Below are 113,824 nucleotides of genomic sequence, written 5' to 3'. Positions count from 1 at the left end.
CTACTCGCCCAGTATTATCTTTGAGTGCAAATAGTGCATCGTCCCCGTCGCCCCGACCAATGAGTCTTACTGGCACCCCATACAGTGCATGACCCCGACTCGTCTCTCTCGCAAGTTGCTCTGCAAAAGTACGAAGATAACTTTCGCTTGCATCCTCGGTCGATGCCCACGGCTCAAGCCAGTCTGCTTCGTCCATAAGTCTCCTATCTTCAGCCGATTGCATTTCAGTTAGCCAAACTAACTCGAACTAAACGTAGTAGTGTCCGCTGTTGGCCGATAGCGAACGAGGTTAAAGCAGCGCTCAGCGAAAAACGCCAACCACGTTATAGACAAACCCGCCGAACATCAGAGCCATCGACAACCACATTGCTGGCAGCAGGCGAGGAGGAAACAACTTGGCGTAGGCATTGCGCTCCGCGCTGTCGTCGAGACGGACCGGCATACGCGCAACGCGGAAGAAGTCGCCGTAGGGGACGAAGGCCCAGATGCAGCAATATAGGCCCAGGCCAGCGCGCATCAGGGCGTGGCCCAACTGGCCGCCCAGAACCAAAAATACGGCATTGGCGACCAGTGCGATACCGACAATGGAAGCGGCTACGGAAACAAGGGGCGCACGGTTCGGTTGAAATCGCATCATCTTTACTTTCAATGGTTCTACGAGCAGAGCCACATGATAGCGCCGCGAACAAAGAAAACATACTCTTCAATTCTCACACGTCACCGTTCAATTTTCAGCGTTCAAAGACGATGTGGACGTATATGCATGCGATTGTAGGTCCGCTCTTGGCCGATTAGAGTCTTGTCAGTTCGTCAGGCGAAACAGGTCAGACGGTAGCGACTCAGGCTCGTTGTTATGCCAACACCATTGAATCGGCGTTCGAGCTCATGACAGATTGCTTTATTGTTAAGCCGACGGTCGCGTGAAGATTTCTAATTAATGATGAATTTATAACTCTTTTTTTGCCATGCCGTTAATGTTTCGGGTGAAAATAAGCAGACAGACAAAGCGTTTATGGCAGCCTCATCCAATATTGCCCATCCAGAGGACCGTGACACCTCGGCATTAGTAGCCCGGCCGTCTATGCTCACTTGATAACTTAAAACCGTTGTACCTTCCAACTGCCACAAGAGTGCATCTCTCGGATATGATGCCTGAACACATACTTTTTCGTTGATCGTTGTTAAGTCAGGCTGACTAGGCCGATAGCGATTTTTTGCTTCATAAAAACGTTCTACCGCTTCATTTATTTTCTTGCGAGTGTGCGGATGTGCCGCGTCATGAGCTGCGGCCCCTGCACTGATCACGATCAAGGATATGGGAAGTATCCTTCGATACATTTTCTTCAAACAATATTTCACTACCTTTTCCTTCTAAAAATTTTTCTGGTACGTATGTCCGGTCTTGGCCGAAGACAGCCTAATCCTCTTTCGGTAGCGGAGGGCGGACCATTGGTTCAATTTCATCGCTAGAAAGAAGTTCAGACAAATCTTCTGGCGAAAGCCGCTTCATTTTTTCCTCCAGCTTTCTGTCATAGCTTCGGTCATTTGGGTCCCAGTGTTTATGCGCCTTGCGGGCATACTGCTGGACGAAGCGTCCGAGTTCAGCTGCTAGCTGTGATTTTGTACGCTTTGGGAGCATAGGTTTAGGTCAGTCTTAGTTTTCTTCTCAAGGTCCGCATTTGGCCGCTTGCGGTAGTTCATCCTCGGCAGCCTACCAAATGATCATGTATTTTATGAACGTTAGACTTCGGGCGGGACTGGGTTTTCTTCAGCTGACCACGTTACGGCGGCAATCTTCCAGCCGGCCTCGGTCCGGACAACTTGCCAACTTTCCTTGCCCCAAGCGCTCTTGTAATCTCCGATCATGAAGGTGTAATCAAACCAAACATGCGCAACGTGACCGTCCGTATCTATGCGGACATTGGAGAACTTTTCAGACTGCGGAATTTTTGACCTGGCGATACCCTCGATGAATTTCCGAGGACTCCTTCTAGTTTGTACCCTCGTGGCGAGCGGCTCCTTCGGATCTTTTCGACTGGCGTTATACCGCTCAACACTAGCATCGGTATAGGCTACTGTCCATGTAACGTCCTCCCGCACAAACAGTTCCATAAAATCAGCGGTATCCTTTTTGTGGATGGCTTCCTGAAACTTTTCAATCAGTTTGGTAACCTGCTGCTCGCTCGTGGCAGCGTTCTCTGCATATGTTGGCGGATGTGTGAATAGAAGAAGACTGCAAGCAAGTACTGTGGCAGAAAAAACTACTCTCATCGTTTCCCTTGTGCTTTAAGCCGAGCAGTTCAGCATCCACTGCACGCCAAACTGGTCGGTCAATTTGCCGTAATAGTCGCCCCAAACCTGCGTGTCCAAGGGCGTAGTGACCACGCCGTTTTCCGCCAACTTGTCAAAAAGCTGTTTCGTCAGCTGCCGGTCGGTCATCTGCAAGATATGGGCGGACCCTCGCATCGGCTCCGCATCGTCATTGTCGGAGGCAAAGAACAAGACGCCTGGCCCCTCAAATCTTGCATGCATGATTTTGCCGCGCATGGCTTCGTTGCGAACCGGCATGCCATCTACACCGAATCGCAGCACGTCGGTGACCTGACCCAGCCCGCACTGCGTATAAAACTCCAGTGCTTGCTCGCAAGTCGTTGTAAAGAAAAGGTAATTGGATAATTGCATCAAACCATCCTGACAGATAGGCGGGGATGCTTAGAATACCATCTTGTTAATCTGGAAAGTGCGCGAATTCTCACGCGCTGCCATCGAGCATTTCTGTTCGATGGCGGACTTGATGTCGTTCAGGTCCTGCAGCAGGGCTTTTTTCGCCACACACTTGAACAGTACCCTCTGCCGCCGCCGCTTTCGGCAATGCTGGTGGTGGAAAGGAAGATGAATCCCGATATCGGTGATCGCGGCCCAGACCGCTGCCCTGGAGCCGTTGATGCTGACCTGTACTTCAACGAGCATGACGTCTCCTTGGGGCGGACTCAGTATGGGTTCCCGCCTGCGCGGGAACGACGGATTGGCTTATGCCGGTTCTGCGTGCTCCACCATCAGCTGCACCTTGGTGACGCCGTTGTATTCATTGGCGTCGAGCCGGAAGGCGACCTTGGCGCGCTCGCCCAGCGAATCGACGTGGCCGAACCAGATGGCGTCGTAGCGGGCGCCGTTCTTCTCCAGCAGCAGCTTGAGGTGGCGCTCCTTCAGGATGCGCTGGCTCACCACGCGGAACTCGTCGCAGAACACCGGCGGCGCGAAGCCCTGGCCCCACACCTGGCCGTCCATCAGCTCAATGAAAGCGGTGGTGTAGTAGGCGTCTTCCAGCGGGCCGTCGGTTTCGATCACGCGCTCCAGCTGCTGCTTGCTCAACCACGCGCGGCCCACTTCCTCGAAGGCTGCCGCGAAGGCGTCGAAGGCGTCGGCGCGCAGCGTCAGGCCGGCGGCCATCGCGTGGCCGCCGAATTTGTCGATCAGCGTAGGCGCCTTCTTGTACACCAGGTCCAGCGCGTCGCGCAGATGGAAGCCGGGGATGGAACGGCCGGAGCCCTTGATCCAGCCGTCGGCGCCGGGCGCGAAGGTGATAGTCGGACGGAAGAATTTTTCCTTCAGGCGCGAGGCGACGATGCCGATCACGCCCTGGTGCCACGATTCGTCGAACACGCAGATGGTGCTGCTGTTGGCCGGCTCGAACGCGTCCAGGTGCAGCAAGGCCGCGTCCTGCATCTCGGCTTCGATCTCGCGGCGTTTCAGATTGATTTCGTTGAGCTGCTGCGCCAGTTGCCATGCGCGGCCTTCGTCGTCGGTGATCAGGCATTCGATCCCCAGCGACATGTCCTCCAGCCGTCCGGCCGCGTTCAGGCGCGGGCCCAGCGCGAAACCGAGGTCGAAGGGATTGGCGGTGCGCGGCTCGCGCCCGGCCACGCGGAACAGCGCGGCCACGCCGGCGTGCATGCGGCCGGCGCGCATGCGCTTCAGGCCTTGCGCCACCAAGATGCGGTTGTTCGGGTCGAGCCGCACCACGTCGGCCACGGTGCCCAGCGCGACCAGGTCGAGCAGGTTGTCCAGCTTGGGCTGGGTCTGGGCGTCGAACACGCCGCGCTTGCGCAATTCCGCGCGCAGCGCCAGCAGCACGTAGAACACCACGCCGACGCCGGCGATATGCTTGCTCGGGAAGCCGCATTCCGGCTGGTTCGGGTTGACGATCACGCGCGCGGCCGGCAGCGTGTCGGCCGGCAGGTGGTGGTCGGTGACGACGACTTCGATGCCGCGCCGGTTGGCCTCGGCCACGCCGTCGATGCTGGCGATGCCGTTGTCGACGGTGATGATGATGTCCGGCTGCTTCTCGCGCGCCGTCAGCTCGACGATCTCCGGCGTCAGGCCGTAGCCGTACTCGAAGCGGTTCGGCACGATGAAGTCGATGTTGGCGCCCATCGCGCGCATGCCGCGCAGCGCGACCGCGCAGGCGGTGGCGCCGTCGCAGTCGTAGTCGGCCACGATCACCATGCGCTTGCCGGCGGCGATCGAGTCGGCCAGGAACACGGCGGCGGCGCCGATGTGCAGCAGGCCCGAAGGCGGAATCATGGACGCCAGTTCGCTCGACAACTCCTTGGCGTCGGTCAGGCCGCGCGAGGCGTACAGCCGCGCCAGCACAGGGTGGATGCCGCCCTGGCGCAGCATTTCGGATTCACGGAACGGGCAGGGGCGGATGGCGATACGGGTCATGTCAGGCTTGCTTTAGTAAGAGGTTCAGGTTCGGCTTGCGCCAGAATTTGCGCAGCGCCAGTTTGCTGGTGCTGACGGTGCTCCAGCCGTTGCGGTGGCTGAGCATCAACGTCAGGCGGCTGATGCGGCCGTCCTGCAAGGCGGCCAGCAATGGCGCCAGCCATTCCAGCTCGATGCGCTGCATGCGCGCGATCCAGTCGGACCAGTCGCCGGTTTGCGCCGACGGTATCAGCTCGGCCAGCATCACGCTGCCCGGCTGGGCGATCAATTGCGCGACGTTTGGCTGGCGCAGCGCGGGCGCGGCCAGCGCCTGCATCCATGCCGGGCCGCCCCCGATGGCCAACGGCTGCGGCGCGGCTTTCAGCGGACCGGCGCCGCCCCACAGCCAAAACGAATTCACCGCTTGCAGGCCGCGCGCCTGGCGTGCCTCATTGACCGGGTGTTCGTGCCACTGCATCTGGATTTCGTTTTGCAGCTTGCGGTAGGCGCGCGCGTGTTCGCCCTCGGGCATCCAGTCGCTGAGGTTTTGGGTGGTCGCGGCGTCGGGCGAGGCGGTGGCCATGCCGGACCACTCGTCGGCTCGTGCAAACCACAAGCCCGGCGCGGCGTGCAGCAGCGTCTTGCCTTGTTCTTCGAAGCAGGGGCGGGCCAGCTCGTAGAGCGCGCGCGATTCCGCCTCGCTCAACTGCAGCGCGCGTGGATCGGACAGCAGCAGGTGCGTGCGCGACAGCTGGATATGCGCCGGCTGCACGATGAACCAGTGGCCATGCCCGGCCGTAGCCTCCGCCTGCAAACCGCAGCCGTGCATGACGGCGGTGGCCACTGGCGCGCCGGTGTCCGGGCGATCCGGCGCGGACGCCAGGCCCAGCGCGTGGGCCAGCCAGGCCTCGTGCGGCAGCACCCGGCTGTCGTTGTCGTAGATGTTGTATTGACAGTGTTTGTTGCGAGACAACAGCGTAGCCAAAGCAGGGGTTTTCAGGGCGCGCAACAGGTCGGGCGCCATCTCCGGCGGGGGCAGGGCGTAAGGCAGGGCGAGGGTGATTTCAGTCATGCCGAGATTGTAGGGCATAGCAGCGGACGATGGGATATTGCGTTACGGAACTTAAAAATGACACGGGGAATTATAAGAGTCAAAAATAACAATTATCAAAAGAAAATCTTTGCTATAATTGCGGCAACTTAAATGTACCGCCAGCATCACTTTAGCCCGGTGATGTCAGTGACTCCGCTTTTCCCAGCCGCCTTGGACCTAGTTTCTGTCACGAGCCGCGCCGGTGAGTAATCCACTCTAAAACCACTTTTTGTAGGCTTATAAGAATGATTAAGTTCAAATACACCGGCGCGACGGTAGAGGTGTCGAAATGACTACTATTTCGATCAATAGTACGGTGCACGTCTGCGAAGACACCAATGCGGCCTTTGATATGCGCGACGTGCTGGCTGCGGCCGGCGTCAACACGACCGCCGCCCTGAACATCAGCGCGATGGTGGTGAAGCTGCCGGACGGCACCACGTCGACCGCCAACACGCCGCTGTTCGGCCGCGTCGATGCCGACACCGTCTATGTCCATCCGGGCGACTGGAAGCCGGACTACAACGGCCAGTTCGCGACCATCGAATTCATCGCCCAGGACGGCAACGGCGTGCACATCACGCTGAGCCTGCAAGTGGTGGTGGACCCTGTCAACGACGCGCCGACCGGCGCCGACAAGGTCTTTGCACTGACCAACGGCGCGCCGATCACGCTGGCCCAGGCCGACTTCGGCTTCGTCGACAAGGTCGAACACGACGCCTTCCAGTCCGTCATCATCACCTCGTTGCCGACCGCCGGCAAACTGATGCTCAACGGCGCGGCCGTGGCCATCAACACCGAAATCTCGGCCGCCGACATCGCCGCCGGTCACCTGTCGTTCGAACCCAGCCAGACGGCCGCCGGCAGCTTCGACATCGGCTTCAAGGTGCGCGACGCCGGCGGCCTGGTCGGCTGCGGCGCCGCCGACACCAGCGCCACGCCCAACTACCTGACCTTCAAGGTGCCGATGGCGCACTTGGGCGACCTGGTCTGGGAAGACACCAACGGCAACGGCATGCAGGACGGCGGCGAAGCCGGCCTGTCCAACGTCACCGTGCAGCTGAAGGACGTCGACGGCCACGTGGTCTCCACCACCGCCACCGACGCCAGCGGCAAATACCATTTCGACGTCAATCCCGGCACCTACTCGGTGTCCGTGCAGGCGCCGGCCGGCTATGCGGCCACCATCAAGGGCCAGGGCGGCGATGCCGTCGACAGCGACATCGACGCCGGCGGCAACACCGGCGCCATCACGCTGGCGCCGGGCGAGACCAACAACAAGGCCGACGCCGGCCTGGTGCGTCCAGCGTCGCTAGGCGACACGGTCTGGTACGACACCAACCGCGACGGCGTCCAGAACAACAGCGAAGCGGGCGTTGCCGGCGTCAAGGTCACGCTGCTGGACGCGGCCGGCCATGCGACCGGCGCCACCGTCACCACCGACGCCAGCGGCCACTACCAGTTCAGCGGCCTGCAACCGGGCAGCTACAGTGTGCAGTTCGACAAGACCACCTTGCCGGCCGGCTACCTGTTCACCACCCAGGCCCAAGGCGGCGATACCACCATCGATTCCGACGCCGACGTCAACAGCGGCCAGACCGCGCAAGTAACGCTGGCCTCCGGCGACAGCCACCAGCACATCGATGCCGGCATCGTCGTCAAGCAAGCCACCGTGGGCGACCGCGTGTGGGAAGACGCCAACGGCAACGGCGTGCAGGACGCGGGCGAGCAGGGCGTGGACGGCGCGGTCGTCACGCTCAAGGAAACCGGCGGCCACGTGGTCGGCTCGGTCGCCACCCATGACGGCGGCCAGTACAGCTTCACCGTCGATCCGGGCACGTACACCGTGTCGGTGGCGCCGCCTGCGGGCTACGCCTTCACCGCCGCCGGCAAGGGCGTCGACGGCGCGCTGGACAGCGACGTCGGCAGCGACGGCAATGCCAGCGTCACGCTCGGCGCGGGCGACATCAAGCTCGACGTCGACGCCGGCGTCTACCGCCCGGCCTCGCTGAGCGAAGTGGTGTGGATCGACGCCAACCGCGACGGCCGCCTGAACAATGGCGAAGTCGGCGCGGCCGGCGTCAAGGTCACCTTGCTGGACGCCAGCGGCAACCCGGTGACGGCCGCCGCCGCCATCACCGACGCCAACGGCCACTACCAGTTCAACGGCCTGGCGCCCGGCGTCTACAGCGTGCAGTTCGACAAGAGCACGCTGCCAGCCGGCTACAACTTCACCTCCGCCGCTCAGGGTGGCCCCGGCGGCGCGGGCTCCGACGCCGACACCGGCACCGGCAAGACCGCACAAGTCACGCTGGCCTCGGGCGACAACCTGACCCTGCGCGCCGGCCTGACCGTGCAGCAAGCCACGCTGGGCGACCGCGTGTGGGAAGACAGCAACGCCAACGGCGTGCAGGACAGCGGCGAAAGCGGCATCGACGGCGTCAAGGTCGACCTGAAAGACAGCCTGGGCAATGTGGTCAACAGCACCGTCACCCACGACGGCGGCCAGTACAGCTTCACCGTCGATCCTGGCACCTATTCGATCGCCGTCACCGCGCCTGCGGGCTACGTCAGCAGCGCGATTGGCCAGGGCGGCAACGCCGCCACCGACAGCGACATCAGCGCCGCAGGCCAGAGCGGCAACGTGGCGTTGACGGCCGGCCAGAGCAACACCACGGTGGATGCCGGCTTGTACAAGCTCGCCGAACTGGGCGACACCGTCTGGAACGACGCCAACCGCAACGGCGTGCAGGACGCCAATGAAACCGGCCGTTCCGGCGTCAAGGTCACGCTGCTGGACGCCACCGGCGCCGCAGTGGCCACCGCCACTACCGACGTTGACGGCCACTACCTGTTCAACAATCTGAAACCGGGCACCTACAGCGTCCAGTTCGACAAGACCACGCTGGGCACCGGCTATGTGTTCAGCAGCGCGCACGCCGGCAGCGACGGCGCCGCCGATTCCGACGCCAGCGTCACCACCGGCCAGACCCAGCAGGTTACGCTGACCTCGGGTGCGGTCAATCACGACCTGGATGCGGGCGTGAGCGCCTTGCAGGCCACCATCGGCGACCGCGTGTGGGAAGACAAGAACGGCAACGGCGTGCAGGATGCGGGCGAGGCCGGCATCGTCGGCGTCAAGGTCGATCTGAAGGACGAGCAGGGCAACGTGGTCCAGACCACCAGCACCGGCGCCGACGGCAAATACAGCTTCACCGTGGACGCCGGCAAGTACGCGATCTCGGTCACCGCGCCGACCGGCATGAGCGCCACCGGCGCGCACGCCGGCAGCAATGGCGCGCTGGACAGCGATGTCGACGCCGCCGGACAGGGCGAACTGATCACCGTGGCGCCAGGCCAGGCCAACAACGACGTCGACGCCGGCTTCTACAAGGGCGCGACCTTGGGCGACCGCGTCTGGTACGACGTCAACAAGAACGGCCTGCAGGACAGTGCCGAAACCGGCGTGGCCGGCGTCAAGGTGATCCTGCTGGACCAGGCCGGCAATCCGACCGGCGCCACCGCGACCACCGACGCCAACGGCAGCTACAGCTTCACCAACCTCAAGCCGGGCACCTACAGCGTGCAGTTCGACAAGGGCTCGCTGCCGGCCAACTACAGCTTCACTGCGGCCGACCAGGGCGCCAACGACGTCAAGGATTCCGACGCCAACATCACCACCGGCAAGACCGCGCAAGTGACGCTGGCCTCGGGCACCGTCAACAACGACCTGGACGCCGGCCTGGTGGCGGCCCCGGCCAAGCTGGGCGACACCGTCTGGGAAGACAAGAACGGCAACGGCCTGCAGGACAGCGGCGAAGCGGGCCTGTGCGGCGTCACCGTGCAGCTGAAGGACGGCAGCGGCAAAGTGGTGGCCACCACCACCACCGATACCGCCGGCCACTACAGCTTCACCGCCGATCCGGGCAGCTACACGGTGTCGGTCACGGCGCCATCGGGTTACATTGTCACCAGCAAGGACGTGGGCAGTAACGACGCCAAGGACAGCGATTTCGGCAGCGATGGCGTCAGCAATGTCGTCAAGCTGTCAGCGGGCGAAACCAACAACACCATCGACGCTGGCCTGTACAAGGCGGCCACCATCGGCGACAGGGTGTGGATCGACAAGAACGGCAACGGCTTGCAGGACGACGGCAGCGACAGCGGCAAGGCCGGCGTCACGGTCAACCTGCGCGACGGCGACGGCAACATCGTCAAGACCACCACCACCGACAGCAACGGCAACTACAAGTTCTCGGTCGCGGCGGGCACTTACTCGGTGGACATCAAGGCGCCGAGCGGCTATCTGGTCACCGCCAAGGACGTGGGCAGCGACGGCACGGTCGACAGCGATGCCGACGCCAGCGGCAACCTCGGCGCGATCACCGTGTCCGCCGGCCAGCACGCCACCAATATGGACGCCGGCCTGTATCAAAAAGGTTCGATCGGCGACAAGGTCTGGTACGACACCAATGGCGACGGCATCCAGCAGTCGGGCGAGGCGGCCGCCAAGAATGTCGTGGTCACGCTGCTCAATGAAAAAGGCGTGGCCATCGCCACCGACACCACGGACGCGGCCGGCCTGTACGCGTTCACCGACGTCGGCCCCGGCAAGTACTCGGTCAAGTTCAGCGCACCGGAAGGCTATATCTTCACCAAGACCAACCAGGGCGCGAACACTGGCGCCGATTCGGACGCCGACAGCAGCGGCCAGACCGCGCAGTTCTCGCTGGCCTCGGGCGTGAAGGATGCGACCCGCGACGCCGGCCTGGTCAAGGCCGCCAGCATCGGCGACACCGTCTGGGAAGACGTCAACTACAACGGCGTCAAGGACAGCGGCGAGAAGGGCGTCGACGGCGTCACCGTCAAGCTGTACGACACGACCGGCACGCTCAAGGCCACCACCGTCACCCACGACGGCGGCCAGTACCTGTTCGACGGCCTCGCCGCCGGTTCGTACAAGGTTGCGGTCACCAACAGCAGCGGCTGGTACTTCACCAAGTCCGGCATGGGCGCCGACGCCAACGATTCCGACATCACCAGCGTCAGCGGCAGCACCGGCAGCACCGGCGCCATCACGTTGGCGGCCGGCCAGAACCTCACCACCGAAGATGCCGGCATCTATCGCAAGGCCAGCATCGGCGACAAAGTATGGCGCGACGCCAACCACAACGGCATCCAGGACAGCGGCGAAGAAGGCATCGGCGGCGTCAGCGTGGCGCTGTACGACGCCGCCACCAACAAGCAGCTGGGCAGCACGATCAAGACCGACGCCAGCGGCAACTACAAGTTCAGCGATCTGACGCCTGGCAACTACTACCTGGTGTTCGACAAGACCAACGTCAGCGCCTACTTCTCGTCGGATCAGCACACCTACAACATGAGCAACTGGAAGTGGGGCGTGAAGAACACCGGCACCAACGACGCCATCGATTCGGACGTGGCCGGCGACGGCAAGGCCTACACCAACGTCACCCACACCGACACGATCTCGCTGACGTCGGGCAAGAACGACATGAGCTGGGATGCCACCATCACGCCGATCGCGATCGACCTGAACGGCGACGGCATCCACACCATCGCCCGCGGCGCGATGCAGGGCAGCTTCGATTTGCTGGGCACCGGCAAGGCGATCCAGTCCGGCTGGTTGTCGGCCAGCGACGGCTTCCTGGCCATCGACAGCAACGGCAACGGCAAGATCGACAGCATCAACGAGCTGTTCGGCGGCGCCAGCAAGGGTTCGGGCTTCGCCAAGCTGGCAAGCTATGACAGCAACCACGACGGCGTGGTCGATGCCAGGGATGCGCAGTACGCCAGCCTGCTGGTCTGGCAGGACAAGAACAGCGACGGCAAGACCGACGCGGGCGAGCTGATGTCGCTGAAGGACGCCGGCGTGGCCAGCCTGAAGGTGGCTTATACCGAACTGCCGTTCGTCGACGCCAACAACAACCTGCACCTGGAGCGTAGCAGCGTCGTCATGAACAACGGCAAAGCGGCCGACATGACCGACGTGTATTTCGACGTCGCCAGGGCAGACGCGGCCGCGGCCGGCGTGGTCGCACCGACCATCGCCGACCTGATCGGCTCCGAGCCAGCGGCGACGCTGGTGGGCCAGAGCCCGGTAGCGCATTGCTAAGATTTCAAAGCGGGGAAGCCGCCGGGGACCAGCTCCGGCGGCCGATTACAACTACTTTTATAGAAAAATCATCATGACCATCAACTTCAACACCGCAGTCAAAGCCGCCGCCGTAGCCACCGCCCTGGTATTTTCCAGCGTCAGCCACGCCGCCATCACCGTGCAGACCAAGTCCGCGCTCGAGTACTACAACGATGACGCCACCTTCTTCGGCACCCCGTCCGCCACCACGATCTCCCCGTGGACCCTGAGCGGCGACGGCGTCAATACGCTGGCCTTCTGCATCGATCCGACCACGCCGGCCAACGACCAGGCCGGCTACAGCGGCCAGCTGACCCGGCAGTCGAACAGCGCCATCGTCGGCCTGTACGAAACCTCGTACCGCAAAGTATTGAATAACGGCGTCTACAACGCCAACAATGCGGCGGCTTTCCAGCTGGCCTTGTGGGAAACGCTGGATGACAAGGATTTCGCTCACGGCAAACTGCAGTTGCCAACCACCGGCGGCGTCCTGGATGACAACGACCTGGTCGCCGGCATCGCGCACGGCATGCTGAGCGATGCGCTGGCTTACTCCGGCCATGGCGGCAGCTACGTCTACACCGAATACACCGCAGCCGGCTCGCAAACGCTGCTGGGCGTTTCGGCCGTGCCGGAAGCGGACAGCTGGGCCATGATGGCGGCCGGCCTCGGCCTGCTGGGCCTGGTCGTCCGCCGCAAATCGGGCAAGGGCGCCAGCCTCGCCTGATTTGTCGGGGCAGGGTGCGGTGTTTCGCCCATGAAATCCTATTTATATGGCACACTGCGGGCTCACCAATGTTGATACCCTTTGGAGCTCATGAGCCTTATCCGGAACCTGCCCTTTGAATGGCTGGTCGGCCTGCGTTACACGCGGGCCGGCAAGCGCAGCGGGCGCAATAGTTTTATCTCTTTTATTTCGCTCATTTCCATGGCCGGCATCGGCCTGGGCGTGGCCGCGCTGATCGTCGTGCTGTCCGTGATGAACGGCTTCCAGAAAGAAGTGACCGACCGCATGCTGTCGGTGCTGGCCCACATCGAAATCTTCGACGCCCGCGGTGCTATGCCGGACTGGCACGCCGCCGCCGCCGAAGCGCGCAAGAATCCCGAAGTGATCGGCGCCGCGCCGTTCGCCGAGACGCAGGGCATGCTGGTGCGTGACGATGTACTGCGTCCCGCCATCATCCGCGGCGTGCTGCCGGAGCAGGAACCCACTGTCTCCGACGTCGCCAAACAGACCAAGCGGGGCAGCTTCAACGCGCTGCAACCGGGCAGCTACAACATCGTGCTGGGCATCGAGCTGGCGCGCGCGCTGCGCGTCAACCTCGGCGAGAAGGTCACGCTGGCGCTGGCCCAGGGCCAGCCGACACCGGCCGGCGTGCTGCCGCGCCTGCGCTCGTTCACCGTGGTCGGCATCTTTGAAGCGGGCCACAACGAGTTCGACTCCGCACTGGCCTTCGTCCACCTGACCGACGCCGAAAAGCTGCTGCGCATGGACGCGCCGGCCGGCCTGCGCCTGCGCCTGTCCGACATGCACCGCGCGCCGCAAGTGGCGCAAGACCTGAAGTCCAGCATGTCGGGCGACCTGATCATGCGCGACTGGTCCAAGCTCAACGCCAATTGGTTCGCCGCCGTACAGACCGAGAAGCGCATGATGTTCATCATCCTGACCTTGATCATCGCGGTGGCCGCCTTCAACCTGGTGTCGACGCTGGTGATGACCGTGACCGAGAAGCAGGCCGACATCGCCATCCTGCGCACGCTGGGCGCTTCGCCGCGTTCGATCATGAAGATTTTCATGATCCAGGGCGCGCTGGTCGGCATCCTCGGCACCGCGATCGGCGTGGCAGGGGGCGTGCTGGTGGCGCTCAACATCGACGTCATCGTGCCGTTTATTGAACATTTATTGGGAGTGCAGTTCTTGTCGAAGGATATCTACTACATCAGCAGCGTGCCGTCCGACCTGCGTTGGCCGGACGTGTTCAAGATCGGCGGCGTGGCCGTGGTGCTGGCCTTCGTGGCGACCTTGTACCCGAGCTGGTGGGCCGCCCGCGTGAAACCTGCGGAGGCGCTGCGCTATGAGTAATCTGGAACCCGTGGTCCTTTCCTGCCGCAGCCTGGGCAAGACCTTCACGCAAGGCGACTACTCGGTGCAGGTGCTGAACGGCATCGACATCGACGTGCGGCGCGGCGAACGCGTGGCCATCGTCGGCGCCTCTGGCTCCGGCAAATCGACCTTGCTGCACCTGCTGGGCGGCCTTGACACGCCGACCAAAGGCAGCGTCACCCTGCTGGGCAAGGACTTCGCCAGCCTGAGCGAGACGGCGCGCGGCGACTTGCGCAACGCCTCGCTGGGCTTCGTCTACCAGTTCCACCACCTGCTGCCGGAATTCAGCGCGCTCGATAACGTCGCGATGCCGCTGATGATACGTCGCCTCAAGCGCAGCGAGGCCAGCACGCTGGCGCAGCAGATCCTCACCCGCGTCAACCTGGCCAAGCGCGTTACGCACGTGCCGGGCGAGCTGTCCGGCGGCGAGCGTCAGCGCGTGGCGCTGGCGCGGGCGCTGGTCACGCAGCCGGCCTGCGTGCTGGCCGACGAACCGACCGGCAATCTCGATCACGCCACCGCGCAGACGATCTTCGATTTGATGCTGGAACTGTCGCGCACCCTGGGCACCGCCTTCATCATCGTCACTCACGATATCGAGCTGGCGCGCCGCTGCGACCGCGTGCTGCGCCTGACCGACGAAGGCCTGCACCCTTACCAGGACTGACGTGATGTGGATCGACACCCACTGCCACCTCGACGCCCACGAATTCGGCGGCGAGTCGGCCGCGCAGGCGGCGCTGGCGCGGCAGCAGGGCGTGTCGATGATCGTGATCCCGGCGGTGGCGACGGCCAACTTTCCGGTGGTGGCGCAACTCGCCGCCAGCGTGGACAACGCCTGCTACGCGCTGGGCATCCATCCGATCTACGTTCCGCACGCCGACGAGGACGACCTGCGCGTGTTGCGCGAGCAGGTCGCCGCCGCCATGGCCGACCGTCGTTTCGTCGCGCTCGGCGAGATCGGCCTGGACTTCTTTATCCCCATGCTGACCGAGCCGGCGATGCGCGAGAAGCAGATCTTCTTCTTCCGCGAGCAGCTTAAGATCGCCCGCGATTTCGAGCTGCCGGTGCTGATGCACGTGCGCCGCTCGCAGGACGTGGTGCTCAAGCACGTGCGCCAGATCCGGCCCGCCGGCGGCATCGCCCACGCGTTCAACGGCAGCTTCCAGCAGGCGCAGGGCTATATCGAGCTGGGCTTCAAGCTGGGCTTCGGCGGCGCCATGACCTTTACGCGCGCGCTGCAAATCCGCCGGCTGGCGGCCGAGCTGCCGCTGGCATCCATCGTGCTGGAAACGGACGCGCCGGATATCGCCCCGAGCTGGGTCCACCCCGGCCGTAACAGTCCCGACCAAATTCCCCGCATCGGCGCCGTGCTGGCCGAGTTGCGCAACATCCCCCTGCGAGAGGTGGCCGACGCCACCAGCGCCAATGCGCGCGCCGTGCTGCCGCGCATGTCAATGTGAGCTTCAGGCCACACTGTTAGATTTCGATAGATTTGACCTGGGCGCAATAGTGCATAATCAAAAACTTTAATATTTGCGCAATTTATCGAAAGTCCGTAATGAAAAACATTGTCCGTAGTACTTGCCTTGCAGCCCTGGTGTTGGTTCCTGTCGCCAGTTTCGCCGATTCCAGCGAGGTTTCCGAGCGCCAGATCGATGTGCCCAAGTGCAAAACGCCTGCGGCCAAGGTCGTGTTCACCGAATTCAAATGCAAATCGGCTGATTGCTCGTCGGGCGCAGGCCAGCAGGACCCGCGCCAGTACCGCTGGTGGGAGCGCCGCGGTGATGTCGCGCAGCCGAGCTATACCGGCGTCGGCACCGGCATGACCGAAATGCTGGCCACCGCGCTGACCCAGACCGGCTGCTTCGACGTGCAGGAACGGGCGGAAATGGAAGAGATCAACAAGGAACTGGCGCTGATCGGTAAGAAGGTCGAGGCCGAGGCGGCCGACTACATGATCACCGGTTCGATCACCTCGCTGGGCTTCGAGCAAAGCTCCACCGGCCTGGGCGGCCTGGGCTTCCTCAAAGGCCCGCTGGGCTTGCTGGCCGGCTCGGTCGACTTCAAGAAATCCAAGGTGCACATGAATATGGACATCCGCGTGGTGGACGTGAAGCGCGCCAAGATCATTGCCTCCAAGACCTTCCAGGCGAACAACGAAAAGAACGGCTTCGGCGTGTCGGCGCTGGGTTGGGGCGGCGGTGTCGGGCTGGGCGGCAGCCACGCCAGCATCAGCGGCTCGCCGCTGGAAGAGGTGGCGCGCGACCTGCTGGTCAAGTCGACCTCCTTCCTGGCCGAGACCATCGCCGCCAAGAACATCACCGACCACGTCGCGGTCAAAGCCACCGACGTGTCGGTGAAATAAGGCGCGCGCGATCGTACCGCAAGCGGCCCGCCTGCACGATTGAAACCATGGCGGTGTTGTAATAATGCTTTATTTGACATGAAATATCGGCAATGATATTGTCTTTGCACCACTACCCGTGGTCCTCGTTTGAACTTTAACTATCTGAAAAGGTTCGTCAAAATGAAAAAGCAAAATGAGACAAAGCTGTTCGCATTCAAACTGGCAGAGAAAAAAGTCGCCGCTGTAAAAGCCGCTCCACAATGGAAAGCCCGCGAAGGCGTGGCGCTGGCCGGCTGCTCCGGTCCTGATGCCCGCGGCCCACGCAACAACATCGCAGACACTGGCATCTGGTGCTAAGCATCTGTCCGCCTGTGCCCCGGCTTCCCGGGCGCAGGCGGACAGTTAGCCGACTCCATGACCAAGAAAATCCTGATTATCACCCGCAGCGACGACCTCCATGTCGACTTGCTCACCCCCATGCTGGCCGCGCGAGGCGGAACCTTCTTCAGGCTCGACCTCGACGCCTTTCCCCGCGATTACGAACTGATTCAATCCTTCCAGCCGCACGGCTGCCACGGAGAAATCCGCCATCTGCCGACGGGCGCCAGCCTCGTTGTCGAGGAGGTGGGCGCCGTCTGGGCCCGCAAGTCGGCCGACTTCGCCTACCGCAGCGAGGAGCTGGGCGCGCAGGAGCTGGCCTACGCCAAACTGGAAAGCGAACAAGCCTTGTTCGGCCTGCTGTACGGCCTGGACTGCTACTGGATCGGCCACCCGCTGACGATGCGCGGCGCCATGTGGAAAGGCGAGCAGCTGCAGCGCGCGCAGCGCATGGGCTTTCGCATACCGGCCACGCTGGTCACCAATTCCGCCGAACAGGTGCGCCAGTTCCAGCGACAATTGCCGGGCCAGATGATCTTCAAGGCCATGTCGACCCCGTCGCTGGCGGCGGAGGACGTGGACGCCGCCGACTGCATCGTCGAGGGTCTGACCACTACCGTGGTCGACGAGGACATGATGGAGGCCATCGAGGCGGTGGCCGAGCTGCCTTGCCAGTTCCAGGGCTACATCGCCAAGCAGTACGAGCTGCGCGTGACCGTCATCGGCCGCCGCGTGTTCGCTGCAAAAATCCACAGCCAGGACGACAGCCGTACGGCGGTCGATTGCCGCGACATGTCGGCGACTATCCGCTACGAGCCAACCTTGCTGCCGGCGCATATCGAACAGCGCTGCCTGGAGCTGGTGGCCAGCTACGGCTTGAATTTCAGCGCGCTGGACTTGATCGTCACGCCGGACGACGACTACGTCTTCCTCGAAAATAATCCCGCCGGACAGTTCCTCTTCATCGAGCAGCTGATCCCCGAATTCAATCTGTTGGAAACGCTGGCCGGCCAGCTGTTGCAGGAGGCCGCATGCCGCACGCACTGAACCAGCATCTGCCGGAAAAAATCAAGCAGATGGAGGCGCTGCGCGGGGGCAGGGTGCTGGTGATGGCCGCTGCGCAGCTGGACATGGAAATGCTGCCCGCGCTCTACCAGCAACTGCGCGCCATCGGCCACGGCGAGCGGCTGGACGTGGTGCTGCAATGCCGTGGCGGCATGGTCAACGCCGCGCGCCGTATCGCGCTGCTGCTGCGCGGGTACACGCAGCGCCTGGGTTTCATCGTGCCTTATTACTGCCAGTCGTCGGCTACGTTGCTGACGTTGGCGGCCGATGAGATCATCGCCGGCGAGCTGGCGATTTTCTCGCCCATCGACCCGCATTTACAGGGCGATGCAGAAGGCGGCGAGTCGAGCGCCGTGTCGTCGCAGGACATCAGCCAGTTCGGCGAAATGTGCGCCGCCTGGTTCGGCGCGGACGCCGGGCAGGCGCGCGCGGAAGCGTTGTCGCTGCTGAGCGCCAGCGTATTCCCGCCCACGCTGACGGCGTTCTATCGCACCACGCTGGAGCTGCGCCAGATCGGCGAGGAGTTGTTGCGCTATCAGCTGCCGCAGCGCGATGCCGATGCGCGCGGCAAGATCGTCGAGCACCTGATGTCCGCCTACCACTCGCACCACTACGCCATCACCGGCGAGGAATTGGCGTCGCTCGGCCTGCAAATGCGACGCGATTCCAAGATCGAGGACCTGGCCTGGGAGATGTCGCTGCTGCTGCAAGCCCATATCGGCGGCGGTGCGCGGACTTCGGTCGAGGCGCCGGTGCAGGAAGCCTTGCTGGCCACGCGCGATGGCGTGACGGTGCGCTACCGGCAAGCGGACGGGTTGCTTCCGCGCTGGTCCGGCGTTGCATGAGCAATCCGCATCTGCAACGGCTGGCGCTGTTGCGCGTGTTCGCGCCGCGCCTGGCCCTGGGCCTGTTGTTCATGACCGTGACGGTGTTGGTGGAACTGAGTTATCCACGGGCGCTGTCGTATTTCATCGATCATATCGGATTGAAGAACGACGGCGGCTGGTTCGGCCCCTTCGCCGCGACGGTGACGGCGGTGCTGGCGTTGCAGGCGGTGGCGACCACGATGCGCTACTACCTGTTCGAAACGACCGGGCATATGATCGTCACGCGCATTCGCCGCCTGCTGTACGGGGCGCTGATACGGCAGCCGGTCGGCTTCTACGACAAGCACAACGTCGGTGAGCTGACCAGCCGCCTGTCGGCCGACGTCGAAATCCTGCATGACACGCTGACCATGGGCCTGGCCATTTCGCTGCGGTCCTTGTGCGTGCTGGCCGGCTGCGTTGTGATGTTGTTGACGATTTCACCGGTACTGAGCCTGATCCTGCTGGTCTACGTGCCGTTGACGCTATACATGGGCGACTGGCTGGGCAAGCATGTACGCCGGCGATCGCGCGAAATCCAGCAGCGCCAGGCCGATTGCGGCAGCGTGGCGCACGAATACTTCAGCAATATCCGGCTGGTGCATGCGTTCAACCAGCAGCGCGCCGCCGGTGCCAAATATGCCGATGCCACCGCGCACGCGCTGACAGCGGCGATAGGCAACACGCGCTTGCTGGCGTCGTTTCGCGGCGTGTCGTCGTTCGCCATGTACCTGGCGTTGCTGGCGACCCTGTGGCTGGGCGCGACGCTGATCGGGCGAGGCAGGCTGTCGGCGGGGGAGCTGACCAGCTTTGTGATCTATGCCGGCATGGTCACCAGTTCGTCGGGTGCGGTCAGCGATTTCTGGAGCGACTGGATGCGCACCATCGGCGCCACGGAGCGGGTGTTCGAGATCATCGAGAGCGAAGGCCCATCCGACGCCCAGCCTGCCGTTGCTGTGGCGTTGCGCGGCGACCTGTCGTTTAGCGACGTCAGTTTTGTCTATCCCGAGCGGCCGGAAAAACTTGCGCTCGACGGCGTCAGTTTCACGATTGCTGCGGGAGAGAACGTGGCGCTGGTGGGGGCGTCGGGGGCGGGCAAGTCCACCATCGCCAGTTTGATGCTGGGCTTTTATCGGCCGGGCAGCGGCGTGATCGCCTTCGATGGATTGCCATACGAGCAGATCGACGTCGCCGGCGTGCGCGCGCATATCGCCATTGTGGAGCAGGAGCCGTCGCTGTTCTCGGGCAGCATATTCGAGAACATCGCCTTCGCGGTGCCTGACCGCGAAGTGACGCGGGCGGACGTGGTCGACGCCGCCCGCCTGGCCAACGCGCATGACTTTATCGAAGGCTTCCCGCACGGCTACGACACCGTGGTCGGCGAACGCGGCGTGCAGCTGTCCGGCGGCCAGAAGCAGCGCATCGCGATCGCCCGCGCCTTGCTGCGCGATCCGAAGATCCTGATCCTCGACGAAGCCACCAGCGCGCTCGATTCCGCCAGCGAATTGCAAGTGCAGCAGGCGCTGGATAAGCTGATGGAGGGCCGCACCACCATCGTCATTGCCCATCGCTATTCCACCATCGTCAAGGCCGACCGCGCCTTGGTGCTGGAGCAGGGCGCCATCGTGCAGCAGGGCGCGCATGCGGAGTTGATCCAGCAGCGCGCCGGCTTGTATTTCCGCCTGATGCAGAATCAGTTGTCGGCATATCGCACCGGATGATCTGCATCAATCTACGATAAGGTCGTTCATGCCTCGGCGGCGGTTCTGCGTAGTATCGGACTGTTGCGATACTTGAGGAGCGGCCGTCAGGCCGGACAAGGCGATGAGGGCGGTGACGATCGGCTTCGCCACAGGGGCGGCGTGGCTGCAAACGCAGGCGGCGCTACCGTCCGCGATGGCCGGCTTGGCGGCGGTCCTTGTGCTGGCGGCGTGCTTGTTGTCGTGGTACGCCTGCTTGCGGAGGCAAATGCACCGCTTCGGCGCGCGCGCGGATGCCGCATTGCGTTGCGCGGCATCGTTGCTGGCCGGCGCCGTGATTGGGTTCTTGTGGGCGGCCTGGATGGCTTACCGCGTCCTGGCGCCCCAACTTGCGGCAGCTGACGAAGGCCGCGACCTCACCTTGATCGGCACCATCGACAATCTGCCGTACCGCTTCGACCAGGGCGTGCGTTTCAATTTCGCGGTGGAGCGTGTGCTGGGCCGTGCACTGGACGCCGTTCCGCCGCATATTTCGCTGGCCTGGTATGCCGGATTTCGCGACCAAGTCAACGAGATCGGCGATGTCCAGCCGGGCGAGCGCTGGCAGCTGACGGTGCGCCTGCAACGGCCCCACGGCAATGCCAACCCATATGGCTTCGACTACGAAGTGTGGCTGCTGGAACAAGGCCTGCGCGCGACCGGCTACGTGCGGCCGGCGCCGAACAACCTGCGACTGGACGGCTTTGTCTTCAGCGTTGGCAACGTGATCGAGCACGCGCGCGCGTTGCTGCGCGCGCGCATACTGGCCGCGCTGCCCGGCAAGCCGTATGCCGGCGTGATCGTCGCGCTGGTGGTGGGCGACCAGCGCGGCATCGATCAATCGGACTGGAATGTCTTCAACCGGACGGGCATCGGCCACCTGATATCCATCTCAGGCTTGCACATCACGATGGTGGCGGGTCTGTTCGCGCTGGCCGCTTTCAATCTGTGGCGGTATTCGTTCTTCACGCGCGCGCAGCTGCCCTTGCTGCTGCCCGCGCAAAAAGTGGCGGCGCTGGTCGGCGCGACGGTGGCGCTGTTCTATGTCCTGCTGGCCGGATTCGGCGTGCCAGCGCAGCGCACCTTGTACATGTTGATGGTGGTCGCCGCCGCGCTGTGGCTGAACCGCATCGCCAGCGTCTCGCATGTGCTGTGCTGCGCACTTGGCGTGGTGGTGCTGATCGATCCCTGGGCGGTATTGTGGCCGGGCTTCTGGCTGTCGTTCGGCGCGGTCGCCACGATTCTGTATGCGTCGGTCGGCCGCACCACGCTACGGACCCCGCGGCGCGACGATGCCGCGCCTCGTCCCTCACGCCTTGAGCAGCTCTGGCAGGCCTTGCGCGTCGGCGCCCACACGCAGTACGCGGTGACGTTTGGCCTGGTGCCGCTCACGATGCTGTTGTTCGCCCAGGTCTCTGTGGTCAGTCCGCTGGCGAACGCAGTGGCGATACCGTTGATCAGCCTTGTGGTCACGCCGCTCGCGCTGGTCGGCAGCATGCTGCCCGCGTTGTTGGCGGCGCCGGTGCTGGGCCTTGCGCATCTGCTGGTGGAATGGTTGGCCGCCTGCCTGCAATGGTTCAGCGGCTTGCGCTACGCCGTATGGAGCGCGCCGACGCCGCCGTTCTGGCTATTCTGCTGGGCCATGGGCGGCACCATCTGGCTGCTTGCGCCGCGCGGCTGGCCGGTGCGCTGGCTAGGCCTGGCGAGCTGGATACCGCTGCTGGCCGCCGAGCCATCGCATCCATTGCCAGGCCGGATGAACGTCACCGCCTTCGACGTGGGGCAGGGCATGGCATTGTTGATCGAGACCAGCGGGCATCGCCTGCTGTACGATACCGGCCCCACCTACTCGCTGACCTCCAATGCCGGCAACCGCGTGATCCTGCCTTACCTGAAGGCGCGCGGCATCGCCGCATTGGACGGCATGATCGTCACCCACAGCGACGCCGACCACTCCGGCGGCGCCTTGACGATACTGGACGGCGTGCGGGTGGATTGGGTACTGTCATCGCTGCCTTCCCAGCATCCCATCGCCAGGGCCGCGCGCCAGCACCTGCACTGCGCGGCGGGCCAGCGCTGGGACTGGGACGGCGTGCGTTTCGAGCTGCTCCATCCGCCTGCCGCCAGCTACGCCGACGCCACGCTCAAACCCAATGCGCGCGGCTGCACGCTGAAGATCACGGCCGGCGGCAAATCGATGCTGCTGGCCGCCGACATCGAAGCCGCGCAGGAGGCCGCGCTGGTGCAGCGCGACCCCGCCAGCTTGCGGGCCGACGTGCTGCTGGCGCCACACCACGGCAGCGGTACTTCGTCCACGCCGGCGTTCCTGCTGGCGGTGCACCCGCGGACCGCGCTGTTCCAGGTCGGTTATCGAAATCGCTACCACCACCCCAAGCCGGAAATCTACGAGCGCTACGGCCAGTTGCACATCGAACGCCTGCGCACCGACCAGGCCGGCGCGCTGACCCTGGATTTTGGCGATACTATCGAGATCGGCGCCTGGCGCCAGGCACACGCGCGCTACTGGTACGGCCGCTAAATTAGAGCCTTTCCCCCAAGCCTGCCGAGGTAAGTGCCATTACAATGGTCTGAAAACAATCATACGGAGACCGCTTGTGACCAAGCCCAAGCTGCATTTTGCCCACGCCAACAGTTACCCGGCGGGTGTGTACCGCCAGTACTTCGAGCTGCTGGCCGACGATTTCGAGATCCAGGCGCTCGACATGCACGGCCATAGCGCGCGCTACCCGGTCAGCGACGGCTGGCCGCACCTGGTCGACGAATACATCAATGAACTCACCAAACGCTATGACGAGCCGGTGATCCTGGTTGGCCACTCGCTGGGCGGCATGCTCAGCCTGATGGTGGCCCATGCGCGGCCGGACCTGGTGCGCTGCGTCGTCATGCTCGATGCGCCGGTCGTGGCCGGATGGCGCGCGCTGTTCTGGCGCCTGATCAAAATGAGCGGCAACGCCAACCGCGTGCCGCCGGCAAAATTCTCCATCCGCCGCCGCAATGTGTGGCCGGACGCGCAGGCCGCCTTCCAGCACTTCGCCGGCAAGGACCTGTTCGCCGCCTGGGCGCCGGGCGTGCTGGCCGATTACATGGAAAGCGGACTCAAGCCGCATGCGGAAGGCGTGCAGCTGCGCTTCACCCGCGAAGTGGAAACCATGATCTACGCCAGCCTGCCGCATCACCTGCCCAAACTGGTGCGGGGCCGCTTCCCGGCGCCGATCGGTTTCATCGGCGGCACCGATTCCTGGGAAACCAGCCAGTCCGGCCTCGGCCACACCCAGGCGCTGGTGGGCAAGCACTACCGCATTGTGCCGGGCGGACATTTGTTCCCGATGGAGTCGCCGGCGCTGGCGGCGCAGGCAACCCGCGAGATGATTGCCGGGCTGTTGAACGAATCCGGTAAAAAAGTTCTTAAAAAGCAGGCTTTCGCGTAAAATCTTGGGCATTCGGCGCGCTTGCGCCGCCCCTGAACTTTAGGAATGCCTTGCGATGACAATTAAAAGCGATAAATGGATACGCCGGATGGCGGAGCAGCATGGGATGATCGAGCCGTTCTTCCCGGACCAGGTACGCCAGGAAGACGGCCGCAAGGTCATCTCCTACGGCACCTCGTCGTATGGCTACGACATCCGCTGCGCCGATGAATTCAAGGTCTTCACCAACATCAACAGCACCATCGTCGATCCGAAGAACTTCGATTCGAACTCCTTCGTTGATATCAAGAGCGATGTCTGCATCATCCCGCCGAACTCGTTCGCCCTGGCGCGCACCATGGAATATTTCCGCATTCCACGCAGCGTGCTGACGGTCTGCCTGGGCAAGTCGACCTATGCGCGTTGCGGCATCATCGTCAACGTAACGCCGTTCGAGCCGGAATGGGAAGGCTATGTGACGCTGGAGTTCTCCAACACCACGCCGCTGCCGGCCAAGATCTACGCGCACGAAGGCTGCGCGCAGGTGCTGTTCTTCGAGAGCGACGAAGTGTGCGACGTGTCGTACAAGGACCGCAACGGCAAGTACCAGGGCCAGCACGGCGTGACCTTGCCTAAAGCATAAGAACTAGTTCAAACTTTCACCGGCAGTATCATCTCCACGCACAGGCCGCCGCCGGCGCGGTTGCTGGCCTTGATGCTGCCGCCGTAGGCTTCGATCACGTGCTGGGCGATCGCCAGGCCCAGGCCGTGGCCTTCGGTGCTGGCGCTGCTGGAGCGGAAGAACGGTTGGAAGATGGTGTCGAGATCGGCCGGCGCCACGCCCGGTCCGCGATCGAGCACGCGGATGCTCAGGCTGCGGGCGTCGGACAGGGTGTGGGCTTGCAGCTGCACCACGCCGCCGTCCGGGCTGTGCTTGATGGCGTTGCGCACCACGTTCTCGATGGCGCGGCCCAGCAGGTCGGCCTGGCCGGCGACCAGCACGTCGGCTTCGCCTTCCAGCACCACGCTGCGCTGCTGGCTGGACGCTTCGTAGCTGGCGTCGTCGGCGATCTGGTCCAGCAGTTCGGCCATGCCGATTTCTTCCTGGCTGGCCTTGATGGCGCCCGCTTCCAGGCGCGCCAGCGTCAATAATTCTCCCACCAGTTTATCCATGCGCACGCTTTCGCGTTCGATGCGCTCCAGCGAGGCCGCCAGCTTGTCCGGTTGTTGGTGCGCCAGGCCGATCGCCGCCTGCAAGCGCGCCAGCGGCGAGCGCAGTTCGTGCGAGACGTCGTGCAGCAGCCGGGTCTGGCCGTCGATCAGGTTGCGCAGGCGCGCCGTCATGCGGTCGAAGTCGCGGCCGAGGTCGTTCAGTTCGGAGTTGCGCTTGCCCTTGCCGGCCGCGCCGAAGCGCGGCGCCAGGTCGCCGCCGGCGGCGGCGTCGAAGGCCAGCCGCAGAGCGCGGATCGGCCGGGAAAAGTACCAGGCCAGCAGCATCGAGAACAACAGGCTGGCCAGCGTGGCGGCGGCGATCGGCACCCACAGGGTCAGCGGCTGGAAGCGCGGGCCGCGCATGTCGCCGGGGCCGCCCGGACCGCCATAGCCGCGGTCGCTGCCCGGCGGGGCGTCCGGTGGCGCGCCGGCCCGGCTAGGGTCGAAGCCGGGGCCAGGCCCTGGGCCTTGGGCGGAGCCCGCACCCGGCCCCGGCCCTGGGCCGCCGCCGGGCTGATCCCCGCGTGGCGCCGCCGGCCCGCCTTGCAGTGCCATCTGGGTGCTGCCCAGCCCTGCCATCAGCGGACGGTCGAAGCCCAGGCCGTGTGATGGTATAAATAATATGTATCGTTTCCCTTCCAGGTCGGCGACCTGGCGTACCACGCGGCGCTTGCCTTCCTGCTTGAGCAGGGTGCGCGATTCGCGCAGCATGGCGGCGTTGATGGTGCGCTCCAGCAGTTCATGGCCCTGTTCGTCGACCGCGAACACCTTGTGCCGTTCCATCCCCTCCAGCAAACGCCGCAGCGCCTTGACGCCGCCGAATTCCAGCGTGGCGGCCGCCGAGCTGATCGCCATCTCGGCCGGTGGGCTGGTGTCCAGGTCATTGGCCTGGTTGGCTTGCTGGTCGCGGTTCTTGAGCCAGATGGCGCCGCCGATGCCGACCGTGGCGGTCAGCTGGGCCAGCAGGATGCAGACGAAAAACTTCCAGAACAAACGGCCCACGGGCTACTCCTTGATCAGCTGATAGCCCAGGCGGTACACGGTTTGCAGGCAGGAGCGGCCGTCGGCGATGGTGCCGAGCTTGTGACGCAGGCTGCTCAGGTGGACGTCGATATTGCGGTCGAAGCGCGCCAGCGGCCGGCCCAGTCCCTGTTCGGACAAGGCGTTCTTGCTGACCGGGCGGCCGGCGTTGCGGGCCAGCACTTCGAGCAGGTTGAATTCGGTGCTGGTCAGTTCCAGCTTGTCGCCGGCCCAGGCCGCGCGCCGCTGTTCCGGCCACATGGTCAGCTGGCCGACGGTCAGCGCGGCCGGCGTGCCGTTGTCGAGCGGCGCGCTGTGCGCCCGGCGCAGGATGGCGCGGATGCGGGCGGTCAGCTCGCGCGGGGTGCAAGGCTTGGCCACGTAGTCGTCGGCGCCCAGTTCCAGGCCGACGATGCGGTCGGTGTCGTCGCCGCGCCCGGTCAGCATCAGGATCGGCAGCTGGCTGTTGGTGCGGATGCGACGCAGCGTCTCCAGGCCGTTCATGCGCGGCATCATCACGTCCAGGATGGCGATCGAATACAGGCCGGTGAAGGCTTCGGCGGTGCCGGCTTCGCCGTCGTGCACCATTTTGACGTCAAAACCTTCCTGTTCCAGGTATTCCTTGAACATGCCCACCAGTTCGATGTCGTCGTCGATCAGCAGTACTTTGCTCTTCATGCCGCGTGTTTCTTTCTATGTCAATGAGCCGATCATAACAGTCCGGCAGGCCCATCCGGCGGTCTTTTACGCCGATTTACAACGGCTTGCCCAGCCCCAATTGCGTGTCAAAACGGCCATCTTTACATCGATTTACCCGGGGCTTACGGCGCTTTACACGGGGCGGCCAGAGAATGGCTACTCCCAATCAACCAAGGATTGTTTGTATGAAAACTCAAAAAACCAGCTTACACAATATCTTGCTGGCTGCCGCCATGGCGTTGCCCCTGTTCGCCGCAGGTGGCGCCGCCCGTGCCGAGGACTTGGGCGACGACGCCGGCCGCCCACCGATGATGACGCAGGGCGCCGGCCACGGCGACGAGCACGAAGGCCCAGAGCATGGCGACCGCGGTCCAGGCTTCCACGGCGGTCCCCATATGGGCATGGGCGGCCATCCGCCGTTCGTCCACGGCATCGAGCTGAGCGAGGCGCAGGAGGACAAGGTGTTCGCCATCCTGCACGCGCAGGAGCCGTATTTGCGCGAGCAGGGCAAGGCCGCCGCCAAGGCCCATGAAGCGTTGCGCGCATTGGGCCGCGCCGACCAGTATGACGACGCCAAGGCCGCGGCGCTGGCCAAGGATGCCGCGACAGCGATGGCCAACGTCGCCCTGCAGCATGTGCGTACCGAGCAGAAGCTGCTGGCTGTGCTGACGCCCGAGCAGCGCAAGAAGCAGGCGGATGGCGAAGCCCGCCGCATGCCGCGCCCTTGATGCCCCCTCAACCACTGAACGGAGAACCTTATGTCGATTAGCGCCCTGAGTTCCAGCAACACCAGCCAGCTTAGCTTCCTGAGCCGTTTGAGCAGCACCAGCGCCGGCAACGGCGCCGAGGCCGCGCGCGGCGCACCGCCGCCACGTCCGCCCGAAGGCGGCGGCTTCGCCTCGGCCATTGCCGACGCCTTCAAAGCCATCGGCATCACCGATGCCGGCGACAGCAGCAGCACCTCGACCTCCACCTCCACCAGCGGCGCCAGCAGCACCGACAGCGCCGACAGCAGCGGCACCGTGGCCGACGCGCTGGGCAGCTTCCTGCAAAGCCTGATGGGTGCGCTGCACGCGCAGAACGCCAGCAGCAGTAGCGATGCGCCTGCATACGGCGAGGGGCAGCAGGGCGGCGGCCCAGGCGGTCCGGGCAAGCTGGAATCGGATCTGCAAAGCCTGCTCTCCAAGCTGACTTCGAGCAGCACCGACAACACGTCCGACACCGGCACCGACAGCACCGACGCGGTCAGCCAGCTGGAAAGCAGCTTCGCCAAGCTGCTCGACAAGCTGGGCGGCGGCACCAGCGCCAGCAGCGACAGCACCGACGCCAACACCAAGCTGGCCGCCTTCCTGCAAGCCTTGTCGACCAAGGTGGGCGGCAGCGGGACCAGCGGTAATCTGGTCAACACCACGGTATAAACAAGGAGTAAAAATGCCATCCCACGATGACACCCGCGAACATAGCCTGGCGGCCGACCTGAGCGCCATGCTGAACCTGGCCAGCGACCGTCGCCAGACCTTGCGCTGGCTGCTGGCCGGGGCGTCGGCGCTGCCGGTGCTTGGCTGCGGCGGAGGCTCATCTGCCAGCGACAGCACCAGCGCGGCGTCAACCTCGACCAGCACCACCACGACCACCGCCGCCGGTTCCTGCGCGGTGATCCCCGAGGAAACCGGCGGCCCCTATCCGGGCGACGGCACCAACAGCAACAACAGCGGCGTGGTCAACGTGCTGACCCAGTCGGGCGTGGTGCGCAGCGACATACGCAGCAGTTTCAACGGTCCGACCGGCGTGGCGGCCGGCGTGCCGCTGACCATCAAGCTGCAGATCGTCAACGCCAACGGCAGTTGCGCGGTCCTGTCCGGCTACGCGGTCTACCTGTGGCACTGCGACCGCGACGGCAACTACTCGCTGTATTCGAACGGCGTCACGGACCAGAACTACCTGCGCGGGGTGCAGGCCAGCGACAGCGGCGGCAACCTGACGTTCCAGACCATCTTCCCGGGCTGCTACGCGGGCCGCATGCCGCATGTGCACTTCGAGGTCTATCCTACGCTGGCCAAGAGCACCAGCGCGGCCAACCGCATCAAGACTTCGCAGTTCACCTTCCCGATGGCGACGCTCAACGAGGCCTACGCCGCCAGCGGCTACGGCACCAGCGTGCGCAACCTGGCGCAGATCAGCTACGCCACCGACGGCATCTTCAGCGACGGCTATGCCTTGCAGATGGCGGCCGTCAGCGGCAACGCCAGCGACGGCTACGTGGTGACCTTGACGGTGGGCGTGGCGGCCTGATCACAGCACCTTGGCCACCCAGACGATCAGGGCGGCCGAGGGCACCAGCAGCATTTGCGCCAGCAAGGTGCCGGCCAGGCGGCTGCCGACCAGCCACACCACGGCGCGGCGGAACTGCGTATCGCTGACGCGGCCCTCGACCACGTCGTCGGTCATGCCCGACATATGGGGATCGATGAACACCGCCATCATCACGGTGGCGCCGCCGTTGATGATGGACGACAGCGTGCTGGAGGTGACCCGCACCTCGGGATCGAGCACGCCCGCATACAGCGAGGCGAACACGCCGACCGTCCACAGCGCCACCGCGCCGACGTTGAGCAGGGTCACCGACATCGACACGCTGCCGCTGTCGCGCAGGCCGCGCACATTGTCGGTCGACGGCATGGCGGCCACATCCTTGACGTAGGACAGGCCCCCTTTGAAGAAGCCGTGCAGCAGCAGCTTGGGCACCGAGCGGTGCACCTGGAAATGCTCGACCGCCCGGCAGAACACGCGCTGGAAGGTCGGAATCAGGATGGCTCCGGCCAAGGTCGCCAGCGTGGCCGCCAGCAGCAGCCAACGCAGGTCGGACAGCACGTGCTCGGCCGCCAGCGGCTGGGCCAGGCTCAGTTCGATGCGCTTGGCGAGAAACGGTCCGAGGAAGGAATTCGAGGTGCGCGACACCAGCACCAGAATGCTGAACAAGGCCAGCGACACGGCGATGCGCCGGGTGCGCACCCCGGCTATCCTCACCGAGTAGGCGAGGGTGCCGATGATGTGAATCACAAACGTCAGAAAACAGATGAATACCAGTTGCTTGTCCATGGGGCGGGCGATTGTTGCAGATCCGGCATCATCCCATAAACCCCAGATTAGGGGTACTGAAGTTGCCGATATTCGGGAACACGTCGGCGATCTGCGTGGCCGACAGGCCGAACCAGCTGGCCAGCGTGGCGCCGTACTGGTCGACCGAGGTGGTCGGCAGCAGCGAGCCGGAACCGACGTCCAGGTCATGGCCCAGTCCGGTGACCGGCATGCTGCCGTAGATGTTCTTGCCCTTGACCGCGCCGCCCATGATGAAATGGTGCGAACCCCAGCCGTGGTCGGTGCCGTCGCCGTTGCTGGCGAACGTGCGGCCGAAGTCGGAGGCGGTAAACAGCGTCACCTGCTTGCGCATGTCCATGCCCTGCAGGCTGCCCATGGCCAGATCGAAATACGCCATGCCGTGCGCCAGCCGCGCCAGCAGGTCGGCGTGGTTGGCGGCCTGGTTGTCGTGCGTATCGAAGCCGGCCAGGCTGACGTAGAACACTTGCCGCTTGGCGCCCAGCGCATTGCGGCCGCCGATGATGCGCGCCACGGTTTGCAGCTGCTGCGCCAGCGGATTGACGGCCGACACGCCGGTCTGCGGATTGGTGTACGGCGTCGGCGCCGACACGCCGCTGGCGCCGGCCGCCAGCATCGCGCCGTTCAAGGTGGCCTGGGCGCCGATCGCGCGCGCCGTCACGCTGGCGTGGGCTTTTTGGAACGGGTCGCCGCTGTCCGCGGTAATGATGCTGCGTAGCGGATTGGCGCCGGTGGGCACCCCGAACAGGCCGTCGTCGAGGTGGGTAATCGGCACGGCGGTATCGCCGCTGACCTGATATTGCTGGACGTTGCGTCCGCTCAGGAACAGGGCGTTGCCGGCGTTGGAGATGCAGGTGAAGGTCGCATTGCTGTTGCCGGCCGCGATCTGGTCGGCCAGGCGTCCGCCCCAGCCGGTGCTGCCGTACAGGTCGGCGCTGGCGGACTGCCACATGCCCTGCTGGTCGGTGTGCGAAAACAGGCGCTGCGGCACTGCGACCGAGCCGGCTTTGTATTGCGCCAGCGTGGTCGGCTCGATCAGGGTGCCGACGTTGGTCAGCACCGCGATGCGGCCCACATCGAACAAGTCCTTGATTTGCTTCATGGCCGGGTGCAGGCCGAAGGTGCGGCCCGCCTGGGGATTGGCCGCGGTGATCGGCAGCACGCCGGTGCTGGTGTTGACCTGGGGCAGCTGGATCGAGCCGGCGCCGGTGGTGGTGCGGATGCGCAGGTATTCGTTCCATGAGGTGCTGTCGGTGGCGAGCACGGTGTTGAAATGATCGTTGCCTCCGGCCAGGAACAGGCACACGATGGCTTTGTAATCGGTGGCGCCGGCGGCGGCGGCATTGCCCATCGCCGCCAGGTTGAGGGTGAACGGCACGCTGGCGCCGCCGGCCAGGGCGAGCGCGCTGCCGAGGAAGCGGCGGCGGGAGGAATGGTGGTGGTGCATGGTGGAGTCCTTATCGTTGCGCCAGGTATTCAGGCGAAGCCATGGCCAGGAAGATCGTCATATAAACCCGGTTGTGGCGGTAGGTATCGAACATCGAAGGCGAGATGGCGGCGTTGGGCACGTACATGGCGTTGAGCGCGCCCAGGATCTGGTTGCGCAGCGTGGTGGACATGGTGCCGTTCAGCAGCAGCAGATTGATGCGGTCGACCAGCTGCGGCGGATCGAGGGCCAGCGCCAGTTCGGCGCTGTAGTCGGGCTTGACGTCGAAGTCGACGCCGACGCCGCTGGGAATGAGGCGCTGCATGAAGTTCAGATAGCTGGTCACCGACGGTTCGCTGGTGATCTGCATCTCCGGCGCGACCAGGCTCTGCGTCGCCAGCGCGGTGCTCGGCGGGGTGTAGTTCGGGCGGAAGAAATTGAACACCGAAGGCGAGCGCAGCGGCCCCTCGGCGATCCCGCTCAGCGTATCGTCCAGCCCGACAATGCGGAAGCGTCCCGAAGCCGACTTGCCGTTGAAGGCGCGGATCCAGTTGGCCAGCCGCAGCACCGGTTCGCGCAGCTTCTTCGCGCTGCCCGTGTCGGCGGCCTCGGGGTCGGTCAACACGGCGCTGATCACCGCCCGCATGTCGCCGCGCACGCCGCTGCCGTTGTCGGCAAAAGCGGCCGCGACGCGGGCGACGTAGGCCGGACTGGGATTGCTGCTGACCAGGCGCTGGATCAGCTGCCGGCCGATGAAGGGGCCGACGTTGGGGTGCTGGAACATCGTGTCGAGCGCGACCTTCAGATCCGACGCGCCGCTGCCGCCGGCGCCGATGCTCGCGCCGAGGAACGATTTGGCGGCGCCCGAATGGAACACCGGATAGCTTTGCATCGGCGTCCAGTCGCGCGCGGGATCGATGATGGAACCGTAGAACCGACCCGAGCTGGTATCCGGGCCGGCCCAGCTCCAGCCGCTGAATACCTTGGCCAGTCCGGCGACGTCGTCGTGGGTGAAGGTGGCGATCGGCTTGCCGCCGCTGGTTTGCAGGCTGCCGTCCGGATTCAGCTGGTAGACGCCGATGGTCATCAGTTGCATGACTTCGCGGGCGAAGTTCTCGTCCGGTACCCGGAAGCCCGCTTCCTTCTGGTTGCGCAGATGGTTGAGGTACAGCCCCATCATCGGGTGCAGCGCGACCGCTTGCAGCAGGTCGCGGAAATTGCCGAAGGCGTACTGGCCCAGCGTGTCGTAGTAGCTGGCGACGCCGACCGGCCGCGACCACAGGTTGCCGTCGACCGTGGACACCACGAAGATTTGCGACAGGGCGAAGGCCACGCGCTGGCGCAACTGGTCCTCGCCGCTTGCGGCCTGCAGCCAGAACGACTCGAACACCTGGTTGTGGGTCACGCTGATACCCTGGCTGAGCAGCCGCTGGACATAGCTTCGGTGCAGCACTTGCGGTTTGGTGAACTGGGCCTCCAGCCAGCTGGCCTTGCTGTCGCCGGTGAGCTCCGCAATGCTCGCCGCCGTCGGGCCGAAGCTGGCCTGCGCCAGGAATTGCGAGGCCTGGGCCGGCGTCAGCGGCGGCGCGATGACGGCGCTGGGGGTGTTCGGCGCGCTGGGCCTGTCGACCGCGGCCGTTTTGCCGGCGCTGCTGGCGCCGCCGCTGCGCACCATGGCGGCGGTCCTGGCGGCGGGCTGGCCGTTCTGCTGTTGCGCGACATCGCGCGAACTGCCGCCGCACGCCGCCAACAAGACCATGAGCGCCAGGGCGGTCGCCGTTTTCCTATACGTGACTTTCATCTTTCCACCTTTTGGACTTCCAAAGACGGGAATTTTAGAAGAGCACGTATTTCATAAAGAAAATAATTTCAATTCCGCGTGGCAATGCTTTTTAAAATAGACGAAGTTACGTTGAGATGACTCAATTTTGCATGAACTTATCATGTTAAAAAGAGAAAATATTTGGGCTTGGTGTCCTCTTTTTGCAACCCAACATTTTCTTTATGAAAACTCCGCGAACAAAAAAATGCCGCTCGGCGTGAGCTGAGCGGCATTGCATCCCAAGCGGCGCCTTGGGGGATTTACTGTTTGACGCAGTCGACGAAGTAACCGCGCTTGCCGTCCACCTCGCGCTTGACCAGGCCGTGCACGTCGGTCTCGAAGCCGGGGAAGCGCTCGTTGAAGTCGCGCGCGAAGCGCAGGTAGTCGACGATGGTCTTGTTGAAGCGCTCGCCGGGGATCAGCAGCGGGATGCCCGGCGGGTAAGGCGTCAGCAGGATGGACGTGATGCGGCCTTCCAGCTCGTCGATGGCGACCCGTTCGATTTCGCGGTGCGCCATCTTGGCGAAGGCGTCGGACGGCTTCATGGCCGGGATCATGTCCGACAAGTACATCTCGGTGGTCAGGCGCGCCACGTCGTAGGCCTTGTAGAAATCGTGGATCTGCTGGCACAGGTCGCGCAGGCCCAGGCCTTCGTAGGTCGGGTTGGCGGCCGCGAATTCCGGCAGGATGCGCCACATCGGCTGGTTCTTGTCGTAATCGTCCTTGAACTGCTGCAAAGCGGTCAGCAGCGTGTTCCAGCGGCCCTTGGTGATGCCGATGGTGAACATGATGAAGAACGAGTACAGGCCGCACTTCTCGATGATCACGCCATGCTCGGCCAGGTACTTGGTGACGATGGACGCCGGGATGCCGGTCTCGGCGAACTTGCCGTCCAGCGACAGGCCCGGATTGACGATGGTGGCCTTGATCGGGTCCAGCATGTTGAAGCCCGGCGCCAGCTTGCCGAAGCCGTGCCAGTCGTCCTCGGCCTTGATGATCCAGTCTTCCTGGGTGCCGATGCCTTCTTCGCTGAACTCCTGCGGGCCCCACACCTGGAACCACCAGTCCTTGCCCCATTCCTGGTCGATCTTCTTCATCGCGCGGCGGAAGTCCAGCGCTTCGAGGATGGATTCCTCCACCAGCGCGGTGCCGCCCGGCGCTTCCATCATGGCCGCGGCGACGTCGCACGAGGCGATGATCGAGTACTGCGGCGAGGTCGAGGTGTGCATCAGGTAGGCCTCGTTGAAGGCGTCGCGGTCCAGCTTGACCGACTCCGATTCGCGCACCAGCACCTGCGAGGCCTGCGACAGGCCGGCCAGCAGCTTGTGGGTGGACTGGGTCGAAAAGATCATCGACTCCTTGGCGCGCGGACGGTCCTTGCCGATCGCGTGCATGTTCTTGTAGAAGTCGTGGAAGGTGGCGTGCGGCAGCCACGCTTCGTCGAAGTGCAGCGTGTCGATCTGGCCGTCGAGCATTTCGCGCAGGGTTTCCACGTTGTAGACCACGCCGTCGTAGGTCGACTGGGTGATGGTCAGGATGCGCGGCTTCTTGTTCTTGGCTTCGCGCGCGAACGGGTTGGCGTCGATCTTGCGCTGGATGCTCTCCATCGTGAACTCTTCCAGCGGAATCGGACCGATGATGCCCAGGTGGTTGCGGGTCGGCATCAGGAACACCGGAATCGCGCCGCACATGATGATCGAGTGCAGGATGGACTTGTGGCAGTTGCGGTCGACCACGACGATGTCGCCCGGCGCCACCGTCGAGTGCCAGACCATCTTGTTCGAGGTCGAGGTGCCGTTGGTGACGAAGTAGCAGTGGTCGGCGTTGAAGATGCGGGCGGCGTTGCGCTCGGAGGCGGCCACCGGGCCGGTGTGGTCCAGCAGCTGGCCCAGCTCTTCGACGGCGTTGCAGACGTCGGCGCGCAGCATGTTCTCGCCGAAGAACTGGTGGAACATCTGGCCGATCGGCGACTTCAGGAAGGCCACGCCGCCCGAGTGGCCGGGGCAGTGCCACGAGTAGGAGCCGTCGTTGGCGTAGTGCACCAGCGCGCGGAAGAACGGCGGCGACAGGCCGTCCAGGTAGGACTTGGCTTCGCGGATGATGTGGCGCGCCACGAACTCCGGCGTGTCCTCGAACATGTGGATGAAGCCGTGCAGTTCGCGCAGGATATCGTTGGGGATATGGCGCGAAGTGCGGGTTTCGCCGTACAGGTAGATCGGGATGTCGGCGTTCTTGTAGCGGATTTCCTCGACGAAGGCGCGCAGCGACTTGAGCGCGGTGTCGGTCTCTTCGACCGAGCCGGCGCCGAATTCCTCATCGTCGATCGACAGCACGAAGGCCGAGGCGCGCGACTGCTGCTGGGCAAACTGGGACAGGTCGCCGTAGCTGGTCACGCCCACCACTTCCATGCCTTCTTTTTCCATTGCATCGGCCAGGGCGCGAATGCCCAGGCCGGACGTGTTCTCGGAACGGAAATCCTCGTCGATGATGACGATGGGGAAACGAAATTTCATGCATGTCTCCAAAAAAGCAAGCCGCCCCTGACTTGTGTGGAGGGGCGGACTAGGGCGCGACCGCCGATCCGGCAGCCGCAGAAAAAAAATAAGAACGGGATTCTCGCAGAAATGGGGCCGCTGCGGGAAAAAAATATTGCAAAAATCCTGACAAGATTGCCGCAATACTATGACGACGGTATTACACCGGGTGTGGAGCCCTTAGTGAGCGACCGCGCCGCCGCCCAGTTTGGCCAGCATCTGGCCGACCGGATCGATATGGAACCAGGCGAAGGCGCCCAGCGCGATGCCGACGCCGGCCACGCCGTAGGCCAGGCCCATCATCCATTTCTTGCGGGTCAGCAGGGTGATGGCGGCCAGCGAGATGGCGATCTGCTCGGCGGTGGTGGCCAGCGCCCACTGGTGGTGCTCGTGCATGGCCTCGTCCGATTTGTGGTTCCACTCTTTAGAGGATTCCTCCCACTTTTCGGCGTCCTTCTTGATGTCTTCCTTTTCCGATTTGTAGCGGGCCACGTCGGCCTCGTACTTTTTCGGATCGACACCCGGCAGCACCATGGCCAGTTCGGCCAGGTTTTGCTTGCTGGACTTGGCCTGGTAGTAGTTCCAGCTGTTGGCGGCCTGGGTCTTGTCGATGGCCGCGTTGTTCTTGAACAGCGCCGCGTCGTTCTGCGTGGCGCCGCCCAGGTAGCCGAAGGTGGCGCCGACGGTGGCCAGGATGGCCGTCATGACGGCGATGTTGTTGGAAAATCCGTCGCTGCCGTGGGCAGCGTGCTCTACCGCATGATCGTGCGGTCCGTGTACGTGAAAACCATCTCCAGACATCTTGGTTAATTCCTTTCGGTAGGGTTGGACGGGGTGGCGCGCTGCCAATCGACGATGGCATAGCGCAGACCATTGGCCGCTGCATATTCCTGGCGTTCGCGTTGCACCCATTGTGCGCGGTCTAGCGCGGGGAAGAAAGTGTCGCACTCGAAACTCGAGGCGATCTCCGTAATGACCAGGCGGTTCGCCAACGGCAAAGCCTGTTCGAAGATCTGGGCTCCACCAATAATAAACAAGGGCAGTTCTCCCGCCAGCGCCAGGGCGGCGGGCAGCGAGTCCACCGCTTCGACGCCTGCATGGCGCCAGTCGGCGTTGCGGGTGACGACGATGTTGCGCCGGTTGGGCAGGGCGCGGCCGATGGAATCGAAGGTCTTGCGGCCCATCACGATAGGGTGGCCGCTGGTCAGGCGCTTGAAGTGCGCCAAGTCCTCGGGCAAGTGCCAGGGCAGGGTGTTGTTGAGGCCTATGCCGCGCTGGGCGTCGATGGCGACAATGATGGTGATTTCATTCATAACAATTGGCAAAGAACCCACTGAAAATTGACAGGTGTAGCGGCGCGGGATCGCGGCTGCCGTCATTATCGTTCAAATTTCGACGCAGCGGAAATTGCATGGTTGGCATGCTTGCAATTCAAGATAGACAGCCCTGCCATGAAGCGTTGTTAATTTACTGCGCGGCAAGAAAAATAGATGTTGAAACTAGCAAAGTGAGTTTTCGAGAGAATCGCCGGGTCCGATTCCACGTATTGTAATCCCAGCCATATCAGACCTATAAAAAAAGCCAGGAGGGTTTATGTTTGCCAATTTAAGCATCAGGAAGCTGGTGATCGGAGCGCTGGGCGTGCTCCTCGCGCTCATGCTTGCCAACGGCGCCATGGGCATCTACGGCGCCGACCAGTCGGTCAGCTTGCTGCGCAATGTCACGGTCAACGACCAGAAAAACACCGCCGAGCAGAACGCCATCCGGCTCGACATGGAACTGGGGCGCAGCCAGATCCTGCAAGCCCTGCAGCACAATCCGGAGTTGGCCTGGTCCAAGCTCCACGATCATGCGCTGACGCTGCACTTCGACCAGATCGACCAGATCACGACCCGCGTCGCCAAACGCTGGGACGGCTATCTGTCCAAGCTCAGTTCGCCCGAGCAGAAAAAGCTGGCCGAAAAATGGTATGCCGACAGCGCCGGCCTGGGCGTGGAAAACGTGCGTGCCGCCAGCGCCGCGATCCGCAACAACCAGTGGGACGAGGCCGAGACCATCCTGATCAAGAAGATCAATCCGGGTTACCGGGTGGGCGACGTGGCGCTGAAGGCGCTGGTCGAGTTCGACACCGGCCGCGCGCTGGCCAACGAGGCCGAAGTCAACTCCCGCCTGAGCACGTCCAGCTACACCATGTTCGCGCTGCTGATCATCGGCCTGGGCCTGGGCATCGCGGTGGGCATGGGCCTGCTGCGGGCGATCACCGTGCCGCTGGCGCAGGCCACGGACATCGCCAGCCGCGTGGCGGCCGGAGACCTGACTGGCAGCAACGGAGTACGCGGCGGCAACGAGATCGGCATCCTGCTCGGCGCGCTGGACCAGATGAAGGACAATCTGGCCGGCATCGTCCATGAAGTGCGCGGCAGCACCGACACCATCTCCAGCGCCACGCGCGAGATCGCGGCCGGCAATATGGATCTGTCCAAGCGCACCACCGACCAGGCCGGATCGCTGGAGCAGACCGCGACCTCGATGGAGCAACTGACCAGCACCGTCAGGCAAAACGCCGACAACGCCCGCCAGGCCAATCAGCTGGCGCAATCGGCGTCGGCAGTGGCGGTGCGCGGCGGCAGCGTGGTGGCCCAGGTGGTCGACACCATGGGCTCGATCAACGAGTCGTCCAAGAAAATCGTCGACATCATCGGCGTGATCGATGGTATCGCCTTCCAGACCAATATCCTGGCGTTGAACGCCGCCGTGGAAGCGGCGCGCGCTGGCGAGCAGGGCCGCGGCTTCGCCGTGGTCGCCTCCGAGGTGCGCAACCTGGCCCAGCGCTCGGCCGGCGCGGCCAAGGAAATCAAGGAACTGATCGGCGATTCGGTCGACAAGGTGGACAGCGGCGCCAAGCTGGTCGACCAGGCCGGCGTCACCATGCAGGAAATCGTCACCAGCATCCAGCGCGTGGCCGACATCATGGGCGAGATCACCCAGGCCAGCCAGGACCAGACCTCGGGACTGGATCAGATCAATGGCGCGATCGGGCAGATGGACTCCATCACCCAGCAGAACGTCGCGCTGGTGGAGGAGGCCGCCGCCGCGGCCACCTCGCTGCAGGACCAGGCCGGCGCGCTGACGCAGGTGGTGAGCATCTTCAAGCTCGATGGCGCCGCCCACCGGGCCGCGCCCGCCGCACCGGCGGCGCGTCCCAAGCTGGTGCCGGTCCGCGCAGCCGCGCCGGTGGCCCGGTTGCAGACGAGCGGGAGGGCCAAGCCGGGCAGGCCGGCCGCCGCCCCTGCGGCGGCCAGGTCCGCCTTCAGGCAGGCGGCGATGTCCAGCGGCAGCGAAGGGGACTGGGAAGAGTTTTAAGCGGAGGCCAGTTCCGATGGGCGCGACACGTTAATCAGGGATGTAGAGAAAAAATTGCAATTTATCAAATTTAATGCAATTATGATAAGTTGCGTGTGGGTCTGGCGCTTAACTCTTGACGGACGTGTGATGAACAAACTTCAAACAGCGCTTGTTTCTATATGCCTGGCGGGCACTTCGATGCTGAGCAACGTCGCCCTGGCCGACAATGGATCTCTGCTGGGATCGTGGTCGGGTACGCATCTCGGGTCAAATAATGGCGATGCCGTGATCACCTTCCTGGCAGACGGTACTTATTTCATGGCGGAGGATGGTGATTCCACGCTAGACCCCAGCGGGCACGATGGCATGGAGCATGGCCATTACAGCTGGAATGCCAGCAGCGGCTGGTTGACCCACACCACCGATGTCGATACGAGCGGTGAGTGGGGGCTGTCGCATGCCGGCAGTTTCAAGTTGGCCGTGACGGGAAATACCGCTGATTTTGATGGTTTCAGTTTCAGCAGGGTCGTCGATTCGGCGCCGGCCAAGCGTATCGTTGGCGCTTGGTACGGACGCAACTCGGCGCTGGCGGGCGACGATCTGGTGATTTCCTTCCTCTCCAACGGCGAGTATTTTGTTGCCGACAACGGCAACCCGGCCACCGATCCTAACGGACAAGCTGGTATGGAACACGGCAGCTATACGTGGAATGCGCAAACCGGCGCGTTCAGCTTCGCGCTGATGGCCGATACCGACGGCCAATGGGGCACCTCTCATCCCAAGTCGCCCGCGTTTGCCATTTTCGTCAACGGCGACGTACTGGAAACCAATGAAGATGCGGTCTTATTTACCCGGATCACAGCCGTTCCCGAACCTGGTAGTTATGCCATGCTGATGGCGGGACTGGGTCTGCTCGGTGTTTGCGCGCGGCGTCGCAACAAGGCCTGAGCGGCCCGGTTCAAGAGGGGCGTTTGCATGGCGACGATAATGCCCGGTGTGCCTATTTCTTGATGCTATCAGGTGCAGGGTCGCCACTATCTTTCAATTTACCCTTCTTAGGCGTGGTGGATAGCTTGCGTCGGCGGCGGGTGCTCCTTTCCGTATAGTTGTCGTCGAGTTTGGTAGGCACGGTGTTGTAGCGCCAGCGGCAGCAGCGCGCATCGTCGGCCCAGTCGCCGCAGAAATCGCAGCCGAATTCGAATACTTCGCCCCAGCTGCAAAAGCCGGCCTGCATGCGGTGGCGCGCCGACAGCTCCGGGCGCGGCGGTTGGCGCAGCCGGTGCATGGCGCCGCAGTCCGCCATGCGGCGCTGTAGCAGCCGCAGGCCGGCCACCGTGCCATGGCGGGCGATGGCACGCTTGCCGTACTGGGAGCAGCTGTCCCTGCCGGTATGGACGCGGAAGGCGCAGCTGAAGCCCTTCAGCGGCGACAGGTAGCGTTGATAAGCCGCGATTGCGGCCACGGCGAGGTATTTCATTGGCGCTCCGGTTCAGGGAATATACTCGGCCGAGATCTTCGCAGCCTGACCGCTGGCGTCCGCAAACTGCGCGCCGTTCCAGCGCAGCTCGATGGTGCGCTCCGCCTGCTTGTCCGCCGTGACCCGGTAAATGATGAGCGGCTGGCCGTCGCGCGTGGTTTCCTCGACGGTTGCATGCAGCTTTTGTGGCGTAAAACCGTTGCCGTCTTCAACGTGGCGCTCGGTCACCAGGCTGACCAGCTCCTTCAGGTGTTGGCCTTCGATCCGATAGAGCGAATACGTCCCCAGCGTTCCGGCGCCTTGGGTTAGCAACTGGCTGCCCTTGCAGACGATTTGCTGGCGTGCTTCGCCAGGGATCAGCTCCCTGAGTTCAAAGGAGTCGCCAGGTGCGAAGGTCACGTTGGCGAGTTCGGAATCCTTGCCGTCCATTGAGCGCAACAGGCGAACCTGCTTGCCGTCTGCCATGCTGATGTCCAGATTGCGGAATGCATCGTTGCCGTTGACGAGCACCTCCAGCGTGAAATCATTGCCCTTCAGCGTTTGACTGATTTCCAGCTCTTCGCCCGGATACGCGCCCTCGGGCTGTGGCGCATGCGGTCCGACCGCCGCCTGGGAGGCGGCCGCCACGCGCGGCGTGGGCGCCGCCGGCGCCGGTTTGTCGCGGCAGCCGGCCAGCAGGTTCAGCATTAGGGTCAGCGTGGCGGCGGAGCCGGTTAATTTTTTGTTCATGTGAAAATGTGGCCAATTAAACAAGCCACAATAACACGCCGCGGCGAGAACCCGCGTCCTCTATTGCGCGTCGGCCCGCGCCACTTTCTGGCGCAGCTGGCCGGCGAACTGCGCCAGGTCCTGCGGATTCATGTCCGACACGGCCGAGTATTGCATGCCATCCTGCGTCCAGCGCAGCAGGTGAAAGCCATGGCGCATGCTCGCTTGCGGCGCGCTGGCCCGGCCGCCGGCGTCCGGCCAGATGTACAGGTTGAGGACGTGCTGCCGGTGGCGGTAGGCCAGCGCCGCCACGGGCCGCTGCTGCAGATAGTCCAGGCGGCCGCCGACCAGCGGGTAGCCTTGCTCCGCCAGGTCGACCACGGGCGGCGAGAAATCCAGCTTGCCGGCGAACCAGGGCTTGACCGTATGCTGGTCGGTCGAGGCGACGTCGGCCAGGTGGTTGGGCATCAGCGCGCGGAAGTGGCTGGCCACCAGTTCCTGTTCGATGCGTTCGTTGGCGCTCGGCTGGCCCAGGTACAGCGTCAGCGTGACGGCGAAGGCGGCCGTCGCCGCACCCGCCAGGCCAAGGTTGATCCACGCCCACGGCCACCTGCGCAAGGCGGCGCGGCGCGGCTTGCGCGCGGGCTCGCCCCGCAGCGCGGCATGGATGCGCTGCTTCAGATACTCGGGCGCGGCGTGGCGGCTCGCCTCCGCGCCGATCCGGCCGCGCAGCGCCTGCAGCTCCTCCAGCGCGGCGCTGCAATCGGCGCAGCCGGACAAATGCGCCTCCAGCTGCCGCCGGTCGGCCACACTCAGTTCATCGTCCAGATAGGTCGACAGCATTTCCTGGCTGTGTTTAGATTCCATCCTGCCCTCCGTGCTTCAGATACGCCAGCAGCAGCTTGCGCGCGCGGGCCAGCCGCGACATCACCGTGCCGATCGGCGTTTCGGTCACTTGCGCGATCTGCTTGTACGACAGATCGTCCATCTCCTTCAACACCAGCACCTCGCGAAACGCCTGCGGCAGCTGGGCCAGCGCGGCGTTGACGGTGCGGCAGGTGTCGCGGCTGGCGGCGATGGCGGCCGGATCGGTCGATTCGTCATCGCCGTGCAGCGCCTCGTCGAAGCTGACATCGCCGCGCTGCGCCGCGCCGTCGCGCAGCGCGCTGTAGTAGGTGTGGCGCACGATGGTCAGCAGCCACGCACGCACGTCGCCGCCGCGAAAGCCGTCGGCAAAGCGGAAGGCGCGCAGATAGGCGCTCTGCACCAGATCGTCGGCGTCATGCTCGTTGCGGGTCAGCCAGCGGGCCAGGTTGTAGGCCGCGTCCAGGTGCGGCATGGCCATCGCCTCGAACTGCGCGGTTTTATCGTCGTCGCCCAAATACTTATCCATTGCAGTGGTCCAGTGGATGAAGACTCCGCCCGTTGCGGTTTTATTCCCGCTTGAGAAATAAAAAAATAATCGGGAATATTCCGGCCGCGCTCCGGGTTTTAGCCGGTACGACCGTCGCTTGCCGATTATGCCATGTCGCGGCGCCGTCTTTACAACCACCACACGGAGTACATCATGATCGATCGCAGAGGATTTTTAAAGCTGGGCGCAGTGGGCGGCGGCGCCGTCTTCATGTCCGGCTTGTACGGCAAGGCCATGGCCGCTGCCGGCTACGAGGATTTCTACTTTGTGCAGCTGTCCGATTCGCACTGGGGCTACAAGGGACCGGCCAATCCGGAGGCGCAGAACACGCTCAGGCAGGCGGTCGACAGCGTCAACGCGCTGGCCACGCCACCGGACTTCATCGTCTTCACCGGCGACCTGACCCACACCACCGACGACGCGGCCGAGCGCCGCCGGCGCATGGCGGAGTTCAAGCAGATCGTCAGCGGCCTGAAGGTCAAGCAGGTGCATTTCCTGGCGGGCGAGCACGACGCTTCGCTCGACAACGGCGCGGCGTTCCAGGAGTTCTTCGGCCCCACGCATTACAGCTTCGATCACAAGGGCGTGCACTTCATCGCCATCGACAACGTCTCCGACCCCGGCGCGCGCATCGGCGAGGCGCAGCTGGCGTGGCTGAAAGCCGACCTCGCGAAACAGGCGCAGGACGCGCGCATCGTGGTCCTGACGCACCGGCCCTTGTTCGACCTGGCGCCGAAGTGGGACTGGGCCACGCGCGACGGCGAGCAGGCGATGGCGCTGTTGATGCCGTATTCGAACGTGACCGTGTTCTACGGCCATATCCACCAGGAGAACCACCACGTCAGCGGCCATATCTCGCACCACGCGGCCAAGTCGCTGATCTTCCCGCTGCCGGCGCCGGGTTCGCAGGACAAACGCACGCCGCTGCCGTGGGATCCGGCCGTGCCGGGCAAAGGACTGGGCTTCCGCGAGGTGGAGGCGGAAGCGAAACCGGTGGCGTATCAGATCACCGAATTCCCAGCGATGAAAGGATAATCGACATGCTGACCAAACGTAGATTGCTGTTGTGCGCCCCGTTGGCGCTGGTCGCTTTGGGCGCGGTGCAGGCCAAGGCGAAGGAGCGGGTCATCAAGATCGAGGCCCGCAAGTTCCGCTTCTCGCCGAACGTGATCGAATTGAAGAAGGGCGAGGCGGTGGTGCTGGAACTGACGGCGCTGGACTTCCCACACGGCTTCAGCCTGCCGGACTTCAAGATCCGCGCCGATCTGGTGATGGGCAAACCGGTGCGGGTGAAACTCAAGCCGGAGGAGGCCGGGCAGTTCGGCTTTTTATGCGATAACTTCTGCGGCAGCGGCCATGAAGAGATGTCCGGCACGCTGATCGTCAAGGCATAAGCTGACGGAAGGCCAGGATATCGGCGGCCAGCGTCTGCGGGGCCTCCAGCGGGATCATGTGGCCGGTGTCGTCGTGCAGATTCAGGCGGGCATCGGGCAGGTGGCGCTGCATTTCGCGTAGATCCTCGGGATTAACCAGCTGGTCGCCGGTCGCGCCGACGATCAGCACGGGGCAGGTGATTTCGGACAGCCGCTCCATCAGGTCCGGGCGCTCCATCGATGCGGTGAACTGCGCCAGCAGTACGTCCTTGCCCAGGTCCAGCGCCATCTGCTGGATGATGTCGATGATGGACTGGTCGCCGAGGTGCGCCTCATGCAGCAGCTCGCGCAGGCGCATGCGCGTCATGCCGGTGTAGGCGTTGTTCTTCAACATGGGGATGATGCGGCGGCGGGTTTGTATCTCGTTTTCGCTCAGGCCGCGCGCCGAATTCGCGATCAGCACCAGCGACTGCACCCGCTCGGGGTGCAGCAGCGCGTACTCGATGGCGAGATAGGCGCCCAGCGAGAACGCCACCAGATGCGCCGACGGCGCGCTGTGCGCCGCGATCAGCTCCTGCATCTGCAAGCGCGTGTGGGCCTTGTGCAGCGGGACGTAATTGAATGCGAAGCCGCTGCCCAGCAGCGGCGTCAAACGGGACCACATCCTTTCGTCGCACAGCGTGCCGGGGATGAAGTCCAGTCGCGTCATACAGCCATTGGCGCCGTGATCGGCGCGTGGTGCTGGTAGCCTTCCAGCGAGAAGTCCGACGGCTCGACCTTTTCCAGCCATTCCGGCTCGTACTTGCCGGTCTTGGCGAAATCCGGCACGCGGTCGGAGATGCGGAACTGCGGCGCCGGGAATGGCGTGCGGGTCAGCTGTTCCTTGACCATGTCCATGTGGTTCTCGTAGATGTGCGCATCGCCGATGAAGTAGGTGAACCAGCGCGGCGTGTAGCCCGTCAGGCGGCCAACCAGGTGCATCAGCGCGGCGCCTTCGGCCAGGTTGAACGGCGTACCCAGGCCCAGGTCGTTGGAGCGGACGTAGAGGCACATCGACAGCTCGCGCGTGCCCGGATTCGGAATGAACTGGTACAGCAAATGGCAGGCCGGCAGCGCGACAGCATCCAGTACCGCCGGATTCCAGCCGTGGAACAGGATGCGGCGGCTGCCCGGATTGTTGACGATGGTGTCCAGGCATTCGCGCAACTGGTCGATGGCCTTGTGCAGCAGGACCTTGGTCACGCCTTGGTCTTCGATCTGCGAGATCAGGCGGAAACCGTTCTTTTGCGCGTCGGCGATCTGCGCCGGCTGGTCAACTGCGATCAGCTTGAAGCCCGGCCATTGGCGCCACTGCACGCCGTAGACCGGACCCAGGTCGTCTTCGCCCAGGCGGTAAGGGTTGTCCAGCCACTGTTTGTTTTCGTTGGCGTTCTGGTCCCAGACCTTGCAGCCCAGCGCGCGGAAGTCGGCCGCGCTGCTGGAGGCGCGCAGGAAGGCGCACAATTCACCGACCACGGATTTGAATGCCAGTTTTTTGGTCGTCACGGCGGGGAAGCCGTCGTTCAGCAGGTCGAAGCGCATCATCGCGCCCGGCACGCTCAGCGTGCGGATGCCGGTGCGGTTGTCTTGCCAGCTGCCCGTATCGAGGACGGTCTGGATCAGTTCCTGGTATTGCTGCATTCAATTCTCCAACGTGGTGCGCGGGCCGCAACGGCCCGGAAAGGTGCTTATTTTATCAGGCGGCGCTCAGCGTGGGCCGGTCTTGCGGCCACCCGGCTTGGCGGTGACCTTGCCTGCGGCCCGTGCCAGCGACTTGGCGCCGCGTCCGCCGGTGACCACGACAGCACCCTTGGGCGCCCCCGCCGCCGGCTTGCCGCCGCCGTAGATGCGGCCTGCGGCCGGCTTGCCGCCTGCGGAACGTCCGCCGGGCGGTTTGCCAGTGGGGACCGGTGGTATCCACGTGCCCAGCGACGCATCGCCGCCGGCAGGACGGGCTGTCACAGCGGGCTTGCCGGCTGGCGCAACGCCGCTCGGAGCTGCCTTGCCGCCGGCAGGGCCGGTGAACGGGCGCTTCTTCTTGGCCGGCGCTTCCGCTGCGGCCTTCTTGGCCAATGCCGCGGCAACGCCTTTCGGGCCGGTCTCCGGCACGCGGTGGTCGGCCTCGAAGCCTGGTTCCTCGATGCGGAGTATGACCTGGCGGGTCAGCGTTTCGATGGCCTTCAGCATATCGACTTCGTCGGCGCAGACCAGCGAGACGGCCTCGCCCTCCATGCCCGCGCGGCCGGTGCGGCCGATGCGGTGGATGTAGTCCTCGGCCACGGTCGGCAGGTCGAAGTTGACCACCTGCGGCAGCGCTTCGATATCCAGTCCGCGGGCGGCGACGTCGGTGGCCACCAGCAGCTGCACTTCGGCGTTCTTGAAGCGGGCCAGCGCGCGCAGGCGGGCCGGCTGGGTTTTGTCGCCGTGGATGGAATCGGCGGAAATGCCGTGTTCCTGCAAGGTCGTCACCAGCGTCTCGACGCCTTTGCGGGTCTTGACGAAGACCAGCACCTGGCCCCAGTTCAGCTTTTTCAACAGGTGCAGCAGCAATTCCGGTTTGCGGCGCTTGTCGGTCGGGATCAGCCACTGCTTGACGGTCTTGGTGGCGGTATTGCTGGCGCTGACCTGGATCGACACCGGGTCTTTCAGCATACCGGCCGCCATCTTGCGGATCTCGTCGGAGAACGTGGCCGAGAACAGCAAGGTCTGGCGCTGCTTGGGCAGGGCCGCCAGCAGGATGTCCAGGTCGCGTTCGAAGCCCAGGTCCAGCATGCGGTCGGCTTCGTCCAGCACCAGCGTCTGCAGCATGGCGAAGCTGATCGCGCCCTGGTCGTGCAGGTCGATCAGGCGGCCGGGCGTGGCCACCAGCACGTCCAGGCCCTTGCGCAGCTTGGTGATCTGCGGCTCGATCGGCACGCCGCCGTAGGCCACGGCCGATTTCAGCGGCAGGTTGCCGCCGTAGCTGCGGAAGCTCTCATAGACCTGCTCGGCCAGTTCGCGCGTCGGCACCAGCACCAGGCAGCGGATCGCCTTCGGGGCGGTCATGCCGTCCATGGTCAGGCGTTGCAGGATGGGCAGGGCGAAGCCCGCCGTCTTGCCGGTGCCGGTCTGCGCGGCCGCCATCAGGTCGCGGCCCGCCAGCACGGCGGGAATGGCTTGCTTCTGGACCGGCGTGGGCTGCTTGTAGCCCAGCGTCTCCAGCGTGCGCTGTATGGGGTCGATCAGGCCGAGGGCTTGGAAGGTCATGATGTATGCAGTCAATTTGAAAGATGCGCGAAAAAGAGGGCGCAGTGTAGCCGGTTGCACCGGCTTGTGCAGGAATTAGTTGGACATCGCGTCCGACCACAGGGTCAGGATTTCACGTACCCGCTGGTCCGGCAGGTTGAGCAGGTTATCGCCGATATACAGCTCCACCAAGCTGCGGCCGGGCAGCGCGGCATGACTGGCGGCGTTGAACAGCCACACCCCATGTTGCTCGGCGATGCGATTGCGGATCTCGTTGGCGCGCTCGCGGCTGACCGGCAGGTGCAGGTGCAGCATGCTCGCTTGCGGACGGGCGGGGTTGGGTATCAGCTGCGGATAGTCGCGCAGCACCTCGTACAACCATTCGGTGCGGCGGAAGTATTTTGGCATCGCCGCCATCCGGGCGTCGAACTGCATCGCGGCGGCCACCACGTAGGGCGTGCGCTGGTAGACGTTGCCGCCCTGGCGGCGGAACCACTCCTGCGCCTTGGCGATAAACGGTTCGCTCCCCAGCAGCATGGCGCCGCCCATGCCGCCTATGCCCTTGTACATCGAGAGGTAGACCGAATCGAAGCCGGCCGCGATCTCGGCGGCCGGACGGCCATATGCGGCGGCGGTTTCGAACAGGCGCGCGCCGTCCAGGTGCAGATGGATCGACAGCTCGTGGCAGTAGCTCTTGATGTCCGCCAGATCCTCCCAGGCCGGGCATTGGCCGCCGATCTCGCGCATCGGCAGCTCCAGCGTCGCGGCGCCCAGCTTGTCCGGGATGCCTTTCAGTTCGTCCAGCGTCCATGGTCGGTGCGGGTCGCCGATCTGCAAGGCCTGGAAATGGTCGAACAACTGGTGGTTGCCGCGTTCGTGGCGCAGGATGTGCGAGGTCGGATGCAGCGCCACCAACCGGCTGCCGCGTTCCGAGCAGGCGATGCGCAGCGCGGTGGCCTGCGCCATCGTGCCGGAAATGCAAAACAATGCCGATTCAAAGCCCAGCAGCGTGGCGACCTTCTGCTCAAAATCCTGGATCAGCGCGCCGTTGCCATAGGTGTCATGCGCCACGCCGTTGGCCTCGCACCATGCGGACATCGCCCCGAACTGCTGCGCGGGCGATGGCTGGCGATGGCCGGGAAGGTGGGTTGTGCAGCTGAGCCGCAGTTCGGCATCGGTCAAGGCGTTCTCCTGAAAGGGAGAATGTTACCGGCTTTTTGCCTCGGGGGCGGAAAAACCGGCTTTGCGATAGTGTTCGTCGTAGTCCGGCGACAGGGTGCCCATCATCCGGTCCCAGAACAGGAAGTACCAGCTGTAGTTGTAGCGACCCCGCGCATGGTGGGTATTGTGGGCGGTGGAGGTGTTGATCCAGCGGCCCAGCCAGTGCTTCGACAGCGCGCGCGGGAACAGCTCATAGCCCAGGTGCGTGTACACCGCGAAGGACGTATTAATCCACGTGAAGATGACCAGCGACCAGAACGTGACCGGCAATACCAGCAGGATCACGATGCTGGCGCCGCTGTCGATCACCGCTTCCAGCGGGCTGATCGAATAGGTGGACAGGGGGCCGGTGTTGGTGGAGCGGTGGTGGGTGCGGTGCGCCCAGCGGAACAGGCGGCGGTGGTGCATCAGCCGGTGCGTCCAGTAAAACCAGGTGTCCTGGATCACCATCATCAGCAGCACCATCAAGGCGATAAAGCCCCATCCGCGCCCGTAGGCATGCACGCTTTGGTAGAAGTTGGTGTGGCGGCCGAGGCCCAGCGCGAAGGCCACCGGCATGACGCTGCCGAGGACGATGATGCTGACCACTGAAGTGAGCACCTCGCGCCGGATTTGCGGCAGGCCGATCGGCTTCGCCTGCAGGCGCAGTCTGCGACCGGGCCGCAAACGCCACCACAGCGAGAGTGCGACGAAGGCGCCCGTCACCAGCGCGTAATCCCTTGCGACATGCCGGATGTTATAGAGGAGCTGGTAGAGCATGGCGTTCCCTTGAGTTTGGATCACGCATGCTAAGGCCGGCGGCGCGGACAATGCTTATATATTGATTAATTCCTGATTCGGATAGCGCGCGACATTGTCATGCTGATATGATTGCGCCGTTGGCAATTGCTAATTATTTAATTTTTCAATCTTTTTAAGAATTGGATATTCGATGAAAAATCTTCATGGCGCCACTTTGTTTGCCGCGCTGGCCGCAGCCTTTTCGGCACAAGCCCAGACGGTCATGACCATCAATGGACTTGAAACAGCGACCACCTGTACCGCCCCGCTGGTCTTTATTTCCGACGTAGGCAGGGAGGGCTTGTTTTACCCGGTCGCGTCGAACCCGACGGACCAGGCGAACGGCGGCACCACGTTGTTTTGCAACAAAAGCGGCGGAAGCAAAAAGATGTACAAGCGCATGTTCGATGGCGCCGTCAACGCCAAATGGTTCGGCTTGAGCGAGAGCGCGCTGGACAATGCTCCGGCCGTACAGGCCGCGATCAATTCGCTGCGCAACGGCCAGGAAGTGCTGATTCCAGAGGGCTATTACAAATTCCAGGACACGATCACCCTGCCGGACAATAAATTCGTCCGCTTTACCGCGCGAGGTGATTTAGCCTTCGGCGCGCGCGACGGCATCGTTGTGCAGGGACGATATGGGCATGTGCTGGAATTGTCCAAGTTGCACGGCACCGCTTGGGAAAACACGCCCACCTACGGCTATGCCGGCTCCGGCATCACGCTGATGAATGCGCAATATTCGACCGTGAAAGTAAATTGGGTAGACGGTTTTCACAACGCCATCAAGCTGAGCGGCCAAGGTCTCAACGGCTCGCAATACAACAAGATCGATTTCGAGCTGCTGACCCATAACGACGTTGGCGTGTTGCTGACGACGGAAAGCGACGGCCAGACGAACTGGGTCAACGAAAATAGTTTCACCGGCGGGCGGATGATCGGCGTTACCGGCCTGGCGGCCGTGCCCGGTTCGTCGCAGACCGATCCGTTCAACGGCAATAAATTCTACAACTTCGGTTTCGAGGGCCTGACCAATGGCGTCGACGTGGACAAATTTAACGGCAATATCTTCATTGCGCCGCGCTTGATGGCAGTCGAGGGGGTGGTCAACGGCTTCAAGTTTGGTCCACAAGCCGCGGATAACGTCATCATTGCCACCGGACTGTATGAGGAAGCTTTTGTGTCGAACGGGACGGTGGGTGACGCCGGCGTGCGCACCCTGTTATTGGGCCGTCTACTGGTGAAAGACGGGGTGACGTCGGGAGTGGTCAATATCAGCGATAACAAGGGCCGCTTCCTCGGCCTGATACGCGACCCGAGCTTCACCGTCAGCAAGCAAACCAAGTCGCGCATCCTGCCGTTGTCGTCGCTGCCTGGCGTCTCGCCGTAGGCGGTCAGTCCGCGTGCTGCTCGACGTGGACGTTGTGGAATTGCAGCGCCGCCAGGTTGGCGTAGATCCCGCCCAGCGCCACCAGCGACGAGTGGGTGCCGGTTTCGACGATGCGGCCGTCTTCCATCACGATGATGCGGTCGGCGCGCTGCACCGTCGCCAGGCGGTGCGCGATGATGACGGTGGTGCGGCCGACCATCGCCGCCTCCAGCGCCTTCTGCACCAGTCGTTCGGATTCCGCATCCAGCGCGCTGGTGGCTTCGTCGAGCAGCAGCAGCGGCGGGTTTTTCAGCAGCGCGCGCGCGATGGCGATGCGCTGGCGCTGGCCGCCGGACAGGCGCACGCCGCGCTCGCCCAGGAAGGATTGATAACCCTGCGGCAGGCGTTCGATGAATTCGTGGGCGGCGGCCAGCTTGGCGGCCTGGATCACTTCCTCGTCGGTGGCGCCGGCGCGGCCGTAGCGGATGTTTTCCATCGCATCGGCCGAGAAGATCACCGTATCCTGCGGCACGATGCCGATGGCGTCGCGCAGTGTGTGCAGTTCGAGCTTGGTGATGTCGACGCCATCGAGCTTGATGCTGCCGCTCTGCGGATCGTAGAAACGCAGGAACAGCTGGAACAGCGTGGTCTTGCCGGCGCCGGAAGGGCCGACCACGGCCACCGTCTCACCCGGCTTGATGTCCAGCGACAGATGGCCCAGCGCCGCCGTGTCGGGGCGCGACGGGTAGCTGAACGACACGTCTTGCAGGCTCAGGGCCGCGCCGTTGGCGGCGCGCGGCGGCAGCGCCAGCGGCATGGCCGGCGACTGGATATTTGACTTGACCGACATCAGCTCCAGCAGGCGTTCGGTGGCGCCGGCGGCGCGCTGCGCCTCGCCCATCACTTCGGACAGGGCGCCAATGGCGCCGGCCACGATGGACGCGTACAGGATGAATTGACCGAGGTCGCCGCCGGTCATGTCGCCGTTGAGCACAGCGTGCGCGCCCAGCCACAGCACGAACACGATGGTGCCGAACACCAGCACGATGGCGATCATGGTCAGCAGCGCGCGGGCGCGGATGCGGCGCATGGCGGTGCCGAAGGCGCCTTCGACCGAAGCGCCGAAGCGGTCCGATTCGATCTTCTCGTGGGTGAAGGCCTGCACCGTCGGCATGGCGTTGAGTATTTCGCCGGCCATGGCGGAGGCGTCGGCGATGCGGTCCTGCGAATCGCGCGACAGCTTGCGCACGCGGCGGCCGAACATCACGATCGGCAGCACGGTCAGGATCAGCAGGCCGATGATGATGGCCGACAGTTTAGGGCTGGTCACGAACAGCATCACCAAACCGCCGATGAACAGCAGCACGTTACGCAGCGCCATCGAGATGCTGGTGCCCACCACCGCCTGGATCAACGTGGTGTCGGTGGTGATGCGGGACAGGACTTCGCCGGTCTGCGTCGTCTCGAAAAATTCGGGGCTTTGCGTGACGACGTGCTTGTAGACGGCGCTGCGGATGTCGGCCGTGACGCGCTCACCGAGCCAGGAGACCGTGTAGAAGCGCGCGGCAGTGGCCAGGGCCAGCACGGTGGCGACGCCGAACAGCGCCAGGAACACCAGGTCGACGTGCTTGATGCTCTTGGCGCCGGCGCCGCCGAAGCCCAGGTCGATCATCTGCTTGAAGGCGGCAGGTATCGCCAGCGTGGAGCAGGCGGCCACCACCAGCGCGATACCGGCCAGGACGAACTGGCGTTTGTACGGCAGCAGGAAGGGCGTCAGTCCGCGCAGGGTGGCTAGACTGCCTTTCTTGGCTTCCCTTGCTGTGTTGGGGGCGGCTGCGGACTGGGTGCTGGCGGTGGTGCTGTTGGTCATCGTATGGCTGCTGTTTGTAAGTATTCTTTGTTGACGATTCAGGTGTTGCTAAATTGTTCGGTGCTGCTAAAACTTTATCGGCTGGACATAACCGGTCATTTCAAGGTAGGCGCGGCCGGCCTGCTTGCCGTCCCGCTCCAGCGTTACCGCGCCTTCCCAATAGACTGCGCCGGTGGAGCGGCGCGAATCCAGCTCCTGGTCGTCCTGCAAAGGAATGACCTGCCACACGGTGCTGCCGGTGGTGAGCTGGGTCGCTACGGGATACTCGGCATTGGTGCGGGGCGAACGCCACCGCCGTTGCGGGGTAAAACTGACCTGGTCCGGCGAGAACTGCGTGATCTTACCGGAAGCATCGCGCCATGTCGCGTGCGACCATAGTTTAGCACCTGTCTTGCTGCGCATCTGGAAAGCCATCAGCGCGCCGCCGTCGGTGAGGTTGGCGCCGATCCAGTCCCAGCCGGCGGCTTCGGCGGCGACGTACTGGGTGGACCATTCGTGATCGAGCCAGGCGGCGCCGGTGACGGCGACCGCCTTGCCGGCGCTGGTGACGGTGCCGGTGGTGGTCAGCTGCGGTTCGCTGTAGTAGTAGCTGCTGTCGGAAAGCTGCGCGCCCTTGCGGGAATAACCGCGGTCGCCCTGTAGCAGCACGGGCTGCGACGGCGCCAGTTTCAGCGCCAGTTTGAAGCTGGCGGCGTCGAGGTGGATCTGGTAGCTGCCGTCGGCGGCGCGTGTCATGCGCCAGTCTTCGAGCTTGACGTCGGTGTCGCCGACCTTGACATAGGACAGGCCGAAGCCTTCGCGCGCGCTGCGCTGGTCGTGCAGCAGCTTGCCGTTGGCCGGATCGGAGACGGCTGCATGGCCGATGATCAGCTGCTTGGGCGCGAACTGGCTGGGATTGGCGCGGTCGTGATGGGTGGCGCTGCGGAAGAACGTGACCTGGAAGCCCAGCGGCTTGCCTTCGGCCGTGTTCAGCCAGCCGGTGACGTACCACCATTCGGTCTTGTAGTCGGGATGGGCGCCGAAGTCCGCCGGAAAATTCAGCGAGGCGCCGGGCGCCAGCGGCGCGACCGCCTTGAACACCGGCTCGGCGGCCTGCGCGGACATTGCCGCCAATAGCGTCAGCACAGCCGCGCAACGTTGTACGAAATGCTTCATCACCAATCCTCCCTGACTGCGCGTATCGGCCCGCCCGACAACGATTGGCGGCCGGCCAGCAGCGCCGTCAGCGCGGAGGCGGCCAGCAGCAGGCCCGCCACGATGGACAGCAAAGACCACGGCAAGTGCAGCTGCATGGTCCAGTGGAAGGACTGCGGGTTGACCACAAAAACCAGTATCAGGCTGATGACCCAACCCAGCGCGAAGCCGGTGACGATGCCCAGGCCCGTCAAGGCGCCGCCTTCGATAGCGAGTATCGACAGGATCTGGCGCCGCGTGACACCCACATGGCGCAGCATGCCGAACTCCTTGGCTCGCGCCAGCGTCTGCGCCGAGAAGGTGGCAGCCACGCCGAACAGGCCGATGACGATGGCGATCGCCTCCAGCAGATAGGTGATGGCGAAGCTGCGGTCGAAGATTTTCATGCTGATCGCGCGGATCTCGGTCGGCGCGTTGGTCGCCAGCGCGGCGGCGAACGGCAGGCGCTTCATCGCGCTTTCCGTATCGGCGGCCTTGGCGCCGGGCTTCAACCACAGCGCGGCGTTGCTGGCGTCCAGGTCGCCGGTGATGGTGCGGTAGTCACTCAGCCGCATCTGGATCGAGCCGGTCGGCCGGGCGTAGTCGCGCCATACACCGGCCACCAGGAAGGCGTGCAGTTTGCCGTTCAATGGCAGTTCGATGCGCTGGCCGACGCTCATGCCGTACAAGTCGACCATCGCTTCCGATATCCATACCGGCGGCGGAGCGCCGGGTCCGGGCACCACGGTATTGCCGACGATGGCCAGGGTTTTGCCGGGATCGGCCGGATCCACGTTACGCGCCATCAGTGCGATCGGCGGCCGGGCAGCTGCCAGCGAGATGCCGCGCACGCGCAGGAAGTCGGCGCTGGCGACGCCCGGCAACGCGGCGATGATGGCTTGTTCCTGCGGCCGCAGCCCTGCGGTGGTGCCGGCGCTGGTGGTGCTGACGTAGATATCGGCCGGCAGGATGTGTTGCAGCCAGTCGTCTAGCGATACGCGGAAGCTGGCGACCATGATCGCCATCGCCACCATCAGGCTGAAGCTGGACAGCACGCCACCCAGCGCGATGCCGGCCTGGCTGGAGGCGTTGGCAAGGCGCGACAGTGTCAGCGTGACCACCGGCGAGGCGCCGGGCTTGCCGGCGGTGGCAGCGCACCAGCGCTGGTGCGCTGCGCGGAACACGATGGCGGCCAGGCGCGGCATCAGCGCGATGGCGCCGACCAGTAGCAGCGCAATCGACAGGTAGCCAAACAAGGGCAGTTCAAATATCGGCGGCGCTTGCGACAACAGCGCGGCCAGCGCGATGCAGGCGAGCGCCGGCCAAGCCTTGGACAAGCGTGACATCGCCGCTTCCTCGGTGCCCGACTTGAGCGCCACGGCAGGCTTGGCGCGGGCCGCGTCCAGCGCCGGCGCGGCGCAACCCAGCAAGGCCACGATGACACCGAGCGCGAAGTAGATCGTTGCGGCGACGGGCGTGAACTGCACCTGCGGCCGCACACCGGAGAAGAAGCCGGCGCCAAGGTCGGCCCCCATGAAGTGCAGCGCGGCCGCCGCCATGCCGTAGCCGGCGGCGATGCCGATGGCCGATCCGGCCACGCCCAGGCTCAGGCCTTCGATCAGGATCTGGCGCAGCAGGTGCTTGCGGTCCATGCCCAGCACGCGCAGCAGCGCGAACTGGCTGCGGCGGCGTATCACCGACAAGGCCTGGGTGGAGAACACCAGGAAGGCGCCGGTGAACAACGCGACCAACGCCAGCACGGTCAGGTTGACGCGGTAGGCGCGGCTCATGCCTTCGTTGCGGCTGTTCTGGTCTTCGTCGTTGGGCTGGCTGACGCGGAAGCGGCCGGGGTAGTCGTGTTGCAGCTGTTGTTCCAGCTCGGCCTTGAAGGCGTCGCGATTGACGCCGTCACGCAGTTTGATGTCGATGCGGGACAACTGGCCGAGTTTTTCAAAGCGCCACTGCGCCGCGCCGAGGTCCATCACGCCGATGCGCTGGCCGGCGCGGGGACGTTGCAGCGAACCGGCCACGCGCAGTTTCAGTTCGCCGACGCCTACCTGCAGCGTCAGCGGCGCGCCCTTGGCGGGCTTGAGCCATTCTTGCGCCGCCGTTGACAGGAATAGCGCGTCGTCGGCCAGGATATCGGTCGGGTGGTCTTCGGCGGGCACGCCGATCAGGTCGGACGAAATGAAGCTGGCGCGGAAGGCGTCGATGCCGAGGATCTTCAGCGCGGTCGGCTCGCCGGGCACGGAGGCGTCGAACTCCAGCACCGGCGAGGCCACGGCCACGCCGGTGCGCTGCGCCAGCACGGGGTAGATGGCTTCGTCGAAGAACGGCTCGGTGCCGCGCACCTGGACGTCGGCCACGCCGGACAAACCCTTGATGGCGGACGAGAATTCGTTGAAGGCCGCGGCGTTGATCAGGTGGATGGCGAAGCCGAGCGAGATGCCCACCGCGATCGCGGCGATCGCCACCAGGGCGCGCAGGGGATGCGCGCGCCATTCGCCCAGCAACAGCCAGCGTGATAAACGGCCCATCGCCGCCGTGTCCCGGATCGGCGCCGGGGCGGCTGGTTTTGCTGCGGATATCGGTTCAGGCATGGCTTCAGGCATGGCTTCGGACATTATTTCGGACACTCCAGCGCCAAGGTGTCGCCGGCGCGTTTGGCGCGCAGCTTGGCGTTATCGAGATTGGGGAGGGCGGCGCGGGCCACGTCTTCATCGGCCCATCGCTTGTTTAGTTTGAGTTTGCCGCAGCGTTTGCGCTGCGCGGCTGCGGCTTGCGTGGCTTTGTCGGCGGCGCGGGCATCCTGGTCCTCGTGCTGGTGGCGGGTTTTTTCCAGCCTTGCCGCCTCCTTGCGTTGGCGCGCCAGGTCATCCGCCGCCGCCGGGTTGGGCGCAGGAGCGGGCGGCACCGCCAGCGTCGCCGCAGACGCCGCGTTGGCTGGGCAAGGCATGTCGCTATAACTGACCTTGCCGTCGACCGTGCATTTGTTCACGCCTTGAGCGTGCGCAGCCAAGGTGGCGACGCACAGCAGCAGCGCACAATTGATACGCATGGCAGTCCCGATCACAGAATTTTCCCGGGATTCATGATACCCAACGGGTCCAGCGCGGCCTTGATGGCCCGCATCATGTTCAGTTCCACCGCCGATTTATAGTGCGCCAGCTCGTCCCGTTTCAGCGCGCCGATGCCGTGTTCCGCCGAAATCGAACCGCCGTAACCGACCACGCTGTCGTGCACCACGCGATTGACCTTGTCCTGGTTGGCCAAAAAGTCTTCGTTGGAGATGCCGTCCGGCGGCGCCACGTTGTAGTGCAGGTTGCCGTCGCCCAGATGGCCGAAGCACACCAGCTGGCAGCCGGGGAAGGCCGCTTCCAGCAAGGGCCCGGTGGCCGCGATGAAGTCGGCGATGCTCGATACCGGCAGCGAGATATCGTGCTTGATGTTCTTGCCGGCCTTGGCCTGCGCCAGCGGGATATGCTCGCGCAGCTGCCACAGTCCGGCCGATTGCGCCACCGATGTCGCCACCACCGCATCGCTGATGACATCCCGCTCCAGCGCCGCGCCGATGGCCTGTTCCAGCAGGCCGACGGCGTGCTGCTCCGACTCGCTGCTCGACAGCTCCAGCAGCACATATTGAGGATGCGGCGCCGCGAACGGCTTGGGCAGTGACGGGAACTGCTGCGCCACCAGCTCCAGGCAGTAGCGCGACATCAGCTCGAAGCCGGTCAGGCTGGAGCCGCAATGGTCCTGCATCAGATTCAGTAGTTGCAGCGCGTGGGCGGGCGAGGGCAACGCGGCTAGCGCGGTGATGCTGGCCTTGGGCTGCGGGTAGAGCTTGAGCACCGCGCCGGTGATGATGCCCAGCGTGCCTTCCGCGCCGATGAACAGGTCGCGCAGGTCATAGCCGGTATTGTCCTTGCGCAGGCCGCGCAAGCCGCTCCAGATCTCGCCCTGCGGCGTGACGACTTCCAGGCCGAGGCACAGTTCGCGCGTATTGCCGTAGCGGAGAACCGCCGTGCCGCCGGCGTTGGTGGAAAGGTTGCCACCGATGGTGCAGCTGCCTTCCGCCGCCAGCGACAAAGGGAACAGGCAACCTGCGGCGGCTGCGGCTTCCTGCACCTGCTGGAGGATGCAGCCCGCGTCCACGGTCATGGTGCGGTTGACGGGATCGACCTGGCGGATCGTGTTCAGCCGCGCCAGAGACAGCACGACGGCGCTGCCGCCGGCATCGGGCACGCTGCCGAGCACCAGCCCTGTGTTGCCGCCCTGCGGCACCAGGGCCACGCGCCACTGCGCGCAGGCGCGCACCAGCGCCGCCACCTGGTCCACCGACGCCGGCCGCAGCACGGCCAGCGCCTTGCCGGTAAAGCGTCCGCGCCAATCAGTGAGGAAGGGCGCCATGTCGGCTGGCGTGTCGAGTACAAAAGCATCGCCCACCACGGAGCGGCAGTGGGTGAGGAAGTCCATCATTTAACGGTGTTGACCTTGACCTTGTCCAGCAGTTCCTTGGCCAGCTTCTTCGCCGCCTTTTTATATGGACGCAGATACATCACGGCGCACACGAAGTAGATGCAGACGATCAGCGCCTCGCCCCAGGCCAGCCATGCGGACAGCGTGCCCTTGTCGCTCCAGCCGCGCACCACGCCCTCGGTGAAGTACAGCAGGATCATCATCGACGTCCACTGCAAGGTGTAGATGTCGCGCTTCCATACGCCGTACAGCGGCAGCAGCAGCGGCAGGGCCTTGAGTACCAGCCAGGAGCCGCCCGGCTTCAGCGGCGCCAGCACCATCTCCCACAGCACGCACCAGACAATCAGCGTCGCCAGGCTGCCGATGGCGCCCCAGTGAAAATACTTTTGCATCGTGTTTTCCATCATGCGATCCTGTTCAAGCGACGGCGCGTAGTTTGACGGCCGTTTCGGCCAGGCGCCGGCCCAGCGCGATCGCCAGGCGTTTTTCATCTTCCGTGATGGTCTTCTTGCCGTCAAGGCCAGACCAGTGGCTGGCGCCGTAGGGCGTGCCGCCGCTGGAGGTGGTCATCAGTTCCGGATTGGTGTAGGGCAGGCCCAGCACCATCAGGCCGTGATGGAATAACGGTATCATCATCGACAGCAGCGTCGATTCCTGGCCGCCGTGCAGGCTGCCGGTGGACGTGAACACGCACGCCGGCTTGCCGGCCAGCGTGCCGGACAGCCATTGGGCGGCGGTACCGTCCCAAAAATACTTCATCGCCGACGCCATGTTGCCAAAACGGGTGGGCGAGCCAACCGCCAGGCCGGCGCATTCGGCCAGGTCGTCCAGTTCAACGTAGGGCGCGCCGTCGGCCGGCACGTCCGGCTCGGTGGCTTCGGTCACGGTCGACACGGCGGGCACCGTGCGCAGGCGCGCATCGCAGCCCGGAACGCTTTCCACGCCCTGTGCGATCAACTCGGCCAATTTGCGCGTGGCGCCGTGGCGTGAGTAAAACAATACGAGAATAATCAGATTAGGTTGGTTCATCAGCGGTATTATAGGGCGCTTTAGCGGGTGGCATCGCTGCCACTCTTGTATTTCGATTATTGCTCATGTACGAAAAATATATTCATCCGGTTTTCCAGTATGTTTCCCGCAGCTGCCGTGGCGGGATAGACACAATGCGTTCGCTGTCCTGGCCCGAAGTACGGGACCTGTTCCTGTTTGCCCAACGCCGCCTGCGCGAGGAAAGCCTGCCGCAAGTGGCCGGCAGCCTCACTTTTACCACGGTGTTCGCGCTGGTGCCGCTGTTGACGATCGCGCTGGCGATCTTCACCACCTTCCCGCTGTTTAATGCCTTCCGCAGTTCGCTGGAAGCCTACTTCGTGCAAAGCGTGATGCCGAAGTCGATTTCCACCACCATCCTCAACTACCTGACCATGTTCGCCTCCAAGGCCACTCGGCTGTCGGCGGTGGGCGCGGTGGCGCTGATTTTCACGTCGATCGCGATGATGAACCTGATCGAACGGGTGTTCAACCGCATCTGGCGCGTGCGTGCCGAGCGGCGCTGGACCAAGCGCATCCTGGTCTACTGGGCCATCATCACGCTCGGCCCTTTGCTGATCGGCGTGTCGCTGACGTTGTCGGGGCAGGTCTTCATGGCCACCAACGATTTGATCGGCGACGTGCCGGTGGTTGGTGCGCTGATTTACACGGTGCTGTCGCTGGCGTTGACCACGGCCGGATTTACGCTGCTGTACGTGGCAGTGCCGAACCGCGACGTCGACTGGTACGACGGCGCCTGGGGCGGCCTGGTGGCCGGCCTGGCGTTCGAGGTGGCCAAGCGCGGCTTCGCCGTCTTCATCACCCAGTTCCCGACCTACTCGAAGATCTACGGCGCGCTGGCGGCGCTGCCGCTGTTCCTGTTGTGGGTGTATGTCTCGTGGTTGATTACGCTGTTCGGCGCCTTGCTGGTGGCCGCGCTGCCGGTGGTGAAGTACGAGCGCTGGTGGCATGAGGCGCAGCCGGGCGGCGAATTCGTCGACGCGATGGCGATCCTGCGGGTGCTGCATGTGGCCTGCAAATGCGGCGACTCGGCGCTGGTGAGCGCGGGCGCGATCCGCGCGCGCACGCGGCTGGGCTTCGACGAGATGGACACGCTGTTGGAGAAAATGATGACCGTGGGCTGGGTGGGGCGCGTCAAGGTCGATGCGCCGCAGCGGGTGCAGTGGGGCAAGCGCGTCAGCGATGGCGACAACTGGGTCATCCTGGCCAATGTAGAGAGGCTGACGCTGGCCGAAGTCTATCGACTGTTCGTGTTCTCGGGCCTGCCGATCAACGCCGGTGTGGTCAGCGACAGCGACGATGAGCGCGACCTGCGAGTGGCGCGCGAAGCGGCGTCGCTGGCGCGCGAGGTGGAGGCGGCTGTCGAAGCGGGCTTGGGCAAGACCCTGGCCGAGCACTTCGGGCCGATCGACTGCCGTTAATCTTTCAAACTGGCCGTGCTGGCGGCGCGCGCCAGGCTTGAGCGGGCGCCGGCCACGGCTTGCAGGCGCTCCCGCAGGTAATTACTCAGGCGTGGATGCTGGCTGAACGCGACGTTGAAGCGGATGTGCTGGTCGGGCGTGTCGTTCGCCGAGAAGGCGGCGCCGCGCATCAGCAGGATATCGTTGCGGTAGGCGTCCTGCACCAGTAGGTCGACGTCCAGGCCTTCCGGCATCGTGCCCCACAAGAAAATGCCGGCGTCGCCGGGCTGCTCGAACAGCACGCCCGCGGCGCTCAATTGCTGCGTGCTGGCGTTGCGCGCCGCCATGATCTTGCGATGCATGCGGTCCAGATGTTTGCGCAGATTGCCGGCCCTGAGCACTTCCAGCAGCACATACTCGTTCAGCGCCGGCATCGTCATGATGGAATGGATCTTGGTTCGCATCAGCACTTTGAGCAAGGCCGGGGCGGCGGCGAGATAGCCCATCCGCAGGGCCGGACTCAGCGCCTTGCAAAAGCTGGAGTAGTAAATCACGCCGTCGAGTCCGGCCATGGCGGCCAGCCGCGTGCTGTGGCCTTGCTGGAAGTGGCCGTGCACGTCGTCCTCGGCGATCAGGAAGCCGTGCTGCTGGGCCAGCATCAGCACCTTGTGCAGATTGGCGGCGCCGCTGCTCCAGCCGGTCGGGTTGTGCAAGGCCGTTTGCACGAACAGCAGGCGCGGGCGGTGCTCGCGGCAGGCGGCCTCCAACTCATCCAGGTCGAGGCCTTCCGGCCGGCGCTTGATCGGCACCAGCCGTATGCCGTCCTGGCGCAAGCGGCCAAACATCAGGAAATAGCCGGGGTCTTCCACCAGCACGGTGTCGCCCGCTTGCAGAAAGCTCCGGCAAATCAGGTCGATCGCATGGGTGCCGCCAAAGGTCGTGAGGATGTGGCCGGCGTCCGCGGCAATGCCGATGCCGCGCAACAGCAGCGCGATGTGCTCGCGCAGTTCCGGCAGCCCCTGCGGCGGACAGCGCGAGGCCATGCCGGCGGCGCTGCCGGTGACGGCCCGTTGCACGGCGGTGGCGGGCACCGCGTCCTGCAGCCAGGTCGGCGGCAACGCGCCGCTGCTGGCCAACAATACGCCGGGGCGCTGGTCGTTGGCCTGCTGCGCCAGCCAGACCGGTTCTTGCTCCACGCCCGCTTCCAGTGCGACCTCATCGGGGATAGCCTTGCTGGCGCCATTCGTTGTGCTGACATAGAACCCCGCAGTGCCATGGGAATCGATGACGCCTGCCGCGACCAGCCTGTCATAGGCCACCACGACGGTGTTGGTGCTGACTGCCAGTTGGGTGGCGAGCTGGCGTATCGACATCAGCTTGGCGCCGCCGGCCAGCGCCCGGCTCTCGACCATGTGGCGTAGCTTGGCTTCAATCTGCGAGGACAGGGCGATGGGGGAGGAGCGGTCGATGGCGAACATGACGAGAGTCTAGCGTAAAAACATCACGGCGAGCACGAGCAAGATGGCGGCCATCGTCAGATTGAACAGGCGATGCTTGCGCGGATCTTGCAGGAAGCGGCGTATCGAGACGCCGAACAAGGCCCACATGGCGTTGCAAGGCGCGCCGACCAGCGTGCCGATCACGGACACCAGCAGCGCGCTGGCGAGCGTGCCGTGCCCCGCCGGCATGAACACCGATGCGACCGTAACAGCCTTCACCCAGCTCTTGGGATTGAGCGCCTGAAAGGTCGCGGCCTGGGCAAACGACACCGCCTTGGGCGCCTGCGCGCCGCTCACCGATGCGCCGCTGAGTTTCCAGGCCAGGAACACCAGGTACAGCGATCCCGCGATGCGCAGCGCCTGTTGCGCCACCGGGTAGGCGACAAAGACACTGCCCAGTCCGACGCACATGAGCATGGTTTGCACGAACAAGCCCGCCTGGATGCCCATGATGGCCGGCAGCGCGCCGCGGCCGCCGAAGTTGGCGCCCGTGGTGGCCAGCATGACGTTGTTCGGTCCGGGCGTGGCCGACATCACCAGGCAATAACTCATCAAGGGCAGCAGTTCGGTCATGGTTCGCCATTCGCAGTGTGGAAGTGACGCCAGTCTAGAAGCACGGAGAGGCGGACACAAGGCACAAGACCCAGGGGCTGGACCCATGCTGTATCAGTCGATCGACGGCGACAGTTGCTGAGTGTTCCGCTATCGTTATAGAATTGGCATTCAAAAAAATTAACTGGGAGATGTCATGCTGAGAATGCCGATCGCGCTGGTCTTGTTAGGTATTGCCGGCGTGGCGTCTTCCGCCCAGCAATTACACCCGCCGGGCCTGGGCGAGCGCGGCAACGAGGCCAGTATCGCGGTCGATATCAACGCGGCGGGCCAGGTGGCCGGCATCATCGAGGAAGAGAGCGGCCGCCAGCGCGCGGTGCTGTGGAACCAGCGCCTGGTTGAACTGGGCACCCTCGGCGGCAGCGATTCCTTCACCACCGGCATCAACATCGGCGGCGACGTCGTTGGGACGGCGCAGAACAGTGACGGCCACTGGCGCGCCTTCGTCACCCGCGCCGGCCTGGCGATGCGCGACCTCGGCACGCTGGGCGGGCGCAGCAGCTACGGCACCGGCATCAGCCGCTCCGGGCAGACGGTGGGCTTTGCCGACACCAGCGACGGCTACTTCCACGCCTTCTCCACCGGCGCCAGGGGCGACGGTCCGCTGGTCGACCTGGGCACATTGGGCGGCAATATCAGCTACGCGGCCGGCGTCAACACCGACGGCGTGATCGTCGGCACGGCGGCGCTGTCGGACGGCTATCGCCGCGCCTTCATCTACCGGCCCGGCGTCGGCATGAAGGAGCTCGGCACGCTGGGCGGACGCTCCAGCGGCGCCACCGCCGTCAATGATTCCGGCGTGGTGGTCGGCTCATCCGAAACGCCGGACCGCCGCTGGCACGCCTTCGTCCACGATGGCAAGAAGATGGTCGACCTGGGTGCGATGATCGGCTACGGCAACAGCTTCGCCACCGCCATCAACGCCGCCGGGCACGTGGTCGGCAGCATCCGCATCGGCGACGAGCGCCGCTCCTTCGTCTACCGCGACGGCAAGATGACCGTGCATCCGGGCGGCTTTGGCCTGTACCTGGTCAACAGCATCAACGCCGAAGAGCTGGTGATCGGCGCCAAATACGTCGGCAAGAAGTTCGAGGCGTCGACCATGCACTCGGCCCAGCGCGCCGTGGTCACGCACGGCGACACCGATCTGGTGACGCTGATCGTGGTGGTGCTGACCGCCACTACGGGCATCGTGATCTACCGCCGCCGTTATCGCGGCATCGTGATGCAGGGCGCGAACCGCATCATCCGCTTTAAGTTCCCGCAAAATTGAACAACGCCGTTGGGATCAATTGATTGCTAGTGAGAATCTTGAGAATCTTGAGAAGGCGTGCTAATCTGAGATTTCCTACCGGTGGGGGAAACAGTGAAAACTAGAGAAGTCGCGCACGGCCCAACTCGCGATGATGTGGTCGAACTAGTGTTGGAGCAGTTCACGCGGCTTGTTGAAGCGCGCTTGGATGCTCTTGCTCGCGGCCGCGATCGTGAAAGAGTGATTGCGGTTGGTATGCAGGCCTTAAGCGAAGCGCGGGCGTCGCTACCGGGTATCGCTGTAAGTAATTCGCTGCCTGTGGCAAAGCTAAAGGCGTCGGATGTTATTTCTCAGGGGTTGGTATCACTTTCGCAGCCAACGTTATACCGGGCTGCGAAAAATGGACGGTTTTACTTTGTTACACCCAAGGGGCGCAGCATCGGCAGGGAGTTCCCGGTGTGGCAATTTGTTGATCCGGTACCTGAATTAATCGAACCAGTGCTGCAGCAACTTGAGAATCAGCCGAGTAGTGAAATTCATGCATTCTGGGTAGGTGAAAATGACGAAAATAATGAACTTTCGCCGGCCGAGCTACTAGCAGGAAAACCATTTGAGACGCGTCGTGATGTACACAAAAGCCAGATGCGATTGCTGAATCTGCCCGCAAGTGAACGCGTACGTAAGGTTCAGGAGTTAGCGGAGTTTTATACCCGGGGCATGGCCGACATCATAGGCTAAGGCATGTCTTCAAAAAAGAAGACTGTTTCACCACCCCCGCATATCGCACGAACTCTTCCGTCCGACGCGCGCTTATGGAAAGCATTGAAAGACAATGTTTACGAGTTGATAGCTGGCACAAGGATTGTGCGGGCGGCTTGGAACAACGGCGCTGTATGGCCCGATCATGTGCAGCGCACCTACCGCTTCGGGCCGCCAGCGTCTCTGGCGACTGACAGTGGCGCATCTGCTTTCCATTGGATTTATCTCGGCGAAAATGCAATCACTGCCGCGTGGGAAACCATGCTGTGTATTAACGACGCCAGTGTGCCGGGGACATTTTTCTTTGAACGGAATGCTGCAGAGGCCTTGGTCGCAGTGATGACATTTAGCCGGGATCTTCGGTTGCTGGATTTGACCGGCGACGTTGTCAGCAAGTTGGGCATATATGAAGAACTTGCCGATCCCGATCACGAATGGTGTCAATGGTTCGGTTGTGCACTTGATCGTATCATCGTGCGGCATCCCCAACTGGATGGCATACGCTACATGTCCAGGAAGCATCCGGGCCACTATGCCTATGCCATTTCGTCGCGTGTGATGGGTAGTCTTGATACGTATCGACGAACGACAATCGAGCGCTTTGGGAATACCGCTGAATACTCTGCGTTGCAGCGGGATTCCTGCTTTTCAAAATTTTAGCGCGTGATACTGATCCAGCTGAACAAGGCATCCAGCACCGCATCCGGCTGCTCGCTCATCAGCGAGTGGCCGCTGTCCACCGTCACCACCTTGCCGTGGCTGATGGTGGAGGTCAGCAGTTTGGTTGACTTGGGTGGCGTCATCATGTCGCGCGCGCCGAACAGGAACAGGGTGGGACAACGCACCGCCTGTGCCGCCGCTTCGCCGTTGGCGTAGGCGTTGCAGGCCGAGAAGTCCGTGTAGAACACCTGCTGCGGATTGATCTGCGAGATGCGCTGCATCAGCCGGCGCGAGCCACCCATCGTGCTGAAGCCCGGTCCTGGGCAGGACGGCTTGTGCGCGATCGACGAGTGCGACCAGATGTTGACCATGTCGATCGCGCTCTGCTCATCGGTGCGCGAAGTTTCCAGCAGCGCGTCCGAGACCTTCATCGGATAGGTCGAGCCTATCATGCCCAGATGCGTCACGCGCTCCGGCGCCTTGTGCGACGCTTCCAGCGCGATCAAGGACCCCATGCTGTGGCCGAACAGCGCAGCCTTTTGCACGCCGGCGGCGTCCAGCACTTGCAGCAGCCAGTCCGCCAGTTCGGGCACGCTGGTCTTGGCCGCGCCCTTGCTGCGGCCGTGGCCCGGCAGGTCCACCGCCAGCACGCTGTAGCCGTGATGGGCGAAATAACGGGTCTGCAAAATCCACACAGAGTGATCGTTTTGCGCGCCGTGGATGAAGACCACGGTCGGCAGGGCGGCGTTGAACGGCTTGCCGCCGGTGTAGCAGTAGGCGTCCACGCCTTGTACGGTCAGCAGCATCTCATGCTCCTTTCTGCGACAGCTTCAGGCCGCGCGCCAGGTCTTCGATCAAATCGTCCACGTCCTCCAACCCGACCGACAGGCGCATCGTGCCTTCGGTGATGCCGGACGCCGCCAGCTGGTCGGCCGGCACCCGGAAGTGGGTGGTGGAGGCGGGATGGATCGCCAGCGATTTGGCGTCGCCGACGTTGGCCAGGTGCGAGAACACCTTCAAGCTGTCGACGAAGCGGCGGCCGGCGGCGCGGTCGCCCTTGATGTTGAACGAGAACACGGCGCCGCAGCCCTTGGGCAGCAGGCGCTTGGCCAGTTCGTAGTCCGGGTGCGACGGCAGCTCGGGGTAGGACACCGATTCCACGGCAGGATTCGACAGCAGGAACTCGACCACCTTGCGGGTGTTGGCCACGTGCCGGTCCATGCGCAGGCCCAGCGTCTCCACGCCTTGCAGCACGGCGAAGGCGTTGTGCGGGCTCATGACGGCGCCGAAGTCGCGCAGGCCTTCGCGGCGCGCGCGCAGCGCGAACGCCGCCACCGTGGACTCTTCCGTGAACACCATGCCGTGGAAGCCGTCGTACGGTTCGCACAGTTCGGCGAAGCGGCCGGTTTTTTCGTAGGCCGCCTGCCAGTCGAAGGTGCCGCCGTCCACCAGCAGGCCGCCGATGGCGGTGCCGTGCCCGCACAGGAACTTGGTGGCCGAGTGGAACACCAGGTCGGCGCCGTGCTCGAAGGGCTTGAGCAGGTAGGGCGTGGTGAAGGTGGAGTCCATCATCAGCGGCAGGTGCTGCTCGTGCGCGATGGCGGCGACGGCTTCGATATCGAGCACGTCCAGGCCGGGATTGCCCAGCGTTTCGGCGAACAGCACCTTGGTGTTGGGGCGGATCGCGGCGCGCCAGGCGTCGAGATCGCGCGGATCGACGAAGGTGGTCTCGATGCCGAAGCGCTTGAGCGTGTAGGCCAGCATATTGTGCGAGCCGCCATACAACGCGCGCGAGGCGACGATGTGCGAGCCGGCGCCGGCGATGGTGGCCAGGCCGAGATGCATCGCGGCCTGGCCGCTGGCGGTGGCGATGCCGGCCACGCCGCCTTCCAGCGCGGCGATGCGTTCTTCCAGCACCGCGTTGGTCGGGTTCGAGATGCGGGAGTAGACGTGGCCGGCGCGTTCCATGTTGAACAGCGAGGCGGCGTGGTCGGAGTCCTTGAAGGCAAAGGAGGAGGTGAAGTAGACCGGCGTGGCGCGGGCGCCGGTGGCGGGGTCGGGCGCCGCGCCGGCGTGCAGCGCGAGGGTGTCAAAGCCGGGATATTTGGGTCCGCTCATAAGGTCTCGTTGGAGTGATAGGAATGCCCGGCATCCTACCCTGAATCGCGGCTTGGCAACAGCACTGTAAAAATGTTGCGTTTTGCTTATCCAGAGCGCTGGATTTTTTGCCGGGCATACGCTACATTCGCTATAAGGCTACAATAATTAGAACTCCCATTCACACAGCCTATATCAGCGGACAGGACGGCCCAAAATGAAAGTTTCCGAAATTCTTCAGGTTAAAGGCAGCATTCTCTACACTATTTCGCCTGACCAGCCGTTGGCGGACGCCGCTAATACGATGGCGGAAAAAGACATCGGTTCGCTGGTGGTCATGGAATTCGGCGAATTGGCCGGCATGCTGACCTTCCGCGAGGTGCTGCGCGCCCTGCACGAAAACGCCGGCACCGTCGGTGCGGGCACGGTGCGCAAGCACATGGACGACCATCCGATCACCGTGACCCCGGATACCGAGGTCAACGAGGTGCGCCGCATCATGCTGGAAAAGCACGCGCGCTACCTGCCGGTGATGAACGCCAAGACCATTCTGGGCGTGATTTCGTTCTACGACGTGGCCCGCGCGGTGCTGGAAGCGCAGAGCTTCGAGAACAAGATGCTGAAGGCTTATATCCGCGACTGGCCGGCTGAAACGGCTGACCAGGCGGATTAATCCCGACGCCGAGCACCAAAGAGAACGCCATCCGAGGATGGCGTTTTTTATTAGGCTGCGCCTTCCAGCGCGTCGTTGCTGAGCCAGCCGTTGAGGGCTGTCGCCGTCATCGGCCGCGCGAACAGGAAGCCCTGCGCCAGCGGACAGCCCAGCGCTTGCAGTATCTGCGCCTGGCGCTCATCCTCCACGCCTTCCGCGATCACGGCCAGGCCCAGGTTGCGGCCCAGCTGGATCACCATCTCGGCGATGCTGCTGCCGCGCGCCGAGCCGGTGATCTCGGTGACGAAGGCGCGGTCGATCTTCAGACGGTCGATCTGCAGGCGCTGCAGGTAGGACAGCGACGAGAAGCCGGTACCAAAATCGTCGATCGCGATGCTGACGCCGGTCTGCTTGATCTGGCCCAGCATCTTGATCAGCATGTCCGGCTCTTCCATCGCCATCGACTCGGTGATCTCCAGTTCCACGAACTCCGGCGGCGCGCCGGTGTCTTCCAGCGCCTTGCGCAGCATCTCCAGGAAGTGCGGATGGCGGAACTGCACCTGCGAGACGTTAATCGACATCATGAAGTTGGTATGCCCGGCCTTGCGCAGGTCCACCAGCTCGCGGCAGGCGGTGCGCATCACCCATTCGCCCAGGTCGATGATCAGGCCCGAATACTCGGCGATCGGAATGAAGCGGTCCGGCGAGATGAACTTGCCGTCCGGCGTCTGCCAGCGCAGCAGCGCCTCGGCGCCCACCGGCCGACGCGTGGCCAGGTCGATCTGCGGCTGGTACACCACGAACAGCTGGTTCTGGCCGAAGGCGGTGCGCAGCGCGTGCATCATGCGCACCCGCTCGCGGATCTCCACGCCCATCGAGCGCGAGAAGTAGAAGTGGCCGGCGCGCTGCTGCGACTTGGCGCGCTTGAGCGCGATGTCGGCGTCCTTGAGGGCATCGGCGCCGCTGCCTTCATGCTCGCCCAGGCGCACCAGGCCCAACGTGGCCGACAGCTGCACGTCCTGGCCGTCGATGCTGAACGGATGGGCGAACAGCGCCAGGATATTGGCCGGGTTGACTTGCGTGGAATCGCCCAGCACGCAGAAGATGTCGCCGCCGATGCGCGCCACCGTCAGCCGGTCGCCCAGCTGCGTTTGCAAGCGGCCGGCGACGGCCAGCAGCAGCATGTCGCCGAACTGGTGGCCGAGCGCGTCGTTGGTCTCGGCAAAGTGATCCAGATCAACCAGCGACAGCGTGGCCTCGTCGCGCGCCGGCCCGGCCAGCGTGGCGTCGAGGATTTCGACCAGGCGGGTGCGGTTGGGCAGCTTGGATAGCTGATCGTAGAAGGCGGCGTTGTGCAGGTGCGTGACCAGCTCGACGTTATCCAGGCCCACGGCCACGTTGGCGCAGAACACTTCCAGCAGGCGTTCGTCGATCTCGGTCGGCGCGCGGCCGACGTCGAGGTAGGCGACGAAGTCGCGGCTGGCTTTGCCTGCAAAGTACAGCGTGATGAAATCCGGGCCGTAGATGTTGCGGCGCTGGCCCAGGGTCAGCTCCATGGCGTCGTACACCGGCTTGTGGTCCTGGTCGCACAGCGTCGCGTTGTCGAGATGGCGGTAGTTGCCGATGGTGGCCATCACCATCAGTTTGTGGCAGCCGTCTTCCGGGCACTCCTGCACGCACAACACGCCGTTGCCGTCCTGGCCGAGCAGGTCGGCGATCTGGGCCAGCACGCCGGAGGCGAAGTTCTGCACGCCGTGCAGCGACATCAGCTGGGTGCTGGCGTGGACGATCTGGTTCAGGCCGCGGCGGCTGTCGTTGATCTTGCGGATTTGTTCGTAGGAGCGGATCGCCGCCGTCACCGTGGTGAACAGCTTGATGCGGGTCAGCTCGGACTTGGTCTTGTAGTCGTTGATGTCGAAGTCGCGGATGGCGTCGATCTCCGGCGCGTAGCCGGGCTGGCCGGTGCGCAGGATGATGCGCACGTCGGCCAGGTTCAGCGTTTCGCGGATGTAGCGCACCAGGTGCAGGCCGGCGTCGTCCTGCTCCATCACCACGTCGAGCAGGATGACGGCGATTTCGGTTTCGTGTTTTAACAGTTCACGCGCCTGGCCAGCCGAATACGCATGCACGAATTCGAGCGGGCGCTGCTGCATGTCGAGGTTGCCGAGTGCAAAGGTGGTGGTCGAGTGCACATCTTCATCGTCGTCGATGATCATGACCCGCCAAACGTTGCGGGCACCCGCTACCGCAGGAGCCGTCGGATGCTCTTCTAAGAATACCAGATCGTCTTGATCGTCCTTGGATTGCTCAAGGGGTGTGATCGGTGGGGGCATGTGTCGCTTCTCCAGGATTTCTCGGTGTTCTTGAGATCAAGTATATAGCGAATTGTTAAAAAGAACGCGGATTTCCCGCGGTTTATACAGAACGTTGCATACTGGTGTGCAAGTTTGCCATGCTTACAATGAAAGAATGATATTTTACCAATAGAAACTTGTGTCGTGGAAATTATTATGCCGGCGCGACGGCAATCGCCGCCGGCTGGTAGAATTGGGTACTTTCCACCTTTTTCCAAAGATTCTCTTCCTATGTCCGGCAATACATTTGGCAAATTGTTTTCTGTTACTACGTTTGGTGAGTCGCACGGTCCCGCGATCGGTTGTGTGATCGATGGCTGCCCACCGGGACTGCCTTTGTCGGAAGCGGACATCCAGCCGGAACTGGACCGCCGCAAGCCAGGCACGTCGCGCCACGTGACGCAGCGCAAGGAGCCGGATACGGTGGAAATCCTGTCGGGGGTGTACCTGGGCGTCACCACCGGCACGCCGATCGCGCTGCTGATCCGCAACGAAGACCAGCGCAGCAAGGACTACGGCAATATCGCCGAGAGTTTCCGCCCTGGTCATGCAGATTACACGTACTGGCATAAATACGGCGTGCGCGATCCGCGTGGCGGCGGCCGCTCGTCGGCGCGCCTGACGGCGCCGGTGGTCGGCGCCGCCGCCATCGCCAAAAAATGGCTGAACCAGCAATACGGCACCGTGTTCAAGGGCTGCATGAGCCAGCTCGGCGAGATCGAAGTGCCGTTCCAGGACTGGATCCACGTGCACGACAACCCGTTCTTCGCGGCCAGCGGCGACGCCGACCTGATCGCCCGCATGGAAGAGGCGATGGACGAGCTGCGCAAGGCCGGCGATTCGATCGGCGCGCGCATCGACGTCATCGCCCAGAACATCCCGGTGGGCCTGGGCCAGCCTATCTACGACAAGCTCGACGCCGACATCGCCTACGCGATGATGGGCATTAACGCGGTCAAGGGCGTGGAAATCGGCGCCGGTTTCAAGTCGGTGGCGCAGAAGGGTTCGGTGCACGGCGACTCGCTGACGCCGACCGGCTTCATCGGCAACAACGCCGGCGGCGTGTTGGGCGGTATTTCGACCGGCCAGGACATCACGGTGTCGATCGCCATCAAGCCGACCTCGTCGATCCGCACGCCGCGCCAGTCGATCGACATGGACGGCAAGCCGGTGATGGTCGAAACCTTCGGCCGCCACGATCCGTGCGTCGGCATCCGCGCCACGCCGATCGCCGAGGCCATGCTGGCGCTGGTGCTGATGGACCACGCGCTGATGCACCGCGCCCAGTGCGGCGACGTCCACGTGACGACGCCGAACATCGCGCCACCCGTGGCGCCGACCTCGCGCTAAGCGGTGCCGGTACAAGCCTTCAGCTTCGCCTTATTCCTGTTTTGCTACTACGCGCACGCGGGAACCTGGACCACCTACGCCACACTGTTCTTTGCCGATAAAGGCATGACGGTGGCGCAGATCGGCGTGCTGATGTCGATGACGCAGGTGCTGCGCATCGTCGGCCCCAACGTCTGGGGTTACGTCGCCGATCACTACGACCGCCGCGTGCTGGTGCTGCGCATGGCCGGCTTTGCCGCGCTGGTGGGATTCTCCGGTTTCTTCTTTGGCAGCAGCTTCGCCCATTTCATGCTGGCGATGATCGTGCTGAACCTGTTCACCAGCGGCCAGGCGCCGATCTGCGAGGCGCTGATGCTGTCCGAGATGCGCGGCGACCTGACCTTCTATGGTCGCATCCGCATGTGGGGTTCGATCGGCTTCATCGTCTCGGTGACGCTGGCCGCGTATGCGCTGGAACATTACGGCATCGTCGCGCTGCCATGGGTGGCTGCAGCGCTGCTGGTGCTCACCATCGCCGCCGCGTTCCGGCTGCAGGACGTGCCGCGCCGCGTGCACAAGGTGGCGCCGCCGGCGTTGATGTCGCTGCTGCGCCGGCGCGAAGTGATCGCCTTCTTCTCGTCGACCGCGCTGATGGTGGCGGCCCACACTTCGCTGTACACCTTCTATTCGCTCTACCTGGAACGCAGCGGCTACAGCAAGACCGTGATCGGCGCCATGTGGTCGCTGGGTGTGCTGGCCGAGGTGCTGCTGTTCTACTTCCAGGCGCCGCTGTTTAAGCGCTGGGGCGCCAAGGTCATGATGTACGTGACGCTGGCGGCGGCGCTGGTGCGCTTCCTGATGATCGGTTTCGGCCCGCACGTGCTGTGGTTGTTGATCGTGGCGCAGGTGCTGCACGCGGCCACGTTCGCGCTGCATCACTCGTCGTGCGTGATGACTTTGCAGCGCTGGTTCTCCGGGCCCTTGCAGGCGCGCGGCCAGGCGCTGTACATGAGCATTTCGTATGGCGTCGGCGGCTCGCTCGGTGGGCTGTTCCTGGCGCAGTGGTGGGAGAGGGCGGGGCCGGAGTCGGTGTACTACGTGGCGGCGGTGCTGGTGCTGTGTTCCGCGCTGGCCGCCGTGCTGTCCTACCGTTGGCAGCAGCGCGATACTTACTGACTAGCTGCGGGTGGAGGTGGCTTCCTGCTTGTGGCGGCGCTCGACCGCCTTGACCACCAGCGCGCGCATGTCGTTCAACAGCGAGAACTCGGTCTGGCTCAGCTGGATCGGCGGGAAGGAATCGTCCCAGTCGCCGTACAGGAAACCGGCCGGCTGGCCGTTGGCCGACAGCGGCAGGATCACGAAGCTGCGCGCTTCGGACAGGGAACTCTTCCACCACAACGGCAGCTTGGCGGCGAACTTGGCGTCGCGGGCGTTTTCGATGAAGATCACGCGGTCGCTGTTCAGGGCGGCGTGGAACACATTCGGTTCGTAGGCGTCGTCAAAGCTCAGCGCCGGCAGCAGCTCCTTGCTGCCTTCGCCGAAGCTGATCTTGGCGGTGTACTGGTTGTCCTTGCGGTTGCGCACAAACGCCACCGCGCGCGAGAAGTCCAGGCCTTTGTACACGGTCTCCAGCGCGATCTGCACCATCTGGCCGGGGTTGGCCGTCTCCAGCATGTCGCGCATGTCGGCCAGGCCGCTGAGCAGGATCTTGTTGCCGGCGGCGCGCTGGCGCGTCTTGGCCAGCGCCTTGGCGCGGCGTTCTGCGGGACGCGACAGCGGCGCGATGGTCAGGTCGGCCGCCGCCACCACCTTGGCCTGCTCGATGGCGTGCATCAGGTTGTCCGGCTCCACGCCCAGCATGGCGGAATAGGCCACGGTAAGTTGCTGGACCACGGCGGCGCCATCGGGATCGTCGTGCCACAGCGATTCCGCGCACAGCGCCGACATCGTCGACAGGCCGGCGATCCAGTCCGAGGTGCTCACTTCGGCGCCCGGCGCCGGCGGCGCGACCTTGCGCATGCCGTTCACCAGCGTGCCGGGCAGGCCCCAGTGCAGGGCGGCGGCATGGCCGATTTCTTCCATCGTCAGGCCCAGCATCTCGGGCGCGATGTCGTCGATGTTGCGGCCGTCCTGGTCGGCGGCACGCTGCAATTCGTGCCAGCGCTCCGGCATGTAGAAGGTCATCATCATGCGGCCGAGCGTGTGCAGCATCGAGCACACCACGGCTTCCTCGCCGTGGCGGCTTTCGGCCGTGTAGGCGATCTGCTGCGCCACGATCCCGGCCAGCACGGCCTTTTCCATTTCGATGTGGGCGATGGTGGCGTCGGGCGAGCCGGCGGCCAGTTCCTCGATCAGCTTCAGGCCCAGCGCCAGATGGCCGATGGCTTCCGTGCCCAGCACCAGCACCGCCTTGGAGACGGTGTTGACGTGCTGGCCGAAGGCCGAATACATGCCGCTATTGGCCAGCCGCAGCACCTTTTGCGTCAGCACCGGGTCGGACAGCACGGTGCGGGTCATATTGAATTCCTGCTCGTCCTCGCCGCGCATCGCGCCCAGGATGGCGGTGATGGCCTTGGCGAAGCCAGGCATGTCGCCGCGGCGGCGGGTGCAATCCCACAGCGTCGCCAGCGTGGCGTCGCCCAGCGGGGTGGCGGCGGTGAAGCGCGCCGTCATTGCGCCACCTGGCGCAGTTCGGCTGGCACCACTTTGACGTGGATGCTTTCCTTGAGCGCGGCCATGGCCACGTTGGCGGCCATCGGCTTGCCGGTCAGGTAGCCCTGGATATACTGGCAGCCGCGCTGCGCCAGGTATTCCATCTGGCCTTCGGTCTCCACGCCCTCGGCCACCACCGACAAGTCGAGGTGCTTGGCCAGGTCGAGCACGGCGTTGCAGATGGCGCCGTCCTTTTGCGAGCCGGGCAGGTCGCGGATGAAGGTGCGGTCGATCTTCAGTACGGAAATAGGGAAGCGCTTCAGGTAAGCCAGCGAGGAATAGCCGGTGCCGAAATCGTCAATGGCGATGCGGGCGTTGCGCTCCGCCATCTTGGACAGGATGGACTCGGCATGCACCGGGTCGATCATCAAAGTGCCTTCTGTGATTTCTAAAACCAATTGCTCACCAAGTAGGCCGGAGAACGCGATCGCATCGTCCAGCACGTCGAGAAATTTATCGTTGCGGAACTGCCGCGGGCTGATATTAACAGAGATGTACAGGCTGCGCTTGGCCACCTCCTCGAACTGTTTCAGCTGTACGCAGGCCGCTTTCAAGGCCCAGGCGCCCAGCAAATTGATCAGTCCGTTGGTCTCGGCGATCGGGATGAAGCGCGCCGGCGGCACCATGCCCAGCGTCGGATGCTTCCAGCGCATCAGCGTTTCGAAGCCCTGGATCTCGCGCGTGCGGGCGTCGACGATGGGCTGGTAGTACAGCAGGAACTCGCCCTCGCGCACGGCCTGGAACATGGCCGCCTCCAGCGAAATATCGTGCTCCGGCGGGCCGGACTGGGACTGGCTGTAGACCACGCAACGGGCCTTGCCGGTTTCCTTGGCGCGCGACATGGCGGCGTCGGCCAGCGCGACCAGCCGCACTTCGTCCTCGGCGTGTTGCGGATAGACCGCCACGCCGACCGAAGCGCCGACGTAGATCGTGTGGTTCTCGATTTCAAACGGCGACTGCAAGGTGGCGATCAGGCGGCCGGTGACCAGCTTGATCTGGGCCTCGGTGGCGGTGCCGGGCAGCACGGCGACAAACTCGTCGCCGCCGACGCGGGCCAGCGTATCGCTGTCGCGCAGCGTCTTGCGCAGGCGGGCGGCGGCGGTGCGCAGCACGGCGTCGCCGATCGGATGGCCGAGGCCGTCGTTGACTTTCTTGAAGCCGTCCAGGCCGATGGTGGCGACCGAGAAGCCTTGGCCGGAGCGGCGCGCGTTGGCGATCACCATGCGCATGCGGTCCGACAGCAGCAGGCGGTTGGGCAGTTCGGTCAAGGCGTCGTGGGTGGCCATGTGGCGCAGGCGTTCTTCGGTGGCGTGCTGCACCGTCATGTCGCGGCCGACCACCAGCAGCTCGCTGGCGCCATGCTGGTTGGCATAACAGGAGACCCGCAGCTCGTGCCAGATCTCGGCGTCCGGTGTCTTGATGCGCACTTCCAACAGGCGGGACAGGCTCGATGTCCCCACTTCGGCCAGCAAGGCGGCCATCGGCGCCTGGTCGTCCAGCGACATCAGCTGCGGCAGCGTGTCGCCGGCCAACGGTGTTTGACTGGCGATCAGGGTGACGGCGCGCTTGCTGGCAAACAGTATCTGCCCCAGCTGATTCAGGCGGAAAACAACATCGCCCGCCTCTTCCATGAGGTTATCCAATTCATGACGCGGGGATGGGGCTGGGATACTGGAAAACATCGCGAGGATCTAATCTTTCATTTTATGCATGTAACGTGGCTGCGCGAATCTTGCAAAACCAGAACGCAATGTATCACTGATGAGAGTGGAATTACATGAAAAATGACAACATCCGGGCTACTTTTACAGTTTTCTATTGAGTTGTGCTAAAAAATAGTGCTAGTGCATGGGGACGCACGGCTGTTTCGGGCAGCCGTGCGCGGGACAATCAGGCGTTGTTGCCGGCCGTTCCTGTGCGGCGCGTGCCGAGCTCGGCCGCGCGGTTGGCGTAGTGCGGCTGGCCGATGTAGTGGACAAAGTGAACCGCGCCGCCGGTGTGGGCAGGGAATCCGAACAGGCGCACGGAAACCAGGTCTGCTTCGTCGCTGCCGAGGGCGCCACGTCCGACCTGGTCCTGCGCCGTGATGGACAGCGCATACAACAGGCGGTCGCGGATCTCGGCCAGGCCGGGCGCCGATGTTGCGTCATCGGTGTGGGCCGGGGTGGCGGCGGTGTCGGGCGGTGGCGGCAGGCCGGCAGCGCGGACGGCGTTGCGCAGCAGCGCTTCCGGCACCGCTTCGGTGCGCACGGCGTGCACCTCTTCGGCGTAGCGCAGTTGCATTGCGGCGGACAGTTCCAGTGCCGCCTTGGACGCCAGATCGGCGCGGATCTGGCTCAGGCGCATCAGGTTGCGGGCGACGGGGCTGATCGCCGTCTGGCAGAAATAGCGGCTTTCGATCAACAGCGCGCTGTCGAAGTCGACCTGCAGGCCTTCGACCATGGCGCACAGGATGGCTTCCGGCGCCGGCGCGTGGCCGCCGGTGCGTTCGCGCAGCATGGCGGGCGCCACTTGCAGCAGGGTCTGCACAGATGGGGAGGCGAGGGCGCCGCCGGGCAGGCGAAAGCCCTTGACGTCCCACGGCTGCACGGCCGGCGCTTCGGCCGCCATGGTGCCGTGCACCAGTTCGGCCACTTCCTCTTCGTTGTCGGCCACGGCGTGCAGCAGGCCGGCGCGCAGCGCCTGGTCGGCCGTCAAGGTCGCGCCTTCCAGCAGCAGCGGCATGGCGGCCTGCAAGCCGGCCAGGCGCACGCTGCGGGCGATTTCGCCCGCCACTGGCGTCACGCCCAGATGCACTTGCGGCAGGCAGAACGTGGCGTCGTGCAGGCCGATGCGGTGATGGCAGGCCAGCGCCAGTCCCAGCGCATGGCCGCTGACGGCGCCGCCGAGCGTGGCGATCACCGGGATGCCCAGGCATTCCAGGCGCCGCAGCAGGGCGTTGTAGGCGCCCAGCATCTGCATGCAGTCGCCGGCCTGGGCCGTTGTCAGCGACATCAGGTGTTCCACTTCGTGGTCGGAATCGCCGGCGTCGGCGTGGAAGCCGATGATGACGCCGTGCAGTTCGCCGCGCTTGGCTTCCAGCTTGTCGATCAGCGCCGCCAGTTCGCGCTGGAACAGGCGGCTCAGTGGATTGATGGCGCGCGCGGCCAACATGACGGTGATGGCGCCGCCGTTTTGATGTGTGGTGATCATGATCATGTTCGTTCCGCTCAAACGCGTTCGATAATGGTGGCGATGCCCATGCCGCCGCCGACGCACAGGGTAATCAGGCCGCGCTTGAGTTCGCGGGCTTCCAGTTCGTCCAACAGGGTGCCGAGCAGCATGCAGCCGGTCGCGCCCAGCGGGTGGCCGAGCGCGATGGCGCCGCCGTTGACGTTGACCTTTTCCTCCGGCACGCCGAGCTCGGTCATGAAGCGCATGACCACCGAGGCAAAGGCTTCGTTCACTTCGAACAGGTCGATGTCGCCGATCTCCAGGCCGGCTTTGAGCAGCGCCTTGCGGGCGGCCGGCGCGGGGCCGGTCAGCATGATGGTCGGATCGGTGCCGGTGACGGCGGTGGCCAGCACGCGCGCGCGCGGCTTCAGCCCGAGCCGGTTGCCGGCGGCCTTGCTGCCGATCAGCGCCAGCGCGGCGCCGTCGACGATGCCGGACGAGTTGCCGGCCGTGTGGATGTGATCGACCCGCGCCAGCTGCGGATATTTGCGCAGGGCCACGCTGTCGAAGCCCATCCGGCCGGCCGCCTCGAACGAGGGTTTGAGGCCGCTCAGCGTTTCGATGGTGGTGTTGGGCTTGATGAATTCGTCTTCGGCCAGGATCAGCACGCCGTTCTGGTCGAGCACCGGCACCACCGAGCGGAAGCGGCCGGCGGCGCGCGCGGCGGCGGCCTTGTGCTGCGAACGCATGGCGTAGGCGTCGACCTGCTCGCGGGTGTAGCCGTCCAGCATGGCGATCAGGTCGGCGCCTATGCCTTGCGGCAGGAAATCGGTGTTGAGGCTGGTTTCCGGGTCGAGCGCCCAGGCGCCGCCGTCCGAGCCCATGGCCACGCGCGACATCGACTCGACGCCGCCGGCCACCACCAGGTCTTCCCAGCCGGAACGCACTTTCTGCGCCGCCAGGTTGACCGCTTCCAGGCCCGAGGCGCAGAAGCGGTTCAGTTGTACGCCCGCCACTTTCCAGTCCCAGCCGGCCGCCAGCGCGGCGATCTTGGCGATATCGGCGCCCTGGTCGCCGACTGGCGTGACGCAGCCGAGCACCACGTCATCGATCAATGCGGTGTCGAGTTTGTGGCGTGATTGCAGCTCGCGCATCAGGCCGGACAACAGCGTAATCGGCTTCACGCTGTGCAAACTGCCATCCTTCTTGCCCTTGCCGCGCGGGGTGCGGATGGCCTCGTACACATAGGCTTCGGTCATGGAATCTCCTTATCTGGACGAACATCATAGAGTGCAAACGACAACAAAGCAACTGCTTGCTTCGTGCTGGTATTTGCGCTAGTCTGACCTGATAAAAAGGGGACAGACCATGTTTGACAGCCACGAACATCAGCAATTACAACGCACACTGAAGCGCTTCATCGAGAGCGAGATCAATCCGCACGTGGATGAGTGGGAGGAAGCGGGCATATTTCCGGCCCACGCGCTGTTCCGCAAGATGGGCGAGCTCGGTTTGCTGGGCCTGACCAAGCCGGTCGAGTACGGCGGCCTGGGCCTCGACTACTCGTATTCGATGGCCATGGCCGAGACGTTGGGCCACGTCGACTGCGGCGCGATCCCGATGGCGATCGGCGTGCAGACCGATATGTGCACGCCAGCGCTGGCGCGTTTCGGCTCGGGCGCCTTGTGCCGCGAATTTTTGGCGCCCGCCATCAGCGGCGAGATGGTGGGCTGCGTCGGCGTCTCGGAAGCGCATGCGGGGTCCGACGTGGCGGCCATCAAGACCCACGCGCGCAAGGATGGCGGCGATTACATCATCAATGGCAGCAAGATGTGGATCACCAACAGCTTGCAGGCCGATTGGATGTGCGTGCTGGTCAATACCTCCGACGGCCCGGCGCACAAGAACAAGACGCTGGTGATGGTGCCGATGGACACGCCGGGCGTCTCGGTCGGCAAGAAGATCCGCAAGATCGGCATGAACGCCTCCGACACCGGCCTGATTTACTTCGACGAGGTGCGCGTGCCTCAGCGCCACGCCATCGGCGAGGAGGGGCAGGGCTTTGTCTACCAGATGTTGCAGTTCCAGGAGGAGCGGCTGTGGGCCGCCGCCAACGCGGTGCAGACGCTGGCCAACTGCATCGACCTGACGGTGGAGTGGGCGCGCGATCGCGCGATGTTTGGCGGCCGACTGCTGGACAATCAGCATATCTATTTCAAGCTGGCGGAATTGAAAACGGAAGTCGAGAGCCTGCGCGCACTGACCTATCGCGCCGGGCAGCTATATATTGGCGGGCAGGATGTGACGGAGTTGGCGTCGATGTGCAAGCTGAAGGCCGGGCGCCTGTTGCGCCAGGTGCCCGATGCGTGCATGCAGTTCTGGGGCGGTATGGGCTACAGTTGGGAGAACCGGGTGGCGCGCATGTTCCGCGACGGCCGCCTGACATCCATCGCCGGCGGCGCCGATGAAGTCATGTTGGGCATCATCGCCAAGCAGATGGGCATCCTGCCCAAGAAGGAGAAGAAATGAATCCATTCGATACGCATGAAGTGCGCAATACGGTTGCGCCGTTTGAAAACATTAACCTGTATGCGGCCGATCCGGCCTTGCAGGAGGCCTTGCTGCGCGAGGGGGGCGCTGCCGCCGCCGAGTCGCTGCACGCGCTAGGCGCGCAACTGGGCCGGGCCGAGGTGCTCGACCTGGCGCGGCTCGCCAATCTGCATACGCCCAAGCTGCATAACTTCGACCGCAGCGGCAAACGCGTGGACGAGGTGGAATTCCACCCGGCCTGGCATAGCCTGATGACGCTGTTGATCGGGAACGGCGCGCATGCGTCGCCGTGGTTGGGCGGGCCGGGCGCGCAGGTCGCGCGGGCGGCGCGCTACATGTTGTTCGGCCAATTGGAGAACGGCTCGCAATGTCCGGTGACGATGACGTATGCCTCCGTGCCGGCGCTGAAGCAGGCGCCGAAGATCGCCGCCAAGTGGCTGCCGAAAATCCTGTCGACCGAATATGATCCGCGCTCGCTGCCGGTGGAGCAAAAGCGCGGCGCCATTATCGGCATGGGCATGACGGAGAAGCAGGGCGGTTCCGACGTGCGTTCCAACACAACCAGCGCCGAACCTGTGCTGCCGGCCGATGCGCGCGCGATGTTCGGTGATGAGGGCGAGGACGTGTACCGCATTGTCGGCCACAAATGGTTCTTCTCGGCGCCCCAGAGCGATGCGCACCTGATCCTGGCGCAGACCGATGACGCGGGCAGCGCGGGATTGTCGTGCTTCTTCCTGCCGCGCTACCTGCCGGACGGCAGCCGCAACCAGATCCGTGTGCAGCGCTTGAAGGACAAACTGGGCAACCGCTCGAATGCGTCGTCGGAAGTCGAATTCACGGGCGCCTACGGCTGGTTGATCGGCAAGCCGGGGCGCGGCATTCCGACGATACTGGAAATGGGCAGCCACACCCGCCTCGATTGCGTGCTGGGTAGCGCAGGCACCATGCGCGCGGCGCTGACGCATGCGCTGCATCACGCGCGCGGACGCTCGGCGTTCGGCCGTCCGCTGTCCGAGCAGCCGCTGATGCAGAACGTGCTGGCCGACCTGGCGCTGGAATCGGAAGCGGCGACGGCCTTCGGCATGCGGCTGGCGCGCTGCTTCGACCAGGGCGACGATCCGGCGCAGGCGCTGCTGGCGCGCATCCTGACCCCGGCCGGCAAATACTGGATCTGCAAACGCGGCCCGGCCTTCGGCGCGGAGGCGATGGAGGTCATCGGCGGCAGCGGCTACGTGGAGGACGGCCCGCTGGCGCGCCTGTACCGCGAACTGCCCGTCAATTCGATCTGGGAAGGCTCCGGCAACGTCATGTGCCTTGACTTGCTGCGCGCCTTCGGCAAAACTCCTGCCGCGCGCGCAGCGTTGGCGGCCGAGCTGGCGTTGGCCGGCGAGTCCGATGCCGACTACCTCCGCTACACGCAAGCCTTGCTGGCCGATCTGGATCAGCCGCAGTCCGACGAATTCGGCGCCCGCGTGCTGGCCGAGCGCGTGGTGCTGGCGGTGCAGGCCTGCCTGCTGCTGCGACACGCGCCGGCGTATGTGTCGTCGGCGTTTGTCGCCTCGCGGCTGGCGCGCGAGCCGGGCGGCGCGTTCGGACGCTTGCCGGCGGGCGTGGATTGCGCCGCGATCCTGGCGCGGGCCCTTGTTGAATAAATTGGATAAACAGTTATGACGAATACAGCTCCTGTCGACAACCGCCGCGCCGATCTGGTGCGCGTGGCCGCGCGCCTGTTCCGCGAGCGCGGTTTCGACGGCACCACCACGCGCGACATCGCCGATGCGGTCGGCATGCGCTCCGGCAGTCCGTTCTATCACTTCAAGAGCAAGCAGGAGATCCTTGCCGCCGTGATGGAGGAGGGGCTGGTGGCGGGGCTGCCGGCCGCCGAGCAGATCGCCGCCGGCGAACTGCCGCCGCGCGCCAAGTTCCAGGCGCTGGTGCGCGCTCACCTGGAGATTGTGCTGGGCGAAGGCCACGACTTCATTCCGGTGCTGCTGTACGACTGGCGCCGCCTGACGCCGGAACTGCGCGAACGCGTGCAGGTGCTGCGCGACCGCTACGATCAACTGTGGCAGGACGTGGTGAACGAACTATCGGCCGCCGGCCTGCTGCGCAGCGACAGCGCGGTCGCCCGCCTGCTGCTGATGGGCGCCATTAACTACAGCGTGTTGTGGTACAAGCCGGGCCAGGGATCGAACCTGGACCAGATCGCGGAGGAGGCGGTCGCCATGTTTCTGGGACCTGAGGCCTAGTATAATAACCGGCACATACAGACTACAAAGAGCAAACAATGAAACAAGATCCGCGTTTTCCTAATCTGTTCATCACCGACCATCCGCTGATCCAACATAAACTGAGCCACATGCGCGCCAAGGATACGTCGACCCGTACCTTCCGCGACCTGCTCAAGGAAATCACGCTGCTCATGGGTTACGAGATCACGCGCGACCTGCCGCTGACCACCCGCACCATTGAAACTCCTTTGATGACCATAGCCGCACCGGTCATCGCCGGTCGCAAGCTGGCCATTGTTCCCATCCTGCGCGCCGGCATCGGCATGAGCGACGGCCTGCTGGACCTGGTGCCGTCGGCGCGCGTTGGCCACATCGGCGTGTTCCGCGACCCGGAAACCCACCAGCCGGTGGAATACCTGGTGCGCCTGCCGGACACGGTTGAACGTACCTTCATCCTGTGCGACCCGATGGTGGCGACCGGTAATTCGGCCGTGCACGCGGTGGACGTACTGAAAAAGCGCGGCGTGACCGACGAGCAGATCATCTTCCTGGCGCTGGTGGCGGCGCCTGAAGGCATCACGGTGTTCCAAAAAGCGCATCCTGGCGTGAAGATCTACTGCGCCTCGCTGGATTCCCACCTGAATGACCACGCTTACATCGTCCCAGGGCTGGGCGACGCCGGCGACCGCATCTTCGGCACCAAGTAATCATCATGACGATGCCTGACGATCCAGCCTTCCGTGCCCGCCTGGCGGCGTTGAGCGAAAAATTCGCCGCGACCGTGCCGGGCACGCTGGAGCGGATCACCCAGGCGCTCGCCGTCTGCAAGGCATCCGGGGCCGATTTGCCGCCGGATGCGCATCTGCATCAACTCCACGAATTGCTGCACGGCGTGGCCGGATCGGCCGGGACCTTTGGTTTTGCCGTGTTTGGCCAGCAAGCGCGGCGCATCGAGCACATGGTGCGCGGCGTATTGACCGACCACACAGGCTGGCCTGCGGTGATAACGGAAGTGGAAAAGCTGCTGATTTGGGCTTCCCGTGACGCGCAAGCAACAACTTACGAATAAGCGTGCGCTTGATCCACCTCAAGTCGCGTACTATTAAGTTGTCTACAGTGTTACATACGCCCGGATTTACGAGTGTTGAGCGTTGGAAAGTTATCCTTTTGGGCAGTTTTCTACCAAAAAAAGAATGGCTTTGCATTTATTTTCACGAAGACGTGCTTTTCTCTCGTAAATGGGTATAATGCGGGATCGTTTAGATTCAAGAGTAGTGCAGTTAGTCTGTCATTTCTTTCTTGCCTCAAACGATATCACGGGCGCAAGCCCAACTTAACTGAAATAGGAATTGTAATGGCAACTGGTATCGTAAAATGGTTCAATGATTCGAAGGGCTTCGGCTTTATCACCCCTGACGAAGGCGGCGAAGATCTGTTCGCTCACTTCTCGGCGATTCAGTCCGCAGGCTTCAAGTCGCTGCAAGAGAACCAACGCGTTTCTTTTGAAGTGACCGCTGGTCCTAAGGGCAAGCAAGCTTCGAACATTCAGCCAATCTAATACGCTGAATCTAACGAAATAAAGAAATCCTCGGTATCCGAGGATTTTTTTTCGTCCGCGTTTTTGTGCGGGCTGTCAAAACGACACTATTTCCAGGACTTGCGCCAGTAGTCCGGCTGCGCATACGTGTGCCGCAGGAAGTCCACGAAGGCGCGTATCCGCAGCGGCAAGTGACGGCGCTGCGCGAACACCGCGTAAATGTCGTTGCCGGGCGCGGCGTGTTCGTTCAACACCGTCTGCAGCTTGCCGGCCTCAATCTCATTGCCCACTTCCCACATCGAGCGCCACGCCAGGCCTTTGCCTGCCAGCGCCCAGTCGTGTAGCACCTGGCCGTCGTTGCTGCCCATGTTGCCGCCGACCTTCATCACCACGTTCTTACCATTGTCGCGGAAGGTCCAGCCTCGCTGGCTGCCTTCGCTGCTGATCGCCAGGCAGTTGTGCCTGGCCAGGTCGGCCAGCGTTTTCGGTTCGCCGTGGCGCTTGAGGTAGGAGGGCGCGGCCACCACCACCCGTTCGTTGTCGGCCAGCTTGACGCTGACCAGGTTGGAATCGGACAGGCTGGCGATGCGGATCGCGACATCGATGCCTTCGCCGACGATGTCGACCACGCGGTCGCTCATGTTGAGCGTGACGCTGACATCGCGGTGCTCGGTCAGGAAGGAGGGGATCAGCGGCGCCACGTGCTGGCGGCCGAATCCGGCCGGGGCCGAGATCATCAGGTGGCCCGTGGCGTGCGCGCTACGTTCGGCGACGGCGGTTTCGGCTTCCTCCAGTTCGGCCAGGATGCGCTGGCAATCTTCCAGGAAAGCCGCGCCTTCGTTGGTCAACGCCAGTTTGCGCGTGGTGCGTTGCAAAAGTTTGACACCCAGACGGCTCTCCAGCGCGTCCAGGCGGCGGCCTATCATGGCGGGCGCGATGCCCTCGGCCCGCGCGGCGGCCGACAGGCTGCCCTTGGACACTACTTCTACGAAGGTGGAAATCTGTCTGAATTGACCCATGGAAAGCCTAGCCCGTCATTTGTGATAAAAACGCATAGATGATGTGATTTTTAGTCTCGTTTGCATAACTTATTAGTGAATATACTGTAAAACATATCAAGGCGTAACTGAGTCCGCACACTAAAAGAATCAGCGTGCAACAAGAAGGCCAGTGCTTATAATTTGATCTTGTAGTTAATATTTTCTTTCGGAGAGACCTCATGACGCAGTCCACCATCAATCTGCCGGCAGGCATGGAAATCACGGGCGAGATCAAGCCTGGCTACGAAAACATCCTGACCACCGAGGCACTGTCGCTGGTGGTCAAGCTGACCCGCGAGTTCGAGGCTCGCCGTCAACAATTGCTGGCCGTGCGCGTCGAGCGCGCCAAGCGCCTGGACGCCGGCGAGCGTCCCGACTTCCTGGCTGAGACCGCGCACATCCGCGCCGGCGACTGGAAGATCGCCCCGATTCCGAAGGCGCTGGAATGCCGCCGTGTGGAAATCACCGGCCCGGTCGAGCGCAAGATGGTCATCAACGCCTTCAACTCGGGCGCCGACAGCTACATGACCGACTTCGAAGATTCGAACACGCCGAACTGGGACAACCAGATCACCGGCCAGATCAATATGTTCGACGCGGTGCGCCGCACCATTTCGCTGGAGCAGAACGGCAAGTCCTACAAGCTGAACGACAAGATCGCTACCCTGGTGGTGCGCCCGCGCGGCTGGCACCTGGACGAGAAGCACGTGCTGGTTGACGGCAAGCGCATCTCCGGCGGCATCTTCGACTTCGCGCTGTTCATGTTCCACAACGCCAAAGAGCAGCTGGCGCGCGGCGCCGGTCCTTACTTCTACCTGCCGAAGATGGAATCGCACCTGGAAGCGCGCCTGTGGAACGACATCTTCGTGATGACGCAAAACGAACTGGGTCTGCCGCAGGGCACGATCAAGGCCACCGTGCTGATCGAGACCATCCTGGCCGCCTTCGAGATGGACGAGATCCTGTACGAACTGCGCGAGCACAGCTCGGGCCTGAACGCCGGCCGTTGGGACTACATCTTCTCGTGCATCAAGAAGTTCAAGCTGGACAAGGATTTCTGCCTGGCCGACCGCGCCAAGGTGACGATGACCGCGCCGTTCATGCGTGCCTACGCCTTGCTGCTGTTGAAGACCTCCCACAAGCGCAACGCGCCGGCGATCGGCGGCATGGCTGCGCTGATTCCGATCAAGAACGATCCTGAGAAAAACGAAGTCGCCATGGGCGGCGTGCGCAACGACAAGGCGCGCGACGCCACCGACGGCTACGACGGCGGCTGGGTTGCCCACCCTGGCCTGGTGGAGCTGGCGATGACCGAGTTCACCAAAGTGCTGGGCGACAAGCCCAACCAGATCGACAAGCAACGTCCGGACATCGACGTCACCGCCGCGCAGCTGCTGGACTTCAAGCCGGAAGCGCCGATCACCGAAGCGGGCCTGCGCTACAACATCAACGTCGGCATCCACTACCTGGGCAGCTGGCTGGCCGGCAACGGTTGCGTGCCTATCCACAACCTGATGGAAGATGCGGCCACGGCGGAAATCAGCCGTTCGCAAGTGTGGCAGTGGATTCGCTCGGACAAGGGCGTGCTGGAAGACGGCCGCAAAGTGACCGCCGATATGGTGCGCGCGATGATCAAGGAAGAACTGGTCAAGGTGCAGCGCGATGCGCCGGGCGGCGACGGACCGACCTACGTGCGCGCCGGTCTCATCTTCGAAGAGATGTCAACCTCGTCCGAGTTCGCAGAGTTCCTGACGCTGCCGCTGTACGAAGAGATCTAAAAAAATCAACGGCCCGCAAGGGCCGTTTTCAATTAGAAGTCATTTTTCCACAAGCGCAGCGCGGTGAAGGTGGCCAGCGGGGTATCGATGCGGTCCAGCCGTCCGGCCTGCACCAATTGTTCGGCGATGGCCGCCTCGCGGTAGCGCAGGAAGGGATTGGTGGCCTTTTCCACGCCTATCGTGCTCGGCACCGTCGGCAGATTGTGCTCGCGCTTGTCGGTCTCTAGCTTCACCCTTTCCTGCAGGGCCACATTGTCCGGCTCCACCACGCGCGCGAAGCGCAGGTTGGAGAGCGTATATTCGTGGGCGCAGTAGACCTTGGTATCATCGGGCAGTGCGGCCAGTTTGCCCAGTGAGCTGATCATCTGGGCCGGCGTGCCTTCGAACAGGCGGCCGCAGCCGCCGGCAAACAATGTGTCGCCGCAGAACAGCCAGGTCGGCGCGTCGTCGGACGCTTCGCGCACATAGGCGATGTGGCCCATGGTGTGGCCGGGCACGTCGAGCACCGACAGCCGCAGCGGCAGGCCGGGCACGTCGAACACCTTGCCTTCGCCGACCGGCAATGTGACTGCGGCGATGGTCTCGTTGCGCGGACCATAAACGGGAACCTGATAATGCTGTAATAATTCAGGGACGCCGCCAATATGGTCAGCGTGGTGATGGGTGAGTAGAATGGCGGTGAGCTTGAGTCCGTTTGCTGCGAGCGCTGCCCGGATGGGCTTGGCGTCGCCGGGGTCGACTGCGACGGCGTGGACGCCGTCATGGATCAGCCACAGATAGTTGTCGTGGAAAGCGGGAACCGTCAGAACACTGAGTGCTTGAGTAGATGAATTGGTCATTGGATCGCAAAAAGGCTAGGCATGGACAAGGCAGGATCTGAGAAATCCATTATAGCGCTGGAAGGCTGGCTGCAAACGCCCGCCGGTGTGTACTTGCGTGAGTGGGAACAAACCTGTCTCGATAATTTAACAGCTGATATCTTCGGATTCAACGCGGTGCAGATCGGCATGCCTCAAATCGATGCACTGGCCGCCAACCGCATGCCGTACAAGTTGCTGGTCGACCGCAAAGTGCGCGCCGTCGCCGATGCCGCGCAGCGGCCGGTGTCGCTGACGCTCGATTGCACCGAGCTGCCGTTCGCATCGCAATCCATCGATCTGGTGGTGCTGCCGCATGTACTGGAGTTTTCCACCGATCCGCACCAGGTGCTGCGCGAAGTCGAGCGGGTGCTGATCCCGGAAGGGCAGGTCATCATCTGTGGCTTCAACCCGGCCAGCCTGTGGGGCGCGCGCCACGTGTTGCGGCGCGTCGGCGGCACCTCCTTCCTGCCACGCACGGAGGAGTTGATCTCTATGCCGCGCATGAAAGACTGGTTAAAATTATTGAATATGGGAGCAAGCCAGAGTCACTTCGGCTGCTATGCGCCGGCCTGCCGCACAGAAAAGTGGCTGCATCGCTACGCATTCATGGATAATGCCGGGCCGCGCTGGTGGCCCTACCTGGGCGGCGTCTATATCGTGCAGGCGATCAAGCGCGTGAAGGGCATGCATTTGATCGGTCCGGCTTGGACCAAAAAAACGGCGTCGGCCCCCGCGGTCGTCCCGGCAACAAATAAAAGGCGGGAACAGCAGGATGGATAAGGTAGAGATTTTTACGGACGGCGCATGCAAGGGTAATCCCGGCCTCGGCGGCTGGGGCGCGTTCCTGGTGGCCGAAGGCGCCGAGAAGGAAATTTGCGGCGGCACCCGCGACACCACCAACAATCGCATGGAATTGCAGGCGGTGATCGAAGCGCTCAACGCGCTCAAGCGCCCGTGCATGGTCACGCTGCACACCGACAGCCAGTATGTGCAAAAAGGCATCAGCGAATGGATACACGGCTGGAAGGCGCGCGGCTGGAAGACCGCCGCCAGGGAGCCGGTCAAGAACGAGGACCTGTGGCGCGCGCTGGACGCCGCGCAAGCCATGCACACCGTCGAATGGCGCTGGGTGCGCGGCCACAACGGCCATCCGGGCAATGAGCGGGCCGACATGTTGGCCAATCGCGGCGTCGAACTGGCACGCGGCCGTTGAACGGCAGCGGCCTGTTATACTCCCCAGTCCAGTTGTAGCCACCACAGAACACTATGCGCCAAATCGTACTCGATACCGAAACCACCGGTATCAACCCCAAGCTGGGCAACCGCGTCATCGAGATCGGTTGCGTCGAGCTGAATAACCGCATGCTGACGGGGAATAACTTCCACGTCTACATCAATCCGGAACGCGAGTCGGAAGAGGGCGCGCTCAACGTCCACGGCCTGACCACGGAGTTCCTGAGCGATAAGCCGAAATTCCACCAGATCGTCGAAAATCTGCGCGCCTACATCCAGGGCGCCGAGGTCATCATTCACAATGCGCCGTTCGATCTGGGTTTCCTGAATCACGAGTTCAAGCTGTTGAACCTGCCGGACTTTTCCAGCCACATCGGCGGCGTGATCGACACGCTGGTGCAGGCCAAGGAACTCCATCCGGGCAAGCGCAACTCGCTCGATGCGTTGTGCGACCGCTATGGCGTGTCGAACTCGCACCGCAAGCTGCACGGCGCGCTGCTCGATGCGGAGCTGCTGGCCGACGTCTACCTGTCGATGACGCGCGGGCAGAACAGCCTGGGCATGGATGCGGAAGAGGAAGTGGTGGCCGGCGCCGAGCTGCTGGAGCCGGTGCCGCTGGCCGATATCATCTTCCTGCCGGCCTCGGACGACGAGCTGGCGGCGCATGCGGCCACGCTGGCGGGCCTGGACAAGGCCGTCAAAGGCCAGTGCATCTGGACCGCGACGATCGCTCCGCCGGCGGTTGCATAAGAAATCGATAGAATTTTCGCCTTCGGCCTTCCCCTCTGGGCAGGTTGTATGCGATAATTCGCCCCGCTTCGGGAGGTTAGCTCAGGGGTAGAGCACTGCATTCACACTGCAGGGGTCGCAAGTTCGAAACTTGCACTTCCCACCAGAATTTATCAAGAAAATCAAAGGCCTGCGTCAATCTGATGCGGGCCTTTTTTCTTGTGGCAGCCGAAAGTACGGAAAAGTACGGAGTCTTGATTAAATTTCCCATTTGTATACTTGGGTATTGTGTGAGAAAACCAGCAGGATGTTTTGTGACAGGGGTTTGGTACGCGCCATATTACTTACCCTTTTAGCGCAGCATCGGCGCTGGAATCTCATAAACGGACTGTTACATGTGCTCCCGATACGACGTCCGTTTCGCCAAGATTTCCCCTGATAAAATAGTATTGAAAGAAGTCAGTGCCAATGGAGGGAGACCGGACTGCCGGCCGACTATCCATTTACTCAACATTATTTGCGACTAATACAGTCATTCGCCAGTGCTGTCGGTAGTGAATAGTCCACAATATGCCGTCTACCCAGTGATAATCATTCAATGCAGTTTTAACGCGAAAACGAAGTACTTTCTTGCTGCCAACTGGCAAATATTCCGCCTGCTCAAACTCGCGCCGCATCATCGCATCCTCATCAGGGTGGATCATTGTATGCCATTCCAAATTCGTATCCTCCCCATCTTCTCCTCCAGTAATGCGATGCCATGCCGGCATCCGATACGGCGGATGCCCAAATGGCATTAGCAGAAGGATCTGGTCCATCGCGGCAAAGGAGGAGGTTACTTCTTTGACAAAAGCATGACTTTTGCGTTGCTGAAATAGCAGTTGGTTGTAGACTTCCAATAAGGATCGACGTTGCGAGTTAACTACATTGAGCATCAATTTTGTTGAGTAATGCGAACGTCGAAGATACTCAAGCAAAAGTATGGTGATTATTGCTATGATGAGGTTGCTGGCCATGGCGATGAAATCATCGCCTGTCGGTATCGATAGGGTGCCGTAGGGTTCTATGAAAAAATATAAGCCCAATGACATCCCTATGATTAAGCTCACAAATGCCGCGGCAACGCCAAAAAAAAATTCCGTGACAATGCTGGCAATAACAAAAAAGAGAAATGGCACATGCGGTTCAATAATGGGATGAAGAATTTTTCTTAGGGCAAGGGCGGCCAACGTTAATAGCAGGCCGACACCAAGCCGAAAAACGGGTGTTCCGGTGGTCCATTTTTTAGAATTTTTGTTTAGGTAAGACATGTCATTCACTCCAATCGAAACCAATAATCGTCAAGCTGGCCATGTGGTCATATTGCTTCATGGGCTAGCCAGCAGCTCCCTTGAAGTAGCCCGTTTAGGAAAATATTTGACCAACAATGGACTCGCGACGTACGAGCCAAATATTACAGGGTTTTGCTATGGTCAACCATGTAGTAAGTGGCGCGAGTGGATCGATGAAATACGCCGTGAGTATCGTCGCCTGTCGGAAATCTACCAGACCGTCTCAATTGTCGGGGTTTCTATGGGAGCGACGTTGGCATTGGCCGTGGCGGCAGAGGAAGATGGCATAGCTGGCTTGGTACTGCTGTCGGCAGCGATTGCTTATGACGGCTGGGCAATTCCTTGGTACCGTTCCTTCCTGTCAATCGCTCGCCATTTTTCCTGGGCCAAAAATTATAAGTACCGCGAACGAGAGCCTTTCGGCGTTAAAAATCCTGAGATGAGAGCTAGAATCAAAAAAGCCATCTTATCTAGCGAAACCTCGGAGGCGGGTGGGGCTTACATCGGCTTTGATCATGTAAATCAGGCGGATGAATTGATTGTTCATGTGCGAAAGAGCGTTGATCTTGTGACCTGTCCGACTTTGATCATTCATGCGACAGAAGATGAAACCGTTAGTCCACGCAACGCTGACTGGCTGATGGAACATATCAGTTCGAGAAGAAAAAAAGTTATCTTTCTTGGCCAGAGCTATCACATGATTACCATTGATAATGAATACGAATTTGTTTTCCATGAATCCGAATCGTTTATTAAATCAGCTATCAATGCGCTCTCTCCCAAGATGGTATTTGAGCAACCTGATGTCATCAGCAAGGCCCTGCAGCGCGCAATCAGGCGGAGGGGGGATCGGTAGTTGTCAATATCTCTCCTTCTTAGGGCGCCACTGATTTAATCAGTCCCGCGTGGCCCTGCTAGCCGGTAAGCTGTCGCAATATCGCTTCCATTCCTCGTGAGAACTGATGATGCAATCGAGCTGTTTGGATGACGTGGCACGTGGCCATGAAGCGCTCATTTGAGCAGCGACATTAGCAGGGACGCGATGCTGTTGCTGGCCCGTAGCATGGCGCTGCCGGTCTTCATCAGCAATTGATTGCTGACCATCTCGGCGCTTTCCTGTGCGAAATCGGTGTCCATGATGCGGCCAGTCGCCTGGACGGTATTGGCGCTCATATTGGCCAGATTGCTGTCCGAATGGCTCAGCCGACTGGTCGTGGCGCCCAGGCTGGAGCGCACAGCGACGATCGCGTCCAGCGCCTGGTCTAGTTTATCGATGGAGGCGGAGGCCGCCGACGCGATGACGAGGTCGGTGCCGCCGCCTTTGACCAGAACGCCGAAGGTATCGTAAGTGGTCGAGGCCGCGTGCAGCGCGGTATGCATATTGCTCAGCAAGGGGGTTAGGTTATAGGCCAGCACCTCGTTGGAGGAGGCGCCAATCTGGAACGAGACCGGGCGGGAAAACTTGCCGTCGACCGCCAGCGCCGTCGCCACTGCGGCGGCGTAGTCCTGGGCGTCGGTGGAGGCGAGCGCGGCGACGCTGGCGGTATCGGCCGCCGCGGCGGCCACGCCCAGGGTGCTGGCGACCGCCGCCAGCGTGGCCGGCGTCGGTCCGGCGGCGTTGGCGGCGACGGCGGCGTTGTAGGCGGCCACGGCGGCCGCGTGCGCGGCGGCCGCGCTGGCGGCGTTGGCGACCGCGTTGGCGGTCGCCGCCAGCACGCCCGCCCGCTCCGCCGCCGTGTCGCCCAGCAGCAGCTTGCTGCCGCCGAAGGTGGTCGCGCTGGAAATATTGCTCAACTCGTGACTAAGCGCGGTGTATTCGGCCTGCATCGCGACGCGGTCGCCGCCGGTGACCGAGCCGTCGGCGGCCTGTATGGCCAAATCCTTCATGCGGATCAGGATGGCGCCGCTCTCGTCGAGCGCGCCGTCGGCCGTCTGCAGGATGGAAATGGCATTCTGGATATTATTCCGCGCCACCGCCATGCCATGGGTCTGCGAGGCCAGTCGGGTAGCGATCTGCAAGCCTGCCGCGTCGTCGCGCGCCGAGTTGACGCGGTAGCCGCTGCCCAGCCGCGTCATGGCGACCGCCATCCTGCTCTCCACGTGGAGCAGGGCGGTTTGCGCGGACAGCGAGGCGGCGTTGGTGTGTAGGCTCAGCATGCGGCGATTGATGCGGCTTCAGGCCCGTCCCTGTGCATTCCGGACGAGGGCGGGGTTCAAATGCGATGGTCGCGACCTGATCTTCCTCTTGTTCAGGACGAGGTTCAACTTTACCAGTTGTGTTCCCGCTTGTGGCGATCCTATAGCTCTGCGGCAAAATTCACCGGGCGCGCGGCAACAGGCCCGCCGGATCAGGGGCCGCCGCGTTCCTCAATCCCGTATTTGAGCTTGAGCGCCTGAAGCAGCGGGCGCTCGCGCCGCAAAAAAGCGTCGAATTCGCTCAATACCTCGTCGTGGCGCAGGGTCGACAGGCTGAAATCGCTGCGCGCGTGCGGCAGGCCCGGATCGAATACCAGGCCACCCGGCGTCTTCAGCTCCTCCGCCAGCAGGTAGTTGGCGACATCGACATTGATGTACACGGCGTCGATATGGTTGGCCAGCGCATGCCTGAGCAAGCCCTCGAAGCCGCTGCTGGTGCTGAGCGTGATGGCCTTGCTGTCGATCGCCGGCAGATAGGGCCAGGGAGTAAAGCCCAGCACCGTGCCCAGCGACTTGATCTGGCGCAGCGCCCGCCCTTTGTTCTGGGGCAGGACCATCGCCCCCTCATCCGAGGTGACCAGCGTCGCGCTGTAACGAATCCTGGCGGCGCCGCGCAGTTCCTCCCGCCATTTGGGATTGTCGGGGTATTTGAAGTCGAGCGTGCGCTCCTTCAGGAAGGCGACATACAGGCGGTTGACCGGCAAGGGGACATAACGGAAGACATAGCCTTTTTCCTTGGCGAACATGTCCAGCACTTCGCGCGCGAAGCCGCCGAAGGCGTTGCCATTGCTGGTCGTATGCAGGGGGTAGTATTGCAGGTCCTCGACCCCGATCGTGTAGCTTTTGAGCGGCGCGCCGTCAGCCGCGGCGGCGCCGGCCATGGCGACCGCCAACAGGGAGGTCAGCACCCGGCTCACCCGTGCTGTGATTGCATGCCTCAAGCCTGGCCCCCCTTGGCATCGCCCAAGTATTTGCGATAGATCGCGTCGAAGCGGCCGGTCTCCGTCAATGGCTTGAGTCCCGGGTTGAAATCATGCCTGCGTGAATGTTTACTTTTACTCCGATTTTTAATGCCGATCAATATGCCAAGGGCAATTTCGGAAAATTTCAACGGCAGGCGGCGCGCGCCGCCTGCGCCGAAACCTGCCCCTTCCGGCGTCAACCTAGCAGCTTTGCTAGTGATATCAAACACCGTTTTTTGATTTAATGCCTTCCAACGCGACGCACTTCGAGACCGATAAACGGCTCGGCGGCGACAGCGCGCATAGAGCGTATCCAATCATTTTCCCCACCCACCAAGAAAGACGAACCACCATGAAAAACCTAGTTCAAGTCGCCGGTATCATCGATGCTGAAGAAGCCAAACTGTTGTCCGCCGAGGGTGTGGACTGGCTGGGCTTCCCGCTGCGTCTGCCATCGGGCAAGGACGACATCTCCGAGTCCGCCGCGATCAAGATCATTTCCACCCTGAACACCCCACAAGCGGGCGTGCTGATCAGCTACCTGACCGACGCCGACGAAGTCAGCGCCTTCTGCACCGAACTGGGCGTGACGGCGGTGCAGCTGCACGGCGACGTCGAAGTCGAACAGCTGCGCAAGCTGAAGGCCAAGCGTCCCGACCTGTACGTGCTGAAAAGCCTGGTGGTCCGCGAAGACAACGCCGAGGAGCTGCTGGCCCTGGTCGACCAGTGCGCCGACGCGGTCGACATGTTCATCACCGACACCTACAACCCGGCCACCGGCGCCAAGGGTGCGACCGGCCTGACCCATGACTGGTCGGTCAGCGCCGAACTGGTGCGCCGCTCGCCCAAGCCGCTGATGCTGGCCGGCGGCCTGACGCCGGACAACGTCGCCGCCGCCATCCGCCAGGTGCGTCCGGCCGCCGTCGACGCCCACACCGGTCTGGAAGGCCCGAATGGCCGCAAGGACCTGGAGAAGACCCGCCGCTTCGTGGCCGAGGCCCGCCGCGCGTTCAACGAAATCGAGGCCGCGTAAGCGGCGCGGAAAGGAGGGCCAGTCATGTTCAATGCATCTGCCGTTCACGTTCTACCGCAAACCAACCAGTTGCGCGCGCTGCATTCCATCATCCGCGACAAGAGTGCCAGCCAGGAGGACTTCGTGTTCTATTCGAACCGGATCATCCGGCAATTGCTGGAAACCGGCATGAACCTGCTGCCTTTCCAACCGCGCCAGGTGACCACGCCGATCGGCGCCAGCTACGACGGGCTGGAATTGGCCGTCAAGCTGTGCGGCGTCTCGGTGATACGGGCCGGGGAAAGCATGGAGCCGGAATTGCGGGCCATGTATCCGGGCCTGCGCATGGGCAAGATCCTGATCCAGCGCGACAAGCAGACCAAGCTGCCCGACCTGCTGTACTCGCATCTGCCGCCGGACATCGGCGAGCGCCATGTGCTGTTGCTGGAGCCGATGCTGGCCACCGGCGGTTCGGCCCTGGTGGCGATCGATGTCTTGCTGAAGGCCGGGGTGCCGGAGGAGCACATCATCTTCGTCAACCTGCTGGCGGCGCCGGTCGGCCTGCAGCGCCTGCTCGACGCCCACCCCAAACTGCGCGTGGTCACCGCCTCGGTCGAGCAGGAACTGACCGACCAGGCTTACATGATCCCGGGCATCGGCGACTTCGGCGACCGCTATTTCGGCACCGCGCGCTAGGAGAAGACGATGAAAAAGCACACATTGATGTTCGATTCGCTGCTGACCGCGCTCGCTCCGGCCATCTGGGGCAGCACGTATCTGATCACAACCGAACTGCTGCCACCGGGTAGGCCGCTGCTGGCCGCGGTGCTGCGAGCATTGCCCGCCGGCCTGATTTTGCTTGCGATCGGTCGCAAGCTGCCGGCGGGCGCGTGGTGGTGGAGGGCGTTGGTACTGGGCGTGCTGAACATCGGTGCGTTCTTTTACTTCCTGTTCGTCGCCGCCTACCACCTGCCGGGCGGGGTGGCGGCGCTGGTGATGTCGATCCAGCCCATGATCGTGCTGCTGTTGGGGCTGGGCCTGCTGGGCGAGAGGATACGTCCGGCCCAGGTGCTGGCCTGCGTGGTGGGCGCGCTCGGGATCGCCCTGCTGGTGCTGAAACCGGCCGCCAGGCTGGACGGCATCGGCATTCTGGCCGGGCTGGCCGGCGCCACCTGCATGGCGGCCGGCATCGTGCTGACCAAGCGCTGGGGCCGTCCGGAGGGAGTGAGCGTGCTCAACTTCACCGGCTGGCAGCTGGTGGTGGGCGGCGCCGTGCTGGTGCCGGTCGCCGTGCTCACCGAGGGCTTGCCCCCCGCGCTGACCGGCGCCAACTGGCTGGGTTTCGCCTACCTGGGCATCGTCGGCGCGCTGTTCGCCTACATGGTCTGGTTCCGCGGCATCCAGCGTTTGCCAGCCTTGACAGTGTCCTTCCTGTCGTTCGCCAGCCCTTTGATGGCCGCTTTGCTGGGATACGTTTTCCTCGGTCAAAGCTTCAGCCTGACGCAAATGCTGGGCGCGGGCGCGGTGATCGCCGCCGTGGTGATCGTGCAACCGCGCCGGCCGGCGGCGCCCGCCGCGCGGGGCGCTGGCTTGGCCAGGGCGCCGGCCAAATAAGCGATCCCACCCGCAACAACCGGAGGCGGGCCGGTGCCACGCACCGCGCCTTCCTTCTTTACTTACCAATCTACGCAGGGAAGAATCATGAAAAAAATGTTTGAGCCCATTTCCTTAGGCGATATCGCTTTGGCCAACCGATTTGTCATGGCCCCGATGACGCGCAACCGCGCCACCGAAGCCGGCCTGGCCACCGAATTGATGGCGACCTACTATGCGCAGCGCGCCAGCGCCGGCCTGATCATCTCGGAAGGCATACAGCCCAGCCAGGCGGGGCAGGGCTTCAGCGGCACGCCCGGACTGCACACCCCCGAACAAATCGAATCGTGGAAGGTGGTCACCGGCGCCGTGCACCAGGCTGGCGGGCGCATCGTCGCCCAGTTGATGCATTCCGGCCGCATCGGCCATCCAGCGCTGTATCCCAGCGCGCACCTGCCGGTGGCGCCGTCGGCCATCGCCGCCGAGGGCAAGACCTACACCCGCGACGGCATGCTGGACTACCCCACACCCATCGCGCTGACCAAGAGCGACATCGCCCGCACCATCGATGACTTCGCCACGGCGGCGATCAACGCCATCGCGGCCGGCTTCGACGGCGTCGAGATCCATGGCGGCAACGGCTTCCTGCTGCACCAGTTCATGGCGGCCAACACCAACCAGCGCGGCGACGACTACGGCGGCAGCCTGGCCGCGCGCGTCAAGTTTGCGGTCGAAGTGGCGCAGGCGGTGACCGCCGCCATCGGCACCGGCCGCACCGGCATGCGCATCTCGCCGTCCAACCCCTACAACGACATCGCCGAGGGCGATTCGCTGGCGCTGTATCGCGAACTGGTGTCGCGCCTGCCGGACCTGGCCTTCCTGCACATCATGGAAGCGTATTGCCGCGAGCAGACCCTGGCGGTGCGCGAGAACTGGCGCGGCGCGCTGATCCTCAACCCGCATGCCAACGCCGACGACGGCGCCGTGTCGGGCGCCATCGCCGACGCGGTGGTGGACGAGGACCTGGCCGACGCCGTGGTGTTCGGCGCGCTGTTCCTGGCCAACCCGGACCTGCCGGCCCGCATCCGCGCCGGCGGCCCGTTCAACCCGCTGGATCAAGCCACCTTGTACGGCGGCGACCACCGCGGCTACACCGACTATCCGTCGTTGTAGGCCCGCAGCTGCAAGTCATTCGTCTCAAGCGGAAGCGGGCGGCGCGCACGATTTTTTGCCTGACAGGCCGGCGCCGTCCCTTCCACCCGTTTTCAATAATGCAAAGGAATCCAAATGAAACCAACTACTGTGAACACGCTGGCGCGCCCGCTGATGGCCGCCCTGGCGCTGGCCGGTGTGGCGGTCCTGGGCCTGTCTGGCTGCGACAAGGCGGTGGGTAAGCCACAGGAAAGCGAAGCCGGCGCGCCGCCGATCACGGCCGCGGCCGTGCTGGAACGCGCGGTGGCCGACACCCAGGAATTCTCTGGCCGCCTGGAGGCGGTGGAGCGGGTCGAGATCCGTCCGCGCGTGGGCGGCTTCATCACGGCCGTCAACTTCAAACCGGGCAGCGAGGTGCGCAAGGGCGAGGTGCTGTTCGTGATCGACCAGCGGCCGTTCCAGGCCGAGGCCAACCGCGCCGAGGCGGCCGCCAATTCGGCCCGCGCCAAGGCCGCGCTGGCCAAGCTGGAACTGGCGCGCGCCGAGCTGCTGCTGGCCGACAAGGCCATCCCCCAGCGCGAACTCGACGAGAAGGCGTCGAGCCTGAAGGAACTGGACGCCGACGCGCGCGCCGCCCAGGCCAGCTTCGAGGCCGCACGCCTGAACCTGAACTATAGCCAGGTGGTCGCGCCGATCAGCGGCCGCGTGTCGAAGGCGGAGATCACGGTCGGCAACCTGGTCGACAGCAGCGCGGTGCTGACCTCGGTGGTCTCCACCAGCTCGATCTACGCCAGCTTCGATGGCGACGAGGACACCTATCTGCGCGTCGGCCGCCTGGCCCAGCGCGGCGGCGCGGTGGCGGTGCGGGTCGGGCTGGCCAACGAGACCGGCTTCCCGCACGAGGGCAAGCTGGAGTTCGTCGACAACCGGCTCGATAGCGGCACCGGCAGCGTGCGCATGCGCGCCACCTTCGCCAACGCCGACCACAGCCTGGCGCCCGGCCTGTTCGCGCGGGTCCAGCTGGGCGGCGACGAGACGGCGCCGTCCAAGGTGGCGTTGATCGACGAGCGCGCCATCGGCACCGACCAGGACCGCAAGTACGTCTTCGTGGTGGGCGCCGACGGCAAGGCCGAATACCGCCAGGTCCTGCTGGGCCGCCCGGTCGATGGCTTGCGCGTGGTGCGCCAGGGCCTGAAGGCGGGCGAAAAAATCGTCGTCAACGGCTTGCAGCGGGTGCGTCCGGGCGCGCCGGTCGCGGCCACGCTGGTGGCGATGGACGCCGGCCGGGCAGCGGCCGCCGGCAAGGTCGCCGCAGCTGCAGCCCCTGCGGCCGCCTCAACCAAGGAACAATAATGAACATCTCACGCTTCTTCATCGACCGGCCGATCTTCGCGGCCGTGCTGTCGATCATGATCTTCGTGGCCGGACTGCTGGCCATCTTCAAGCTGCCCGTCTCCGAATATCCGGACGTGGTGCCGCCGTCGGTGGTGGTGCGGGCCCAGTACCCCGGCGCCAACCCCAAGGTGATCGCCGAAACCGTGGCCGCGCCGCTGGAGGAACAGGTCAACGGCGTCGAGAACATGCTGTACATGTCCTCGCAGGCGACCGCCGACGGCGCGCTGGCGCTGACCGTGACCTTCAAGGTCGGCACCAACGTCGAGCAGGCCGAGACCCAGGTGCAGAACCGGGTCCAGCGCGCCTTGCCGCGCCTGCCGGAAGAGGTGCGCCAGATCGGCGTCACCACCGTCAAGAGCTCGCCGAACATGACCATGGTGGTGCACCTGTCGTCGCCCAACGGCCGCTACGACGATGTCTACCTGCGCAACTACGCGGTGCTCAACATCAAGGACCAGCTGGCGCGCATCGCCGGCATGGGCGAAACCGTGCTGCTGGGCGCCGGCGACTACGCCATGCGGGTCTGGCTCGATCCGCAGAAGGTGGCGGCGCGCGGCATGACGGCCGGCGACGTGGTGGGCGCGATCCGCGAACAGAACGTGCAGGTGGCGGCCGGCGTGATCGGCGCCTCGCCGTCGAAGGGCTCGGAATTCCAGCTGACTGTGAACACCCAGGGCCGCTTGCAGACGGTGGAGGAGTTCGGCAACATCATCGTGCGCACCGGCGCCGACGGCGCGCTGACCCTGCTCAAGGACGTGGCCCGGGTCGAACTGGGTTCCAACTCCTACGCCTTGCGCTCGCTGCTGGACAATAAGTCGGCGGTGGCGATCGCCATCTTCGAGGCCCCCGGCGCCAACGCGCTGGAGCTGTCGGCCAATGTGCGCGCCAGGATGGCGGAGCTGAAAAAGGACTTCCCGGAAGGCGTGGAGTACAGCGTGGTGTACGACCCGACCCAGTTCGTGCGCGAGTCGATCAAGGCCGTGATCCACACCTTGCTGGAGGCGGTGGCGCTGGTGGTGGTGGTGGTGATCGTGTTCCTGCAAACCTGGCGCGCCTCCATCATTCCGCTGCTGGCGGTGCCGGTCTCCATCATCGGCACCTTCGCCGTGATGCTGGGCCTGGGCTTCTCGATCAACACGCTGTCGCTGTTCGGACTGGTGCTGGCGATCGGCATCGTGGTCGACGACGCCATCGTGGTGGTGGAGAACGTCGAGCGCAACATCGGCGCCGGCCTGACGCCGCGCGACGCCACCGTGCAGGCGATGCGCGAGGTCAGCGGACCGATCATCGCCATCGCCCTGGTGCTGTGCGCGGTGTTCGTGCCGATCGCCTTCGTGTCCGGCCTGTCCGGCCAGTTCTACCGCCAGTTCGCGCTGACCATCGCGATCTCGACCGTGATCTCGGCCATCAGCTCGCTGACCCTGTCGCCGGCGCTGGCGGCCACGCTGCTGAAACCGCACGACGCGCCCAAGGACGCGCTGACCCGCGCCATGGACAAGCTGTTCGGCCGCTTCTTCGCCGGCTTCAACCGCTTCTTCGGCCGCGCCTCGATCCGGTACGAGGGCGGCGTCAAGGGCGTGTTGGGCCGCAAGACCTTGGCCGTGGCGGTCTACGCGCTGTTGACCGTGTGCGCCGTGTTCGTGTTCAAGTCGGTGCCCAGCGGCTTCGTGCCCTCGCAGGACAAGCAGTACCTGGTGGGCTTCGCCCAGCTGCCGGACGGCGCCTCGCTGGACCGCACCGACGCCGTGCTGAAGCGCATGTCCGACATCGCGCTGACCGTGCCTGGCGTGGAATCGACCAATGCCTTCCCCGGCCTGTCGATCAACGGCTTCACCAACGCCTCCAACGCCGGCATCGTGTTCTTCCCGCTCAAACCGTTCGAGCAGCGCACCAGCGCCGACCTGTCTGGCGGCGCCATCGCCCAGGAGATCAACAAGCGCATGGGCGCGGTGCAGGACGCCTTTGTGATGGTGTTCCCGCCGCCGCCGGTCAGCGGCCTGGGCACCATCGGCGGCTTCAAGCTGATGGTCGAGGACCGCGGCAACGTCGGCTACGACGAATTGCACAAGGCGGTGCAGGCCTTGCAGAACAAGGCCTGGCAGTCGAAGGAGTTGTCCGGCGTGTTCACCAACTTCCAGATCAACGTGCCGCAGCTGTTCGCCGACGTCGACCGCAGCAACGCCAAGCAACTGGGCGTGCCGCTGCAAACGATCTACCAGACCCTGCAGATCAACCTGGGCTCGCTGTATGTGAACGACTTCAACCAGTTTGGCCGTACCTACCAGGTGCGGGTGCAGGCCGACGCGCCGTTCCGTTCGCACGCCCAGGACATCGCCCACCTGAAGGTGCGCAACGACAAGGGGGAGATGATTCCGCTGTCGTCGCTGATGCGGGTCAGGGACAGCTACGGTCCGGGCCAGGTGCAGCGCTATAACGCCTACGTCGCGGCCGACATCAACGGCGCCCCGGCGCCGGGCGTGTCGTCCGGCCAGGCGCGCGCCGCGCTGGAGAAGATCGCCGCCGAAACGCTGCCCAAGGGCGTGACCTTCGAATGGACCGACCTGACCTACCAGGAGATCCTGGCCGGCAACACCATGGTGCTGGTATTCCCGCTGTGCGTGCTGCTGGTGTTCCTGGTGCTGGCCGCCCAGTACGAAAGCTGGACCCTGCCGCTGGCGGTGATCCTGATCGTGCCGATGTCCATCCTGTGCGCGCTGATCGGCGTCAAGCTGAGCGGGGGCGACAACAACATCTTCACCCAGATCGCGCTGTTCGTGCTGGTGGGGCTGGCGTCGAAGAACGCGATCCTGATCGTGGAATTCGCCCGCGAGCTGGAGCACCATGGCCGCAGCGTCGTGCAGGCCGCGCTGGAATCGTGCCGCTTGCGCCTGCGTCCGATCCTGATGACGTCGATCGCCTTCATCATGGGCGTGCTGCCGCTGGTGTTCTCGCACGGCGCCGGTTCCGAGATGCGCCACGCGATGGGCGTGGCGGTGTTTGGCGGCATGCTGGGGGTGACCTTTTTCGGCCTGTTCCTGACGCCGGTGTTCTACGTCCTGCTGCGCAGCTTCGCCCGGCGTTTTGAAAAGACTGGCGCCGCGACCCTGGTCGCGGCCAAACTGGAAGGGAGCGTGCAATGAAGCGCCGCATACAACAAAGTGTTCCCCTGCTGGCGGCCGTGCTGCTGAGCGCCTGCGCCGCGCCGCAACTGAGCGCGCCCGTGCTGGACGTGCCGGCCGGCTTCAAGGAAGCGGCGACGCCGCAGCGCGCCGCCGACGGCAGCCGCTGGCAAGCGGCCCGTCCGGCCGAGGCCCAGGCCCGCGGACTATGGTGGCTGGCCTTTAGCGACAAGGTGCTCAACGGCCTGATCGACGACGCCACCACCGCCAACGCCAATCTGGCGGTGGCCGCGGCCAGGGTCAGGCAGGCGCGCGCATTGACCGGCGTGGCCGAGGCGGACCGCGGCGTGCAGCTGGACGCCCAGCTGGGCGCGCAGCGCGGCAGGGCCGCCAACCATGCGCTGGGCCTGCCGTCCGGCGCGCCAGTGAACGTGGCCAGCACCTGGCAGGCCAAGCTGGCCGCCAGCTACGAGGTCGACCTGTTCGGTCGGGTCGCTTCCAGCGTCAGCGCGGCGCAGGCCGACGCGGCGGCCAGCGAGGCGACCTATCGCTCGGTGCTGCTGGCCTTGCAGGCGGACGTGGCGCAGACCTACTTCAGGCTGCGCGCGACGGACGCCGAGCTGGCGACACTGGACCAGACGGTGCGCCTGCGCGAGCAAAGCGTGCAGGTCAACCAGCGCCGCTTCGACCTGGGCGAGCTGGGCGAGTTCGATCTGGCCCGCGCCAAGACCGAGCTGGCGACCTCGCGCGCCGAGGCGATCGGCTTGCAGCGCCAGCGCGTCGGCGATGAACACGCGCTGGCGGTCTTGCTGGGCAAGCCGGCGGCCAGTTTCGCCTTCGCGGTGCAGCCCCTGACGGAAGGCGGCGCGGTGCCGGCGATACCGGCGGGCCTGCCCTCGGCCCTGCTGGAACGCCGGCCCGACATCACCGCCGCCCAGCGCGCGATGGTGGCGGCCAACGCCCGCATCGGCCTGGCCCGGTCGGCCATGTTCCCGGCGTTGGCGCTGACCGGCGCCGGCGGCGGCGAGTCCGACACCTTGTCCAATCTGTTCAAGTGGGATGCCCGCAGCTGGGTGGTGGGGGCGCTGATGTCGATGCCGCTGATCGATGGCGGCCGCAACAAGGCCAACATCGCCCGCAGCGAGGCGGCGCTGGACGAGTCGGTGGCCAGCTATCGGCAGAGCGTGCTGGTGGCATTCGCCGAGGTCGAGGACAACCTGGCCGGCCTGCGCATCCTGGCCGGGCAGGGCGAGCAACTGGACGCCGCCGTGCTGTCCGCGCGGCGCTCCGCCGAGCTGGCGCAAAAGCTCTACCAGGCCGGCCGTTCCAGCTATCTGGACCTGCTCGACGCGCAGCGCAACCTGGCCAGCGTGGAACGCAACGCCGTGCAGCTGCGCGGCAGCCGCTATGTGTCGACGGTAGCCTTGATCCGCTCGCTGGGCGGTGGCTGGACCGTTCAGTAAGCTTGTATCGGCGCGGCGTCCGCCTGGACGCCGCGCCTGCTCTGCCATCACCTCGGGCGATCGCCCATCTATTTATTCCCGTTAAAACAATATTTCGCACAGGCGTTTATGCGCCTTAATTTAATTATTTGTATTGAATAAATTATGCGTAATGTTTATTCGGCGAACCTGACAGTATTGATAGTGATGTTGATTGTTATTTTTTGATTTAATGGATTCCGCCAATCAGATATTAATCAATACGACGAGATGTGTTTATCGTGTTGGATGCAACACATTGATTTGCAAAGTAAACACCATATTTCATGCGCGCCGGGGCAGCGTTGAGCTGACGGCTATTTGATTTTAAGATTTAACGATTGTTAACAAGCTACTGGCTAAAGGTGAATATGAATACCAATACTGATGTGAATAAACCGGACCAAGGAAAATGCCTGCCCGATCTGCTGTGGGAACAGGTGCGCACGCGTCCGGATCAAGCTGCGGTAATATGCGGTCAACAGCGCCTGAGCTTCCGTGAACTGGCGCAGAACAGCGCCATCCTGGCGGCCTATCTGCGCCATCTGGGCGTGGTCGGCGACGCCTGCATCGGCATCTTCGTCGAACCTTCGCTGGAACTGATGACCGGCGTCTGGGGCATCCTGCTGGCCGGCGGCGCCTACTTGCCGTTGTCGCCGGAATATCCGGAGGAGCGTCTGCGCTACATGGTCGAGGATGCCCGCGTCGACGTCGTGTTCGCCCAGGAGGAGTTGAAGGGACGCCTGGCGCGCCTGGCGCCGGAGGGAACCCGCATCGTCACCATGGAGGACGCGCTGGCCCACCACGTGGCCCGTGGCCGCACGGTGGCGCACGCGGCGCAGCAACAACATGAGCCTGTGCGTCCGCACAGCCTGGCCTACATCATCTACACCTCGGGCAGCACCGGCAAACCGAAAGGGGTGATGATCGAACATCACAGCATCGTCAGCCAGATGGGCTGGCTGCAGGACGCCTATCAGCTGGACCATCAGCGCGTGGTGCTGCAAAAAACCCCGATGAGCTTTGACGCGGCCCAGTGGGAAATCCTGGCGCCGGCCTGCGGCAGCACGGTGGTGGTGGGCGCGCCCGGCATCTACCGCGATCCCGAGGCGCTGGTCGACACCATCCTGGAACAGAAGGTCACCACCCTGCAGTGCGTGCCGACCCTGCTGCAAGCGCTGCTCGACAGCGATCGCTTCCAGGATTGCCAGTCGCTGACGCAGATCTTCAGCGGCGGCGAGATCCTGTCCAAGCATCTGGCGCAGCAATGCCTGGACACCATGGCCAATTGCGAGCTGATCAACCTGTACGGTCCGACCGAGTGCACCATTAATTCCTCGTCCTACCAGGTGCTGCGTGACACGGTGGCCGCCGGCCCGAACGCGATCTCGATCGGCGCGCCGGTGTGCGACACCCAGTACTACATCCTGGACAGCAAGATGGAGCTGGTCAAGCCGGGCGAGATCGGCGAGTTGTATATCGGCGGCGTGCAGCTGGCGCGCGGCTATCTGCACCGGCCCGACCTGACGGCCGAGCGCTTCGTCGACAATCCGCTGGCGCCGGCCGGCCGCGGCGACCGGCTGTATCGCACCGGCGACCTGGGCGTCTGGAATGCCGACGGCACGGTGCAGTTCTCCGGCCGCGCCGACAACCAGGTCAAGCTGCGCGGCTTCCGCGTCGAGCTGGACGAGATCCGGCTGGCGATCGAGGACCATGACTGGGTCAAGAACGCGGCCTTGCTGATCCGGAACGACAGCCGCACCGGCTTCCAGAACCTGATCGCCTGCATCGAGCTCAATCCGCGCGAGGCGGCCTTGATGGACCAGGGCAAGCACGGTGCGCACCATCAGTCCAAGAAGAGCAAGCTGCAGGTCAAGGCCCAGCTGTCCAATGTCGGTTGCCGCGACGCCGCCGACCTTGCCGCGCGCGTCACCGTCGAGCTGCCCGGCAAGCAGGCCAGCGCGGCGCAGCGCCAGCGCGTGTTCGCCCGCAAGACCTATCGCTACTTCGAGGGCGGCGCGGTCAACCGCGACGACCTGGTGCAACTGCTGGCCGGCCCAGCGGCGCCCGCCGCCGCGCGCAGCCTGGACAGCCTGGACTTCGCCGAATTCGGCGAGATCGTGCGCAACTTCGGCCAGTTCGCCAGCGACGAACGCTTGCTGCCCAAATACGGCTATGCCTCGCCCGGCGCGCTGTACGCGACCCAGATGTATTTCGAGCTGGGCGGCATCGGCGGCCTGCGGCACGGTCTGTACTACTACCATCCGGTGCACCACCAGCTGGCGCTGATCAGTGAACTGCCTGGCGAGTCCGGCGGCCGCATCAAGCTCCACTTCATCGGCAAGAAGAGCGCCATCGAACCGGTCTACAAGAACAACATCCAGGAAGTGTTGGAGATGGAAACCGGCCACATGCTGGGGCTGTTCGACCGGATCCTGCCGGCGCACCAGCTGGCCATCGATGGCGGCACGTTCCAGCCCGAGGTGAAGGCGCAGCTGGCGTGCGCGGACGAGGATTACTATCTCGGCAGCTTTGAACTGGTGTCGGCGCCGCAGCAGGGCGCGCGGCCGCAACAGGCCATGGACATCTACGTCCAGGCGCATGGCGACAAGGTGGCCGGACTGCCGGGCGGACAATACCGCTACCACGACGGCGGCTTCGAAGCTGTGTCCGACCAGCTGATCGAGAAGAAGCACGTGATCGCGATCAACCAGCAGGTGTACGAGCGCGCCAGCTTCGGCGTGTCGCTGATCAGCCGCGACGAGCGCGACTGGATGCAGTTCATCGCGCTGGGCCGCAAGCTGCAGCACTTGCAGATGAACGGCTGCCAGCTGGGCTTCATGGCGTCCGGCTACAGCTCGAAAACCGGCAACGACCTGCCGTCGGCCAAGCGCATCGGCTCCATCCTGGCGCATCGGGGCGGGACCCAGGGACAGTTCTACTTCGCGCTGGGCGGGCGCATCAGCGAGGAGCAGATCGCCAGCGAGGGCATGAAGGAGGACGCCATCCACATGCAGGGGCCGGCCGAGATCATCAAGGAGGATCTGTTGAACCTGCTGCCGAACTACATGATGCCGAACAAGATCGTCGTGATGGACCGCCTGCCGCAGACGGCCAACGGCAAGATCGACCACAAGGCGCTGGCCGCGTCCGAACAGGCCAACGCCGAGGCGAGCGACAAGCCCTTCGTGGCGCCGCGCACGCCGACCGAGCTGCGCATCGGCGAGATCTGGAGAAAGGCCATGAAGTGGGACGCGGTCTCGGTGCATGATGACTTCTTCGAATCGGGCGGCAATTCGCTGATCGCGGTGCGCTTGATCAACCACATCAACAAGGCCTTCGGTTCGTCGCTGCCGTTGCAGCTGCTGTTCGAGGCCACCACCATCGAGAAGCTGGCCGCCAAGGTCGACGAGGGGCAGGGCAATCCGCTGTCGCGACTGGTGCTGCTGGCCAAGGGCGGCAACCGCAAGGCCATCTATTGCTGGCCGGGCCTGGGGGGCTACCCGATGAACCTGCGTCTGCTGGCGCAGCAAGTCGACAGCGACCATCCGTTTTACGGGGTGCAAGCGCACGGCATCAATCGGGATGAGGTGGCCTACGCCACCATCGCCCGGATGGCGGCGGAGGATATCCAGGCCATCAAGCGCGTGCAGCCGCACGGACCCTACACCTTATGGGGCTATTCCTTCGGCGCGCGGGTGGCGTTCGAGGTGGCCTACCAGCTGGAGCAGGGCGGCGAGGTGGTCGATGACCTGTACCTGATCGCGCCGGGTTCGCCCAAGCTGCGCGCCCAGGACGCGGCCGTGCATGGCAATGCGCCGAGCTACGACAATCCGGCCTTTGTCACCATCCTGTACTCGGTGTTCACCCACAGCATCAGCGGACCGGGCCTGGCCGAATGCCTGAAGGTGGCCAAGGACAAGCACAGCTTCGCCGCCTTCATCTGCGCACGGATACGCAGTCTGGACCAGGACCTGGTGGAGCGCATCATCGACATCGTCTGCCAGACCTACGAGTTCAAGTACACCTTCCACGAACTGGCCGAGCGCAGCATACGCGCGCCGCTGACCATCTTCAAGGCCGACGGCGACGACTATTCCTTCATCGAGAACAGCGCCGGCTTCTCGGAAGTCGAGCCGGACGTGATCAAGCTGGAGGCCGATCACTACAGCATGCTCAAGCTGCCCGGCATCGAGGAACTGGTGTCCGTGATCCATGCCCGGCTCGGTGTCGCGCCGGGACGCAAGGTGGCCGAGGACGCCTCGGAACTGGCCGCCGGATAAGGAGCGCGACTATGCCGCACATTAACATCAAACACTTCCAGGTCGAGCTGAGCGAGAGCCAGAAGAAGGAACTGGTCCAGGCGCTGAGCCGCATCGTGCAACAGACGTTTGCTTGTCCGGACGGCGCCATCTCCATCGCGCTGGAGCCGGTCGCGCCGGAGGAGTGGCGCCAGCGGGTGTATCACCCGGAAGTGGAGCTGCGCAAGGAATTGTTGTGCAAGACCCCGAACTACTGAATATCCAACCCCTACTACACAAGGAAGATTATGAACGCAGCAAACACGACTATCCACGCACCATCGAGCGGCGCGCCGCATGGCATCGAACTGGTGTTCGCCGACGAGGTGGCTGAAGCCCTGGCCACCGGCAAGGCGGTGGTGGCGCTGGAATCGAATGTGATCACCCATGGCCTGGATTATCCGGATAACGTGACCACCTCGCGCCTGGTGGAGGCGGCGGTGCGGCGCGGCGGCGCGGTGCCGGCCACCATCGGCATCGAGGACGGCCGCATCCTGATCGGCATGAGCGAGGCCAGCATCGACCGCTTCGCGCAAACCCAGGGCATTCCCAAGGTGAGCAGCCGCGATCTGCCCTTCGTGCTGGCCCAGGGCGGCATGGGCGCGACCACGGTGGCCTCGTCGCTGGTGGCGGCGGAGCTGGCCGGCATCGCCTACTTCGCCTCGGCCGGCATCGGCGGCGTGCATCGCGGGGCCGAGAGAAGCATGGATATCTCGTCCGACCTGATCCAGTTCACCCGCTCCAAGGTGGCGGTGGTGTGCGCCGGCGCCAAGAATATTCTCGACCTGGGCCTGACGCTGGAATTCCTGGAAACCCATTGCGTGCCGGTGGTGTCCTACCAGTTCGATGATTTCCCGGCCTTCTATTGCCGCTCCAGCGGCCACGCCAGCCCGCACCGCCTGGATGCGCCGCAGGACATCGCCCGCGCCGTCGAGATGCATTGGGCGCTGGGCAATCACAGCTCGCTGCTGATCACCAGCCCCACGCGGGAGGAGGACGCCATCGACAGCGAAGTGATCGAGGCGGTGATCGCCCGCGCCGTGCTCGCCGCCGAGCAGGACGGCATCCGCGGCAACGCGCTGACCAAGCATCTGATGCGCGCGGTGGACCGGGTCACGGACGGGCGCTCGGCCAGGGCCAATATGGCGGTGCTGATCAACACGGCCGAGGTGGCCGGACGGATCGCGGCGGCCCACGCCGCGCTGCGCGCCCAGGCCCTGGCCTGAGCGGCGCCTCATGGCAAGGCGATCAGGCCCAGCCGGATCGCCTTGATGACGACGTCGCTGCGGCGGCTGACACCGAACTTGGTGCGCAAGTTACAGATATGGAAGTTGACGCCAGCCTCGGAAATGCTCAGGATGCGGCCGATCTCCCAGGTGGTCTTGCCAGCCGCGATCCAGCGCAGGCAGTCGAGTTCGCGCACCGTCAGCACCGGCACTTCCTCCTCGACCTTGGGCGCGATGTGGGCGATGATGGCGTCGACCGCCACGTCGCGCAGCAAGCTCAGTTGGCCCAGCGTCTGGCTCAGGTCGCGCTGGAAGGCGTTGGCCGAGCTGTCGTCGCGCACGCAGGTGAGCATGCCGACCTCGCCGTTGAGGCCATGGATGGGCAGGGTTACGCCGGAATGCAGGCCGAACGAGGTGGCTTCCTCCAGCATGCCTTGCTGGGCCGCGCTGTGGAACGATTCCGGCTTCCAGACGAACGGCGACATCGCCTTGAAACAATGCACCACGGTCGGATCGTTGGCCCGCAGATTGTTTTTTTCGTAGTGCTCGCGCCAAGCTTGCGGATAGGTGCTGTGTAAATACAGATCCTTGCTGCCATTGCTGGTCTGGGCGGTCACGGCGAACAGCAGGCGTTCGAATCCCAGGTCCCGCACGGCTTGTTCAACATGGGCCATCGCCTCCGCGCTGGAGCTCGCCTCCATGATGGGTGCAAAGTTGGCCAGACCCTTGGTGACGCTTTCGCCGCTGCTTGACAAGTTATCGTCCATAAATTCCTTAATGAGCGTGTTTGGCATTGCTGGCTGTGCGCGTCCGCTGCGTACTAAGGCTCAGGGCGCTGTGTTCATGGCTGGGCATGCATGGCGTTGAAATGGTGATAAGTTGTTGCCAACTTATGCCCATGGCATAAATTGTCAAGAAATTATAATTGAAGTTTTATCATTCTGCTGCCGAGCACGCCTGCGCTACCGGCTGGCCGGTGGCGCAGGGGCTTGCACGCTCGACAGATTGATGCTAGCGCGGCAGCGGTAGCCGGGGCGGTCCGGACCGTTCCTGCGGTGCCGGCGTCACCTCGACCTCGTTTTCAAAGTTGGGCGAATTGACGCGCTCCAGATCATCGTCGTTGATGATTTCCAGCAGATGCAAGCGGGTCAGCATCAACACCGGGAACGGTATCGTGCCGCCGCGCTCGAAGCGGCTGCCGCAGGACTGGCTGACGCCGAAGCGCTGCCAGAACTGGGTCTGGTTTTCGCCCAGGATGTAGCGCAGGTCGCGGATCAGGGCCGTATCCCGCGGCGTGATGCGGAACACTGCTTTTTTGTAAAGCGACATGATGTTCATACCGCCACCGCTTAGTGGAAGGTATCGAACAGCGCGGTATGGGTCTTCTGGCCCAGGTGGATTTCCAGCGCCACCGCGTCCTCGATGCCGACCCGGATCGGTGGGCCGAAGCGGGTCATCTCGATGCCTGCGTGGCGCAGCAGTCGTTCGATCGCGGTGGTGGTCACCGTCACGTATTTCGCGATGCCGTTTTCATCGGCGAAACGCACCACCTCGCGCATCGCGTTCATCGCATGTTCGGCGAAGCCGAAGCTGCTGTCGCGGCCACTCTCGATGGCGAAACGGCTCAGTTCCCATACCTTTTCGTCCTCGGGCGCCTGTTTGCCATGCAGCAGTTCCGGGAAGGTATCCTTGAGCATGTAGGGGCCGGTGGTCGGCAGCAAACGCCAGCAGCCGCAGAAACGCTGGGTGTCGTCGCGTATCATCATGTAGTAGGGATCGAGGGCGTCGTAGCCGTCCACTTCCATGCCGCCCAACACCGCTACTTCCCAGCCCAGCCGGCCCTGAAACACCTTGGCGCGCAACTGGTAGATGCTGCGCAGGTCGATGGTTTTGAAGCTGTTACGTGCGCCTATTTGGATCATTGAAGCCATGTCTATCTCCTGAGTCGTCTATCGGTTAAAAGGGTTATGCGATGGGGTTACTTTATGCGAAGCGACTAGGCCGAGGAACTAGTAAACAAGATAGGAAATGGCTTGGAAACTGATAGGTAGGTGCTAGGTTTTAGAAGGATAGTGACTGCGTGGCGCGGACCGGCGGGGAGGGTGGATTGCGTGCTGCCAGCACGATTCCGGTGAGGACATTTGTAGCGTCCAGTTGCATGCGGCCCGACAGTGGAAAGCCTGTGGCCAGGCGCTCCGTTAGCGGCGCAGTCAAGCGCGCGCTCCAGGTGCCGGCAGCTGGCTCCAGACTGACCAGTTCGGCGGCCTCGAAGCCGAAATAGCGGCCTACCTGCGGATACAGGGCCTTGAAAATACTTTCCTTGAGCGAAAAGCAAAGCGATACCAAGGTGGGCAAGTCCAGCCCGGCGGCGCGGCCCAGCGCCAGTTCCGTTTCGTTGATGATCATGGGGGCGAATTCGGTGGCCCGGCGGGCGTCCATGATCGCTTCCAGATCGATGCCCACCCCGTCTACCGACGAGGCCACTACGGCGATGGCGTGTTGCTGGGTATGCGTGATCGCGCCACGCCAGCCAAGTGGCCAGAGCGGCTCCCGGTTCGGCCCCACCGCGACCTGGTGTCCCGTCTGGCCCGCGCGGGCCAAGGCACGGGCGGCGCAATAGCGTCCGGCCAGGAACTCCGCCTGGCGCTTTACCACCCAGCCCTGCAGGCCGGGTGGCTGGGCGAGTCGGAAATGCGCGAACAGGTCCGGCGTGTAGCGGTCGGCCTGATAGCGGCAACGGTAAAGCTCCATTCCCGGCAGGATAAGACTGGAGTCGAGATCTTCGTATTCGATAAACATGTGATGGCGAAAGGTGGGCATTTGTTGATTTGGATCAATGTTATGCGAATTACACTGTTTTCACAAGCACGGTGCAGCGCAGGTTCAAGCCAGCCCAAATGTCTTTCTCAGGTTGGAGTCGACCGGTCCGGCAGGCATCAAGCGGCGCAAATCAGTGCGACGACACGGCGTGCAGACTGCGCTGCGCTACCGCTACCGCTTCCGTGCGGGGACTGATCTTGAACCAGATGGAATACATAGCCGGCAAAAACACCAGCGTCAGCACCGTCCCGGCGAAGGTCCCGCCGATCAGCGTGTAGGCCAGCGTGCCCCAGAACACCGAATGGGTCAGCGGGATGAACGCCAGGATCGCCGCCAATGCAGTCAGGATCACGGGCCGGGAACGCTGCACGGTGGCTTCGACCACCGCCTGGAATGGGGCGAGGCCCGCCAGTTCGTTGTGGTGTATCTGGCCGATCAGGATCAGCGTGTTGCGCATCAGGATGCCCGACAGTGCGATCAAGCCGACCAACGCGTTGATACCGAATGGCTGCTGGAACAAGATCAAGGTCGGCACCACGCCGATCAATCCCAGCGGACTGGTCAGGAACACCATGACCATTGCCGAGATCGAGCGCACCTGGAAGATGATGATCAGCAGGGTAATTGCCAGCATGATCGGGAACAGTGGCAGCATCGCTTTCGTCGCCTTGCCAGATTCCTCGATCGAACCAGCCTCTTCGATACGGTAGCCGCCTGGCAGCTTGTCCATGATGTGCTGCAACTGCGCGGTGATGGCGGCGGAGACGTCCGGCGGCTGCAAGCCATCGGCGATGTCGCCGCGCACGGTCATGGTCGGCATACGGTCGCGGCGACGAATGATAGGCTCCTCCGCCCGCACGTCGACTTGGCCGACCTGCGATAGCGGGATGTGTTGTCCCTCTGCGCCGGTCAGTGTGAAGTCGGCAAGCTTGGCTGGGTCGAGGTGGTTGCTGCCGGCCGACCGGGCCACAACTTGCACGGTGCGGATATCTTCACGCACGCTGGTCAGCGGCACGCCGCTCAATAGGAATTGCAGTTGCTGCGCGACTGCACTGGAGGTCAGGCCGACCGCCTGCAAGCGGTCTTGCTGTAGGGTGAAATGCAGCGTTGGCGTGCGTGTGCCCCAGTCGTTATTCACAGTGCGCATCATGGGACTTGCGTCCATGACTTGCTGCACCTCTGCAGCGATGGCGCGTAGCTTGCCCGTATCCGGTCCGCTGACCCGGTAGGCGACCGGGTAGGGAGAGTAAGGCCCAAACACGAGTTGGGTGACGCGTACGCGCGCTTCTGGCGCGAGACCTGCGGCAACGGCAATGCGCAAGCGCTGCTTCAACGCGTCGCGCTCATTCTGGTTGTCGGTGCGGATCACGATCTTGGCAAAGGACGGGTCAGGCAGTTCAGGCCCCATGGCCAGGTAGAAGCGCGGAGCCCCTTGGCCAACGTAGGCGGTGACGATCTTCGCTTCCGCCTGCTTGGACAGCCATGCTTCCACCTTCGCCGCGGCCGCGCTGGTTTGCATGATCGACGTACCGAATGGCATCTGCACCTCGACCAGGACTTCGGGACGG

General features: G+C 63.8%; 101 protein-coding genes and 1 tRNA gene (2 of these 102 only partly in view). 50 read left to right on the top strand and 52 right to left on the bottom strand.

Translation table 11 applies throughout. The features are described 5' to 3' along the window. The 8 genes from AC07OK_RS14745 to AC07OK_RS14710 form a co-directional block, all read right to left on the bottom strand. Positions 1-196, bottom strand: partial view of a hypothetical protein gene (locus AC07OK_RS14745; RefSeq protein WP_494691007.1) — the 5' portion only. It extends 125 nt beyond the left edge of the window; only the first 196 of its 321 coding nucleotides appear in the window; the start codon lies at positions 194-196; its stop codon lies off the left edge, out of view. A gap of 105 nt (positions 197-301) precedes the next feature. Then, entirely contained in the window at positions 302-637 is a 336-nt protein-coding gene (locus tag AC07OK_RS14740; RefSeq protein WP_494691006.1) for a hypothetical protein, read from the bottom strand. A gap of 293 nt (positions 638-930) precedes the next feature. Then, positions 931-1,359 (bottom strand): energy transducer TonB, encoded by a 429-nt coding sequence (locus AC07OK_RS14735; protein ID WP_494691005.1) that lies wholly within the window; start codon positions 1,357-1,359, stop codon positions 931-933. A 381-nt stretch (positions 1,360-1,740) separates the two neighbouring features. Further along, a complete protein-coding gene (locus tag AC07OK_RS14730; protein ID WP_494691004.1) occupies positions 1,741-2,271 on the bottom strand; it encodes a nuclear transport factor 2 family protein in 531 nt (176 codons plus the stop codon). A gap of 15 nt (positions 2,272-2,286) precedes the next feature. Further along, complete coding sequence (locus tag AC07OK_RS14725; protein ID WP_494691003.1) at positions 2,287-2,682, bottom strand: VOC family protein; 396 nt, start codon at positions 2,680-2,682, stop codon at positions 2,287-2,289. Positions 2,683-2,712: 30 nt separating this feature from the next. Beyond that, positions 2,713-2,970 (bottom strand): hypothetical protein, encoded by a 258-nt coding sequence (locus tag AC07OK_RS14720; RefSeq protein WP_494691002.1) that lies wholly within the window; start codon positions 2,968-2,970, stop codon positions 2,713-2,715. 60 nt (positions 2,971-3,030) lie between these two features. Beyond that, positions 3,031-4,725, bottom strand: coding sequence for a single-stranded-DNA-specific exonuclease RecJ (gene recJ / locus AC07OK_RS14715; protein WP_494691001.1), 1,695 nt, complete (start codon positions 4,723-4,725; stop codon positions 3,031-3,033). A 1-nt stretch (position 4,726) separates the two neighbouring features. Beyond that, positions 4,727-5,776 (bottom strand): hypothetical protein, encoded by a 1,050-nt coding sequence (locus AC07OK_RS14710; RefSeq protein WP_494691000.1) that lies wholly within the window; start codon positions 5,774-5,776, stop codon positions 4,727-4,729. Positions 5,777-6,086: 310 nt separating this feature from the next. Here AC07OK_RS14710 and AC07OK_RS14705 point away from each other — a divergent pair, with 310 nt between their 5' ends. The 13 genes from AC07OK_RS14705 to dcd all read left to right on the top strand — a co-directional run bounded on the left by AC07OK_RS14705 (position 6,087) and on the right by dcd (position 24,527). Beyond that, entirely contained in the window at positions 6,087-11,933 is a 5,847-nt protein-coding gene (locus tag AC07OK_RS14705; protein ID WP_494690999.1) for an SdrD B-like domain-containing protein, read from the top strand. A 73-nt stretch (positions 11,934-12,006) separates the two neighbouring features. Further along, complete coding sequence (locus AC07OK_RS14700) at positions 12,007-12,681, top strand: PEP-CTERM sorting domain-containing protein (RefSeq protein ID WP_494690998.1); 675 nt, start codon at positions 12,007-12,009, stop codon at positions 12,679-12,681. Positions 12,682-12,771: 90 nt separating this feature from the next. Further along, a complete protein-coding gene (locus AC07OK_RS14695) occupies positions 12,772-14,037 on the top strand; it encodes a lipoprotein-releasing ABC transporter permease subunit (RefSeq protein WP_494690997.1) in 1,266 nt (421 codons plus the stop codon). Next, a complete protein-coding gene (lolD, locus tag AC07OK_RS14690; protein WP_494690996.1) occupies positions 14,030-14,725 on the top strand; it encodes a lipoprotein-releasing ABC transporter ATP-binding protein LolD in 696 nt (231 codons plus the stop codon). Before AC07OK_RS14695 ends, lolD begins: the two co-directional genes overlap by 8 nt. A gap of 4 nt (positions 14,726-14,729) precedes the next feature. Then, positions 14,730-15,521: a TatD family hydrolase gene (locus AC07OK_RS14685; protein WP_494690995.1), complete on the top strand. Its 792-nt coding sequence runs from the start codon at positions 14,730-14,732 to the stop codon at positions 15,519-15,521. A gap of 98 nt (positions 15,522-15,619) precedes the next feature. Next, the gene (locus tag AC07OK_RS14680) at positions 15,620-16,426 is read left to right on the top strand and encodes a CsgG/HfaB family protein (RefSeq protein ID WP_494690994.1); all 807 of its coding nucleotides are present in this window, start codon (positions 15,620-15,622) and stop codon (positions 16,424-16,426) included. 162 nt (positions 16,427-16,588) lie between these two features. Next, positions 16,589-16,765 (top strand): hypothetical protein, encoded by a 177-nt coding sequence (locus AC07OK_RS14675; protein WP_494690993.1) that lies wholly within the window; start codon positions 16,589-16,591, stop codon positions 16,763-16,765. Positions 16,766-16,822: 57 nt separating this feature from the next. Further along, positions 16,823-17,833 (top strand): MvdC/MvdD family ATP grasp protein, encoded by a 1,011-nt coding sequence (locus AC07OK_RS14670; protein ID WP_494690992.1) that lies wholly within the window; start codon positions 16,823-16,825, stop codon positions 17,831-17,833. Next, positions 17,818-18,696 carry an SDH family Clp fold serine proteinase gene (locus tag AC07OK_RS14665; RefSeq protein ID WP_494690991.1) on the top strand — a complete coding sequence of 293 codons (879 nt, stop codon included), beginning with the start codon at positions 17,818-17,820 and terminating at the stop codon, positions 18,694-18,696. Before AC07OK_RS14670 ends, AC07OK_RS14665 begins: the two co-directional genes overlap by 16 nt. Beyond that, positions 18,693-20,438: an ABC transporter ATP-binding protein gene (locus tag AC07OK_RS14660; protein ID WP_494690990.1), complete on the top strand. Its 1,746-nt coding sequence runs from the start codon at positions 18,693-18,695 to the stop codon at positions 20,436-20,438. The genes AC07OK_RS14665 and AC07OK_RS14660 overlap by 4 nt, the downstream gene beginning before the upstream one ends. Positions 20,439-20,541: 103 nt before the next feature. Then, a complete protein-coding gene (locus AC07OK_RS14655; RefSeq protein WP_494690989.1) occupies positions 20,542-22,995 on the top strand; it encodes a DNA internalization-related competence protein ComEC/Rec2 in 2,454 nt (817 codons plus the stop codon). A 76-nt stretch (positions 22,996-23,071) separates the two neighbouring features. After that, a complete protein-coding gene (locus tag AC07OK_RS14650) occupies positions 23,072-23,905 on the top strand; it encodes an alpha/beta hydrolase (RefSeq protein WP_494690988.1) in 834 nt (277 codons plus the stop codon). 55 nt (positions 23,906-23,960) lie between these two features. Further along, positions 23,961-24,527, top strand: coding sequence for a dCTP deaminase (dcd, locus tag AC07OK_RS14645; protein WP_026334698.1), 567 nt, complete (start codon positions 23,961-23,963; stop codon positions 24,525-24,527). Between the two features lie 8 nt (positions 24,528-24,535). Here dcd and AC07OK_RS14640 read toward each other — a convergent pair whose 3' ends face one another. Together AC07OK_RS14640 and AC07OK_RS14635 are read right to left on the bottom strand one after the other, a co-directional pair. Next, on the bottom strand, positions 24,536-26,098 hold the full coding sequence (locus tag AC07OK_RS14640; RefSeq protein WP_494690987.1) for a sensor histidine kinase: 1,563 nt from the start codon (positions 26,096-26,098) through the stop codon (positions 24,536-24,538). Positions 26,099-26,101: 3 nt separating this feature from the next. Further along, positions 26,102-26,794 carry a response regulator gene (locus AC07OK_RS14635; RefSeq protein WP_494690986.1) on the bottom strand — a complete coding sequence of 231 codons (693 nt, stop codon included), beginning with the start codon at positions 26,792-26,794 and terminating at the stop codon, positions 26,102-26,104. A 206-nt stretch (positions 26,795-27,000) separates the two neighbouring features. On the opposite strand from AC07OK_RS14635, the gene AC07OK_RS14630 reads away from it, so the two are divergent. From AC07OK_RS14630 to AC07OK_RS14620, 3 genes are read left to right on the top strand one after another with little or no spacing between them, the layout of a single operon-like run. Next, positions 27,001-27,543 carry a Spy/CpxP family protein refolding chaperone gene (locus AC07OK_RS14630; protein WP_494690985.1) on the top strand — a complete coding sequence of 181 codons (543 nt, stop codon included), beginning with the start codon at positions 27,001-27,003 and terminating at the stop codon, positions 27,541-27,543. 30 nt (positions 27,544-27,573) lie between these two features. Further along, complete coding sequence (locus AC07OK_RS14625) at positions 27,574-28,233, top strand: hypothetical protein (protein WP_494690984.1); 660 nt, start codon at positions 27,574-27,576, stop codon at positions 28,231-28,233. Between the two features lie 13 nt (positions 28,234-28,246). Continuing rightward, positions 28,247-29,107 carry a dioxygenase family protein gene (locus tag AC07OK_RS14620; protein WP_494690983.1) on the top strand — a complete coding sequence of 287 codons (861 nt, stop codon included), beginning with the start codon at positions 28,247-28,249 and terminating at the stop codon, positions 29,105-29,107. Here AC07OK_RS14620 and AC07OK_RS14615 read toward each other — a convergent pair whose 3' ends face one another. The 6 genes from AC07OK_RS14615 to AC07OK_RS14590 all read right to left on the bottom strand — a co-directional run bounded on the left by AC07OK_RS14615 (position 29,108) and on the right by AC07OK_RS14590 (position 37,027). Next, the gene (locus tag AC07OK_RS14615) at positions 29,108-29,914 is read right to left on the bottom strand and encodes a lipid II flippase Amj family protein (protein WP_494690982.1); all 807 of its coding nucleotides are present in this window, start codon (positions 29,912-29,914) and stop codon (positions 29,108-29,110) included. 28 nt (positions 29,915-29,942) lie between these two features. After that, positions 29,943-31,379, bottom strand: coding sequence for a DUF1501 domain-containing protein (locus tag AC07OK_RS14610; protein WP_494690981.1), 1,437 nt, complete (start codon positions 31,377-31,379; stop codon positions 29,943-29,945). Between the two features lie 10 nt (positions 31,380-31,389). Then, positions 31,390-33,159 carry a DUF1800 domain-containing protein gene (locus AC07OK_RS14605; protein WP_494690980.1) on the bottom strand — a complete coding sequence of 590 codons (1,770 nt, stop codon included), beginning with the start codon at positions 33,157-33,159 and terminating at the stop codon, positions 31,390-31,392. Between the two features lie 281 nt (positions 33,160-33,440). After that, positions 33,441-35,693, bottom strand: a complete 2,253-nt coding sequence (locus tag AC07OK_RS14600) for an Orn/Lys/Arg family decarboxylase (RefSeq protein WP_494690979.1) — start codon at positions 35,691-35,693, stop codon at positions 33,441-33,443. Positions 35,694-35,894: 201 nt separating this feature from the next. Then, positions 35,895-36,515 carry a DUF4337 domain-containing protein gene (locus tag AC07OK_RS14595; protein ID WP_494690978.1) on the bottom strand — a complete coding sequence of 207 codons (621 nt, stop codon included), beginning with the start codon at positions 36,513-36,515 and terminating at the stop codon, positions 35,895-35,897. Positions 36,516-36,520: 5 nt separating this feature from the next. Beyond that, complete coding sequence (locus AC07OK_RS14590; RefSeq protein ID WP_494690977.1) at positions 36,521-37,027, bottom strand: dihydrofolate reductase; 507 nt, start codon at positions 37,025-37,027, stop codon at positions 36,521-36,523. 280 nt (positions 37,028-37,307) lie between these two features. On the opposite strand from AC07OK_RS14590, the gene AC07OK_RS14585 reads away from it, so the two are divergent. Both AC07OK_RS14585 and AC07OK_RS14580 read left to right on the top strand, forming a co-directional pair. Then, positions 37,308-39,077, top strand: coding sequence for a methyl-accepting chemotaxis protein (locus AC07OK_RS14585; RefSeq protein WP_494690976.1), 1,770 nt, complete (start codon positions 37,308-37,310; stop codon positions 39,075-39,077). Between the two features lie 129 nt (positions 39,078-39,206). Next, complete coding sequence (locus AC07OK_RS14580) at positions 39,207-40,007, top strand: PEP-CTERM sorting domain-containing protein (RefSeq protein ID WP_494690975.1); 801 nt, start codon at positions 39,207-39,209, stop codon at positions 40,005-40,007. 52 nt (positions 40,008-40,059) lie between these two features. On the opposite strand, the gene yidD is transcribed toward AC07OK_RS14580, so the two are convergent. The 4 genes from yidD to AC07OK_RS14560 are packed head-to-tail and all read right to left on the bottom strand — an operon-like array spanning position 40,060 to position 42,637. Then, the gene (gene yidD, locus AC07OK_RS14575) at positions 40,060-40,536 is read right to left on the bottom strand and encodes a membrane protein insertion efficiency factor YidD (RefSeq protein WP_494690974.1); all 477 of its coding nucleotides are present in this window, start codon (positions 40,534-40,536) and stop codon (positions 40,060-40,062) included. Positions 40,537-40,548: 12 nt separating this feature from the next. Beyond that, entirely contained in the window at positions 40,549-41,265 is a 717-nt protein-coding gene (locus tag AC07OK_RS14570; RefSeq protein ID WP_494690973.1) for a hypothetical protein, read from the bottom strand. 60 nt (positions 41,266-41,325) lie between these two features. Beyond that, positions 41,326-42,111: an anti-sigma factor family protein gene (locus AC07OK_RS14565; protein ID WP_494690972.1), complete on the bottom strand. Its 786-nt coding sequence runs from the start codon at positions 42,109-42,111 to the stop codon at positions 41,326-41,328. Beyond that, a complete protein-coding gene (locus AC07OK_RS14560) occupies positions 42,101-42,637 on the bottom strand; it encodes a sigma-70 family RNA polymerase sigma factor (RefSeq protein ID WP_494690971.1) in 537 nt (178 codons plus the stop codon). Before AC07OK_RS14560 ends, AC07OK_RS14565 begins: the two co-directional genes overlap by 11 nt. A gap of 174 nt (positions 42,638-42,811) precedes the next feature. Between AC07OK_RS14560 and AC07OK_RS14555 the strand changes: the two genes are divergently transcribed. Further along, positions 42,812-43,693: a metallophosphoesterase family protein gene (locus AC07OK_RS14555; RefSeq protein WP_494690970.1), complete on the top strand. Its 882-nt coding sequence runs from the start codon at positions 42,812-42,814 to the stop codon at positions 43,691-43,693. Between the two features lie 5 nt (positions 43,694-43,698). Continuing rightward, a complete protein-coding gene (locus AC07OK_RS14550) occupies positions 43,699-44,052 on the top strand; it encodes a cupredoxin domain-containing protein (RefSeq protein WP_494690969.1) in 354 nt (117 codons plus the stop codon). On the opposite strand, the gene AC07OK_RS14545 is transcribed toward AC07OK_RS14550, so the two are convergent. From AC07OK_RS14545 to AC07OK_RS14525, 5 genes are all read right to left on the bottom strand, one after another. Further along, positions 44,042-44,740, bottom strand: a complete 699-nt coding sequence (locus AC07OK_RS14545; protein ID WP_494690968.1) for an alpha/beta fold hydrolase — start codon at positions 44,738-44,740, stop codon at positions 44,042-44,044. The genes AC07OK_RS14550 and AC07OK_RS14545 overlap by 11 nt on opposite strands. Further along, complete coding sequence (locus tag AC07OK_RS14540) at positions 44,737-45,711, bottom strand: thymidylate synthase (RefSeq protein WP_494690967.1); 975 nt, start codon at positions 45,709-45,711, stop codon at positions 44,737-44,739. Before AC07OK_RS14540 ends, AC07OK_RS14545 begins: the two co-directional genes overlap by 4 nt. A 66-nt stretch (positions 45,712-45,777) precedes the next feature. Continuing rightward, on the bottom strand, positions 45,778-47,316 hold the full coding sequence (locus AC07OK_RS14535) for a DEAD/DEAH box helicase (protein WP_494690966.1): 1,539 nt from the start codon (positions 47,314-47,316) through the stop codon (positions 45,778-45,780). A gap of 75 nt (positions 47,317-47,391) precedes the next feature. Further along, positions 47,392-48,477, bottom strand: coding sequence for a threonine aldolase family protein (locus tag AC07OK_RS14530; RefSeq protein WP_494690965.1), 1,086 nt, complete (start codon positions 48,475-48,477; stop codon positions 47,392-47,394). Positions 48,478-48,501: 24 nt separating this feature from the next. After that, entirely contained in the window at positions 48,502-49,275 is a 774-nt protein-coding gene (locus AC07OK_RS14525) for a sterol desaturase family protein (protein WP_494690964.1), read from the bottom strand. 172 nt (positions 49,276-49,447) lie between these two features. Between AC07OK_RS14525 and AC07OK_RS14520 the strand changes: the two genes are divergently transcribed. Then, positions 49,448-50,686 (top strand): hypothetical protein, encoded by a 1,239-nt coding sequence (locus tag AC07OK_RS14520; protein WP_494690963.1) that lies wholly within the window; start codon positions 49,448-49,450, stop codon positions 50,684-50,686. A 4-nt stretch (positions 50,687-50,690) separates the two neighbouring features. On the opposite strand, the gene AC07OK_RS14515 is transcribed toward AC07OK_RS14520, so the two are convergent. From AC07OK_RS14515 to wrbA, 7 genes are all read right to left on the bottom strand, one after another. Beyond that, positions 50,691-52,535, bottom strand: coding sequence for an ABC transporter transmembrane domain-containing protein (locus AC07OK_RS14515; protein WP_494690962.1), 1,845 nt, complete (start codon positions 52,533-52,535; stop codon positions 50,691-50,693). 66 nt (positions 52,536-52,601) lie between these two features. Next, positions 52,602-53,690: a lipocalin-like domain-containing protein gene (locus AC07OK_RS14510; RefSeq protein ID WP_494690961.1), complete on the bottom strand. Its 1,089-nt coding sequence runs from the start codon at positions 53,688-53,690 to the stop codon at positions 52,602-52,604. Beyond that, on the bottom strand, positions 53,690-56,245 hold the full coding sequence (locus AC07OK_RS14505; RefSeq protein ID WP_494691017.1) for an FtsX-like permease family protein: 2,556 nt from the start codon (positions 56,243-56,245) through the stop codon (positions 53,690-53,692). Before AC07OK_RS14505 ends, AC07OK_RS14510 begins: the two co-directional genes overlap by 1 nt. 86 nt (positions 56,246-56,331) lie before the next feature. Then, on the bottom strand, positions 56,332-56,766 hold the full coding sequence (locus AC07OK_RS14500) for a DUF4124 domain-containing protein (RefSeq protein ID WP_494690960.1): 435 nt from the start codon (positions 56,764-56,766) through the stop codon (positions 56,332-56,334). Positions 56,767-56,777: 11 nt separating this feature from the next. Next, positions 56,778-58,184 (bottom strand): FAD-binding oxidoreductase, encoded by a 1,407-nt coding sequence (locus AC07OK_RS14495; RefSeq protein ID WP_494690959.1) that lies wholly within the window; start codon positions 58,182-58,184, stop codon positions 56,778-56,780. Beyond that, positions 58,181-58,588, bottom strand: a complete 408-nt coding sequence (locus tag AC07OK_RS14490) for a DUF2069 domain-containing protein (RefSeq protein WP_217944786.1) — start codon at positions 58,586-58,588, stop codon at positions 58,181-58,183. The genes AC07OK_RS14495 and AC07OK_RS14490 overlap by 4 nt, the downstream gene beginning before the upstream one ends. Positions 58,589-58,601: 13 nt before the next feature. After that, a complete protein-coding gene (gene wrbA / locus AC07OK_RS14485; protein ID WP_494690958.1) occupies positions 58,602-59,213 on the bottom strand; it encodes an NAD(P)H:quinone oxidoreductase in 612 nt (203 codons plus the stop codon). Between the two features lie 134 nt (positions 59,214-59,347). Here wrbA and AC07OK_RS14480 point away from each other — a divergent pair, with 134 nt between their 5' ends. After that, positions 59,348-60,652, top strand: coding sequence for a YihY family inner membrane protein (locus AC07OK_RS14480; RefSeq protein ID WP_494690957.1), 1,305 nt, complete (start codon positions 59,348-59,350; stop codon positions 60,650-60,652). Here AC07OK_RS14480 and AC07OK_RS14475 read toward each other — a convergent pair. Further along, a complete protein-coding gene (locus AC07OK_RS14475; RefSeq protein ID WP_494690956.1) occupies positions 60,649-62,109 on the bottom strand; it encodes an aminotransferase-like domain-containing protein in 1,461 nt (486 codons plus the stop codon). The genes AC07OK_RS14480 and AC07OK_RS14475 overlap by 4 nt on opposite strands. Positions 62,110-62,118: 9 nt before the next feature. Further along, positions 62,119-62,703, bottom strand: coding sequence for a LysE family translocator (locus AC07OK_RS14470; protein WP_494690955.1), 585 nt, complete (start codon positions 62,701-62,703; stop codon positions 62,119-62,121). Positions 62,704-62,878: 175 nt separating this feature from the next. Between AC07OK_RS14470 and AC07OK_RS14465 the strand changes: the two genes are divergently transcribed. The 3 genes from AC07OK_RS14465 to AC07OK_RS14455 all read left to right on the top strand — a co-directional run bounded on the left by AC07OK_RS14465 (position 62,879) and on the right by AC07OK_RS14455 (position 65,413). Continuing rightward, positions 62,879-64,015: an HAF repeat-containing protein gene (locus tag AC07OK_RS14465; RefSeq protein ID WP_494690954.1), complete on the top strand. Its 1,137-nt coding sequence runs from the start codon at positions 62,879-62,881 to the stop codon at positions 64,013-64,015. Positions 64,016-64,108: 93 nt separating this feature from the next. Continuing rightward, the gene (locus AC07OK_RS14460; RefSeq protein WP_494690953.1) at positions 64,109-64,732 is read left to right on the top strand and encodes a hypothetical protein; all 624 of its coding nucleotides are present in this window, start codon (positions 64,109-64,111) and stop codon (positions 64,730-64,732) included. A gap of 3 nt (positions 64,733-64,735) precedes the next feature. Next, complete coding sequence (locus AC07OK_RS14455) at positions 64,736-65,413, top strand: RES domain-containing protein (RefSeq protein ID WP_494690952.1); 678 nt, start codon at positions 64,736-64,738, stop codon at positions 65,411-65,413. Here AC07OK_RS14455 and AC07OK_RS14450 read toward each other — a convergent pair. Together AC07OK_RS14450 and AC07OK_RS14445 are read right to left on the bottom strand one after the other, a co-directional pair. Then, positions 65,410-66,219, bottom strand: a complete 810-nt coding sequence (locus AC07OK_RS14450) for an alpha/beta fold hydrolase (protein ID WP_494690951.1) — start codon at positions 66,217-66,219, stop codon at positions 65,410-65,412. The genes AC07OK_RS14455 and AC07OK_RS14450 overlap by 4 nt on opposite strands. Before the next feature lies 1 nt (position 66,220). Continuing rightward, entirely contained in the window at positions 66,221-67,531 is a 1,311-nt protein-coding gene (locus AC07OK_RS14445; protein ID WP_494690950.1) for an O-acetylhomoserine aminocarboxypropyltransferase, read from the bottom strand. A gap of 196 nt (positions 67,532-67,727) precedes the next feature. Here AC07OK_RS14445 and AC07OK_RS14440 point away from each other — a divergent pair, with 196 nt between their 5' ends. After that, complete coding sequence (locus tag AC07OK_RS14440) at positions 67,728-68,183, top strand: CBS domain-containing protein (protein ID WP_026334688.1); 456 nt, start codon at positions 67,728-67,730, stop codon at positions 68,181-68,183. 50 nt (positions 68,184-68,233) lie between these two features. Here the strand turns inward: AC07OK_RS14440 and AC07OK_RS14435 are convergent, their stop codons facing one another. After that, complete coding sequence (locus AC07OK_RS14435; RefSeq protein WP_494690949.1) at positions 68,234-70,495, bottom strand: putative bifunctional diguanylate cyclase/phosphodiesterase; 2,262 nt, start codon at positions 70,493-70,495, stop codon at positions 68,234-68,236. Positions 70,496-70,747: 252 nt separating this feature from the next. On the opposite strand from AC07OK_RS14435, the gene aroC reads away from it, so the two are divergent. After that, the gene (gene aroC, locus AC07OK_RS14430) at positions 70,748-71,866 is read left to right on the top strand and encodes a chorismate synthase (protein WP_494690948.1); all 1,119 of its coding nucleotides are present in this window, start codon (positions 70,748-70,750) and stop codon (positions 71,864-71,866) included. 3 nt (positions 71,867-71,869) lie between these two features. After that, complete coding sequence (locus tag AC07OK_RS14425) at positions 71,870-73,021, top strand: MFS transporter (protein WP_494690947.1); 1,152 nt, start codon at positions 71,870-71,872, stop codon at positions 73,019-73,021. Here the strand turns inward: AC07OK_RS14425 and AC07OK_RS14420 are convergent, their stop codons facing one another. The 4 genes from AC07OK_RS14420 to AC07OK_RS14405 all read right to left on the bottom strand — a co-directional run bounded on the left by AC07OK_RS14420 (position 73,022) and on the right by AC07OK_RS14405 (position 78,969). Beyond that, positions 73,022-74,518, bottom strand: a complete 1,497-nt coding sequence (locus AC07OK_RS14420) for an HDOD domain-containing protein (protein WP_494690946.1) — start codon at positions 74,516-74,518, stop codon at positions 73,022-73,024. Beyond that, a complete protein-coding gene (locus AC07OK_RS14415) occupies positions 74,515-76,188 on the bottom strand; it encodes a putative bifunctional diguanylate cyclase/phosphodiesterase (RefSeq protein ID WP_494690945.1) in 1,674 nt (557 codons plus the stop codon). Before AC07OK_RS14415 ends, AC07OK_RS14420 begins: the two co-directional genes overlap by 4 nt. A gap of 259 nt (positions 76,189-76,447) precedes the next feature. Next, positions 76,448-77,749 (bottom strand): enoyl-CoA hydratase-related protein, encoded by a 1,302-nt coding sequence (locus AC07OK_RS14410; RefSeq protein WP_494690944.1) that lies wholly within the window; start codon positions 77,747-77,749, stop codon positions 76,448-76,450. A gap of 17 nt (positions 77,750-77,766) precedes the next feature. Beyond that, positions 77,767-78,969, bottom strand: coding sequence for an acetyl-CoA C-acetyltransferase (locus tag AC07OK_RS14405; protein ID WP_494690943.1), 1,203 nt, complete (start codon positions 78,967-78,969; stop codon positions 77,767-77,769). A 109-nt stretch (positions 78,970-79,078) separates the two neighbouring features. Between AC07OK_RS14405 and AC07OK_RS14400 the strand changes: the two genes are divergently transcribed. From AC07OK_RS14400 to AC07OK_RS14375, 6 genes are all read left to right on the top strand, one after another. Continuing rightward, a complete protein-coding gene (locus tag AC07OK_RS14400; protein WP_494690942.1) occupies positions 79,079-80,239 on the top strand; it encodes an acyl-CoA dehydrogenase family protein in 1,161 nt (386 codons plus the stop codon). After that, positions 80,236-81,912: an isovaleryl-CoA dehydrogenase gene (locus tag AC07OK_RS14395; RefSeq protein ID WP_494690941.1), complete on the top strand. Its 1,677-nt coding sequence runs from the start codon at positions 80,236-80,238 to the stop codon at positions 81,910-81,912. Before AC07OK_RS14400 ends, AC07OK_RS14395 begins: the two co-directional genes overlap by 4 nt. A gap of 15 nt (positions 81,913-81,927) precedes the next feature. After that, on the top strand, positions 81,928-82,509 hold the full coding sequence (locus AC07OK_RS14390; protein ID WP_116990832.1) for a TetR/AcrR family transcriptional regulator: 582 nt from the start codon (positions 81,928-81,930) through the stop codon (positions 82,507-82,509). Between the two features lie 38 nt (positions 82,510-82,547). Continuing rightward, on the top strand, positions 82,548-83,198 hold the full coding sequence (upp, locus tag AC07OK_RS14385; protein WP_494690940.1) for a uracil phosphoribosyltransferase: 651 nt from the start codon (positions 82,548-82,550) through the stop codon (positions 83,196-83,198). Between the two features lie 5 nt (positions 83,199-83,203). Continuing rightward, a complete protein-coding gene (locus AC07OK_RS14380; protein WP_494690939.1) occupies positions 83,204-83,560 on the top strand; it encodes an Hpt domain-containing protein in 357 nt (118 codons plus the stop codon). Positions 83,561-83,845: 285 nt separating this feature from the next. Next, positions 83,846-84,049 carry a cold-shock protein gene (locus AC07OK_RS14375; protein WP_020703630.1) on the top strand — a complete coding sequence of 68 codons (204 nt, stop codon included), beginning with the start codon at positions 83,846-83,848 and terminating at the stop codon, positions 84,047-84,049. Positions 84,050-84,135: 86 nt separating this feature from the next. Here the strand turns inward: AC07OK_RS14375 and AC07OK_RS14370 are convergent, their stop codons facing one another. Continuing rightward, positions 84,136-85,047 carry a LysR family transcriptional regulator gene (locus AC07OK_RS14370; protein ID WP_494690938.1) on the bottom strand — a complete coding sequence of 304 codons (912 nt, stop codon included), beginning with the start codon at positions 85,045-85,047 and terminating at the stop codon, positions 84,136-84,138. A gap of 200 nt (positions 85,048-85,247) precedes the next feature. Between AC07OK_RS14370 and aceB the strand changes: the two genes are divergently transcribed. Beyond that, positions 85,248-86,846, top strand: coding sequence for a malate synthase A (gene aceB, locus AC07OK_RS14365; RefSeq protein WP_494690937.1), 1,599 nt, complete (start codon positions 85,248-85,250; stop codon positions 86,844-86,846). Between the two features lie 32 nt (positions 86,847-86,878). Here the strand turns inward: aceB and gloB are convergent, their stop codons facing one another. After that, positions 86,879-87,685, bottom strand: coding sequence for a hydroxyacylglutathione hydrolase (gene gloB, locus AC07OK_RS14360; protein ID WP_494690936.1), 807 nt, complete (start codon positions 87,683-87,685; stop codon positions 86,879-86,881). 21 nt (positions 87,686-87,706) lie between these two features. On the opposite strand from gloB, the gene AC07OK_RS14355 reads away from it, so the two are divergent. The 4 genes from AC07OK_RS14355 (at position 87,707) to AC07OK_RS14340 (ending at position 89,834) form a co-directional block, all read left to right on the top strand. Then, entirely contained in the window at positions 87,707-88,486 is a 780-nt protein-coding gene (locus AC07OK_RS14355) for a class I SAM-dependent methyltransferase (protein ID WP_494690935.1), read from the top strand. Then, entirely contained in the window at positions 88,479-88,919 is a 441-nt protein-coding gene (gene rnhA / locus AC07OK_RS14350) for a ribonuclease HI (protein WP_217944627.1), read from the top strand. The genes AC07OK_RS14355 and rnhA overlap by 8 nt, the downstream gene beginning before the upstream one ends. A 53-nt stretch (positions 88,920-88,972) precedes the next feature. Next, positions 88,973-89,689, top strand: a complete 717-nt coding sequence (gene dnaQ, locus AC07OK_RS14345) for a DNA polymerase III subunit epsilon (RefSeq protein WP_494690934.1) — start codon at positions 88,973-88,975, stop codon at positions 89,687-89,689. A gap of 70 nt (positions 89,690-89,759) precedes the next feature. After that, positions 89,760-89,834: transfer RNA gene (locus AC07OK_RS14340), tRNA-Val, on the top strand. A gap of 337 nt (positions 89,835-90,171) precedes the next feature. Here the strand turns inward: AC07OK_RS14340 and AC07OK_RS14335 are convergent. Then, positions 90,172-90,978, bottom strand: a complete 807-nt coding sequence (locus AC07OK_RS14335) for a DUF4118 domain-containing protein (RefSeq protein WP_494690933.1) — start codon at positions 90,976-90,978, stop codon at positions 90,172-90,174. Here AC07OK_RS14335 and AC07OK_RS14330 point away from each other — a divergent pair. Then, positions 90,977-91,855, top strand: a complete 879-nt coding sequence (locus AC07OK_RS14330) for an alpha/beta hydrolase (protein WP_494690932.1) — start codon at positions 90,977-90,979, stop codon at positions 91,853-91,855. The two genes, AC07OK_RS14335 and AC07OK_RS14330, sit on opposite strands and share 2 nt — an antisense overlap. 155 nt (positions 91,856-92,010) lie before the next feature. Here AC07OK_RS14330 and AC07OK_RS14325 read toward each other — a convergent pair whose 3' ends face one another. From AC07OK_RS14325 to AC07OK_RS14315, 3 genes are all read right to left on the bottom strand, one after another. Then, on the bottom strand, positions 92,011-93,156 hold the full coding sequence (locus tag AC07OK_RS14325; protein ID WP_494690931.1) for a flagellin N-terminal helical domain-containing protein: 1,146 nt from the start codon (positions 93,154-93,156) through the stop codon (positions 92,011-92,013). Between the two features lie 191 nt (positions 93,157-93,347). Then, entirely contained in the window at positions 93,348-94,103 is a 756-nt protein-coding gene (locus tag AC07OK_RS14320; RefSeq protein WP_494690930.1) for a hypothetical protein, read from the bottom strand. Positions 94,104-94,132: 29 nt separating this feature from the next. Next, positions 94,133-94,474, bottom strand: a complete 342-nt coding sequence (locus AC07OK_RS14315; RefSeq protein ID WP_494690929.1) for a hypothetical protein — start codon at positions 94,472-94,474, stop codon at positions 94,133-94,135. A 35-nt stretch (positions 94,475-94,509) separates the two neighbouring features. On the opposite strand from AC07OK_RS14315, the gene AC07OK_RS14310 reads away from it, so the two are divergent. From AC07OK_RS14310 to AC07OK_RS14265, 10 genes are all read left to right on the top strand, one after another. Beyond that, a complete protein-coding gene (locus AC07OK_RS14310) occupies positions 94,510-95,190 on the top strand; it encodes a phosphoribosylanthranilate isomerase (RefSeq protein WP_494690928.1) in 681 nt (226 codons plus the stop codon). Positions 95,191-95,214: 24 nt separating this feature from the next. Then, the gene (gene upp / locus AC07OK_RS14305; protein ID WP_494690927.1) at positions 95,215-95,865 is read left to right on the top strand and encodes a uracil phosphoribosyltransferase; all 651 of its coding nucleotides are present in this window, start codon (positions 95,215-95,217) and stop codon (positions 95,863-95,865) included. A gap of 9 nt (positions 95,866-95,874) precedes the next feature. Continuing rightward, complete coding sequence (locus AC07OK_RS14300) at positions 95,875-96,783, top strand: EamA family transporter (protein WP_494690926.1); 909 nt, start codon at positions 95,875-95,877, stop codon at positions 96,781-96,783. 87 nt (positions 96,784-96,870) lie between these two features. After that, the gene (locus AC07OK_RS14295) at positions 96,871-97,935 is read left to right on the top strand and encodes an alkene reductase (protein ID WP_494690925.1); all 1,065 of its coding nucleotides are present in this window, start codon (positions 96,871-96,873) and stop codon (positions 97,933-97,935) included. A 114-nt stretch (positions 97,936-98,049) separates the two neighbouring features. Next, complete coding sequence (locus AC07OK_RS14290; RefSeq protein ID WP_494690924.1) at positions 98,050-99,267, top strand: efflux RND transporter periplasmic adaptor subunit; 1,218 nt, start codon at positions 98,050-98,052, stop codon at positions 99,265-99,267. Then, positions 99,267-102,449 (top strand): efflux RND transporter permease subunit, encoded by a 3,183-nt coding sequence (locus AC07OK_RS14285; RefSeq protein ID WP_494690923.1) that lies wholly within the window; start codon positions 99,267-99,269, stop codon positions 102,447-102,449. The genes AC07OK_RS14290 and AC07OK_RS14285 overlap by 1 nt, the downstream gene beginning before the upstream one ends. Then, positions 102,446-103,891: an efflux transporter outer membrane subunit gene (locus AC07OK_RS14280; RefSeq protein WP_494690922.1), complete on the top strand. Its 1,446-nt coding sequence runs from the start codon at positions 102,446-102,448 to the stop codon at positions 103,889-103,891. The genes AC07OK_RS14285 and AC07OK_RS14280 overlap by 4 nt, the downstream gene beginning before the upstream one ends. Positions 103,892-104,280: 389 nt before the next feature. After that, complete coding sequence (locus AC07OK_RS14275) at positions 104,281-108,192, top strand: amino acid adenylation domain-containing protein (protein ID WP_494690921.1); 3,912 nt, start codon at positions 104,281-104,283, stop codon at positions 108,190-108,192. An 11-nt stretch (positions 108,193-108,203) separates the two neighbouring features. Further along, a complete protein-coding gene (locus AC07OK_RS14270; protein WP_494690920.1) occupies positions 108,204-108,428 on the top strand; it encodes a tautomerase family protein in 225 nt (74 codons plus the stop codon). A 30-nt stretch (positions 108,429-108,458) separates the two neighbouring features. Beyond that, on the top strand, positions 108,459-109,436 hold the full coding sequence (locus tag AC07OK_RS14265) for a pseudouridine-5'-phosphate glycosidase (RefSeq protein WP_494690919.1): 978 nt from the start codon (positions 108,459-108,461) through the stop codon (positions 109,434-109,436). An 8-nt stretch (positions 109,437-109,444) separates the two neighbouring features. On the opposite strand, the gene AC07OK_RS14260 is transcribed toward AC07OK_RS14265, so the two are convergent. The 5 genes from AC07OK_RS14260 to AC07OK_RS14240 form a co-directional block, all read right to left on the bottom strand. Then, positions 109,445-110,203 (bottom strand): autoinducer binding domain-containing protein, encoded by a 759-nt coding sequence (locus AC07OK_RS14260; RefSeq protein ID WP_494690918.1) that lies wholly within the window; start codon positions 110,201-110,203, stop codon positions 109,445-109,447. A gap of 244 nt (positions 110,204-110,447) precedes the next feature. Next, the gene (locus tag AC07OK_RS14255) at positions 110,448-110,765 is read right to left on the bottom strand and encodes a hypothetical protein (protein WP_494690917.1); all 318 of its coding nucleotides are present in this window, start codon (positions 110,763-110,765) and stop codon (positions 110,448-110,450) included. Between the two features lie 20 nt (positions 110,766-110,785). Continuing rightward, a complete protein-coding gene (locus AC07OK_RS14250; protein ID WP_494690916.1) occupies positions 110,786-111,367 on the bottom strand; it encodes an acyl-homoserine-lactone synthase in 582 nt (193 codons plus the stop codon). Between the two features lie 130 nt (positions 111,368-111,497). Then, a complete protein-coding gene (locus AC07OK_RS14245; RefSeq protein WP_494690915.1) occupies positions 111,498-112,235 on the bottom strand; it encodes a 4'-phosphopantetheinyl transferase family protein in 738 nt (245 codons plus the stop codon). Between the two features lie 151 nt (positions 112,236-112,386). Further along, on the bottom strand, positions 112,387-113,824 hold the end of the coding sequence (locus AC07OK_RS14240) for an efflux RND transporter permease subunit (protein ID WP_494690914.1). Its footprint extends 1,670 nt past the window's final position; 1,438 of the gene's 3,108 nt are visible here — the last part of the coding sequence; its start codon lies off the right edge, out of view; the stop codon is at positions 112,387-112,389.

It is taken from the genome of Duganella sp. GW821-FHT07G03, assembly GCF_059418605.1.
Note: the sequence above shows the minus strand (reverse complement) of the source record. Positions and strands in the feature narration are given on the sequence as shown.

Excerpts from the sequence above, each read along its gene's own strand:
- AC07OK_RS14740 (WP_494691006.1), bottom strand. The coding sequence starts at position 637 with ATGATGCGATTTCAACCGAACCGTGCGCCCCTTGTTTCCGTAGCCGCT.
- AC07OK_RS14730 (WP_494691004.1), bottom strand. The coding sequence starts at position 2,271 with ATGAGAGTAGTTTTTTCTGCCACAGTACTTGCTTGCAGTCTTCTTCTA.
- AC07OK_RS14725 (WP_494691003.1), bottom strand. The coding sequence starts at position 2,682 with ATGCAATTATCCAATTACCTTTTCTTTACAACGACTTGCGAGCAAGCA.
- AC07OK_RS14720 (WP_494691002.1), bottom strand. The coding sequence starts at position 2,970 with ATGCTCGTTGAAGTACAGGTCAGCATCAACGGCTCCAGGGCAGCGGTC.
- recJ (WP_494691001.1), bottom strand. The coding sequence starts at position 4,725 with ATGACCCGTATCGCCATCCGCCCCTGCCCGTTCCGTGAATCCGAAATG.
- AC07OK_RS14710 (WP_494691000.1), bottom strand. The coding sequence starts at position 5,776 with ATGACTGAAATCACCCTCGCCCTGCCTTACGCCCTGCCCCCGCCGGAG.
- AC07OK_RS14705 (WP_494690999.1), top strand. The coding sequence starts at position 6,087 with ATGACTACTATTTCGATCAATAGTACGGTGCACGTCTGCGAAGACACC.
- AC07OK_RS14700 (WP_494690998.1), top strand. The coding sequence starts at position 12,007 with ATGACCATCAACTTCAACACCGCAGTCAAAGCCGCCGCCGTAGCCACC.
- AC07OK_RS14695 (WP_494690997.1), top strand. The coding sequence starts at position 12,772 with ATGAGCCTTATCCGGAACCTGCCCTTTGAATGGCTGGTCGGCCTGCGT.
- lolD (WP_494690996.1), top strand. The coding sequence starts at position 14,030 with ATGAGTAATCTGGAACCCGTGGTCCTTTCCTGCCGCAGCCTGGGCAAG.
- AC07OK_RS14685 (WP_494690995.1), top strand. The coding sequence starts at position 14,730 with ATGTGGATCGACACCCACTGCCACCTCGACGCCCACGAATTCGGCGGC.
- AC07OK_RS14680 (WP_494690994.1), top strand. The coding sequence starts at position 15,620 with ATGAAAAACATTGTCCGTAGTACTTGCCTTGCAGCCCTGGTGTTGGTT.
- AC07OK_RS14675 (WP_494690993.1), top strand. The coding sequence starts at position 16,589 with ATGAAAAAGCAAAATGAGACAAAGCTGTTCGCATTCAAACTGGCAGAG.
- AC07OK_RS14670 (WP_494690992.1), top strand. The coding sequence starts at position 16,823 with ATGACCAAGAAAATCCTGATTATCACCCGCAGCGACGACCTCCATGTC.
- AC07OK_RS14665 (WP_494690991.1), top strand. The coding sequence starts at position 17,818 with ATGCCGCACGCACTGAACCAGCATCTGCCGGAAAAAATCAAGCAGATG.
- AC07OK_RS14660 (WP_494690990.1), top strand. The coding sequence starts at position 18,693 with ATGAGCAATCCGCATCTGCAACGGCTGGCGCTGTTGCGCGTGTTCGCG.
- AC07OK_RS14655 (WP_494690989.1), top strand. The coding sequence starts at position 20,542 with ATGAGGGCGGTGACGATCGGCTTCGCCACAGGGGCGGCGTGGCTGCAA.
- dcd (WP_026334698.1), top strand. The coding sequence starts at position 23,961 with ATGACAATTAAAAGCGATAAATGGATACGCCGGATGGCGGAGCAGCAT.
- AC07OK_RS14635 (WP_494690986.1), bottom strand. The coding sequence starts at position 26,794 with ATGAAGAGCAAAGTACTGCTGATCGACGACGACATCGAACTGGTGGGC.
- AC07OK_RS14630 (WP_494690985.1), top strand. The coding sequence starts at position 27,001 with ATGAAAACTCAAAAAACCAGCTTACACAATATCTTGCTGGCTGCCGCC.
- AC07OK_RS14625 (WP_494690984.1), top strand. The coding sequence starts at position 27,574 with ATGTCGATTAGCGCCCTGAGTTCCAGCAACACCAGCCAGCTTAGCTTC.
- AC07OK_RS14620 (WP_494690983.1), top strand. The coding sequence starts at position 28,247 with ATGCCATCCCACGATGACACCCGCGAACATAGCCTGGCGGCCGACCTG.
- AC07OK_RS14615 (WP_494690982.1), bottom strand. The coding sequence starts at position 29,914 with ATGGACAAGCAACTGGTATTCATCTGTTTTCTGACGTTTGTGATTCAC.
- AC07OK_RS14610 (WP_494690981.1), bottom strand. The coding sequence starts at position 31,379 with ATGCACCACCACCATTCCTCCCGCCGCCGCTTCCTCGGCAGCGCGCTC.
- AC07OK_RS14605 (WP_494690980.1), bottom strand. The coding sequence starts at position 33,159 with ATGAAAGTCACGTATAGGAAAACGGCGACCGCCCTGGCGCTCATGGTC.
- AC07OK_RS14600 (WP_494690979.1), bottom strand. The coding sequence starts at position 35,693 with ATGAAATTTCGTTTCCCCATCGTCATCATCGACGAGGATTTCCGTTCC.
- AC07OK_RS14595 (WP_494690978.1), bottom strand. The coding sequence starts at position 36,515 with ATGTCTGGAGATGGTTTTCACGTACACGGACCGCACGATCATGCGGTA.
- AC07OK_RS14590 (WP_494690977.1), bottom strand. The coding sequence starts at position 37,027 with ATGAATGAAATCACCATCATTGTCGCCATCGACGCCCAGCGCGGCATA.
- AC07OK_RS14585 (WP_494690976.1), top strand. The coding sequence starts at position 37,308 with ATGTTTGCCAATTTAAGCATCAGGAAGCTGGTGATCGGAGCGCTGGGC.
- AC07OK_RS14580 (WP_494690975.1), top strand. The coding sequence starts at position 39,207 with ATGAACAAACTTCAAACAGCGCTTGTTTCTATATGCCTGGCGGGCACT.
- yidD (WP_494690974.1), bottom strand. The coding sequence starts at position 40,536 with ATGAAATACCTCGCCGTGGCCGCAATCGCGGCTTATCAACGCTACCTG.
- AC07OK_RS14570 (WP_494690973.1), bottom strand. The coding sequence starts at position 41,265 with ATGAACAAAAAATTAACCGGCTCCGCCGCCACGCTGACCCTAATGCTG.
- AC07OK_RS14565 (WP_494690972.1), bottom strand. The coding sequence starts at position 42,111 with ATGGAATCTAAACACAGCCAGGAAATGCTGTCGACCTATCTGGACGAT.
- AC07OK_RS14560 (WP_494690971.1), bottom strand. The coding sequence starts at position 42,637 with ATGGATAAGTATTTGGGCGACGACGATAAAACCGCGCAGTTCGAGGCG.
- AC07OK_RS14555 (WP_494690970.1), top strand. The coding sequence starts at position 42,812 with ATGATCGATCGCAGAGGATTTTTAAAGCTGGGCGCAGTGGGCGGCGGC.
- AC07OK_RS14550 (WP_494690969.1), top strand. The coding sequence starts at position 43,699 with ATGCTGACCAAACGTAGATTGCTGTTGTGCGCCCCGTTGGCGCTGGTC.
- AC07OK_RS14545 (WP_494690968.1), bottom strand. The coding sequence starts at position 44,740 with ATGACGCGACTGGACTTCATCCCCGGCACGCTGTGCGACGAAAGGATG.
- AC07OK_RS14540 (WP_494690967.1), bottom strand. The coding sequence starts at position 45,711 with ATGCAGCAATACCAGGAACTGATCCAGACCGTCCTCGATACGGGCAGC.
- AC07OK_RS14535 (WP_494690966.1), bottom strand. The coding sequence starts at position 47,316 with ATGACCTTCCAAGCCCTCGGCCTGATCGACCCCATACAGCGCACGCTG.
- AC07OK_RS14525 (WP_494690964.1), bottom strand. The coding sequence starts at position 49,275 with ATGCTCTACCAGCTCCTCTATAACATCCGGCATGTCGCAAGGGATTAC.
- AC07OK_RS14520 (WP_494690963.1), top strand. The coding sequence starts at position 49,448 with ATGAAAAATCTTCATGGCGCCACTTTGTTTGCCGCGCTGGCCGCAGCC.
- AC07OK_RS14515 (WP_494690962.1), bottom strand. The coding sequence starts at position 52,535 with ATGACCAACAGCACCACCGCCAGCACCCAGTCCGCAGCCGCCCCCAAC.
- AC07OK_RS14510 (WP_494690961.1), bottom strand. The coding sequence starts at position 53,690 with ATGAAGCATTTCGTACAACGTTGCGCGGCTGTGCTGACGCTATTGGCG.
- AC07OK_RS14505 (WP_494691017.1), bottom strand. The coding sequence starts at position 56,245 with ATGGGCCGTTTATCACGCTGGCTGTTGCTGGGCGAATGGCGCGCGCAT.
- AC07OK_RS14500 (WP_494690960.1), bottom strand. The coding sequence starts at position 56,766 with ATGCGTATCAATTGTGCGCTGCTGCTGTGCGTCGCCACCTTGGCTGCG.
- AC07OK_RS14495 (WP_494690959.1), bottom strand. The coding sequence starts at position 58,184 with ATGATGGACTTCCTCACCCACTGCCGCTCCGTGGTGGGCGATGCTTTT.
- AC07OK_RS14490 (WP_217944786.1), bottom strand. The coding sequence starts at position 58,588 with ATGGAAAACACGATGCAAAAGTATTTTCACTGGGGCGCCATCGGCAGC.
- wrbA (WP_494690958.1), bottom strand. The coding sequence starts at position 59,213 with ATGAACCAACCTAATCTGATTATTCTCGTATTGTTTTACTCACGCCAC.
- AC07OK_RS14480 (WP_494690957.1), top strand. The coding sequence starts at position 59,348 with ATGCGTTCGCTGTCCTGGCCCGAAGTACGGGACCTGTTCCTGTTTGCC.
- AC07OK_RS14475 (WP_494690956.1), bottom strand. The coding sequence starts at position 62,109 with ATGTTCGCCATCGACCGCTCCTCCCCCATCGCCCTGTCCTCGCAGATT.
- AC07OK_RS14470 (WP_494690955.1), bottom strand. The coding sequence starts at position 62,703 with ATGACCGAACTGCTGCCCTTGATGAGTTATTGCCTGGTGATGTCGGCC.
- AC07OK_RS14465 (WP_494690954.1), top strand. The coding sequence starts at position 62,879 with ATGCTGAGAATGCCGATCGCGCTGGTCTTGTTAGGTATTGCCGGCGTG.
- AC07OK_RS14455 (WP_494690952.1), top strand. The coding sequence starts at position 64,736 with ATGTCTTCAAAAAAGAAGACTGTTTCACCACCCCCGCATATCGCACGA.
- AC07OK_RS14450 (WP_494690951.1), bottom strand. The coding sequence starts at position 66,219 with ATGCTGCTGACCGTACAAGGCGTGGACGCCTACTGCTACACCGGCGGC.
- AC07OK_RS14445 (WP_494690950.1), bottom strand. The coding sequence starts at position 67,531 with ATGAGCGGACCCAAATATCCCGGCTTTGACACCCTCGCGCTGCACGCC.
- AC07OK_RS14440 (WP_026334688.1), top strand. The coding sequence starts at position 67,728 with ATGAAAGTTTCCGAAATTCTTCAGGTTAAAGGCAGCATTCTCTACACT.
- AC07OK_RS14435 (WP_494690949.1), bottom strand. The coding sequence starts at position 70,495 with ATGCCCCCACCGATCACACCCCTTGAGCAATCCAAGGACGATCAAGAC.
- aroC (WP_494690948.1), top strand. The coding sequence starts at position 70,748 with ATGTCCGGCAATACATTTGGCAAATTGTTTTCTGTTACTACGTTTGGT.
- AC07OK_RS14420 (WP_494690946.1), bottom strand. The coding sequence starts at position 74,518 with ATGACGGCGCGCTTCACCGCCGCCACCCCGCTGGGCGACGCCACGCTG.
- AC07OK_RS14415 (WP_494690945.1), bottom strand. The coding sequence starts at position 76,188 with ATGGAAGAGGCGGGCGATGTTGTTTTCCGCCTGAATCAGCTGGGGCAG.
- AC07OK_RS14410 (WP_494690944.1), bottom strand. The coding sequence starts at position 77,749 with ATGATCACCACACATCAAAACGGCGGCGCCATCACCGTCATGTTGGCC.
- AC07OK_RS14405 (WP_494690943.1), bottom strand. The coding sequence starts at position 78,969 with ATGACCGAAGCCTATGTGTACGAGGCCATCCGCACCCCGCGCGGCAAG.
- AC07OK_RS14400 (WP_494690942.1), top strand. The coding sequence starts at position 79,079 with ATGTTTGACAGCCACGAACATCAGCAATTACAACGCACACTGAAGCGC.
- AC07OK_RS14395 (WP_494690941.1), top strand. The coding sequence starts at position 80,236 with ATGAATCCATTCGATACGCATGAAGTGCGCAATACGGTTGCGCCGTTT.
- AC07OK_RS14390 (WP_116990832.1), top strand. The coding sequence starts at position 81,928 with ATGACGAATACAGCTCCTGTCGACAACCGCCGCGCCGATCTGGTGCGC.
- upp (WP_494690940.1), top strand. The coding sequence starts at position 82,548 with ATGAAACAAGATCCGCGTTTTCCTAATCTGTTCATCACCGACCATCCG.
- AC07OK_RS14380 (WP_494690939.1), top strand. The coding sequence starts at position 83,204 with ATGACGATGCCTGACGATCCAGCCTTCCGTGCCCGCCTGGCGGCGTTG.
- AC07OK_RS14375 (WP_020703630.1), top strand. The coding sequence starts at position 83,846 with ATGGCAACTGGTATCGTAAAATGGTTCAATGATTCGAAGGGCTTCGGC.
- AC07OK_RS14370 (WP_494690938.1), bottom strand. The coding sequence starts at position 85,047 with ATGGGTCAATTCAGACAGATTTCCACCTTCGTAGAAGTAGTGTCCAAG.
- aceB (WP_494690937.1), top strand. The coding sequence starts at position 85,248 with ATGACGCAGTCCACCATCAATCTGCCGGCAGGCATGGAAATCACGGGC.
- gloB (WP_494690936.1), bottom strand. The coding sequence starts at position 87,685 with ATGACCAATTCATCTACTCAAGCACTCAGTGTTCTGACGGTTCCCGCT.
- AC07OK_RS14355 (WP_494690935.1), top strand. The coding sequence starts at position 87,707 with ATGGACAAGGCAGGATCTGAGAAATCCATTATAGCGCTGGAAGGCTGG.
- rnhA (WP_217944627.1), top strand. The coding sequence starts at position 88,479 with ATGGATAAGGTAGAGATTTTTACGGACGGCGCATGCAAGGGTAATCCC.
- dnaQ (WP_494690934.1), top strand. The coding sequence starts at position 88,973 with ATGCGCCAAATCGTACTCGATACCGAAACCACCGGTATCAACCCCAAG.
- AC07OK_RS14330 (WP_494690932.1), top strand. The coding sequence starts at position 90,977 with ATGTCATTCACTCCAATCGAAACCAATAATCGTCAAGCTGGCCATGTG.
- AC07OK_RS14335 (WP_494690933.1), bottom strand. The coding sequence starts at position 90,978 with ATGTCTTACCTAAACAAAAATTCTAAAAAATGGACCACCGGAACACCC.
- AC07OK_RS14325 (WP_494690931.1), bottom strand. The coding sequence starts at position 93,156 with ATGCTGAGCCTACACACCAACGCCGCCTCGCTGTCCGCGCAAACCGCC.
- AC07OK_RS14310 (WP_494690928.1), top strand. The coding sequence starts at position 94,510 with ATGAAAAACCTAGTTCAAGTCGCCGGTATCATCGATGCTGAAGAAGCC.
- upp (WP_494690927.1), top strand. The coding sequence starts at position 95,215 with ATGTTCAATGCATCTGCCGTTCACGTTCTACCGCAAACCAACCAGTTG.
- AC07OK_RS14300 (WP_494690926.1), top strand. The coding sequence starts at position 95,875 with ATGAAAAAGCACACATTGATGTTCGATTCGCTGCTGACCGCGCTCGCT.
- AC07OK_RS14295 (WP_494690925.1), top strand. The coding sequence starts at position 96,871 with ATGAAAAAAATGTTTGAGCCCATTTCCTTAGGCGATATCGCTTTGGCC.
- AC07OK_RS14290 (WP_494690924.1), top strand. The coding sequence starts at position 98,050 with ATGAAACCAACTACTGTGAACACGCTGGCGCGCCCGCTGATGGCCGCC.
- AC07OK_RS14285 (WP_494690923.1), top strand. The coding sequence starts at position 99,267 with ATGAACATCTCACGCTTCTTCATCGACCGGCCGATCTTCGCGGCCGTG.
- AC07OK_RS14280 (WP_494690922.1), top strand. The coding sequence starts at position 102,446 with ATGAAGCGCCGCATACAACAAAGTGTTCCCCTGCTGGCGGCCGTGCTG.
- AC07OK_RS14275 (WP_494690921.1), top strand. The coding sequence starts at position 104,281 with ATGAATACCAATACTGATGTGAATAAACCGGACCAAGGAAAATGCCTG.
- AC07OK_RS14270 (WP_494690920.1), top strand. The coding sequence starts at position 108,204 with ATGCCGCACATTAACATCAAACACTTCCAGGTCGAGCTGAGCGAGAGC.
- AC07OK_RS14265 (WP_494690919.1), top strand. The coding sequence starts at position 108,459 with ATGAACGCAGCAAACACGACTATCCACGCACCATCGAGCGGCGCGCCG.
- AC07OK_RS14260 (WP_494690918.1), bottom strand. The coding sequence starts at position 110,203 with ATGGACGATAACTTGTCAAGCAGCGGCGAAAGCGTCACCAAGGGTCTG.
- AC07OK_RS14255 (WP_494690917.1), bottom strand. The coding sequence starts at position 110,765 with ATGTCGCTTTACAAAAAAGCAGTGTTCCGCATCACGCCGCGGGATACG.
- AC07OK_RS14250 (WP_494690916.1), bottom strand. The coding sequence starts at position 111,367 with ATGGCTTCAATGATCCAAATAGGCGCACGTAACAGCTTCAAAACCATC.
- AC07OK_RS14245 (WP_494690915.1), bottom strand. The coding sequence starts at position 112,235 with ATGTTTATCGAATACGAAGATCTCGACTCCAGTCTTATCCTGCCGGGA.